Origin of the sequence: Pseudomonas pichavaramensis, assembly GCF_050473265.1 — a bacterium.
GTDB lineage: Bacteria > Pseudomonadota > Gammaproteobacteria > Pseudomonadales > Pseudomonadaceae > Aquipseudomonas.
In genome coordinates this window covers 1-115343 of record NZ_JBJKFJ010000001.1, presented here as the reverse complement: position 1 = coordinate 115343, position 115343 = coordinate 1, and the positions used below count along the sequence as shown (strand labels likewise).

98 protein-coding genes, 1 pseudogene and 1 riboswitch (1 of these 100 running past the window's edge) are annotated in these 115343 nt (G+C 63.2%); of the genes and pseudogenes, 46 read left to right on the top strand and 53 right to left on the bottom strand.

The window, feature by feature from the left end:
- The 3 genes in view from ACJRW5_RS00495 to ACJRW5_RS00485 are tightly spaced (at most 14 nt apart) and all read right to left on the bottom strand, a layout consistent with a single transcriptional unit that may run on beyond the window.
- A protein-coding gene (locus ACJRW5_RS00495) for a YgjP-like metallopeptidase domain-containing protein (RefSeq protein ID WP_484569129.1) crosses the window boundary here: on the bottom strand, positions 1 to 414 show its 5' portion. It extends 117 nt beyond the left edge of the window; only the first 414 of its 531 coding nucleotides appear in the window; its start codon is at positions 412 to 414; its stop codon lies off the left edge, out of view.
- A gap of 6 nt (positions 415 to 420) precedes the next feature.
- Positions 421 to 1521 (bottom strand): PQQ-dependent sugar dehydrogenase, encoded by a 1101-nt coding sequence (locus ACJRW5_RS00490; protein WP_484568582.1) that lies wholly within the window; start codon positions 1519 to 1521, stop codon positions 421 to 423.
- Between the two features lie 14 nt (positions 1522 to 1535).
- Positions 1536 to 2012 (bottom strand): hypothetical protein, encoded by a 477-nt coding sequence (locus tag ACJRW5_RS00485; protein WP_484568581.1) that lies wholly within the window; start codon positions 2010 to 2012, stop codon positions 1536 to 1538.
- A 370-nt stretch (positions 2013 to 2382) separates the two neighbouring features.
- Between ACJRW5_RS00485 and ACJRW5_RS00480 the strand changes: the two genes are divergently transcribed.
- Positions 2383 to 3066 (top strand): polysaccharide lyase family 7 protein, encoded by a 684-nt coding sequence (locus tag ACJRW5_RS00480; protein ID WP_484568580.1) that lies wholly within the window; start codon positions 2383 to 2385, stop codon positions 3064 to 3066.
- A gap of 87 nt (positions 3067 to 3153) precedes the next feature.
- Here the strand turns inward: ACJRW5_RS00480 and fba are convergent, their stop codons facing one another.
- The 7 genes from fba to ACJRW5_RS00445 form a co-directional block, all read right to left on the bottom strand.
- Complete coding sequence (gene fba, locus ACJRW5_RS00475) at positions 3154 to 4218, bottom strand: class II fructose-bisphosphate aldolase (RefSeq protein ID WP_484568579.1); 1065 nt, start codon at positions 4216 to 4218, stop codon at positions 3154 to 3156.
- Positions 4219 to 4339: 121 nt separating this feature from the next.
- On the bottom strand, positions 4340 to 4666 hold the full coding sequence (locus ACJRW5_RS00470) for an MliC family protein (RefSeq protein ID WP_484568578.1): 327 nt from the start codon (positions 4664 to 4666) through the stop codon (positions 4340 to 4342).
- A 12-nt stretch (positions 4667 to 4678) separates the two neighbouring features.
- Complete coding sequence (locus tag ACJRW5_RS00465; protein ID WP_484568577.1) at positions 4679 to 4864, bottom strand: hypothetical protein; 186 nt, start codon at positions 4862 to 4864, stop codon at positions 4679 to 4681.
- A 103-nt stretch (positions 4865 to 4967) separates the two neighbouring features.
- Positions 4968 to 6128, bottom strand: a complete 1161-nt coding sequence (locus tag ACJRW5_RS00460) for a phosphoglycerate kinase (protein ID WP_484568576.1) — start codon at positions 6126 to 6128, stop codon at positions 4968 to 4970.
- An 86-nt stretch (positions 6129 to 6214) separates the two neighbouring features.
- A complete protein-coding gene (gene epd / locus ACJRW5_RS00455) occupies positions 6215 to 7330 on the bottom strand; it encodes an erythrose-4-phosphate dehydrogenase (RefSeq protein ID WP_484568575.1) in 1116 nt (371 codons plus the stop codon).
- Positions 7331 to 7454: 124 nt separating this feature from the next.
- A complete protein-coding gene (gene tkt / locus ACJRW5_RS00450; RefSeq protein WP_484568574.1) occupies positions 7455 to 9455 on the bottom strand; it encodes a transketolase in 2001 nt (666 codons plus the stop codon).
- Positions 9456 to 9553: 98 nt separating this feature from the next.
- Entirely contained in the window at positions 9554 to 10708 is a 1155-nt protein-coding gene (locus ACJRW5_RS00445) for a TDT family transporter (protein WP_484568573.1), read from the bottom strand.
- A gap of 111 nt (positions 10709 to 10819) precedes the next feature.
- Between ACJRW5_RS00445 and ACJRW5_RS00440 the strand changes: the two genes are divergently transcribed.
- From ACJRW5_RS00440 to ACJRW5_RS00420, 5 genes and pseudogenes are all read left to right on the top strand, one after another.
- Complete coding sequence (locus ACJRW5_RS00440; protein WP_484568572.1) at positions 10820 to 11701, top strand: LysR family transcriptional regulator; 882 nt, start codon at positions 10820 to 10822, stop codon at positions 11699 to 11701.
- Positions 11702 to 11772: 71 nt separating this feature from the next.
- Entirely contained in the window at positions 11773 to 12780 is a 1008-nt protein-coding gene (locus ACJRW5_RS00435; protein ID WP_484568571.1) for an ArsR/SmtB family transcription factor, read from the top strand.
- On the top strand, positions 12777 to 13967 hold the full coding sequence (metK, locus tag ACJRW5_RS00430) for a methionine adenosyltransferase (RefSeq protein WP_484568570.1): 1191 nt from the start codon (positions 12777 to 12779) through the stop codon (positions 13965 to 13967). The genes ACJRW5_RS00435 and metK overlap by 4 nt, the downstream gene beginning before the upstream one ends.
- A 125-nt stretch (positions 13968 to 14092) precedes the next feature.
- A pseudogene (gene ligB, locus ACJRW5_RS00425) lies at positions 14093 to 15767 on the top strand (NAD-dependent DNA ligase LigB).
- Positions 15768 to 15841: 74 nt separating this feature from the next.
- Complete coding sequence (locus ACJRW5_RS00420; protein ID WP_484568569.1) at positions 15842 to 16237, top strand: DUF1090 domain-containing protein; 396 nt, start codon at positions 15842 to 15844, stop codon at positions 16235 to 16237.
- On the opposite strand, the gene ACJRW5_RS00415 is transcribed toward ACJRW5_RS00420, so the two are convergent.
- The 3 genes from ACJRW5_RS00415 to ACJRW5_RS00405 form a co-directional block, all read right to left on the bottom strand.
- Positions 16231 to 16680, bottom strand: a complete 450-nt coding sequence (locus ACJRW5_RS00415) for a c-type cytochrome (protein WP_484568568.1) — start codon at positions 16678 to 16680, stop codon at positions 16231 to 16233. The genes ACJRW5_RS00420 and ACJRW5_RS00415 overlap by 7 nt on opposite strands.
- Before the next feature lie 152 nt (positions 16681 to 16832).
- Entirely contained in the window at positions 16833 to 17219 is a 387-nt protein-coding gene (locus ACJRW5_RS00410) for an MAPEG family protein (protein WP_484568567.1), read from the bottom strand.
- 116 nt (positions 17220 to 17335) lie between these two features.
- The gene (locus tag ACJRW5_RS00405; protein WP_484568566.1) at positions 17336 to 17725 is read right to left on the bottom strand and encodes an acyl-CoA thioesterase; all 390 of its coding nucleotides are present in this window, start codon (positions 17723 to 17725) and stop codon (positions 17336 to 17338) included.
- A 183-nt stretch (positions 17726 to 17908) separates the two neighbouring features.
- Positions 17909 to 17993, top strand: a riboswitch (S-adenosyl-L-homocysteine riboswitch).
- Between the two features lie 23 nt (positions 17994 to 18016).
- On the opposite strand from ACJRW5_RS00405, the gene ahcY reads away from it, so the two are divergent.
- The 5 genes from ahcY (at position 18017) to rhlE2 (ending at position 24699) form a co-directional block, all read left to right on the top strand.
- Complete coding sequence (ahcY, locus tag ACJRW5_RS00400; protein ID WP_484568565.1) at positions 18017 to 19405, top strand: adenosylhomocysteinase; 1389 nt, start codon at positions 18017 to 18019, stop codon at positions 19403 to 19405.
- A gap of 98 nt (positions 19406 to 19503) precedes the next feature.
- On the top strand, positions 19504 to 20352 hold the full coding sequence (metF, locus tag ACJRW5_RS00395; protein ID WP_484568564.1) for a methylenetetrahydrofolate reductase [NAD(P)H]: 849 nt from the start codon (positions 19504 to 19506) through the stop codon (positions 20350 to 20352).
- A 77-nt stretch (positions 20353 to 20429) separates the two neighbouring features.
- Positions 20430 to 21803 carry a nucleotide 5'-monophosphate nucleosidase PpnN gene (gene ppnN / locus ACJRW5_RS00390; protein ID WP_484568563.1) on the top strand — a complete coding sequence of 458 codons (1374 nt, stop codon included), beginning with the start codon at positions 20430 to 20432 and terminating at the stop codon, positions 21801 to 21803.
- Between the two features lie 52 nt (positions 21804 to 21855).
- Positions 21856 to 22614 carry a substrate-binding periplasmic protein gene (locus tag ACJRW5_RS00385; protein ID WP_484568562.1) on the top strand — a complete coding sequence of 253 codons (759 nt, stop codon included), beginning with the start codon at positions 21856 to 21858 and terminating at the stop codon, positions 22612 to 22614.
- A gap of 189 nt (positions 22615 to 22803) precedes the next feature.
- Positions 22804 to 24699, top strand: coding sequence for an RNA helicase RhlE2 (gene rhlE2, locus ACJRW5_RS00380; RefSeq protein WP_484568561.1), 1896 nt, complete (start codon positions 22804 to 22806; stop codon positions 24697 to 24699).
- A 171-nt stretch (positions 24700 to 24870) separates the two neighbouring features.
- On the opposite strand, the gene ACJRW5_RS00375 is transcribed toward rhlE2, so the two are convergent.
- Positions 24871 to 25446, bottom strand: coding sequence for a YceI family protein (locus tag ACJRW5_RS00375; protein ID WP_484568560.1), 576 nt, complete (start codon positions 25444 to 25446; stop codon positions 24871 to 24873).
- Positions 25447 to 25506: 60 nt separating this feature from the next.
- On the bottom strand, positions 25507 to 26052 hold the full coding sequence (locus ACJRW5_RS00370; RefSeq protein ID WP_484568559.1) for a cytochrome b: 546 nt from the start codon (positions 26050 to 26052) through the stop codon (positions 25507 to 25509).
- Positions 26053 to 26305: 253 nt separating this feature from the next.
- On the opposite strand from ACJRW5_RS00370, the gene ACJRW5_RS00365 reads away from it, so the two are divergent.
- From ACJRW5_RS00365 to ACJRW5_RS00355, 3 genes are all read left to right on the top strand, one after another.
- Positions 26306 to 27709: an adenosylmethionine--8-amino-7-oxononanoate transaminase gene (locus tag ACJRW5_RS00365; protein ID WP_484568558.1), complete on the top strand. Its 1404-nt coding sequence runs from the start codon at positions 26306 to 26308 to the stop codon at positions 27707 to 27709.
- Between the two features lie 121 nt (positions 27710 to 27830).
- Positions 27831 to 28556 (top strand): 16S rRNA (uracil(1498)-N(3))-methyltransferase, encoded by a 726-nt coding sequence (locus ACJRW5_RS00360; RefSeq protein ID WP_484568557.1) that lies wholly within the window; start codon positions 27831 to 27833, stop codon positions 28554 to 28556.
- Positions 28557 to 28763: 207 nt separating this feature from the next.
- Entirely contained in the window at positions 28764 to 30254 is a 1491-nt protein-coding gene (locus tag ACJRW5_RS00355) for an alanine/glycine:cation symporter family protein (RefSeq protein ID WP_484568556.1), read from the top strand.
- A gap of 83 nt (positions 30255 to 30337) precedes the next feature.
- Here the strand turns inward: ACJRW5_RS00355 and ACJRW5_RS00350 are convergent, their stop codons facing one another.
- The 8 genes from ACJRW5_RS00350 to pilG all read right to left on the bottom strand — a co-directional run bounded on the left by ACJRW5_RS00350 (position 30338) and on the right by pilG (position 43598).
- Entirely contained in the window at positions 30338 to 30808 is a 471-nt protein-coding gene (locus tag ACJRW5_RS00350) for a chemotaxis protein CheW (protein ID WP_484568555.1), read from the bottom strand.
- A gap of 29 nt (positions 30809 to 30837) precedes the next feature.
- Positions 30838 to 31857, bottom strand: a complete 1020-nt coding sequence (locus tag ACJRW5_RS00345) for a chemotaxis protein CheB (RefSeq protein WP_484568554.1) — start codon at positions 31855 to 31857, stop codon at positions 30838 to 30840.
- On the bottom strand, positions 31854 to 39128 hold the full coding sequence (locus ACJRW5_RS00340) for an Hpt domain-containing protein (protein ID WP_484568553.1): 7275 nt from the start codon (positions 39126 to 39128) through the stop codon (positions 31854 to 31856). The genes ACJRW5_RS00345 and ACJRW5_RS00340 overlap by 4 nt, the downstream gene beginning before the upstream one ends.
- Positions 39129 to 39153: 25 nt before the next feature.
- The gene (locus ACJRW5_RS00335) at positions 39154 to 40014 is read right to left on the bottom strand and encodes a protein-glutamate O-methyltransferase (RefSeq protein WP_484569128.1); all 861 of its coding nucleotides are present in this window, start codon (positions 40012 to 40014) and stop codon (positions 39154 to 39156) included.
- A gap of 60 nt (positions 40015 to 40074) precedes the next feature.
- Positions 40075 to 42111, bottom strand: a complete 2037-nt coding sequence (locus tag ACJRW5_RS00330; protein ID WP_484568552.1) for a methyl-accepting chemotaxis protein — start codon at positions 42109 to 42111, stop codon at positions 40075 to 40077.
- A gap of 84 nt (positions 42112 to 42195) precedes the next feature.
- Positions 42196 to 42732, bottom strand: coding sequence for a chemotaxis protein CheW (locus ACJRW5_RS00325; RefSeq protein ID WP_484568551.1), 537 nt, complete (start codon positions 42730 to 42732; stop codon positions 42196 to 42198).
- Between the two features lie 44 nt (positions 42733 to 42776).
- Positions 42777 to 43142, bottom strand: coding sequence for a twitching motility response regulator PilH (pilH, locus tag ACJRW5_RS00320; protein WP_013713612.1), 366 nt, complete (start codon positions 43140 to 43142; stop codon positions 42777 to 42779).
- A gap of 48 nt (positions 43143 to 43190) precedes the next feature.
- The gene (gene pilG / locus ACJRW5_RS00315; protein WP_003458788.1) at positions 43191 to 43598 is read right to left on the bottom strand and encodes a twitching motility response regulator PilG; all 408 of its coding nucleotides are present in this window, start codon (positions 43596 to 43598) and stop codon (positions 43191 to 43193) included.
- A 240-nt stretch (positions 43599 to 43838) separates the two neighbouring features.
- Here pilG and gshB point away from each other — a divergent pair, with 240 nt between their 5' ends.
- The 8 genes from gshB (at position 43839) to ACJRW5_RS00275 (ending at position 51927) form a co-directional block, all read left to right on the top strand.
- Positions 43839 to 44795, top strand: a complete 957-nt coding sequence (gshB, locus tag ACJRW5_RS00310) for a glutathione synthase (protein WP_484568550.1) — start codon at positions 43839 to 43841, stop codon at positions 44793 to 44795.
- Positions 44796 to 44883: 88 nt separating this feature from the next.
- A complete protein-coding gene (locus ACJRW5_RS00305; protein WP_484568549.1) occupies positions 44884 to 45780 on the top strand; it encodes a TonB family protein in 897 nt (298 codons plus the stop codon).
- Between the two features lie 135 nt (positions 45781 to 45915).
- Entirely contained in the window at positions 45916 to 46485 is a 570-nt protein-coding gene (locus ACJRW5_RS00300) for a YqgE/AlgH family protein (protein WP_484568548.1), read from the top strand.
- The gene (gene ruvX / locus ACJRW5_RS00295) at positions 46482 to 46919 is read left to right on the top strand and encodes a Holliday junction resolvase RuvX (protein ID WP_484569127.1); all 438 of its coding nucleotides are present in this window, start codon (positions 46482 to 46484) and stop codon (positions 46917 to 46919) included. Before ACJRW5_RS00300 ends, ruvX begins: the two co-directional genes overlap by 4 nt.
- A 30-nt stretch (positions 46920 to 46949) precedes the next feature.
- Entirely contained in the window at positions 46950 to 47453 is a 504-nt protein-coding gene (gene pyrR, locus ACJRW5_RS00290; RefSeq protein ID WP_484568547.1) for a bifunctional pyr operon transcriptional regulator/uracil phosphoribosyltransferase PyrR, read from the top strand.
- A gap of 10 nt (positions 47454 to 47463) precedes the next feature.
- The gene (locus ACJRW5_RS00285; RefSeq protein WP_484568546.1) at positions 47464 to 48471 is read left to right on the top strand and encodes an aspartate carbamoyltransferase catalytic subunit; all 1008 of its coding nucleotides are present in this window, start codon (positions 47464 to 47466) and stop codon (positions 48469 to 48471) included.
- Positions 48471 to 49742 carry a dihydroorotase gene (locus ACJRW5_RS00280; RefSeq protein WP_484568545.1) on the top strand — a complete coding sequence of 424 codons (1272 nt, stop codon included), beginning with the start codon at positions 48471 to 48473 and terminating at the stop codon, positions 49740 to 49742. Before ACJRW5_RS00285 ends, ACJRW5_RS00280 begins: the two co-directional genes overlap by 1 nt.
- 277 nt (positions 49743 to 50019) lie before the next feature.
- Positions 50020 to 51927, top strand: coding sequence for a beta-ketoacyl synthase (locus ACJRW5_RS00275; protein ID WP_484568544.1), 1908 nt, complete (start codon positions 50020 to 50022; stop codon positions 51925 to 51927).
- A 60-nt stretch (positions 51928 to 51987) separates the two neighbouring features.
- On the opposite strand, the gene cysQ is transcribed toward ACJRW5_RS00275, so the two are convergent.
- Both cysQ and nudE read right to left on the bottom strand, forming a co-directional pair.
- Positions 51988 to 52806, bottom strand: coding sequence for a 3'(2'),5'-bisphosphate nucleotidase CysQ (gene cysQ, locus ACJRW5_RS00270; protein ID WP_484568543.1), 819 nt, complete (start codon positions 52804 to 52806; stop codon positions 51988 to 51990).
- A complete protein-coding gene (gene nudE / locus ACJRW5_RS00265; protein WP_484568542.1) occupies positions 52803 to 53369 on the bottom strand; it encodes an ADP compounds hydrolase NudE in 567 nt (188 codons plus the stop codon). Before nudE ends, cysQ begins: the two co-directional genes overlap by 4 nt.
- A 124-nt stretch (positions 53370 to 53493) precedes the next feature.
- On the opposite strand from nudE, the gene yrfG reads away from it, so the two are divergent.
- On the top strand, positions 53494 to 54156 hold the full coding sequence (yrfG, locus tag ACJRW5_RS00260) for a GMP/IMP nucleotidase (RefSeq protein WP_484568541.1): 663 nt from the start codon (positions 53494 to 53496) through the stop codon (positions 54154 to 54156).
- A gap of 51 nt (positions 54157 to 54207) precedes the next feature.
- On the opposite strand, the gene lysM is transcribed toward yrfG, so the two are convergent.
- Entirely contained in the window at positions 54208 to 54645 is a 438-nt protein-coding gene (gene lysM, locus ACJRW5_RS00255; RefSeq protein WP_484568540.1) for a peptidoglycan-binding protein LysM, read from the bottom strand.
- Positions 54646 to 54763: 118 nt separating this feature from the next.
- On the opposite strand from lysM, the gene ACJRW5_RS00250 reads away from it, so the two are divergent.
- The 4 genes from ACJRW5_RS00250 (at position 54764) to ACJRW5_RS00235 (ending at position 59428) form a co-directional block, all read left to right on the top strand.
- Positions 54764 to 55654 carry a LysR family transcriptional regulator gene (locus tag ACJRW5_RS00250; RefSeq protein ID WP_484568539.1) on the top strand — a complete coding sequence of 297 codons (891 nt, stop codon included), beginning with the start codon at positions 54764 to 54766 and terminating at the stop codon, positions 55652 to 55654.
- Between the two features lie 95 nt (positions 55655 to 55749).
- Positions 55750 to 56565: a formate dehydrogenase accessory sulfurtransferase FdhD gene (fdhD, locus tag ACJRW5_RS00245; protein WP_484568538.1), complete on the top strand. Its 816-nt coding sequence runs from the start codon at positions 55750 to 55752 to the stop codon at positions 56563 to 56565.
- Positions 56562 to 58901, top strand: a complete 2340-nt coding sequence (locus ACJRW5_RS00240) for an FdhF/YdeP family oxidoreductase (protein ID WP_484568537.1) — start codon at positions 56562 to 56564, stop codon at positions 58899 to 58901. Before fdhD ends, ACJRW5_RS00240 begins: the two co-directional genes overlap by 4 nt.
- 83 nt (positions 58902 to 58984) lie before the next feature.
- Positions 58985 to 59428, top strand: coding sequence for a YMGG-like glycine zipper-containing protein (locus ACJRW5_RS00235; protein WP_484568536.1), 444 nt, complete (start codon positions 58985 to 58987; stop codon positions 59426 to 59428).
- A 56-nt stretch (positions 59429 to 59484) separates the two neighbouring features.
- Here ACJRW5_RS00235 and ACJRW5_RS00230 read toward each other — a convergent pair whose 3' ends face one another.
- From ACJRW5_RS00230 to ACJRW5_RS00215, 4 genes are all read right to left on the bottom strand, one after another.
- Complete coding sequence (locus ACJRW5_RS00230; RefSeq protein ID WP_484568535.1) at positions 59485 to 59916, bottom strand: acyl-CoA thioesterase; 432 nt, start codon at positions 59914 to 59916, stop codon at positions 59485 to 59487.
- 85 nt (positions 59917 to 60001) lie between these two features.
- Positions 60002 to 61165: an iron-containing alcohol dehydrogenase gene (locus ACJRW5_RS00225; protein WP_484568534.1), complete on the bottom strand. Its 1164-nt coding sequence runs from the start codon at positions 61163 to 61165 to the stop codon at positions 60002 to 60004.
- 127 nt (positions 61166 to 61292) lie between these two features.
- Complete coding sequence (locus ACJRW5_RS00220) at positions 61293 to 63083, bottom strand: acyl-CoA dehydrogenase C-terminal domain-containing protein (RefSeq protein ID WP_484568533.1); 1791 nt, start codon at positions 63081 to 63083, stop codon at positions 61293 to 61295.
- Positions 63080 to 64321, bottom strand: coding sequence for a 3-hydroxyacyl-CoA dehydrogenase (locus tag ACJRW5_RS00215; protein ID WP_484568532.1), 1242 nt, complete (start codon positions 64319 to 64321; stop codon positions 63080 to 63082). Before ACJRW5_RS00215 ends, ACJRW5_RS00220 begins: the two co-directional genes overlap by 4 nt.
- 97 nt (positions 64322 to 64418) lie before the next feature.
- Between ACJRW5_RS00215 and ACJRW5_RS00210 the strand changes: the two genes are divergently transcribed.
- On the top strand, positions 64419 to 65315 hold the full coding sequence (locus ACJRW5_RS00210) for a LysR family transcriptional regulator (protein ID WP_484568531.1): 897 nt from the start codon (positions 64419 to 64421) through the stop codon (positions 65313 to 65315).
- Between the two features lie 18 nt (positions 65316 to 65333).
- On the opposite strand, the gene ACJRW5_RS00205 is transcribed toward ACJRW5_RS00210, so the two are convergent.
- The 4 genes from ACJRW5_RS00205 to ACJRW5_RS00190 all read right to left on the bottom strand — a co-directional run bounded on the left by ACJRW5_RS00205 (position 65334) and on the right by ACJRW5_RS00190 (position 69572).
- Complete coding sequence (locus tag ACJRW5_RS00205) at positions 65334 to 66617, bottom strand: NTP/NDP exchange transporter (RefSeq protein WP_484568530.1); 1284 nt, start codon at positions 66615 to 66617, stop codon at positions 65334 to 65336.
- A gap of 1 nt (position 66618) precedes the next feature.
- Positions 66619 to 67539 carry an aldo/keto reductase gene (locus ACJRW5_RS00200; RefSeq protein WP_484568529.1) on the bottom strand — a complete coding sequence of 307 codons (921 nt, stop codon included), beginning with the start codon at positions 67537 to 67539 and terminating at the stop codon, positions 66619 to 66621.
- A 237-nt stretch (positions 67540 to 67776) separates the two neighbouring features.
- Entirely contained in the window at positions 67777 to 67944 is a 168-nt protein-coding gene (locus tag ACJRW5_RS00195; RefSeq protein WP_484568528.1) for a hypothetical protein, read from the bottom strand.
- A gap of 143 nt (positions 67945 to 68087) precedes the next feature.
- On the bottom strand, positions 68088 to 69572 hold the full coding sequence (locus tag ACJRW5_RS00190) for a flavin-containing monooxygenase (RefSeq protein WP_484568527.1): 1485 nt from the start codon (positions 69570 to 69572) through the stop codon (positions 68088 to 68090).
- 129 nt (positions 69573 to 69701) lie between these two features.
- Between ACJRW5_RS00190 and ACJRW5_RS00185 the strand changes: the two genes are divergently transcribed.
- Genes ACJRW5_RS00185 through ACJRW5_RS00170 form a run of 4 tightly spaced genes read left to right on the top strand, consistent with a single transcriptional unit; the run spans position 69702 to position 73134 of the window.
- On the top strand, positions 69702 to 70841 hold the full coding sequence (locus ACJRW5_RS00185; protein WP_484568526.1) for an MlaE family ABC transporter permease: 1140 nt from the start codon (positions 69702 to 69704) through the stop codon (positions 70839 to 70841).
- A complete protein-coding gene (locus tag ACJRW5_RS00180; RefSeq protein WP_484568525.1) occupies positions 70838 to 71623 on the top strand; it encodes an ABC transporter ATP-binding protein in 786 nt (261 codons plus the stop codon). Before ACJRW5_RS00185 ends, ACJRW5_RS00180 begins: the two co-directional genes overlap by 4 nt.
- Positions 71624 to 72541 carry an MlaD family protein gene (locus ACJRW5_RS00175; protein WP_484568524.1) on the top strand — a complete coding sequence of 306 codons (918 nt, stop codon included), beginning with the start codon at positions 71624 to 71626 and terminating at the stop codon, positions 72539 to 72541.
- Complete coding sequence (locus ACJRW5_RS00170) at positions 72538 to 73134, top strand: ABC-type transport auxiliary lipoprotein family protein (RefSeq protein WP_484568523.1); 597 nt, start codon at positions 72538 to 72540, stop codon at positions 73132 to 73134. The genes ACJRW5_RS00175 and ACJRW5_RS00170 overlap by 4 nt, the downstream gene beginning before the upstream one ends.
- A 133-nt stretch (positions 73135 to 73267) precedes the next feature.
- Here ACJRW5_RS00170 and ACJRW5_RS00165 read toward each other — a convergent pair whose 3' ends face one another.
- From ACJRW5_RS00165 to hslO, 3 genes are all read right to left on the bottom strand, one after another.
- Positions 73268 to 75187, bottom strand: coding sequence for a RecQ family ATP-dependent DNA helicase (locus tag ACJRW5_RS00165; RefSeq protein WP_484568522.1), 1920 nt, complete (start codon positions 75185 to 75187; stop codon positions 73268 to 73270).
- 185 nt (positions 75188 to 75372) lie between these two features.
- Positions 75373 to 76914, bottom strand: a complete 1542-nt coding sequence (locus tag ACJRW5_RS00160) for a phosphoenolpyruvate carboxykinase (RefSeq protein ID WP_484568521.1) — start codon at positions 76912 to 76914, stop codon at positions 75373 to 75375.
- 158 nt (positions 76915 to 77072) lie between these two features.
- The gene (gene hslO / locus ACJRW5_RS00155; protein ID WP_484568520.1) at positions 77073 to 77960 is read right to left on the bottom strand and encodes an Hsp33 family molecular chaperone HslO; all 888 of its coding nucleotides are present in this window, start codon (positions 77958 to 77960) and stop codon (positions 77073 to 77075) included.
- A gap of 215 nt (positions 77961 to 78175) precedes the next feature.
- Between hslO and ACJRW5_RS00150 the strand changes: the two genes are divergently transcribed.
- Positions 78176 to 78970, top strand: a complete 795-nt coding sequence (locus ACJRW5_RS00150) for a phosphatase PAP2 family protein (protein ID WP_484568519.1) — start codon at positions 78176 to 78178, stop codon at positions 78968 to 78970.
- Between the two features lie 40 nt (positions 78971 to 79010).
- On the opposite strand, the gene ACJRW5_RS00145 is transcribed toward ACJRW5_RS00150, so the two are convergent.
- Positions 79011 to 79439, bottom strand: coding sequence for an RNA-binding S4 domain-containing protein (locus tag ACJRW5_RS00145; protein WP_484568518.1), 429 nt, complete (start codon positions 79437 to 79439; stop codon positions 79011 to 79013).
- 115 nt (positions 79440 to 79554) lie between these two features.
- Here ACJRW5_RS00145 and rimB point away from each other — a divergent pair, with 115 nt between their 5' ends.
- From rimB to ACJRW5_RS00130, 3 genes are read left to right on the top strand one after another with little or no spacing between them, the layout of a single operon-like run.
- Positions 79555 to 80025: a retropepsin-like aspartic endopeptidase RimB gene (gene rimB / locus ACJRW5_RS00140; protein ID WP_484568517.1), complete on the top strand. Its 471-nt coding sequence runs from the start codon at positions 79555 to 79557 to the stop codon at positions 80023 to 80025.
- A complete protein-coding gene (rimK, locus tag ACJRW5_RS00135; RefSeq protein WP_484568516.1) occupies positions 80022 to 80927 on the top strand; it encodes a 30S ribosomal protein S6--L-glutamate ligase in 906 nt (301 codons plus the stop codon). Before rimB ends, rimK begins: the two co-directional genes overlap by 4 nt.
- Positions 80924 to 81820, top strand: a complete 897-nt coding sequence (locus tag ACJRW5_RS00130; RefSeq protein WP_484568515.1) for a S66 peptidase family protein — start codon at positions 80924 to 80926, stop codon at positions 81818 to 81820. The genes rimK and ACJRW5_RS00130 overlap by 4 nt, the downstream gene beginning before the upstream one ends.
- Here the strand turns inward: ACJRW5_RS00130 and ACJRW5_RS00125 are convergent.
- The 3 genes from ACJRW5_RS00125 to ompR form a co-directional block, all read right to left on the bottom strand.
- On the bottom strand, positions 81810 to 85577 hold the full coding sequence (locus ACJRW5_RS00125) for a bifunctional diguanylate cyclase/phosphodiesterase (RefSeq protein WP_484568514.1): 3768 nt from the start codon (positions 85575 to 85577) through the stop codon (positions 81810 to 81812). The two genes, ACJRW5_RS00130 and ACJRW5_RS00125, sit on opposite strands and share 11 nt — an antisense overlap.
- A gap of 96 nt (positions 85578 to 85673) precedes the next feature.
- Positions 85674 to 86990 (bottom strand): ATP-binding protein, encoded by a 1317-nt coding sequence (locus ACJRW5_RS00120; RefSeq protein ID WP_484568513.1) that lies wholly within the window; start codon positions 86988 to 86990, stop codon positions 85674 to 85676.
- A 222-nt stretch (positions 86991 to 87212) separates the two neighbouring features.
- Positions 87213 to 87947 carry an osmolarity response regulator transcription factor OmpR gene (gene ompR, locus ACJRW5_RS00115; protein ID WP_484568512.1) on the bottom strand — a complete coding sequence of 245 codons (735 nt, stop codon included), beginning with the start codon at positions 87945 to 87947 and terminating at the stop codon, positions 87213 to 87215.
- Between the two features lie 202 nt (positions 87948 to 88149).
- Between ompR and ACJRW5_RS00110 the strand changes: the two genes are divergently transcribed.
- From ACJRW5_RS00110 to rmf, 4 genes are all read left to right on the top strand, one after another.
- Positions 88150 to 90477: a Tex family protein gene (locus ACJRW5_RS00110; protein ID WP_484568511.1), complete on the top strand. Its 2328-nt coding sequence runs from the start codon at positions 88150 to 88152 to the stop codon at positions 90475 to 90477.
- Positions 90474 to 90860 (top strand): PaaI family thioesterase, encoded by a 387-nt coding sequence (locus ACJRW5_RS00105; protein WP_484568510.1) that lies wholly within the window; start codon positions 90474 to 90476, stop codon positions 90858 to 90860. Before ACJRW5_RS00110 ends, ACJRW5_RS00105 begins: the two co-directional genes overlap by 4 nt.
- A 102-nt stretch (positions 90861 to 90962) precedes the next feature.
- Positions 90963 to 92543 (top strand): glutamate--cysteine ligase, encoded by a 1581-nt coding sequence (gene gshA / locus ACJRW5_RS00100; RefSeq protein WP_484568509.1) that lies wholly within the window; start codon positions 90963 to 90965, stop codon positions 92541 to 92543.
- A gap of 243 nt (positions 92544 to 92786) precedes the next feature.
- A complete protein-coding gene (rmf, locus tag ACJRW5_RS00095) occupies positions 92787 to 92978 on the top strand; it encodes a ribosome modulation factor (RefSeq protein WP_484568508.1) in 192 nt (63 codons plus the stop codon).
- Between the two features lie 100 nt (positions 92979 to 93078).
- On the opposite strand, the gene argA is transcribed toward rmf, so the two are convergent.
- The 4 genes from argA to ACJRW5_RS00075 form a co-directional block, all read right to left on the bottom strand.
- On the bottom strand, positions 93079 to 94377 hold the full coding sequence (argA, locus tag ACJRW5_RS00090; protein ID WP_484568507.1) for an amino-acid N-acetyltransferase: 1299 nt from the start codon (positions 94375 to 94377) through the stop codon (positions 93079 to 93081).
- 66 nt (positions 94378 to 94443) lie between these two features.
- Positions 94444 to 95610, bottom strand: a complete 1167-nt coding sequence (gene argE / locus ACJRW5_RS00085; protein WP_484568506.1) for an acetylornithine deacetylase — start codon at positions 95608 to 95610, stop codon at positions 94444 to 94446.
- 69 nt (positions 95611 to 95679) lie between these two features.
- Positions 95680 to 96948: an inorganic phosphate transporter gene (locus tag ACJRW5_RS00080; protein ID WP_484568505.1), complete on the bottom strand. Its 1269-nt coding sequence runs from the start codon at positions 96946 to 96948 to the stop codon at positions 95680 to 95682.
- Between the two features lie 38 nt (positions 96949 to 96986).
- Complete coding sequence (locus ACJRW5_RS00075) at positions 96987 to 97664, bottom strand: TIGR00153 family protein (protein ID WP_484568504.1); 678 nt, start codon at positions 97662 to 97664, stop codon at positions 96987 to 96989.
- 112 nt (positions 97665 to 97776) lie between these two features.
- On the opposite strand from ACJRW5_RS00075, the gene ACJRW5_RS00070 reads away from it, so the two are divergent.
- Positions 97777 to 99141, top strand: a complete 1365-nt coding sequence (locus ACJRW5_RS00070) for a CYTH domain-containing protein (RefSeq protein ID WP_484568503.1) — start codon at positions 97777 to 97779, stop codon at positions 99139 to 99141.
- Positions 99142 to 99259: 118 nt separating this feature from the next.
- On the opposite strand, the gene ACJRW5_RS00065 is transcribed toward ACJRW5_RS00070, so the two are convergent.
- The 8 genes from ACJRW5_RS00065 to ACJRW5_RS00030 all read right to left on the bottom strand — a co-directional run bounded on the left by ACJRW5_RS00065 (position 99260) and on the right by ACJRW5_RS00030 (position 108811).
- Entirely contained in the window at positions 99260 to 100129 is an 870-nt protein-coding gene (locus ACJRW5_RS00065; protein ID WP_484568502.1) for an ABC transporter permease subunit, read from the bottom strand.
- 168 nt (positions 100130 to 100297) lie between these two features.
- A complete protein-coding gene (locus ACJRW5_RS00060; protein ID WP_484569126.1) occupies positions 100298 to 101179 on the bottom strand; it encodes an ABC transporter permease subunit in 882 nt (293 codons plus the stop codon).
- Between the two features lie 23 nt (positions 101180 to 101202).
- Positions 101203 to 102357, bottom strand: coding sequence for a polyamine ABC transporter ATP-binding protein (gene potA / locus ACJRW5_RS00055; protein ID WP_484568501.1), 1155 nt, complete (start codon positions 102355 to 102357; stop codon positions 101203 to 101205).
- A gap of 55 nt (positions 102358 to 102412) precedes the next feature.
- On the bottom strand, positions 102413 to 103504 hold the full coding sequence (locus ACJRW5_RS00050; RefSeq protein WP_484568500.1) for a polyamine ABC transporter substrate-binding protein: 1092 nt from the start codon (positions 103502 to 103504) through the stop codon (positions 102413 to 102415).
- A gap of 68 nt (positions 103505 to 103572) precedes the next feature.
- Positions 103573 to 104667, bottom strand: coding sequence for a polyamine ABC transporter substrate-binding protein (locus ACJRW5_RS00045; protein WP_484568499.1), 1095 nt, complete (start codon positions 104665 to 104667; stop codon positions 103573 to 103575).
- A 67-nt stretch (positions 104668 to 104734) separates the two neighbouring features.
- Positions 104735 to 105832 carry an extracellular solute-binding protein gene (locus tag ACJRW5_RS00040; protein ID WP_484568498.1) on the bottom strand — a complete coding sequence of 366 codons (1098 nt, stop codon included), beginning with the start codon at positions 105830 to 105832 and terminating at the stop codon, positions 104735 to 104737.
- A gap of 132 nt (positions 105833 to 105964) precedes the next feature.
- Positions 105965 to 107338 carry an aspartate aminotransferase family protein gene (locus ACJRW5_RS00035; protein WP_484568497.1) on the bottom strand — a complete coding sequence of 458 codons (1374 nt, stop codon included), beginning with the start codon at positions 107336 to 107338 and terminating at the stop codon, positions 105965 to 105967.
- 114 nt (positions 107339 to 107452) lie between these two features.
- Positions 107453 to 108811: a glutamine synthetase family protein gene (locus tag ACJRW5_RS00030; RefSeq protein ID WP_484568496.1), complete on the bottom strand. Its 1359-nt coding sequence runs from the start codon at positions 108809 to 108811 to the stop codon at positions 107453 to 107455.
- Between the two features lie 779 nt (positions 108812 to 109590).
- Between ACJRW5_RS00030 and ACJRW5_RS00025 the strand changes: the two genes are divergently transcribed.
- The 5 genes from ACJRW5_RS00025 (at position 109591) to aguA (ending at position 115182) form a co-directional block, all read left to right on the top strand.
- The gene (locus tag ACJRW5_RS00025; protein ID WP_484568495.1) at positions 109591 to 110970 is read left to right on the top strand and encodes a glutamine synthetase family protein; all 1380 of its coding nucleotides are present in this window, start codon (positions 109591 to 109593) and stop codon (positions 110968 to 110970) included.
- Between the two features lie 171 nt (positions 110971 to 111141).
- A complete protein-coding gene (locus tag ACJRW5_RS00020) occupies positions 111142 to 112200 on the top strand; it encodes a polyamine ABC transporter substrate-binding protein (protein ID WP_484568494.1) in 1059 nt (352 codons plus the stop codon).
- A 65-nt stretch (positions 112201 to 112265) separates the two neighbouring features.
- Positions 112266 to 112907 (top strand): TetR/AcrR family transcriptional regulator, encoded by a 642-nt coding sequence (locus ACJRW5_RS00015; protein WP_484568493.1) that lies wholly within the window; start codon positions 112266 to 112268, stop codon positions 112905 to 112907.
- A 222-nt stretch (positions 112908 to 113129) separates the two neighbouring features.
- Positions 113130 to 114014, top strand: a complete 885-nt coding sequence (gene aguB / locus ACJRW5_RS00010; RefSeq protein ID WP_484568492.1) for an N-carbamoylputrescine amidase — start codon at positions 113130 to 113132, stop codon at positions 114012 to 114014.
- Positions 114015 to 114084: 70 nt separating this feature from the next.
- Entirely contained in the window at positions 114085 to 115182 is a 1098-nt protein-coding gene (gene aguA, locus ACJRW5_RS00005) for an agmatine deiminase (RefSeq protein WP_484568491.1), read from the top strand.
- Positions 115183 to 115343 lie beyond the last annotated feature (161 nt).

Here is a 115343-nt window from a genome sequence, read left to right as displayed (position 1 = left end):
CTTCAGATGCGCCAGTTCGTGCACCACGATCATCTGCAGGAAGGCTGGCGCTGCGTCTCTGAACAACAAGGCCACCCGGATTTCCTTCTTCGCCTTGAGCTTGCCGCCCTGCACGCGTGAAATGGCCGTATGCAGCCCCAGAGCGCGATGGGTGAGATCGAGCCGGTTGTCGTAGAGCACCTTGTCGATGGCCGGGGCATTTCGCAGATGCTCCTGCTTGAGCGCCACGACGTAGGCGTACAGCGCCTTGTCACTCTGCACCTCATGCCGACCGGGATAACGCTGCGCCAGGTACCCGGCCAGGCGGTCATCGGCGATCAGTTGGCGGACCTGCTGCTGCAACGCAACCGGATAACCCTGTAGATACTTCAACGATACGGCCCTGCTTGCATTCGGACCGCCAGTGTAGCGGATAACACATCAGTCGCTCGGCAGCACACGCAGCACACGCCCCTGAGGGTTATCGGTCAGCAGGTAGAGTGCGCCATCAGGTCCGCTGCGTACATCACGGATACGCTCGCCGAGCTCCTCGAACAGAACCTCCTCGCCAGCCAGCATGCCGTCACGCAGACGAATGCGCCGCACACTGCGTTCGGCCAGGGTGGAGGCGAACAGGTCACCCTGCCAGTCGGGGAACAACTCGCCGCGATAGCGCGTCAGGCTCGAAGGTGCCACCGAAGGCGTCCACTGCAGCAAGGGCGCAGCCAGCCCCGGCAGTTCGGTGTAGGGGCTGACGCGGGCGCCGGTGTAGTCGACTCCAAAGGTCGCCAAGGGCCAGCCATAATTGGCGCCGGGTTCGATCAGGTTCAGCTCATCGCCGCCGCGCGGACCATGCTCATGGCTGTACAGGCGATCATGCTCGGCGTCAAAGAAAATGCCCTGCACGTTGCGGTGGCCCAGGCTGTAAATCTCCTCTGCCGCGCCCTCTTGCCCATACAGCGGATTGTTCCGCGGCACGCTGCCGTCGCGATTCAGGCGCACGATCTTGCCCAGGTGGTTAGCCGGGTTCTGCGCCTGCTCGCGCCAGTCGAAACCATCACCCAGAGTCAGCACCAGGGTCTTGTCCGCCAGAAAGGCGATACGTCCACCATAGTGCGCCGCACCGGCCTTCAGTGGCTGCGCGGTGAACAGCACCTCCAGGTCCTGCAGCTCGCCATCCACCAGTCGAGCACGCGCCAGGCGGGTGTTGTTGGCCTCTTGCGATCCGTAGGCGTAACTCAGGTAGAGCCAGCGGTTCTGCCGATAGTCGGGGTCCAGCGCGACCTCCATCAGCCCCGCCTGAGCGGCGATGAAGGCTTCGGGCAAGCCGGCCACCGGTTCGGGATCAACACTGCCGTCAGCCTCGACGATACGCAGGCGACCGACACGCTCGGTGACCAGCATGCGCCCGTCCGGCAGAAAGGCCATCGACCAGGGATTCTCCAGCCCTTCGCTGAAGGTCTCGATCCGGTAACCCAGAGCCGATAGCGGCGTGATCACGAGCAATGCGCCAAGCCAGAACGCAGGGAGTTTGGTCAACATGGGGCAATGCCTTGTCACGGAGTTTCGGAAGAGTCTGGGCGCGTCCGATAGCGCACACGCCGCCCAAGCAGGCCGAACAGCAGCGCCCCGACGCTACCGCACGCCATCAGGCCAAGCGTGCCGAATAGGCTGCGATCCGCGGCGATCAACGTGGGCATCGGTGCCACCGTATTGGCCAGCGCTAGCGTCAGCCAGATCGCCGCAGCGCCCGCGAGCACGAATACCAGCCAGCGCAGATTCGGCAGGCGCCGGGCACACCAGACGGCGGCGGGCAAGGCGAATAGGAAGCCCAGGGCGCTCAGCAGGGCGAAGGTCGGCGCAAAGCCGAGCAGATCGAGGCAGGTTGTACCCAGGCGTACATCCACGGGTACGGGCGCACCGAGCGCCTGCAAGGCGGCGAGGTTGGTCTGGGTCTGGAAGATCGAGCCGAGCAGTGCTGCCAGCAGTACGGCAAGAACGAAAGCGAGCAACAGGCGTGGCTTGCTGGGCATGGGCGGCAGTATTCCGGAACGACAGTGCCCGAATTATGGCGCACCCCGCCCACGACTTTGCTCCGGGAGTTTTACAGGGTTTTACCTGCACAGCGAAGCGCCCAGGCAATCGCCAATGCGCGCCCAAAGCGTGCGAGATCATCTGCAGGAAGAAGAGTTCATTTATTGACGCCAATAAAGCGACGAACGGTGCTCAGGCATTGTCGCGTCATGCCGCTATAGAGCGCGCCATGAGCTGCACCCGCACTCATGGCAGGCAGCCCTGCCATCTTCTAGCTCGCGTCACCCGCTGGAACGCCAAGTAAGCCGTTACTGACTCCTGGACGAGATGTGCACCGACTGAAGTTTCCGTCTTTCAGGAACTTTGAACATGATCGAACTCGCTATGTGGAACCTCAGCATTCCAGTCGGCGTCCCCGCTGCCACAATCGAAACGCCCGTGCTGGCCGGCGGTTATCAGGATCACTATTTCCAATCCAGAGATGGCGCCATTTTCTTCTGGTCGCCGGTCAACGGTACGACCACCGAAAGCGCCAAATATCCTCGCAGCGAGCTGCGCGAGACCTATGCCGACGGCAGCCTGCGCAACTGGACCTACCCTGAGGCAGACCATTTCCTGCACGCAGGGCTACAGGTCAGCCAGGTTCCCTCCACCGGCAAGATCGTCATCGGCCAGATCCACGCCTACAAGAGCTCGATGCCATTGCTCAAATTGGAGTATCAGTACAAGGCCTATGCGCAAAGCGGCAATATCGTCGCCAAGGTACGCCTGAGCCCCGAGGCCGAGATTCAGACCGTTACCCTGGCTACTGGCATTGCCCTGAACCAGCGCTTCACCTATGTGGTTCACCTGACACCCAAAGGCACGCTGGTGATCAATCTCAATGCCAGCAAATGGAGCACTCGACTTGACTCGAGCTGGGCGCCGAAGCCGCTGTACTTCAAGGCAGGTGTTTACACACAGGACAACACTGGTTACGAGACCGAGGCGGGCGCAGCCCGCTTCGACAAGCTGCTTATCGAGCACCGCGCCCTGCTCAGCGCGGCCCCCTGAACCCCGAACGCCAGACATGAAAAAGCCGCGATGCTTACGCAGTCGCGGCTTTCTGTCTGAACCAAACGGGCCTTAGCCCGCAGCGGATCAGTTGATCTTGGCGTTCAGCTCGCCGCTGGCGTAGCGCTGGAACATGCCTTCCAGGGAGACCGGTTTGATCTTCGAGGCATTGCCGGCAGTGCCGAAGGCTTCGTAACGGGCGATACAGATGTCACGCATGGCAACGATGGTCTTGGCGAAGAACTTGCGCGGGTCGAACTCGCTCGGATGCTCGGCCATCATGCGGCGAATGGCGCCGGTGGAGGCCAGACGCAGGTCGGTGTCGATGTTGACCTTGCGCACGCCGTGCTTGATACCTTCGACGATTTCCTCGACCGGCACGCCATAGGTTTCCTTGATGTCGCCGCCGAACTCGTTGATCACCTTCAGCCACTCCTGTGGAACGGACGAAGAACCGTGCATCACCAGGTGGGTGTTGGGGATGCGCTTGTGAATTTCCTTGATGCGCTCGATGGAGAGCACGTCACCGGTTGGCGGCTTGGTGAACTTGTAGGCGCCATGGCTGGTGCCGATGGCGATGGCCAGGGCGTCGACCTGAGTCTTCTTGACGAAGTCGGCGGCTTCTTCCGGGTCGGTCAGCAGTTGGCTGTGATCCAGCACCCCTTCGGCGCCAACGCCGTCTTCTTCACCGGCCATGCCGGTTTCCAGGCTACCCAGGCAACCCAGCTCACCTTCCACGGACACACCGCAGGCGTGGGCGAAGGCCACGGTCTGCTGGGTCACACGCACGTTGTAGTCATAGTCGGCCGGGGTCTTGCCGTCTTCTTTCAGCGAGCCGTCCATCATTACCGAGGAAAAGCCCAGCTGGATCGAGCGCTGGCAGACGTCCGGGCTGGTGCCGTGATCCTGGTGCATGCACACCGGGATATGCGGGAATTCTTCGATGGCAGCCAGGATCAGGTGGCGCAGGAACGGCGCACCGGCGTATTTGCGGGCACCAGCGGAAGCCTGGACGATGACCGGCGAATCGGTCTTGTCGGCGGCTTCCATGATGGCGCGCATCTGCTCGAGGTTGTTGACGTTGAAGGCCGGCACGCCGTAGCCGAATTCGGCGGCGTGGTCGAGCATCTGGCGCATGCTGATAAGTGCCATGGTGTTACTGTCTCCCGGTTTGGAGGTCGTTGATCGTGCAAGCCTGCCGCAGGGGCCGGCGTTGTTCAAGTTTCGTCGAGTCTGGGCTAGCCCAACTCTCGTCTCGGCAAAGCCGAGGGTATTACGGAGCCTTGCAGCCGCGGCCGATCAGGTCATCGGTCGCGGTCCAGTAGACCAGGCCTTCCTCGCCCTTGGTGTGGAAGGACAAGCGGCCATCGCTGTACAGCGCGCCGGAAGCTGCCGGCTCCTGAGTCAGGCGATGGACGATATCGTCACCACCCAGGCGTACATCCACCTGATCGAACTTGCCGTTGGCGAAGCGCCACAGCACTTCGGCCTGGCTGTCGCACACCCAGCGATTCCACTGGTCCGGTGCCGTCGGCTGGCTATTGCATGCCGCAAGCAGCAGGCTGACGGCGGCAAGCCACAGCAGTCTGATTCCAATCATCGCCTTCCCTCGTCAGCAACGCTGCTCCACTGCCGGACCAGTTGGCCGGCCACTGTTTTCTTCGATTTGCTGGTCATTCTGAGTGGTCGGTGTCTCGATCTGTGCGGGGCTGAACACCTCGCACGCACTTTCCCGACCACCGCCGGCACAACCAGCGAGCAAAATACCGATGACGCCCAGAGCGGCTAACTTGTCCATGGCATGACTCCTTGTTCGAGGGTACTGCCTTTACAGACCACCCGATCACGCCAGGGTTTTATCCGCCGGGGCAAAGAGTGATTCCCTTCACCCCAGCTCGGACTTACTTGGCGCGCTGCTCCAGGACCTCGACGGCCGGCAGCACCTTGCCCTCGACGAACTCGAGGAAGGCGCCACCACCTGTGGAAATGTAGGAGATTTTCTCAGCCACGCCGTACTTGTCGATGGCCGCCAGGGTATCGCCACCGCCGGCAATGGAGAATGCGGCACTGTCGGCGATGGCCAGGGCCAGGGCCTTGGTGCCGTTGCCGAACTGGTCGAATTCGAACACGCCGACCGGGCCGTTCCACAGGATGGTCTGCGAGGCCTTGAGCATCTCGGCGAACTGCTTGGCCGTCTGCGGGCCGATGTCGAGGATCATGTCGTCTTCGGCCACGTCGGCCACGGCCTTGACGGTGGCTTCGGCGTCTTCGGCGAAGGCCTTGGCCACCACCACATCAACCGGCAGCGGCACGCTGACCTTAGCGGCGATGGCCTTGGCGGTATCGACCAGATCGGCCTCGTACAGTGACTTGCCGACCGGCAGGCCGGCCGCGGCGAGGAAGGTGTTGGCGATGCCGCCACCGACGATCAGCGAGTCGCAGATATCGGCCAGAGAATTGAGCACGTCGAGCTTGGTCGACACCTTGGAGCCGGCGACGATAGCCAGCATCGGGCGAGCAGGCTTGTCCAGGGCCTTGCCCAGCGCGTCCAGCTCCGCAGCCAGCAGCGGGCCAGCGCAGGCAACCTTGGCGAACTTGGCCACACCATGGGTCGAACCCTGAGCGCGGTGAGCGGTGCCGAAGGCGTCCATGACGAACACGTCGCACAGGCCGGCGTACTGCTGCGCCAGCTCGTCGGTGTTCTTCTTCTCGCCCTTGTTGAAGCGCACGTTCTCCAGCAGCACCAGTTCACCGGCGGCGACTTCGACGCCACCCAGGTAATCCTTGACCAGCGGTACGCTGCGGCCCAGCGCCTTGCTCAGGTAGGCCGCCACCGGCTGCAGGCTGTCGGCTTCGCTGTACACGCCCTCTTCCGGGCGACCCAGGTGCGAGCAAACCAGCACCGCCGCGCCTTTTTCCAGCGCCAGCTTGATGGTCGGCAGCGCAGCGAGGATGCGCGCATCGCTCTTGACCACCCCATCCTTTACCGGAACGTTGAGGTCTTCGCGGATCAGCACACGCTTACCGGCGAGGTCGAGGTCGGTCATCTTCAGAACGGTCATAGATCAGTCCTTCACGGGGGCTGGTTACGCCAAACCACAAGCGGCTGCGCGTCGGCGATACTGCGTTAAAAACTGGCTCAGAATGCTCATTTACACCTCGTAAACTGCGCTTCTTCGCCTGTTTTTGCCTTGTCTCGCTCTAGCTCGCTCACTTGTGGATTGGCTTGATTGGCTTGTAGGAGGAAATGTTCGGCGACATCGAGCATGCGGTTGGCAAAGCCCCACTCGTTGTCGAACCAGGCCAGCAGGTTGACCAGACGCGGGCCAGACACACGGGTCTGGCTGCCGTCGACGATGGCCGAATGCGGGTCGTGGTTGAAGTCGCAGCTGGCATGCGGCAGCTCGGTATACGCCAGCAGCCCCTTGAGCGGGCCGCTTTCCGCCGCCTGGCGCAGCACGCGGTTGATTTCCTCGGCGGAGGTGTCGCGCGCGGTCTGCAGGGTGATGTCGAGACAGGACACGTTGACCGTCGGCACGCGAATCGCCTTGGCCTGGATGCGCCCGGACAGCTCCGGCAGCAGACGCTCGATGCCGCGCGCCAGGCCGGTGGACACCGGAATCACCGACTGGAAGGCCGAGCGCGTACGGCGCAGGTCTTCGTGGTGATAGGCATCGATAACGGGCTGGTCGTTCATCGCCGAGTGAATGGTGGTAATGGAGACGTACTCCAGACCCACCACCTCGTTGAGAAGTTTCAACAGCGGCACACCGCAGTTGGTGGTGCAGGACGCATTGGACACCAGGCGCTCACTGCCATCGAGGCAGTCCTGGTTGACCCCGTAGACGATGGTGGCGTCGATATCCGCCTCACCGGTCATCGGTTGCGACAACAGCACACGCGGCGCACCGGCATCGATAAAACGCTGCGCCTCGTTGCGGGTGACGTACTGCCCGGAGCACTCCAGCAGCAAGTCGATATCCAGCGCCGCCCAGTCGATTGCCTCGGGCTCGCTCTGGCGTAACACCTTCACGCAGTCACCGTTGATGTGCAGGCAATCGCCATCAACCTTCACCTCACCGGGAAAACGCCCATGGGTGGAGTCGAAACGCGTCAGGTACTCGATGCTGGCCTGATCCGCCAGATCGTTGAGGGCGACGATTTCCAGGCTCGCCCCGTCCCCACGCTCATGCAGCGCGCGCAGCACGCAGCGGCCGATGCGGCCGTAGCCGTTGAGGGCAACACGATAGGGACGATTGGACATGGAGGGTCTCGATAACGTGGCGACTCCCTCTCCTGTTCATGGGAGAGGGCCGTGGAGAGGGCGGCAGGCAACGCAGCCCTCTCCCCCAGCCCCTCTCCCCCAACGGGAGAGGAGAGTCAGTGGCTCAGGCGTCGAGCAGTTCTTCGGCGGTGCCGACGACGTTGTCGACGGTGAAACCGAACTCTTCGAACAGCGCAGCAGCCGGCGCCGACTCACCGAAGGTGGTCATGCCGATGATGCGACCTTCCAGACCCACGTACTTGTACCAGTAGTCGGCATGCGAGGCTTCGATGGCGATGCGCGCACCAACCTCTACCGGCAGCACGGACTGCTTGTAGGCGGCGTCCTGCTGGTCGAATACGCTGGTCGACGGCATCGACACCACGCGCACCTTGCGACCGTTGCCTTCAAGCTTGGCGGCGGCCTGCATGGCCAGACCGACTTCCGAACCGGTGGCGATGAGGATCAGCTCCGGCTCGCCGACGCTGTCTTTCAGTACGTAGCCACCACGGGCAACGTCAGCCAGCTGCTGGGCATCGCGCGCCTGGTGCGGCAGGTTCTGGCGGCTGAATACCAGGGCGCTGGGGCCGTCAGCGCGCTCGATGGCATGTTTCCAGGCCACCGCGGATTCCACCGCATCGGCTGGGCGCCAGGTGTCGAGGTTCGGCGTGCCACGCAGGCTGGCCAGTTGCTCGATTGGCTGGTGAGTCGGGCCGTCTTCACCGAGGCCGATGGAATCGTGGGTGAACACGTAGAGCACGCGTTTTTTCATCAGCGCGGACATGCGCACGGCGTTGCGCGCATATTCCATGAAGATCAGGAAGGTCGCGCCATAAGGTACGAAGCCGCCGTGCAGGGCAATGCCGTTCATGATCGCGCTCATGCCGAACTCGCGCACACCGTAGAACATGTAGTTGCCGGAAGCGTCTTCGGCCGACACGCCCTTGCAGCCTTTCCACAGAGTCAGGTTGGAGCCGGCCAGGTCGGCGGAACCGCCAAGGAATTCCGGCAGCAGCGGGCCGAAGGCGTTCAGCGTGTTCTGGCTGGCCTTGCGACTGGCAATGGTTTCGCCCTTCTCGGCGACTTCACGCACGTAGGCGGCGGCTTTTTCGGCGAAGTCGGCCGGCAGCTCACCGGCGATGCGGCGCTTGAACTCGGCAGCCAGTTCGGGGAAGGCAGCGGCGTAGGCGGCGAACTTGTCGTTCCAAGCGGCTTCGGCGGCAGCACCGGCGGCCTTGGCGTCCCACTCGGCGTAGATGTCGGCCGGCACTTCGAACGGACCATGGTTCCAGCCAAGCGCAGCGCGGGTCAGGGCGATCTCGTCATTGCCCAGCGGCGCGCCGTGGCACTCTTCCTTGCCCTGCTTGTTCGGCGAACCGAAACCGATGGTGGTCTTGCAGCAGATCAGGGTCGGCTGGTCCGTGCTCTTGCGCGCGGTCTCGATGGCCATCTTGATCTCTTCGGCATCGTGACCGTCGACGTTGCGGATCACCTGCCAGCCGTAGGCCTCGAAGCGCTTCGGCGTGTCATCGGTGAACCAACCTTCGACTTCACCGTCGATGGAGATGCCGTTGTCGTCGTAGAAGGCAACCAGTTTGCCCAGGCCGAGGGTGCCGGCCAGCGAGCAGACTTCGTGGGAAATGCCTTCCATCATGCAGCCGTCGCCGAGGAACACATAGGTGTTGTGATCGACGATGTTGTGGCCGTCACGGTTGAACTGCGCGCCCAGCACCTTCTCGGCGATGGCGAAACCGACGGCGTTGGCAATGCCCTGGCCGAGCGGGCCAGTGGTGGTCTCCACGCCCGGGGTGTAACCGTATTCCGGGTGGCCCGGGGTGCGGCTGTGCAACTGACGGAAGTTCTGCAGATCTTCGATCGACAGGTCGTAGCCGGTCAGGTGCAGCAGCGAGTAGATCAGCATCGAACCATGGCCGTTGGACAGCACGAAGCGGTCACGATCGGCGAAGTTCGGGTTCTGCGGGTTGTGCTTCAGAAAGTCGCGCCACAGCACTTCGGCGATATCCGCCATGCCCATTGGGGCACCGGGGTGGCCGCTGTTGGCTTTCTGCACGGCATCCATGCTGAGGGCACGAATGGCATTGGCTCGCTCACGACGGCTGGGCATCGCTGAATCTCCTGCGGGGGCTGATCACGGAAAAAGGCGGCTATTTTCGCCCAGCCGCACCCCGCGGGGCAATGACAGATGGTCGTAGATCCCGCGACTCAACCAACGCGTTCACTCAGAACCCCTACGGCAGGGCTGCCCGGCCCACCCAGGCAGGGGGCCTGAAACAGCTCGCCACGCCAGACGCCAGCCAGGGTTCGACTCAACACCAGGCTCCAGACAGCAGCCAACTGCAGGGCCAGCAACGCGCCGGCGAAGCTGAAAAAAGACAGCCCTGTCAGCGCCTGCAGCTCAAATGTTGCGAGGGCGAACACGCCCAGCGGGAAGGTGAACCCCCACCAACCGAGATTGAATGGCATGTTGTCGCGCATGTAGTGACGGGTGAACAGCGTGGCGATCACCAGCCACCAGAGCCCGGCACCCCACAGTGCCAGGCCGCCGATCAGGCCCAGATCACGCGCCAGCTCGGCGGCGCTGGCCAGCGGCGTGCCGGCAAACGCCAGCGGCGCCGCCTGGCCCATGCTGAGCAGGCCCAGACAACCGGTGGCCAACGGCCCCAGTGGCAACCAGCTGGTGGCCGCAAAATCGGTGTCCGGCAACTTGTGCAGCGCCAGGCGCAGCAGCACCAGGGTAATCAGCGAGAAGGCCAGCGACAGCGACATGCCCCACAGCACGAACCCGGCCACCAATAGCTGCTGTGCGGAGGCGACCGATAGATGGGGAGCCAGGGCACCGGCCGCACTGGCGGCCACCTCGGGTGCGACGATAGGTAGCAGCCAAACCGCCGTGAGTTTCTCCAGCGCATGATGCTGACGGGTGAACATCAGATAGGGCACCAACAGAGCACCAAGCAACGCCAACGCCGCATCCAGCCACCACAGCATATGAGCAATGGCATAGATGCCCTCACCCCAACGCGGCACACCGAATAACAGCAAACCCTTGATCAGCACCGCCAAACCCATAGGGATGGCGCCGAGAAACATCGACTGCACCGGATGCATAAGCATCGGCCAGAGGGTGTCGCGAAACAGCGCCAGACGCAGTATGAACAACAGACAGAAGAGTACGAACAAGCCTACCGCGAAGAACCACAACCCCTCTGCCAGCATGACCAACCCCGGCATACGCCAGGGCAGATGAGCAATGACCAACGCCAGCACACCAGTGCCCATGGTCATGGCGAACCAGTTGGGCGTGAAGTGACGAATGAAAGCGAGCGGCTCGGGTAAACGGCTGAAAGGGCGTGGCATGAATCGGGCGGTCCCGTGGCATGAATGACGGGAGCAAGGTTAAGAATTGACTTGCCATATTAAAAATACATATTCAGCATCCTTTGCATGCTTTCAATGCATGGATAAGCAATGAACCTCCATCATCTCAAGGTCTTTCTCGCTGTAGCCGAGGCCGGCAGCATCAGTGCTGGTGCCGAACGCCTGCATATCAGCCAGCCGGCTGTTACCCGCGAAATACGCGACCTCGAAGCCAGCCTCGACCTGCGCCTGTTCGACCGCCAGCCGAGGGGCGTACAACTGACCGAGGGCGGCGTGCGACTGCTCGACTACGCTCGCCGTATTTTCACCCTGGAACACGCGGCCGAACGTGATCTGCGCGACTTCGCCCAGCTCGGCCAGGGCGAGTTGAATCTGGGCGCCAGCGCCACGCTGGGCTCCTATCTGCTACCACCGCTGATCAGTCGCTTTCGCGCTCTGCATCCACAGATATTCGTCAGCCTCGAGGTGAGCAACACCGATGTGGTGACCCGCCAACTGGACGAGGGGCGCATCAGCCTGGGTTTCGTCGAAGGCCCGTTCGCCCGTGGCGACTACGCCCATCGCCTGCTGGCGCGCGATGCTCTGCTACCAGTAGTCGCGCCCCATCACCCACTGGCCAGTAGCGGTCCACTGACCGCCAGAACACTGCAGAATTTCCCGCTGTACATGCGCGAGCCCGGCTCCGGCGCCCGCGTCAGCATCGAACAGGCCTATCGCGCGCACGACCTGGAACCCGAAGCCAGCATGGCCATCGGCAGCACCGAAGCCCTGAAACGCCTGCTCGCCGATGGCCAGGGCATCGCCTGGTTGTCGCAACGCATCGTCGAACGCGAGCTGGCCAGCGGCGAATTGCGCCACCTGCAGGTGCAGGACCTGCAGATCGAGCGCGAGCTGCATGTGCTATGGCGCCTGGGCGCCAGCCTGAGCCCGGCACCGGCGGCTTTCCTGACCCTGAGCGAGACGATCAACTAGCACAACAGCAATATCAAAATATTTTGATATTGCTGTTGCTGTATGAAAATTGACCGCTTAGACTGCGCCGCATGACTTTGCGCGCACCCGAGCTGCACTTCGACCCCTGTGACGAACTCGCCGCCCTGTGCAAGGCCGGCGGTGATTCGCTGCGCCTGAACGTGCTGCGCGCCCTGAGCAACGACTCGTTTGGCGTACTGGAACTGGCGCAGATCTTCGCCATCGGCCAATCAGGCATGAGCCACCACCTCAAGGTGCTGGCCCAGGCCGGCCTGGTGGCCACGCGCCGCGAAGGCAATGCGATCTTCTATCGCCGCGCACTGCCCACGGGCCGCCTGCATGCCGCCCTGCTGGACGACATCGACGAGCTGCCGGTAGCGGCTGACATGCAGGCACGCATCGCTGCCGTGCATCAGCAACGCGCCACTGTCAGCCGCGAGTTCTTCGCGCGCATGGCGAGCAACTTCCAGGCTCAGCAGGACCTGATCGCCGGCCTGCCGCAGTATCGCGACAGCCTGCTCACCCTGCTCGACAGCCTGGGTTTCGCCACCACTGCCACAGCCATGGAAATCGGCCCCGGTGATGGCGCGTTCCTGCCCGAGCTGGCCAAGCGTTTCGCCCAGGTCACCGCGCTGGATAACAGCGAGGCGATGCTCGAGCTGGCACATCAGCGCTGCACTGCCGAAGGCCTTGGCAATGTCGAGCTGCGCCTGGCCGACGCCCTCGACGTCAGCGAGCCCAGCCGCGCCGACTGCGTGGTGCTGAACATGGTGCTACACCACTTCGCCACCCCGGCCGAGGCCTTCCGCCAGCTGGCACGGCAGGTAAAACCCGGCGGCAGCTTGCTGATCAGCGAGCTGTGCAGCCACGACCAGAGTTGGGCCCGCGAGGCCTGCGGCGATCTTTGGCTAGGCTTCGAGCAGGACGACCTGTCGCGCTGGGCCAGTGCCGCCGGCCTGATTCCCAGCGAAAGTCTCTACATCGGTCTGAAGAACGGCTTTCAGATCCAGTTACGCCACTTCGCCCAACCACTTGAGCGAACGGCCTTCAGTTACGGCACACAAGGAACCCACCCATGAGCGAATATTCCCTGTTCACCTCCGAATCCGTGTCCGAAGGGCATCCGGACAAGATCGCCGACCAGATTTCCGATGCCGTGCTCGACGCCATCATCACCCAGGACAAACATGCCCGCGTGGCCGTGGAAACCCTGGTCAAGACCGGTGTGGCCATCGTCGCCGGTGAAGTCACCACCAGCGCCTGGGTCGACCTGGAGCAGATCGTCCGCGACGTCATCTGCGATATCGGCTACACCAGCAGCGACGTCGGCTTCGACGGTGCCACCTGCGGCGTGATGAACATCATCGGCAAGCAGTCCCCCGACATCAACCAGGGCGTCGACCGCGCCAAGCCGGAAGATCAGGGCGCTGGCGACCAGGGCCTGATGTTCGGTTACGCCAGCAACGAGACCGACGTGCTGATGCCGGCACCGATCTGCTTCTCCCACCGCCTGGTCGAGCGTCAGGCCGAAGCGCGCAAGTCCGGCCTGCTGCCGTGGCTGCGTCCGGATGCCAAGTCGCAGGTCACCTGCCAGTACGAGAACGGCAAGGTAGTCGGTATCGACGCCGTGGTGCTGTCCACCCAGCACAACCCGGACATCTCCCTGAGCGACCTGCGCGAAGCGGTGATGGAGCTGATCATCAAGCACACCCTGCCGGCCGAACTGCTGCACGCCGGTACCCAGTTCCACATCAACCCGACCGGCAACTTCGTCATCGGCGGCCCGGTGGGTGACTGCGGCCTGACCGGTCGCAAGATCATCGTCGACAGCTACGGCGGCATGGCCCGTCACGGCGGCGGCGCCTTCTCCGGCAAGGACCCGTCCAAGGTCGACCGTTCGGCGGCCTACGCCGGTCGCTACGTGGCCAAGAACATCGTTGCCGCTGGCCTCGCCGACCGCTGCGAGATCCAGGTGTCCTACGCCATCGGCGTGGCCCAGCCGACCTCCATCTCGATCAACACCTTCGGCACCCACAAGATCGCCGAAGACAAGATCATCCAGCTGGTGCGCGAAGTGTTCGACCTGCGTCCGTACGCCATCACCAAGATGCTCGACCTGCTCCACCCGATGTATCGCGACACCGCGGCCTATGGCCACTTCGGCCGCACCCCGGAGCAGAAGACCGTCGGCGACGACAGCTTCACCACCTTCACCTGGGAGCGCACCGACAAGGTCGACGCCCTGCGCGCGGCTGCCGGCCTATAATCGCTACCCGCGCTACAACGAAGGCCCCGCGTCATGCGGGGCCTTCGTGTTTTTGCGCAATGACTCGCACGAACCTCCGTCAGCGACTAGCCTGAAACCCAGCCCACCAAGCAAGGATGCTGGTCATGAAGCGCTGGATCGCCCTTCTCCTTCCCCTGGCCGCCCAGGCCGAACCCTGCCCCGACTGGCCCGCTACACGGGCGAGCAGTGAAATCGACGCGCTGTCCCGGCAAGTTGCCGCCTGGGACGATGCCTATCACAACCACGGCCACAGCCCGGTGGCAGATGAGCTCTACGATCAGGCGCGCGCTCGCCTGGAGAATTGGCACGACTGCTTCGCCAGCGCCGAAAGGGTCTTGCCCTCGCCACTGCAAGGGAGCGCAGGCAAAGTCCCTCATCCCGTAGCGCAGACCGGCCTGCGCAAGCTGCCTGACAGCCAGGCAGTTGCACAATGGATGCAGGCGCGAGACGACCTGTGGATTCAGCCCAAGGTCGACGGAGTAGCGGTCACCCTGGTCTATCGCCAGGGCCACCTGACTCAGGCCATCAGCCGCGGCGATGGTCTGCACGGCCAGGACTGGACGCACAGGGCGCGGCAACTGCCGGCTATCGCGCAAAAACTGCCCGAGCCGCTCGATGCGATACTGCAGGGCGAGCTGTACTGGCGCCTGCCAGACCACGTGCAAGCGAGTAGCGGCGGCCTGGGAGCACGCGGCAAGGTCGCCGGACTGATGGCCAGACAACACGTGCTGGACAACGAGGCCCAGGCGGTTGGACTGGCCGGATGGACCGAGCGACATGCGCGAGCGGCTGACCAGGTTGAGCGAGCTGGGTTTCGCTGATACCGAACAGTACAGCCAACCACTGGCCAACCTGGAACAGGCGCAACACTGGCGTCAGCACTGGTATCGAAACGCCCTGCCCTTCGCCAGCGATGGCGTGGTTCTGCGACAGGGCACGCGCCCCGAAGGCGCGCGTTGGCGGGCCGACGCGCCACATTGGGCAGCGGCCTGGAAGTACCCGCCCGAACAGGCACTGGTGGTCGTGCAAGGGATCGAATTCAGCATAGGTCGCACCGGGCGAATAACCCCGATACTCAACCTGCAGCCAATCGAGATGGACAATCGCCGCATCAGTCGCGTCGCACTGGGCTCGCTGCAGCACTGGCACAAGCTGGATATACGCCCCGGCGACCAGGTTGCCATCCGCCTGGCGGGGCTGACCATCCCCCGCCTCGAGCAAGTGATCTGGCGCAGCCCGCAGCGGGCGGCCGTCGAGGCCCCCAGCAGCGAGCATTAACATGCGCTGAGCTGCTGGCGCAGCAGCCCTTCATGCCAGCAACAGTTTCAAGCCCGCCTGGCCTGGCTAAGCGGCAAACAGGGGCTGGCGATGGCCGGCGTTGGCCCCGGCACCTGGAGCAACCTGCAGCTGCAGGGGCTGCTCGACTGGCTGGAGCTCGACACGAGTCAACTGCAAGCGCTGCCAGGCATCGGCTCAAGGCGTGCGACGCAGTTGCAGCAGACGTTTGCGCGCACCCGGCACAAACCACTGCGGCAATGGTTGCGCGCACTTGGCGCCCCACCCGGTTTCGACGCCGGCGAACCCGCCGACTGGCAAGAGCTGATCGCCCGGGAGCGCAGCGAATGGCTGAGGCTGCCGGGCATCGGCGAAAAGAGCGCGGACCGCTTGCTGGCGTTCTTCGCCCATCCCGAGGTCCGGCGCCTGGGAGCACAGCTGCAACAGGCCGGCGTCGCCAGCTTCCAGAACCAGGCAGTGACGGCTCGCGACGAAGATCGCTGACCAGATCGCTCACACCGGGCGAACCTCGCGCGCCGACCAGGGTCACTTCAACATAGCCCTCATAAGGAGAGACCATGATGCGTCAAATCACCTTGCTCGGCCTGCTGCTGGCCGCCGGGCTCAGCGCGACCCCAGTCCTGGCTGCCGAGCCCGACAGTGGCTGTGCGACCAAGCGCCAGGTTCTGCAGGAAAAGATCGACACCGCCGAACAAAGCGGCAATGAGCGCGAGTTGCAAGGGCTGCGCAAGGCTTTGGGCAACATCGACGCCCATTGCGATGATGCCTCGCTGCAAGAGGATCGCTTGGCCAGCATCGAGGAAGCACGCCAGGAGGTAGAGGAGCGCGAAATGGATCTGCGCGAAGCCATGGGCAAGGGCGATCAGGAAAAGATCGCCAAGCGTCGAGCCAAACTGGCCGAAGCCCGCGCAGATCTGGAGCAGGCCGAAGCCGAGGCGCGAGCGGATCAGTAAGCGCGAAAGGCCTTGTGGCAGGCTTCGCAGCTGTCTTCGATCTGCTTGACCGCCGGCTCCAGCCGCGCGCGGCTCAGCGGTGGCGAGGTGGTGTTCTGCACCAGCTCGGCCGTCGCCTGCTCAAGGTCCCGAGCCATTTTCTGGAACTGCTCCTGACGCTCCCAGACTTCAGGATTGGCCTTGCTCCGCTCATCGTCACGGACCTGCGGAAAGTGCTGCCAGGGCTCCCGTGACAGACGGTCCAGCTCGGCCGCTCCATTGATGAAGGCGGTTTCTTCGTAGGGGATACGCCCGCGCAGCATGCCGCCGAGATCCTCGCTGACCTTGAGCATCTCCTTGAACAGTGCCTGGCGCTTACCCAACGGCGAATCGGGATCGACGCCACCACAGGCGCTCAGGGTCAGGCCGATGCAGGCGAGCAGCAGGAGTTTGTTCAGGTTCATCGGCACGACTTCCGGGCGACAAGGGGGCGCTAAGTATCGCGGCTTGGCCTGCCCCGGCCAAGCGACCTCTTGTCACAACTGCCGTCCTTCGCGCAACGGTCAGCCGAGGTTCAGCAACGCAAGCATGCAGCCGAACGCCCGCCCCCTGCCACTCAGGCAGCCACGACGAACAGCGCAACGATCAGCGCCATACCCGCAAACCAGACAAGCGAACGCAGCGCCCCCCAGTCCGCCAGATAGCATACGAAATACAGCACGCGACTGGCGACGAATCCCATCGCCAAGTGATCCAGCGACGACTGTTCTGCGCCGCCGGCCTGATGCGCGATGATCACTGCCGCCGCGAATGCCGGTGTGACCTCGAAGCCATTGAGCTGGGCGTTGTGGGCCCGCTTGCGCCAGCCCTCCAGCGTACCCAGGAACGCACGCGGGTCCTGATTGGCCCGCGGGCCATAGCCGGGGCCGAGGAATTTGGCGGTAGCGGTACCTAAGTAGGGCAGCACGATGGCGACGAGGACGCACCAGTAGGCGAGGGTCATGACATGGTTTCACTGCTGAGAATGGAGCGCCAAGCCTGAACCAGCACCTGCTCCGCGTCCATGACCGCTCACGCCCATGATGCTGGCGCTTCGGCCAAGTCAGACGCCAGCGTGGCTCAGCCCGGGAAGCGATCCCTGGCGTAGGTGATTTCGGTCTTGCCATGGGGCGCCGGCAGGCCATCCTCGCCAAGATTGACGAATACCAGCTTGTCGATGGTCAGAATGCTCTTGCGCGTGACCTTGTTGCGCACCTCACAACGCAGTGTGATGGAGGTGCGGCCGAACTCGGTGGCCGTGATACCCAACTCGATGATGTCGCTCTGCCGCGCCGAACTGACGAAGTTGATCTCGGAGATGAATTTGGTGACCACACGCTGATTGTCGAGCTGGACGATGGCGTAGATCGCCGCCTCCTCATCGATCCACTTCAACAGGCTGCCGCCGAACAAGGTGCCGTTGGGGTTGAGATCTTCAGGCTTGATCCACTTGCGGGTGTGGAAGTTCATACACTGTCCTCCTTGTCATGTTGGGCCGTCATGATGCGCCTGCGCCGCCGGGCTTGTCGCCACAGCTGCGCCTATGACAGCGATAGCCAGGCAATTGCGACAGAAAGCCTTGGGCTGTAACGCACGGGCGGCTATAATTTGCCGGTTTAACGCGACCGGCACCGCTCCGGTCGCTCCCGCCACCCGGCCGAGGGGCGCTGCAGCAGGGTTGCCCCCTGTCAGGCTCGTCCGGGGCGTTAACCAAACGCATCAACGGCGCCCATTCGCAGACAACGAATGGAGTGCTATTGCATGGCTTTCAACGATTTCAAAGTCGCTGACATTTCCCTGGCCGAGTGGGGCCGCAAAGAGCTGATCATCGCCGAATCCGAAATGCCGGCACTGATGGGCCTGCGTCGCAAGTACGCCGCCAGCCAACCGCTGAAAGGCGCGAAGATTCTCGGCTGTATCCACATGACCATCCAGACCGGTGTGCTGATCGAGACGCTCACAGCGCTGGGCGCCGAAGTGCGCTGGTCTTCGTGCAACATCTTCTCCACTCAGGATCAGGCCGCTGCCGCCATCGCCGCCGCCGGCATCCCGGTGTTCGCCTGGAAGGGCGAGACCGAAGAAGAGTACGAGTGGTGCATCGAGCAGACCATCCTCAAAGATGGCCAGCCATGGGACGCCAACATGGTGCTGGACGACGGCGGTGACCTGACCGAAATCCTGCACAAGAAATACCCGCAGATGCTCGAGCGCATCCACGGCGTCACCGAAGAGACCACCACCGGTGTGCACCGCCTGCTCGACATGCTCAAGGCCGGCACCCTGAAAGTCCCGGCGATCAACGTCAACGACGCGGTCACCAAGAGCAAGAACGACAACAAGTACGGCTGCCGTCACAGCCTCAACGACGCCATCAAGCGCGGCACCGACCACCTGCTGTCGGGCAAGCAGGCGCTGGTCATCGGCTACGGTGACGTGGGCAAGGGCTCGGCCCAGTCGCTGCGTCAGGAAGGCATGATCGTCAAGGTTTCCGAGGTCGATCCGATCTGCGCCATGCAGGCCTGCATGGACGGTTTCGAGCTGGTCTCGCCGTACAAGAACGGCATCAACGACGGCACCGAAGCCAGCGTCGACGCTGCGCTGCTGGGCAAGATCGACCTGATCGTCACCACCACCGGCAACGTCAACGTGTGTGACGCCGGCATGCTCAAGGCGCTGAAGAAGCGCGCCGTGGTGTGCAACATCGGCCACTTCGACAACGAGATCGACACCGCTTTCATGCGCAAGAACTGGGCGTGGGAAGAGGTCAAGCCGCAGGTGCACAAGATTCACCGCACCGGCGCTGGCAAATTCGACGCGGCCAACGATGACTACCTGATCCTGCTGGCCGAAGGCCGCCTGGTGAACCTGGGCAACGCCACCGGCCACCCGAGCCGCATCATGGACGGTTCCTTCGCCAACCAGGTGCTGGCGCAGATCTTCCTGTTCGAGCAAAAGTTCGCCGACATGCTGCCTGCGCACAAGGCCGAGCGCCTGACCGTGGAAGTGCTGCCGAAGAAACTCGACGAAGAAGTGGCCCTGGAAATGGTCAAGGGCTTCGGCGGCGTGGTCACTCAGCTGACCCAGCAGCAGGCCGACTACATCGGCGTCACCGTAGAAGGTCCGTTCAAGCCGGACGCCTACCGCTACTAACCCGCAGCTGTAAGCACAAGCCTCAAGCGGCATGAGATGGATGACATCTACTTGCTGCTTGAGGCTTGCGGTTTGCAGCTGAGAAGAGAACCTTCACCATGACCCAGAAAAAAATCCCTGTCAGCTTCGAGTTCTTCCCGACCAAGACCGAAGCCGGCCAGGAAAAACTGCTGACCGTGGCCCGCGAACTGGCCGCTCACAGCCCCGACTTCTTCTCCTGCACCTACGGCGCTGGCGGCTCCACCCGTGACCGCACCCTGAGCACCGTGCTGCAACTCGACGGTGAAGTACAGGTACCCACTGCGCCGCACCTGTCCTGCGTTGGCGACACCAAGGCCGAGCTGGTCGAACTGCTCAAGCTTTACCAGAGCAAAGGCATCAAGCGCATCGTCGCCCTGCGTGGCGACCTGCCCTCGGGCATGGGCCTGGCCAGCGGCGAGCTGCGTTATGCCAATGACCTGGTCGAACTGATCCGCAGCGAAACCGGCGATCACTTCCATATCGAAGTGGCTGCCTACCCGGAGATGCATCCGCAGGCGCGCAACTTCGAAGATGACATCGCCAACTTCGTGCGCAAGGCCAAAGCCGGCGCCGACAGTGCCATCACCCAGTACTTCTTCAACGCCGACAGTTATTTCTACTTCGTCGAGCGCGTGCGCAAGCAAGGTGTCGAGATCCCGATCCTGCCTGGCATCATGCCGGTGACCAACTACAGCAAGTTGGCCCGCTTCTCCGACGCCTGCGGCGCAGAAATGCCACGCTGGATGCGCAAACAGCTGGAGGCCTACAGCGACGACAGCGCCAGCATCCAGGCCTTTGGTGAAGAAGTGATCACCCGTCTGTGCGAACGCCTGCTGCAGGGTGGCGCCCCAGGCCTGCACTTCTATACCCTGAACCAGTCCGCGCCGAGCCTGGCCATCTGGAACAACCTCCAGCTGCCTCGCTAAGGCCGCCCACCCGCAGGCTGCCCGCCGGGTAGCCTGCTCGCGTCACCCCCCGCTTTGCCGCCGAAGGATCGCCTGCCATGCTCAAACGCTCCACGATCAACGCCTCCGTCAGCCCCAAGGGCAGCCTGGAAACGCTCTCGCAGCGTGAAGTCCAGCAACTGCGCGAAACCGGTTCGGGCAGCGTCTACCGCCTGTTCCGGCAGTGTGCGCTGGCGATCCTCAACACCGGCTCGCACAGCGACAACGCCAAGACCATTCTCGAGGCCTACCCGGATTTCGAGGTAAAGATTCATCAGCAGGATCGCGGCATCCGCCTGGAGCTGCTCAACGCCCCCGCCGACGCTTTCGTCGACGGCGAGATGATCGCCAGTACCCGTGAAATGCTGTTCAGCGCCTTGCGCGACATCGTCTACACGCAGAGCGAACTGGAAAACAAGCGCATCGATCTGGACAGCTCCGAGGGCATCACCGACTACGTTTTCCACTTGCTGCGCAACGCTCACACCCTGCGCAGCGGCGTCGAGCCGAAGATGGTGGTGTGCTGGGGCGGCCATTCGATCAGCACCGAGGAATACAAGTACACCAAGAAGGTCGGCCACGAGCTGGGCCTGCGCGGCCTGGACATCTGCACCGGCTGTGGCCCGGGCGTGATGAAGGGGCCGATGAAGGGCGCCACCATCAGCCACGCCAAGCAGCGCAATCTGACCGGTCGCTACCTGGGTCTGACAGAACCGGGCATCATCGCCGCCGAAGCGCCGAACCCGATCGTCAACGAGCTGGTCATCCTGCCGGATATCGAGAAGCGCCTGGAAGCATTCGTGCGTGTCGGCCACGGCATCATCATCTTCCCCGGTGGCGCCGGCACGGCCGAAGAGTTTCTCTACCTGCTGGGCATCCTCACCCACCCGGACAATCAGGATCTGCCCTTCCCGGTCATCCTCACCGGGCCGAAGAGCGCCAGCACCTACTTGCAGCAGTTGCATGACTTCATCGGTGCGACCCTGGGTGAGGCGGCGCAACAGCGCTATCGCATGATCGTCAACGATCCGGCCGAAGTCGCCCGCGAGATGGCCGTCGGCATCAAGGCCGTGCGCCAGTTCCGCCGCGAGCGCAATGACGCCTTCCATTTCAACTGGCTGCTGAAGATCGACGAAAGCTTCCAGCACCCGTTCGAGCCGACCCACGAAGCCATGGCCAGCCTCAACCTCACGCGCGAGCAACCCTTGCACCATCTGGCCGCCAATCTACGCCGCGCCTTCTCCGGCATCGTCGCCGGCAACGTCAAGGAGAATGGCATCCGCCTGATCGAGGAGAACGGTCCTTACGAGATTCGCGGCGAGAAAAGCATCATGCGCCCACTGGACCGTCTGCTGCAGTCCTTCGTCGAGCAACATCGCATGAAATTGCCAGGCGGCAGCGCCTATGAACCCTGCTATCGCGTGACCGACTGAAGGCATGCCGGTCACACTTTCACGGCACAGGTAAAATCGCTAATCTGGCGCAATGCCATTATTCAAGCGCCAGATTATTGCCACGATACTGCTCTGCTGCCTCGCATCTGCGGCGCGAGGCGAAACGCTGCGCCTGGTCACGGATGCGTGGGCACCCTACGTCTATCAGGAAAACGGCCAACCGGCCGGCTTCGATTACGAGGTCAGTCGCGAAGTATTGCGCCGCCTGGGCATCGAACTGGAGCTGCAGTTCATGCCCTGGAAGCGCTGCCTGCTGGCGCTGGACCAGGGGCACGCCGACGGCATTCTCGATATCTTTTATCGGCAAGAGCGCGAGACGCACATGGTCTTCGTCGAAGAGCCGCTCAGCGATGTCGAGTTGGTGCTGTTCTTCGATCGCAGTCGCCCCTATCCCTATCGAGCACTGGAAGATCTTCGTGATCTGACGATAGGTATTTCCCCCGGCTATTGGTACAGCGATGAAAGCTTCCGCACCTCACAACTGTTCAATCGCGAGGAGGCGCCAACACACGAGGCCAATCTGGGCAAGCTGGTACGCCAGCGTGTCGACCTGGTGGTCAACGACCGGCGCGCCGGCCTCTATCTGAGCGAACAGATGGGCCTGCGACAGCGAGTCGGTTACAACCGCAAAGCGGTTGGCCACGATCGTTTGTTTCTGGCACTGCAGCGTACGCCGGCGATGCAGCGCCTGGCGGATGAATTCGCGCGCGAGCTGCGTCGTTTCAAACGCGAGCCTGCCTACACCCTGCTGCTCGAGCACTACGCCAGCGCCGAAAAAACCAGTCCGTGAACCAACCGACAGGCTGATAGCTGCGCAAGGCTCCAGCTCTGTTATACTCGGGACTTCCCGCCAGGCTTGCGCCCGGATGCTGGTTCTCGGAAGCCAGCAGTACCGGACGGGATCATGCGCCCCACGCGTGATTCAAGCCAGGCAATATCACCCCATAGGGCCACGCCCTCACTACGTACAGGATTGCCCATGTCCTTTGCTTCCCTCGGTCTCTCCGAGGCTCTAGTCCGTGCGATCGAATCCGCCGGCTATACCCAGCCCACTCCGGTGCAACAGCGGGCGATTCCCGCCGTGTTGCAAGGTCGCGATCTGATGGTGGCGGCCCAGACGGGCACGGGCAAAACCGCAGGCTTCGCCCTGCCGATTCTCGAGCGCCTGTTCCCCGCCGGCCATCCGGACCGCGAACAGCGCCATGGCCCGAAACAACCGCGCGTACTGGTGCTGACCCCCACCCGCGAGCTGGCCGCCCAGGTGCACGACAGCTTCAAGATCTATGCCCGTGACCTGAAATTCGTCAGCGCCTGCATCTTCGGTGGTGTCGGCATGAATCCGCAGGTGCAGGCTCTGGCCAAGGGCGTGGACGTACTCGTCGCCTGCCCCGGCCGCCTGCTCGACCTCGCCGGTCAGGGCAGCGTGGATCTCTCCCACGTGGAAATCCTGGTGCTGGACGAAGCCGACCGCATGCTCGACATGGGTTTCATCCATGACGTGAAGAAGGTACTCGCGCGGCTGCCCGCTCAACGTCAGAATCTGCTGTTCTCGGCGACCTTCTCCAAGGACATCACCGACCTGGCCGGCAAGCTGCTGCAAGACCCGGAGCGCATCGAAGTCACCCCGCCGAACACCACCGTCGAGCGTATCGAACAGCGCGTGTTCCGCCTGGCTGCCAGCCACAAGCGCGCCTTGCTGGCGCACCTGATCACTCAGGGTGCCTGGGAACAGGTGCTGGTGTTCACCCGCACCAAACACGGCGCCAACCGCCTCGCCGAATACCTCGACAAGCACGGCCTGCCGGCTGCCGCGATTCACGGCAACAAGAGCCAGAACGCGCGCACCAAGGCCCTGGCCGACTTCAAGGCAAACAAGGTACGCATCCTCGTCGCCACCGATATCGCCGCCCGCGGCCTGGACATCGACCAGCTGCCGCATGTGGTCAACTTCGAGTTGCCCAACGTCGAGGAAGACTACGTGCACCGCATCGGCCGTACCGGCCGCGCCGGGCGTAGCGGCGAGGCCATCTCGCTGGTTGCCCCGGACGAGGAGAAGCTGCTCAAGAGCATCGAGCGCATGACCAAGCAGAAGATCCCGGACGGCGATCTGATGGGCTTCGACGCCAATGCAGTGGAAGCCGAGCGCCCGGAAGTGCGCGAGCCGCGCCAGCCGCGTAACGCCGGTCAGAAGAAGCAGAAAGCCGAAGGTGGCGACAAGCCCAAGGGCGAGCACCAGAACGGTGGCCGTAAGGATAAGGGCAAGGACGGCGGCAAGGACCAGAAAGCCAAGCCTCAGGGCCAGAAACGCCGTCGCGGACAACGTAACAGCAACGGCCAGAATCAGCCGGCAGCGGCGGCTCCCGCCCTGCCGCCAGATCGTGATCCGGAAGAGTTCCTAGACGACGATATCGACAACTTCGGCAACCGCGTCGACTACGTCAGCCCTACCCAGAACAAGCAGCAGGGGCGTGGCCGTCGCTCGAGCGGCAACCCCAGCAACGGTACCCAGCAGGGTCAAGGCCAGCGCCAAAGCAACAAGGGCCCGCGCAACAACAATGGCGGTGGCGCTGGCAATGGCGCCAACAAGAACCGCCGCCAGGGCAACGGCCAGGGTGGCCAGGGTCAGGGGCGCAACGGCGGTAACCGTGGCCGCGGGCGCGCTGCCCATGACGGTCGCGTGACGTCGCTCGACCGCGACGAGCTGCCGCGCGCAGAGGCCGCTGTGCGCAGTCCACGCGACAAGCAGCCGATCATCATGCACAAAAGTTCGCGCCTGGATCGTTTCCCCACGGCCGAGCAACTTGATGAGCTGAGCAGCAACAATCGCCCGCGCGGCGAGAAACCAGCCCTACTCACGCGCAATCGCGACGAGTAAGAGGCAAAACCAACAAAAACGCCGCCCATCGGGCGGCGTTTTTGTTGGTGCCAGGGTTTAACTGCGCGTAAATCGTTGAAACCGGTGCGCGCGGCGCACCCTAGGGTGAAGCCTGCGCTCAGCACGTAGTGTGTGCACCATGCGCACCGATGGCCCTAGCGGCCGCTTTCTTTACTGACGAATGCCTTCGACCGAAATGATCAGCTCGACGGTTTCCGACGCCGGGCCGAGATCCATGGCGATATCGAAGTCTTTCAGCTTCAGCGTGGTAGTACCTTCGAAACCGGCGCGGTAGCCGCCCCACGGGTCCTTGCCTTCACCGATGAATTTGGCCGCGATGACGACCGGCTTGGTCACGCCATTGAGGGTCAGGTTACCGGTTACGTCGGCAGTGCCTTCGCCAGTGGACTTGACCGAAGTGGACTCGAAGGTCGCGGTATCGTGTTTGCTGGCGTTGAGGAAATCAGCGCTGCGGATGTGCTTGTCACGCTCGGCGTGGTTGGTGTCGACGCTGGCGGTCTTCAGCGTCACGCTGACCTTGCTGGCTTCAGGGCTGGCAGCATCGAAGCTGAACTTGCCGTCGAAGTCCTTGAAGGTGCCGTACAGCCAGCTGTAACCCAGGTGGCTGATCTTGAAATTGACGAAGGCGTGCTGGCCTTGCTTGTCGATGACGTAGTCAGCCGCCATGGCCTGACCACCAATCAGAGCAGAACCCAGAACCAGTGCAGCGAGGGCATTCTTCAACATGGGGTGTTCTCCTTGCTAGGTTGTCGATCTAGATGGGCCTAGGCCCGATTGTTAAATGCTTCAGCGCCCGAACATCCGCAGCAGGGTGCTGTCGCGGTCGATGAAATGGTGCTTGAGTGCTGCCAGGCCGTGTACCACGGCGAAAATAACCAGGCCCCAAGCCAGGTACTCGTGAATGTCACCGGCGATGTCTTCCTGATGTTCGATGCCGGTCAGGGTCGCGGGCACGCTGAACAGGCCGAAAACCTCGATACCGCGACCGTCGGCGGTGGAAATCAGGTAACCGGAAATCATCACGCCGAACAGCCCCAGATAGAGCACACCGTGGCCCAGCTTGGAAGCCAGGCGGGTGAACGCACCATGGCTATCCAGAGCGGCCGGCGCCGGGTTGAACGAACGCCACAGCACGCGCAGCAGCATCACCGCGAACAGCACGATGCCGATGCTCTTGTGCACATCCGGTGCGGTCTGCCGCCAGGGGTCGTAGTAGCTAAGCCCCACCATCCAGAAGCCGAGGGCAAAGAGGCTGAATACGGCCAGTGCCACCAGCCAGTGCAGCAGCACACTGACCAGACCGTAACGAGCAGAGGTATTGCGCCATTGCATGGGGGCTTCCTAATTCAATTTCCGAGCAAGACTAACGGCAAATATATCGACTTAAAGCGGAAAATTTCGCTATGAAACATCGGGAAATGCGATATTTCCTTTTAATCATCTCAAGCCAGTTGGTTTGGTGCGCTGCCGCCAGAACAAAGTTCTCAGCCATGACCTGAACGTACGAATACGCCGGACCAGCGGCATGCCCATACCCGCCGGCAGCTTCTGGTAGGCTGTGCCGCCGAACAGCGGGAGATTTCTCATGAGCCAGAACGACCTTTGGATACAGCGCGACCTCGACGTGTTGTGGCACCCCTGCACACAGATGAAGGATCACCAGCGCCTGCCGCTGATCCCCATTCGCCGCGGTGACGGCGTGTGGCTGGAAGACTTCGACGGCAAGCGCTATCTCGACGCGGTCAGTTCCTGGTGGGTCAACGTCTTCGGCCACGGCAACCCGCGCATCAACACGCGCATCCGCGAGCAGCTCGACAGCCTCGAACACGTGATGCTTGCCGGCTTCACCCACGCCCCGGTGGTGGAACTCTCCGAGCGTCTGGTGCAGATCACCCCGGCCGGCCTGAACAAGGTCTTCTACGCCGATAATGGTTCGTCCGGCATCGAAGTCGCGCTGAAAATGAGCTTCCACTACTGGCTCAACAGCGGCTCTCCTAACAAGAAGCGCTTCATCACCCTGAGCAACAGCTACCACGGCGAAACCGTGGCGGCGATGTCGGTGGGCGATGTCTCGCTGTTCACCGACACCTATAAGGCGCTGCTGCTCGACACCCTCAAGGTGCCCAGCCCGGACTGCTACCTGCGCCCTGAAGGCGTGAGTTGGGAAGCGCACTCACGCGCAATGTTCGCGCACATGGAACAAACCCTCGCCGAACATCACCACGAAGTTGCCGCAGTGATCGTCGAGCCGCTGATCCAGGGCGCCGGCGGCATGCGCATGTACCACCCGGTGTACCTCCAGCTGCTGCGCGAGGCCTGCGACCGCTACGGCGTGCACCTGATCCACGACGAGATCGCCGTCGGCTTCGGCCGCACCGGGACGATGTTCGCCTGCGAACAGGCCGGCATCACCCCGGACTTCCTGGTGCTGTCCAAGGCGCTCACCGGCGGCTACCTACCGATGGCCGCGGTGCTGACCACCGATGACGTGTACGCGGCGTTCTACGACGACTATGCCACCCTGCGCGCCTTCCTCCATTCGCACACCTACACCGGCAACCCGCTGGCCTGTGCCGCCGCGCTGGCGACCCTGGACATCTTCGAACAGGACAACGTCATCGAAGCCAACAAGGCCCTGGCTGCGCGCATGGCCAGCGCAACGGCGCACCTGGCCGACCACCCGCATGTCGCCGAAGTGCGCCAGACCGGCATGGCCCTGGCCACCGAAATGGTCGCCGACAAGCCCAGCAAGACCGCCTACCCCTGGCAGGAACGTCGCGGCCTGCGCGTCTATCAGCACGCGCTGCAACGTGGCGCCCTGCTACGCCCGCTGGGCAGCGTGGTGTATTTCCTGCCGCCTTACGTGATCAGCCCTGAGCAGATCGACTTCCTCGCCGAAGTGGCCAGCGAAGGGATCGATATCGCCACGCGTGAGTCGGTGAGCGTCGCGGTGGACAATCGCTTCCCCGATCATCGCGATCCGGGCTGAGTAGGCACAAGCGAAACCCGCTGCGCACCCTACGGAAAAGCAGCGTACTTGCCGTAGGGTGCGCAGCGCTCAGCAGCGCTTTAAACTGGCCGCTTCGAACTTGCCGCCTGCAGCTGCCCACATGCGCCTATCCCGTTTCTTCATCGATGCCCCGCTCTCCCTCGGCCAGCACGAGCTGCCCGAAGCTCAGGCCCACTACATCGGCCGCGTACTGCGTCATGCCGCGGGCGATGCCGTACAACTGTTCGACGGCAGCGGCCGCGAGTACCTGGGCGAGCTGATCGAGGTGGGCAAGAAAAGCGTGCGCGTAGAGCTGCGCGAGGCCCTCGATGGCCTGGCCGAGTCCGCGCTGCGCATTCACCTGGGGCAAGGCCTGTCGCGCGGCGAACGCATGGACTGGGCGATCCAGAAAGCCACCGAGATGGGCGCGACGGAAATCACGCCAATCGTCTCGACGCGCTGCGAAGTGCGCCTGAAGGACGAGCGGGCCGACAAGCGCATGGCTCACTGGCGCCAGGTGGCGATCAGCGCCTGCGAGCAGTGCGGCCGCTCGGTGTTGCCCGTGATCCACCCGCCACTGGAGCTCGGCGCCTGGCTGCAGCAGACCGATGCCGACCTGAAGCTGGTGCTGCACCCGGTTGCCGCCCCCCTGCAAAGCCATGACCGGCCTCAAAGTCTGGCCTTCCTGATCGGACCGGAAGGCGGTTTGAGCGATGCAGAAGTGGAGCAAGCGAAGCAATCCGGTTTTCATGCAGCCCGTCTAGGACCACGCGTTCTGCGCACAGAAACGGCTCCGGTGGTGGCGCTGAGCATCGCCCAGCAGCTGTGGGGCGACCTCCAGGCGTAAAATGTCGCCTTGGCGTAACAAAATGTGACCTCAAGAGATTGCAAGACGGGCAGTCTTTGTCATGCTCTGCGCGCCGCATGCGCGACCCGCTCACCAGCAACCCGCGCCCGGCGGAGGCCGGCGCCTTGCAGCGTTGTACCTCTTCCAATAACAAATCAACGGGTTTCGGCCCTGCCCAAAAGGCGGCCGCATGCCCAGGAGCATTGCATGAACGAACTGGTCTCGACCCTCAACGGTCTGGTCTGGAGCCCGGCGCTGATCTATCTATGTCTCGGCGTTGGTCTCTACTTCTCCCTGCGCGGCCGCTTCCTCCAGGTCCGCCACTTCAAAGAAATGATTCGCCTGATGTTCACCGGCAAGACCGATGAACACGGCATTTCCTCCTTCCAAGCTCTGACCATGACCCTCGCTGGTCGCGTCGGTACCGGCAACATCGCGGGTGTGGCCACCGCCATCACCTTCGGCGGCCCGGGCGCGATTTTCTGGATGTGGATGGTGGCCTTCCTCGGCGCCAGCTCGGCTTTCGTCGAGTCCACCCTCGGCCAGGTGTACAAGGAAAAGCTCAACGGTGAATACCGTGGTGGCCCGGCCTTCTACATCGAGAAAGGCCTGGGTCTGAAGTGGTACGCCTGGCTGTTCGCCGTGGTTACCGTGTTCGCCTGCGGCCTGCTGCTGCCGGGCGTACAGGCCAACTCGATCGCCTCCAGTGCGCAAACCGCATTCGGCATCGAGCCGACCGTCACCGCCGCGCTGCTGGCCATTCTGATCGGCCTGATCATCTTCGGCGGCGTGAAGCGTATCGCTCACTTCACCCAGGTAGTGGTGCCGTTCATGGCGCTGGGCTACATCCTGGTCGCCCTGGTGATCATCCTGCTGAACATCGAAAAGCTGCCGGAAGTGATCGCACTGATCTTCCGTAGCGCCTTCGGCCTCGAGGCCGGTTTCGGTGCCATCATCGGCATGGCCATCCAGTGGGGCGTGAAGCGTGGCGTCTACTCCAACGAAGCAGGCCAGGGCACCGGCCCGCACGCCTCCTCCGCGGCAGCCGTCAGCCACCCGGCCAAGCAGGGCCTGGTACAGGGCTTCTCGGTCTACATCGACACCCTGTTCGTCTGCTCGGCGACTGCCTTCATGCTGCTGATCACCGGTCAGTACAACGTGCAGGCTCCCGATGGCAGCGCGCTGTTCACCGGTATCGCTGGCGTCGCCGCCGGCCCGGGTTACGTGCAGACCGCGATGGAGAACATGATGCCCGGCTTCGGTAACGCCTTCGTTGCCATCGCCCTGTTCTTCTTCGCCTTCACCACCATCCTGGCCTACTACTACATCGCTGAAACCAACATCGCCTACATCAACCGCAAGGTGAAGCGTCCTATCCTCACCCTGCTGCTGAAGTTCGGCATCATCGCCGCGACCGTTTACGGCACCGTGCGTAGCGCCACCGTAGCCTGGGATCTGGGTGACCTCGGTGTAGGCCTGATGGCCTGGCTGAACATCATCGCCATCCTGCTCATGCACAAAATCGCCTACAAGTGCCTGAAGGACTACGAGCAGCAGCAGGACGAAGGCAAGGACCCGGTATTCCATCCAGAGAAGCTCGGCATCAAGAACGCCGACTACTGGGGTAGCCATACCTCGGAAGACAATCTGGTAGAAGAAAAGAAAAACGAAGCTGCAGAGCCTGATGCGCAACGCTAACTGCGTTCGCTAGCGGCATAAAGAAAAGCCCCGGCCATGTGCCGGGGCTTTTCATTGGAGCGTTGTGCGCCGGGCGGTGCGACTCAGATCAGGCCGGCATCGGCGAGCATCTGCTCCAGGGCCATCAGGTCAGGGATACGCACCACATCCTCAGCGACGCGCGCCGCGCCCAACTCCAGCGCAGCCAACTCGACATCAGCCGCCGCCAGATCGCTACCCACCTTCAATGAGCGCGGAATCCCCTGCACCAGCAAGGCGATGAACTTGACCTTGGGTCGGCCACCCAGTGCGTTGATCACAGCAACCCGCGCGCCGTTGGCAATCTGCGCCTGACCACCACTGGCAGCCTCGAACGATAGCAGCGGCAAACGCAGGTCACGCCAGGCGATCTGGCCCAGGAACCAGGCCGGCGCCCCCTCGATGACTTGCGGAGCGCGATAGGGAATCAGCTCAGCCACTGCCACGTTGGGCAGCAGCAGGGTGCGGTCGGCCAGCGGCACGAGCAGCCCCGTCAGGTTAGCTGCAGTGTTCTGGGTGGCGACGGCTTGACTCATGAATACGTCCTATACGGGGACAACCCCGATCAACTGCAATGTTCAGCAAGGTGATTGACCAGCGCCACGGCCAACTCACGCGGATCGGCACTGAAGCTGCTGTAGCCGCCCTCGCGCAGGCTGTCGGGCATGCTCGGGCAGGCGCAACTGTCGCCTCGCTGGGTCCAGATAACCCCGCCCTGGCGTTTGACGTACGCGGCGGCAGCACTGCCGTCACTGCCCATACCACTGAAGGCGATGACGCCACACTGGGCACCGAACTGTTGCGCCAGATTGAGCATCATCTGATCGATGGACGGACTGTACGGCTCGGGCCAACCTCGCTCGGCGATCTGCATCGCTCCGTCTTCGGCGAAGCCCAATTCATGGGCGATAGGCACCACAACGACCTCGCCGCAACGTACCGAGTCGCCCTGGCGCGCCGAATTCACATGCCACTGGCTGTGACGACCTACGGCCTGTGGCAAGGCAGCCTCGAAGCTGGCATCGATATGCTGGGCATAGATGAACCCGATGGGCAGCCCGCCGGGCAGTGCATCGAGGAACGCCTTGACCGCAGCCGGCCCCCCCAGAGAGGCTGCCAGCAGCCAGACCTGGCGCGCCGGTTCACCGGCTTTCAGTGGCGTATCGGCCAAGGCCTGCGGCAACTCCAGACGACTGGGTCGCTGCGCTTCATCCAAAAGGGCCTGCAGACTGGGCCCAACTGCCTGTGCGGGATCGCCGACCAGACGCTTGAGCTTGCCGAACAGGCTGCGCTCCCAACGCGGATAATTCTCCGAGTGTCGCTCCGGTGCATGCCCCTCACCGAACAGCACTGGTGCACTGGCGCGCTCCAGCAGGCTGTCGACCAGAGGCGAATCTTCCGACTGAGCCAGGTCGACCAACCACAGGTCGGTCTCACAGGCGGCCAACGCCTCCTCGTCGAGGCGCGCCGGGTCGCTGTTGAGCACGACCTGATAACCGCCACCAGCCAACGCCTGCTGCAGCACATGGCGCTGCAGCGAAGTGTCGGCGATTACTGCGATGCGCGCTGCGGATTTGTCTGTCATGTCCGTTTGACCCGATGGCTGTCCACCAACTGAGCGATGGTCTCAAGCAGCAAGGACTCCTGATAGGGCTTGCCGAGGTACTCATTGACGCCGATGGACATGGCCCGCTCGCGGTGCTTCTCACCGGTACGCGAGGTGATCATGATGATCGGCAGATCCTTGAGACGCTCGTCATGGCGCACCAGGGTGGCGACCTCGAAACCGTCCATGCGCGGCATCTCGATATCCAGCAGCATGATGTCCGGCTTGTGCTCCTGCAGCTGGGCGATGGCATCCACCCCGTCCTTGGCGGTGACCACATTCATGCCGTTACGCTCGAGCAGACGGCTGGTGACCTTGCGCACGGTGACCGAGTCGTCCACCACCATGACCTGGGTCGGACGATCGACTTCGGTCTCTTCGCTGGCCGCCACCTGACGCGTGGCCAGTCGTGGAGTCAACTGAGTCAGCAAGTGCGCATGCAGCACACGGATGGTCGCCAGCAGATCGAGAATGACCACGACACGACCGTCACCAAGGATGGTCGCACCGGAGATACCGTGCACCCCGGCAAATTGCGGGCCGAGGCTCTTCACCACGATCTCGCGCGAGCCGGCCAGGCTGTCCACCTGTACCGCCACCGCGTGCTCGCTGGAACGCACCAGAATCACCGGTAGCGGCAGGCTCTGCCCCACCAGCTTGGGATGCTGACCATTGTTCAGCAGGTCGCCCAGGTACTTCAGTTCGTAGGCCTGACCGGCGTACTCGAAGCGCGGCGCGTCCGGCGCGTAGTAGGCCTCCAGCTCGTAGGGCGACACACGCACGATGCCTTCAATGGTGTTCAGCGGAATCGCATACAGGTCTTCGCCGGAGTAGACCATCAGCGCGCGGTTGACCGACACGGTGAACGGCAGACGGATGGTGAAGCGCGTGCCCAGCCCCAGAGTCGAGTCGATGCTCATCGAGCCACCGAGCTGCTTGACCTCGGAGTGCACCACATCCATACCGACGCCACGCCCGGAAATCTGCGTGACCTTCTCGGCGGTGGAGAAACCGGCCTCGAGAATGAACTGAAGAATCTCGTGGTCGCTCAGGTCGCTGTTGGCATTCATCAGGCCACGTTCGATGGCCTTGCGCCGCACGGCTTCCAGACGGATACCACCGCCGTCGTCATCCAGCGTGAGGACGATATCGCCGCCCTCGCGACCGAGATTGAGGCGAATGGTACCGGTATCGGATTTGCCGGCAGCGCGACGCACATCGGCCATTTCGATACCGTGGTCGACGGCGTTGCGCAGCATGTGCTCCAGCGGCGCGACGATGCGCTCGAGCACGGTACGGTCCATTTCCCCTTCGGCGTTACCGACGACGAACTCGACCTGCTTGCCCAGCTCCCCCGCCACCTGCCGCACGATACGACGCAAACGCGGCACCAGGCGGTCGAACGGCACCATGCGCGTGCGCATCAGCCCTTCCTGCAGCTCGGTGTTGACCCGTGCCTGCTGCAGCAAAAGCGTCTCGGCGTCGCGGTTCTTCGCCGCCAGGGTTTCCTTCAGATCCAGCAAGTCGGACGCGGACTCGAACAGCGCCCGCGAGAGCTGCTGCAGTTGCGAGTGACGGTCCATTTCCAGTGGGTCGAAGTCTTCGTAACCGGCACGCTCGGCCTCGGCCTGATAGCGGCTGAGAATCTGCGCCTGGGTCTCGGTGTCGAGACGACGCAACTGATCACGTACGCGGTCGATGGTCGCTTCCATCTCGCTGAGGGTGAAGCTGACGTCACTCACCTGCTGCTCGACGCGACCACGGAAGATCGAGGTCTCACCCGCCAGGTTGACCAGGCCTTCAAGCAGCTCGGCCGGTACCTTCACCAGTTCCTGCGGCGCACGGCGTGAGGCTGCTTCGGCAGCGGCCTCTTCGGCACGGCGCACGAACGGCAGCACTTTGGGCGCCTGCAGTTGCGTCGGGGCGTCGCTGGCCGCGACTATCGATGCGTCTGTCAGCACCGGCAGCTTGCTGACCTCAGGCGGGTCAGATTGCTCGGTAGCTTGTGCAGCCGGCTCATCGGCCAGACTGGCACTGAGGCGCTGACGCAGTAGATCGAGTTCCTGCTGCAGACCTTCGAAACCGGACTGTACGTCGAGGAACAGACTTTCCGGCCAAGGCGCGCCCTGCTGCAACGCCTCGCCCAGATGCTGTTCGAGGTCGTGACTCATATCGCCCAGGCGCTTCTGCCCGGCCAGGCGTGCACCGCCCTTGAGGGTGTGCAGGATGCGCAGCATTTCGTCGATCGAGGCACTGTCGTCGCGTTGCTCTTCCCAACGCCCGATAGCCGCTTCCATCGTCTCGAGCAGGTCATCGGCCTCTTCGAGGAAAATATCGAGGATGTCGCTATCAGCCTCATCCGCCGCATCGCTCTCGACCACCGCCTTGAGCTGAACGGCCGATGGCATGCTCAACTGTTCATCGGGGTTGGCGCGGAAACGCTTGATCGTCTCGATCAGGTCCTCACCCGAAGGCACTGCACGCTGGCCCCGCACCGCTTCGAGCATTTCTGCCAGGCGGTCATGACAGCTTTGCAGCAGGGTGAACAGCTCGGGACTGGCGCGCAGGCGACCGCCGCCAAGCCCCTCGTAGAGGAACTCCAGCTCATGAGCCAGGTCGCCGATCTCGCGAATCTCGGCCATGCGCGCGCCACCCTTGAGGGTGTGCAGATCACGCTGCAGGGCCTCCAGCTCCAGGCTGTTGTCGACGTCGCCCATCCAGCGCTGCAGAGCAGCACCGGCGCTTTCGATGATGTCGAAACCTTCCTCAAGGAAGATTTCCACCAGCTCGGGATCACGTTCTTCATGCCAGTTGGACAAGGCCTGCGGCTCGGGCTCGGGCTCGGGCTCGGGCTCGGGCTCGGGCTCGGGCTCGGGCTCGGCAACAGTCTCGACCAGCGGCGGCAATTGCTCTACTGGCAGCTCCGGCTCCACTTCATCGACGACAGGCAGGCGCTCTTCGAGCGGTACCTCCATGACATCGTCGAGAACGACTTCGTCCTCGACCAGGGCCAGAGGCGGAATGTCATCGTTATCGAAGTCGAGTTCGGCCGTTTCGTCAGCTGCGTTGAACGGCTGCTCGTCGGGCATCGGCGCCTCGACCTGGGTTACCGCTGCCGACAGGCTCTGTGCCGGACCGCCCTGGCGGAACTGGCGGATTGCCTGAATCAGGTCGTCCCCCGAAACCAGCGGCTGACGCGCCTGCAACTGGTCGAGCATCTGCGCCAGTCGGTCATGGCTCTGTTGCAGCAGGCTGCCGAGCGCCGGTGAGTAGTTGTAACGGCGGTCGACCAGACCTTCATACAGGGATTCGAGCTCATGCCCCAGATCGCCAATCGGGCGAATCGAGGCCATGCGCGCACCACCCTTGAGGGTGTGTAGATCGCGCTGCAGCGATGACAGCGGCATGGTGTTGTCCGGCTCGCTCAGCCAGCGTTCCAGCGCCTGTCCTGCGCTTTCCAGAATATCGACGGCCTCTTCGAGGAAGATTTCGACCATTTCCTCGTCGAGGTCGGCCTCGACCGGGCTGAAACTCGGCTCGGTTTCGAACACGGGCTCGGGCTCGAACACTTCCTCCGCCAACTCCGGCTCGCTGGGCGTATCGCTCGCAGCTGGCTGCTCATTCTGTTCGGCCTGCTCAAGTTCGGCAGTGGCCTGATCTAGCTCGACAACTTCCAGACCTTGGGCATCGGGCGACAGCAAAGCCAGGGTATTCGGGTCGATGGCCTCGGCCAGCAGCTGACGCAGCGCCTCTACGCGTTCAGGCTGAGCGCTGACCTGCAGCGCCGCGGCCACCTGATCCATCATGCCGATCAGTGCTTCGTGGGCTTTCTCCGCCTCATCGAAGAACCGCTCGCTGACCGCCAGGCTGCCTTCCTCGACGGCGCCATAGATGTCCAGCAGGGCTTCGCACAGCTCGTCGATTTGCGGCAGTTCGGCCATTTCCGCGCCACGGCCAAGCGTCGTCAGCTCTTCCAGCAGCTCTGACAGCTCTTGTCGCTCGGACGGATGCTCACGCCACTTGCGCAGCAGATCCTCGGCATCCAGCAGGATGTCCATGCCTTCGGCCAGGAAGATGCTGATCAGTTGCGGATCACGGCTCTCGCCACTTTCCCCACTGCGCTCCTCCTCGGCGCTGGCAAGGCGCTCCTGGTGCAGCGCCTGAACACGGGCGAGGAAGGCTTCGGCACCAGGAATCGCCGCCAGCGGTTGGCTTTCCAGATTGTCCAAACCGATACGGAACAGGCCTTCAGCACTGCTCAGCAACTCGGCGGCGGCAAGATCGACCTGAATCAGGTTGGTCTTGAACTCTTTGACCAGCTTTTCCAGCGGTGCGGCGATTTCCGCTACCGGCAGGATGCCTGCCATGTATGCGCTGCCCTTGAGCGTGTGCAGGGCCCGTTGCAGGTCGTCGGTCACTGGTTGCGGCAGTTCCTGCGCGCAATCGGCAAGGAAGCCGACCAGGGTGTCCAGATGCGTCTCGGCCTCGTTGCGGAAGATCTCCAGCAACTGCGGGTCAAGGGGCTCGCCATCGAGATCGTGCTCATCGATGGGGGCGGTAGCTTCGATTACGCCCTCGGGCTCGGCTACCTGCGGGGCGGCCGGGGCGTCAGATTTTGGGGGCGTCTGCCCCTTGGCCAGCGCATGCGCCGTGGCCGCCAGCAGATCGACATCGTCACGCTGACGCTGGGCCTTGGCGGCGAACTCGTCGACCAGCGCCGGCATCAGGGCGACGACGTCGAGCACAACCTGCTGCACCGGCGCATTCGGTTCGATGCTGCGATCCAGCACACGGTTGAGCAGGTTCTCGATGGACCAGGCCAGCTCACCGATGACCAGCGCACGCACCATGCGCCCACTGCCCTTGAGGGTATGGAAGGCACGTCGCACTTCAACCAGCGCATCCTTGTTGTCGGTATCGGCCTGCCACTGCGGCAGGTACTCGGCGATGGTTTCCAGTACCTCACCGGCTTCTTCGATGAAGACTTCCAGCAGCTCCTCATCCACCGGCTCTTCGTCGGCAGGTGGCGGCAGCAGGCTGGGCGGAACGTCGGCGGCTGGCGGGTTGATCGCCTGTACCGGTGCCGCCATGACGTCGGCCATGGACAGCGGCTTGTCTGCATCCGCTTCAACGGCTTGTGGCGGAACCTCAGGGGCACTGGGTAGCTCGACTTCCGGCAGTTCCAGCTCGGCCAGTTCCAGCTCATCCCACTGCGGCACCTCGGCCAGCTGCTCGAGACTCAGCTCTTCGGGCTCAGGTTCGAGTTCGACCAGGGCGGCGGGGGCAAGCTCGTCATCCTGCAGCGATGGCAGCTCATCGAGCTCTGCCAGTTCGAAGGTAAAACCGTCGCCAGAGTCGCTGACGGCCGGCAGCTCCGCCTCGCTATCCGGCAATTCCAGAGCGGCAGGCTGAACGTCGAGATCATCGACCTGGGGCGCGATCTCGGCCAGTGGCTCTTCCAGCAGTTCATCTTCGGCGCCCAGCAGCTCGATTTCCTGCAACGGATCGGCCAACGGCGCCAGCGTTTCTTCCTCCGGCTCGACGCGGTCAAGAATCGAAGGCTTTTCCTTGAGGGGATAACCCAGGGTTTCCAGACTTTCTTCGGCAACGTCGAGAATCAGATCGCCCTGGGTGCCATGGTCTTCGGCCAGACGCTCGAGGTAGTACTCGACGCTGGTGATGGCATCGGCCAGGGTGTCCAGGCTCTGCCAGTTGGGCACTGCCTTGCGCGCCAGCAGCTGCTCCTGGATATAGCGGTTGCAGGCGTTGAGCAGATCGGCAGCGCGTTGCAGCGGAATCATCGCCAGGCCACCACGGACCTGGGTCAGCAGCTCAGGCACACGGGCCAGATGCTCGTGGTTCCACTGCGAGGCGATGAATTCGATGATCGCGTCCTTGGCCTGCTCGAGACCATTGCGCGCTTCCTTGATGACCAACTGATGGATCTGCGCCACGTCGGTGGTCGGCAGGTGGCTCTGCTCGTTCTGGCCGTCATCGCTTGGGCCGACCATACCGGCCAGCGTCGCCTCGACGTAAAGCAATGCACCGGCCACATCCATCAGCACCGCATCATTCGGTTCACGCTGACCGAGGGACAGACCATGGATCACGTCGATCTGATCGAGAATCACCTTGCGCGGCTGACCAAAGCCAAGCACCGCCAGGGTGTCGGCGATCTGCTTGAGCGGCGCCAGCAGGGCATCCAGGTCACCTGGGTGGCTGCGATCGCTGCGTACGAACAGATCGAGGCTGTCCTTGACCCGCACCAGCTCCTCGCACAGGGCGGCCACCACCGAGCGCATGGCATCTCGATCAGGGCCGGCCAGGCGGGCACGTTCCTCGTCCACCACTTCGGTGTCGGGCAGGGCCTCGTCGAGTCGGTATTGTTCTTTCAGGGTGCGGATACGCGGCGACTGCGCCGGCGCCTTGGCCACATAGAACAGCAGGTTCTTGGTCAGCTCATCGGGAGCGGACTGATTGATTCCGTCGGCGCCCTGCTCGACCAGGCGCTTGAGCTCCTTGTCGACCTGACGCAGCAATGTACGCACCGAGGTGCCATTGACCACACTGCCATTGGCCAGGCCTTCGATCAGGCCGGAAGCGATCTGCCACAGGCCACCCAGCGGAGCGTCCTTGCACAGGTTTTCCAGGCGGGCGAATACCCGCGCCATGTAACCCAGATTGGTGGCCAAATCCTGGTTACGGATTACGCCGACCAGGGCCATCTGCAACATTTGCCGCAGCTTGCGCAGCAGTACCGGCAACTCGGCGGTGCGCAGACGGGCCAGGCCGCCTTCTGGCAGTGCCGGCAGGCGCACGGACATGTCCGGGGAGAACAGGCTGGTTTCCGACAGCAGTTTCTCGCCACGGGCGGCACGCAGGTCATTGAGCAGTGGCAACACGACCATCGGCAGATCGCGGCGTGCGGTCTGGATGCGGTCGAGGTATACCGGCAGTTGCAGAATGGCCTGCATCAGCACTTCCAGGGCCTCGCCCTGGTTAGCGACGCGACCTTCCATCAGCGCCTTGGCCAACTGCTCCATCTCTTCGGCGAGCAGCGCAGCGCCGTAGAACTCGACCATCTGCAAGGTGCCGTGAACCTGGTGCACGTAGGTCAGGCAGAAGCGCATGCGCGTGGGGTCCTGCGGGTTCTCGACGAACGCCTCCAGGGCCTGCCGCGCCTGCTTCAGGGTTTCCCCGATCTCGCCTTTTACCCACTCCAGGGCGACATAATCATGCCGATCACCCATAGCCACTCCACTCATAAACTTGGCCTTATCCCTTGCGGGTAAACGCCAGAACTCGCTCGTCGGCCACCGGCACCAATTGCGGGTGCTGCCAACCGGCTACCTCGCCTACGCCTACGACCAGCAGGCCACCCGGCACCAGGCTCTCGGCCAGGCGGTTGAGGATGTCGCGGCGACGCCAGCGGCGGAAATAGATCAGCAAGTTCTGACAAAAAATCACATCCATGCCGGACATTGGCGCCTTGGCCAGTTCCAGCACATTGAGCTTGGCGCAACAAACACGAGCGGCCAGGCTCGGTACCACCTTGAAACGTCCGTCTGCCTGCGCAAGAAAATAGCGCTCGCACAGCTCATCACTCACCTGCTCCAGGCGCCGCGCCGAATAACAGGCCTCACGCGCCCGGCTCAACGCCCCCTGGCTGATATCGGTGCCGGTGACCGCGAAATGCTCGGGCAACTCACTGCCCTGCAGTGTCTCGGCAGCCTGAATCGCCAACGAGTAGGGTTCCTCACCACTGGAGCAACCCACACTCCATAACTCCCAGGGTTTGCTCAGCCCCGCAGCCAAACGCTCCTGCAGGTACTGTGACAGCACTTCGAACGATGGCTGATGGCGGAAGAAGCGGGTTTCCTGCACGGTCAGACGATCCAGCAGGGTCGACCACTCCACCGCGCCACGCGGGCCATCAGTAACCTGTTGGTAGTAGCTGGCGTAGTCCGTGACGCCCAGTTCACGCATCCGCGAGCTCAGATTGGTCTGCAGAAAGGCACGTCTCTGCTCGCTGATCACCACACCGGTGCGCGCCTCGAGCAGCGCCTGCCAGTCATGGAAATCGGCTTGCGACATATCGGTCACTGGGCGCAATGCCCATACGCCCGCTGACTGCATACCTTCGCCCTGAGTCATGGCCATGTCGCGGAAGCTGACGCCAGCCTCCGCACTCCTTTATCAGGCGTCCGGGAGGGTGAAGCCGGACACCGACTTGCGCATCTCACTGGCCATCTTGGCCAGGTTACCAATGCTCTTCGCGGTAGCGGTGGTACCCGAGGACGTCTGCGAGGTGATTTCCTGAATCACGTTCATGGTGTTGGAAATGTGGCCGGCCGAAGAGGCCTGCTGACGTGCAGCGTTGGAGATGTTCTGGATGAGGGCCGCGAGGGTCTTCGATACCTTCTCGATCTCTTCCAGTGCCACACCGGCGTCCTGCGCCAGGCGGGCCCCGCGCACCACTTCGGAGGTCGTCTGCTCCATGGAGATAACGGCTTCGTTGGTGTCGGTCTGAATGGTTTTTACCAGCGCCTCGATCTGCTTGGTCGCTGCCGAGGAACGTTCTGCGAGGCGTTGTACCTCGTCCGCTACCACGGCGAAGCCGCGGCCCGCATCACCGGCCATGGAGGCCTGGATCGCGGCGTTCAGTGCGAGGATGTTGGTCTGGTCAGCAATGTCGTTAATCAGGCTAACGATGTCACCGATCTCCTGGGACGATTCACCGAGGCGTTTGATCCGCTTCGAGGTGTCCTGGATCTGTTCACGGATGTTATCCATGCCGGTGATGGTGTTGTGCACCACCTCGTTACCCTTGTTGGCGATCGCTACCGAACGTTCCGCTACCGCGGACGATTCGCTGGCGTTCGCCGATACCTGGTCAATCGACACGGCCATTTCGTTGATCGCCGCGGAAGCGCCGGCAATTTCCTGCGCCTGGTGCTCGGAAGCCTCGGCCAGGTGCATCGCCGTGGCCTGGGTTTCCTGGGCAGCACCGGCTACCTGAACGGCGGTCAGGTTGATGGTCGCTACCAGGTCACGCAGCTGGTCGATGGAGTAGTTGATGGAGTCGGCGATGGCACCGGTGAAGTCCTCGGTTACCGTCGCAGCCACGGTCAGGTCACCGTCGGCGAGGTCGGCGATTTCATCGAGCAGACGCAGAATCGCCGCCTGGTTACGCTCGTTCTTCTCGGCGGTTTCGGCCAGACGACGGTTGGTTGCACGCACCATCACCAGACCGATGAGAATGATCGAGCCCAGCGCCAGGGCGCCCAGCACATAACCAAACAGGGTATTGATGGCACGACCGTCGGCCAGATCTTCGAAACCGCCAGCCAGCTCGGACGCCTTGTCCAGCAGGGTCTGCGACACGGTGAAGATGGAGTTCGCCGACTCACGCACCTGGAACAGTTCCGGCGAGGTTTCAAGGATCTCATCCACCGAACCGGATACGAATTCGAACAGCTCGGAAATCTCGGCCAGACGTTCGAGCGCTTCCTCGTCGGTCACCTGAGTGATTTCCATCGCCGCGTTGCCTTCGAGCATCGCAGCCAGTACACGACCGAACAGACTGGCGTCGCGGCCGAACATGTCGGCGGCCTGTACCGAATCCTCGTCACCGGCCAGCACCTTGTTCACCGAACCCAGGATACGTTCCGCCAGCAGCGACTGACGCTGGGCCACGGAAACCTGAGCCGCCGGCGCACCACTTTCCAGCAGGATGTCGACCACTTCCTCGTACTCGACCTGCAGCTGCGGAATGGTCTCCGCCAGGGTTGCCGCTACCTGGTGCAGCGACAATACGGTCTGCTCGCTGGCCAGAATGGCGTCGGTGTTCTGTCGCAGGCTATCCCAGTCCTGCTGCACTGCGGTCATCTGCGCCTGCACGGACTCCGGCGCTGGGGGCAGGCCGCTGCTCGCATCACCGTCGGTCAGGTAACCCCAGCGTTGCTGGAAGTCGTTACGCGCGTCACGCAGCAGCCCGAATGCTTCAGCAGTACCTGCCGCGGCCTCGGTGGCGTTCTTGGCGATACGCTGGGAGAGTACGCGCAGCTCACTGGAGTGGCCAATGTACTCGGTATCGTAGTTGGATTGCGTGTTGATGTAGGCGAAGTTCGCGAACAACAGCACGATGGATACGATGAGCACGACGAACAGCGCCGCAATTAGCGTGCTACTACGTGCCCCGGCCAACAAATTGCCTGCATTGAGTTTCTTCATTATCTGGCCCCCGCCTGGACCGACCGCACTACGGTTCCCATGTAACGCCAAAGAGCCGGAAGAACCGGCCCAACCGAAAATCTTTTAAAAGGCAACATCGAGAAACCCCGGGTCAGCCGCCAACGCATGAGGGCTGAATACCAACCAGGGTTGTTCTCGCTGGAAAACACCGTGGATAAACGGCGCAATGCTCGCCTCGAGAGGCGGCAACTGTTCTGAAAATGCATCCACGGGGAAATGTTGCATACCGAAAACCTCGTCGACCGTCAGGCCAGCGAAGATCTCCTGGTGGTCGACCACCAGCACCCGCCGCAGCTTGCGCAGCGGCGAAAGTTCATTGCCGAAGAAACCGCACAGGTCCATCACCGGCAACAGGCGGCCACGCACGTTGGCCACCCCTTTGACCCAGCCTTTCACACCCGGCAGCAGGGTGTGGCGTGGCTCGTGCAATACCTCGCCTACCTCCCCCATCGGCGCAACGAAAAACCGCTCGCCCATGCGAAAGCCGATACCGCTCCAGGTTTGCACTGCGGCCTGCTGCGACGGCAGACCGGCCGCCAGGGCCCGGCAACGCTGGTCGATTTCGAGGAGAATCTGGAAAGGTGTCTGCACGTGCGCCATGCCGGCCTTGGCCTTTTTTTATCTGCTTCGCGAACTGCCCGGCCTCAGCCGGCCAGCACCGCATTGAGGGTTTTCAGCAAGGTATCCTCGTCAACCGGCTTGGTCAGGTAGTCCTTGGCGCCTTGGCGCTTACCCCAGACCTTGTCGGTTTCCTGATCCTTGGTGGTAACGATGATCACCGGAATGTGGCTGGTCTCGGCATCCTTGGTCAGCTGGCGAGTAGCCTGAAAACCATTGAGACCGGGCATGACGATGTCCATCAGCACCGCATCCGGCTTTTCCTGGCGCGCCAGGGCAACGCCATCGGCGCCGTTCTCCGCCTTCAACACCTGATGGCCATGCTTTTCCAGCATAGCCGTCAGCTTGTACATCTCGGTCGGGGAGTCATCAACAATCAGAATTCGAGCCATGGTGTTTCCCAATACAGAAGAGGCATACAGGCCCTGCAGGCCGGTACGTCAGGAGGCTTGTTCCACCGGGGTGAAGTCCGGCACGTGGGCTTTGATCGCTCCGAGCAGCTCTTCCTTGCTGAAAGGCTTGGTCAGATATTGATCGGAACCAACGATCCGCCCCTTGGCCTTGTCGAACAGACCGTCCTTGGAGGACAGCATGATCACCGGAGTGGACTTGAAAGCACTGTTGTTCTTGATCAGGGCACAGGTCTGATACCCATCGAGACGCGGCATCATGATGTCGACAAAGATGATGCTCGGGTGAGTGTCGGCAATCTTGGCCAGGGCATCGAAGCCATCGACCGCAGTGATGACATCACAACCCACTTTTTTCAGCAGAGTTTCCGCGGTGCGACGAATCGTTTTCGAATCGTCGATCACCATCACTTTCAAACCCTCGGAATGCTGTTCCATGTTCGCCCTACCATCGCCTCGGTGAGTCGTTATATTCGCTTAATCAGTATGCCTGAGGCCCAGTCGCCGATTGGCCTTGAGCCAATCGTCGGGCCTTTTTAGCACACTCTCCAGATGCAATCTATAAGCCCGCCAGGGCAGTACCAACCCTTGACCAAGCCCCCGGCCAACGCCACCCTGACAGCCATTGTTCGGTAGGCCAACCCGGCCCTCACTCTTTATCTCGCGGAGATTTCCCCCATGAGCCTTCGTCTCGGAATCGTCATGGATCCGATTGCCAGCATCTCCTTCAAGAAGGACAGTTCGCTGGCCATGCTACTGGCCGCTCAAGCACGCGGCTGGTCGCTGTTCTACATGGAACAGCAGGATCTCTACCAGGCTCAAGGCCAGGCCAGAGCCCGCCTGCGACCGCTGAACGTGTTCAACGATCCGCAAAAATGGTTCAGTCTCGATACAGAGCAGGACATGCCGCTCGCAGAACTGGACGTGATCCTGATGCGCAAGGACCCGCCCTTCGATAATGAGTTCGTCTACTCCACCTACTTGCTCGAGCAGGCCGAACGCGACGGCGTGCTGGTGGTTAACCGTCCTCAGAGCCTGCGCGACTGCAACGAAAAATTCTTCGCCACTCTGTTTCCCCAATACACGCCGCCGACTCTCGTAAGTCGACGCCCCGATATTCTGCGCGAGTTTGCAATACAGCACCGTGACATCATTCTCAAACCCCTGGATGGCATGGGCGGATCACAGATCTTTCGCCATCGCGAGGGCGACCCCAACCTCTCGGTGATTCTGGAAACTCTGACTCAGCATGGCCAACAGCAGATCATGGCGCAAGGCTACCTGCCAGCAATCAAGGACGGCGACAAGCGCATCCTGATGATCGACGGCGAGCCGGTACCGTACTGCCTGGCGCGCATCCCTGCGGCCGGCGAAACCCGTGGTAACCTCGCTGCCGGCGGCCGTGGCGAGGCCCGCCCGCTGACCGAGCGCGACCGCGAGATCGCTGCAGCCGTCGGCCCGACCCTGCGCGAGAAGGGGCTGATTTTCGTCGGCCTCGATGTGATCGGCGAGCATCTGACGGAAATCAACGTGACCAGCCCGACCTGCATTCGCGAAATCGACGCGGCCTTCGACACCCGCATCGGCGAGCGACTGATGGACTGCATTGCGAGCAAACGCAGCTTAAAAGGTTGACGCAGGTGGCAGCCTGGCGCCTGCAGCTTGCAGGCGCACACCCCGACCCGGCAGACTGCGCGACATTCGAAAACAGACCCGATACGCGATGAACGCAGCAGCCACCCCACCCGCCACTTCCTCCGCCACCGTTCGCCCGGTGGACCGCCTGGGGTTCACCCTGTTTCTCGCCGCTGCGCTGCACGTGGCCGTGATTCTCGGCGTTGGTTTCAGCCTGGAGTCGCCGCCGGACATCAGCAAGACGCTGGAAATCACCCTGTCCACCTTCAAGAGCGAAGAAGCGCCCAAAGAGGCCGACTTCCTCGCCCAGGACAACCAGCAGGGCAGCGGCACGCTGGAGCATGCCGCCGCCCCCAAGACCACGGAGCAAGCGCCGTTCCAGGACAGCGAAGTGCGCAAGGTCACGCCACCGGCGACACCACAGCAACCCACCACTCGCCAGGAAGCACCCAAGGCAGCAGTGGCGACGCGCGCACCGCAGCAGCAGAAGACCCCGGTCAAGCGCGAAGAAGCCAAGCCTGTGCCGGAAACACGCCCCGCGCCGGTCTTCGACTCTGCCCAACTGTCGGCGGAGATCGCCAGTCTCGAGGCCGAACTGGCCCAGGAAGTCCAGCAGTACGCGAAACGACCGAAGATCCACCGCCTCAACGCCGCCTCGACCATGCGTGACAAGGGCGCCTGGTACAAGGACGAATGGCGCAAGAAGGTCGAGCGTATCGGCAACCTCAACTACCCCGACGAGGCACGCCGCAAGCGTATCTACGGCAGCCTGCGCCTGCTGGTGTCGATCAACCGCGACGGCAGCCTCTACGAGGTGCAGATTCTGGAGTCTTCGGGCCACGCGGAGCTCGACCAGGCCGCACAACGCATCGTACGCCTGGCCGCGCCATACGCGCCGTTCACCGGTGACCTGGCCGACATCGACCGCCTGGAGATCATCCGCACCTGGCGCTTCGAGCGTGGCGATCGCTTGTCGAGCAACTAGCTGCACGGCGCACCCTACGTCGCTGTTTTATGCGTTGCCCGGATGAAATCCGGGCATTTCACCACCGCCCCGCCGAATTTCACCCGAGCCACTTGCTGCTTGTCGCTTGCCGCCGGCCGTTCCAAACTAGGCGCCATGAACAAATCAGCCCCGACCTCGCTCAAGCACCATTTCCTGATCGCCATGCCGCACATGGCCGATCCGAATTTCGCGCAGACCGTGACCTACCTGGTCGAACACAACGACCAGGGCGCGATGGGCCTGGTGATCAACAAGCCCAATGGCCTGAATCTCGCCGACGTACTGGAGCAATTGCGCCCGGACGAAGAGCCTGCTGCGCTGTGCCATAGCCTGCCGATCTTCGCCGGCGGCCCGGTGCAGACCGATCGCGGCTTCGTCCTCCACCCCGCTGGGCCACTGTTCCAGGCAACCCTGGAACTGGGCGAGCTGGGCCTCTCTACCTCGCAGGACGTGCTGTTCGCCATCGCCGACGGCAGCGGCCCGGACAAGTACCTGATCACCCTCGGCTATGCCGGCTGGGACGCAGGACAGCTGGAGGCCGAACTGGCCGACAACGCCTGGCTGACCTGTCCGGCCGACAGCAGCATTCTCTTCGACCTGCCCTACGACCAGCGCCTGAATGCCGCGGCCGCACGCCTGGGCGTCAATCTCAGCCTGCTCACCTCGCAGGCAGGACACGCCTGATGAGCGAAAAACCACTGCGCCTGCTACTGGGCTTCGACTATGGCAGCAAGCAGATCGGTGTCGCCGTCGGCCAGGTGATCACCGGCCAGGCGCGCGAGCTGTGCGTACTCAAGGCACAGAACGGCGTCCCCGACTGGAGCCGTGTCGAAGCGCTGATCAAGGAATGGCAACCGGATGCCGTGGTCGTTGGCCTGCCGCTGAACATGGATGGCACACCCAGCGAAATGAGCGCACGTGCGGAGAAGTTCGCCCGCCGCCTCAACGGCCGCTTCAACCTGCCCGCCTACACCCACGACGAGCGCCTGACCACCTTCGAGGCCAAGGGCCAGCGCCTGCGCGAAGGCCAGAGCGGTGGTTACCGCGAACGTCCCGTCGACGCCATTGCTGCCGCCCTGTTATTGCAGGGCTGGCTAGAGGAAAACTGCACGGGCTGATCGAGTCGGCTCGCATCAAGGAGTTTCGCCATGCTACCCAACCCCAATGAACTGCTGCCGGCAATGGCCAGCGCTCTGACCCAGCACCTGAACCAGCGACAGATCAGCGAGCCGCGCTTCATCGGCATTCGTACTGGCGGTGTCTGGGTCGCCCAGGCACTGCTGCAGGCGCTGGGTCGCGAGGACGCACTGGGCATTCTCGATGTCTCCTTCTACCGCGATGACTTCACCCAGAACGGCCTGCACCCGCAGGTGCAACCCTCGGAGTTGCCGTTCGAGATCGAAGGCCAGCACCTGGTGCTGATCGACGACGTACTGATGAGCGGCCGCACCATCCGCGCCGCCCTCAACGAACTGTTCGACTACGGCCGCCCGGCCAGCGTGACCCTGGTCAGCCTGCTCGACCTCAATGCCCGCGAGTTGCCGATTCGCCCCGATGTGGTCGGTGCCACCCTGTCACTGGCAGCCAACGAGCGGGTAAAATTGTCCGGCCCCACGCCCCTGACCCTCGAACTCCAGACGCTCGCCAACTGAGACCCCCGCGATGACGCCACTCGCCGCCAAGCGCCCGCTGCAGCTCAATGACCAAGGCCAGCTGTGCCATTTTCTCTCGCTCGACGGCTTACCCCGTGAGCTGCTGACCGAAATCCTCGACACCGCCGACTCCTTCCTCGAAGTTGGCGCCCGCGCGGTGAAGAAGGTACCGCTGCTGCGCGGCAAGACCGTGTGCAATGTGTTCTTCGAAAACTCCACACGCACCCGTACCACCTTCGAGCTGGCCGCCCAGCGCCTGTCGGCTGACGTCATCAGCCTCAACGTGTCGACCAGCTCCACCAGCAAGGGCGAGACCCTGTTCGACACCCTGCGCAACCTCGAAGCCATGGCCGCCGACATCTTCGTCGTGCGCCACAGCGACTCTGGCGCCGCGCACTTCATCGCCGAGCACGTGTGCCCGAACCTGGCCATCATCAACGGCGGTGACGGCCGCCACGCGCACCCGACTCAGGGCATGCTCGACATGCTCACCATCCGCCGCCACAAGGGCAGCTTCGAGAACCTCTCGGTGGCGATCGTCGGCGACATCCTGCACTCGCGTGTGGCCCGCTCCAACATGCTCGCGCTGAAGACCCTCGGCTGCCCGGACATTCGCGTGATCGCACCGAAGACCTTGCTGCCAATCGGCCTGGAACAGGCTTACGGCGTGCGCGTGTTCAGCGATGCCGACGAAGGTCTGAAGGATGTTGACGTAGTGATCATGCTGCGCCTGCAACGTGAGCGCATGCAGGGCGGCCTGCTGCCCAGCGAAGGCGAGTTCTACCGCCTGTTCGGCCTGACCGAGCAGCGCCTGGCCAAGGCCAAGCCGGACGCCCTGGTGATGCACCCGGGGCCAATCAACCGCGGCGTGGAGATCGAATCGGCAGTGGCCGACGGCCCGCAGTCGGTGATTCTCAACCAGGTCACCTACGGCATCGCCATCCGCATGGCCGTACTGTCGATGGCCATGAGCGGGCAGAACGCCCAACGTCAACTCAACGCCGAGGAGGCCAACTGATGCGTACCGCAATCCTCGGCGCCCGTGTAATCGACCCGGACAGCGGCCTGGACCAGATCACCGACCTGTATATCGACAGCGGCAAGCTGGCCGCCATCGGCCAGGCGCCCGCCGGTTTCGACGCGGATCAAACTATCGACGCCCAGGGCTTGATCGCTGCCCCCGGTCTGGTCGATCTCTCGGTGGCACTGCGCGAACCGGGCTACAGCCGCAAGGGCAGCATCGCCACGGAAACCTTGGCCGCTGCAGCAGGCGGCGTCACCAGCCTGTGCTGCCCACCGATCACCAAGCCAGTACTGGACACGCCGGCCGTGGCCGAGCTGATCCTCGACCGCGCCCGCGAGGCCGGGCATACCAAGGTGTTCCCCATCGGCGCGCTGAGCAAGAACCTCGCCGGCGAACAGCTGGCAGAACTGGTCGCCCTACGCGACACCGGCTGTGTGGCCTTCGGCAACGGCCTGGACAACTTCCGCAACAGCCGCACCCTGCGTCGCGCACTGGAGTACGCCGCCACCTTCGACCTGCAGGTGATCTTCCACTCGCAGGACGCCGACCTGGCCGAAGGCGGTCTGGCTCACGAAGGGCCGACCGCCAGCTTCCTGGGTCTGGCCGGCATTCCGGAAACCGCCGAGACCGTGGCCCTGGCCCGCGACCTGCTGCTGGTGGAACAGAGCGGTGTACGCGCGCACTTCAGCCAGATAACCAGCGCCCGTGGCGCCGAGCTGATCGCCAATGCCCAGGCGCGCGGCCTGCCGGTTACCGCCGATGTCGCGCTGTACCAGCTGATCCTCACCGACGAAGCGCTGATCGACTTTTCCAGCCTCTACCACGTGCAACCGCCGCTACGCTCGCAGGCTGATCGCGACGGCCTGCGCGCGGCAGTCAAGGCCGGCGTGATCGGCGCCATCGCCAGCCACCACCAGCCGCACGAGCGCGATGCCAAGCTGGCGCCGTTCGCTGCCACCGAGCCGGGCATCAGCAGCGTGCAACTGCAACTGCCGCTGGCCATGACCCTGGTGCAGGACGGCCTGCTCGACCTGCCGACTCTGCTCGCGCGCCTGTCCAGCGGGCCTGCCAAAGCGCTGCGCCTGCCTGCCGGGCAACTGGCCGTGGGTGCAGCGGCGGATATCGTGCTGTTCGATCCACAAGCCTCGACACTGGCCGGTGAGCGCTGGTACTCCAAGGGCCGCAACTGCCCCTTTATCGACCACTGCCTGCCAGGTGCGGTGCGCTACACACTGGTCGACGGTCATATCAGCTACCAGGGCTGATAGCTTCCAGCCCGCCTTCTGGCGGGCCCGCCAGCAAGGTGCACCGGACTATTAAGGTGCACCTTGCAGCATCGCCATACGCCTCTCCCGATCACCTGTTCCGTACGCGGCACGCATTTCGCTCGTCACGACATTGGACGAATGAGTGACTTGATGGTCATGATCCACGTCAGGTTAGGCAGCCGAAATTTTCCAAACGCCACCGCCCTATGACCCCTGCCCGCGCCCAAGGCGCCGGCCTGGCGTCGCGCTGGCCTTGTTCAGGAGCTTTTGAGTTATGTCGCGCTTACCTGTGATCGTGGGTTTTGGGGGTTACAACGCAGCCGGGCGCAGCTCCTTCCACCATGGTTTCCGTCGCACCGTACAGGAGTCACTGCAGCCCGAAGCACGCCAGGAGACGCTGGCCGGTCTGGCGCAGATGATGAAGCTGGTGCGCGCAGTCGATGGCCAGTACCTGGATCAGGACGGCCAGCCGCTGAGCCTGGCAGACATCGAAAGCCGCTACGCCGAGCAGATCCTCGCCGGCACTCTGGTGCGCCGCATCGAGAAACAGCACCTCGACCCGGATGCTGCCCACTGGCACAAGAACATCGGCGTTGCCCCCGACAACGGCGCAAAGCTCAGCTTCGTGACCCTGCGCAAACAGCTACCCGAGCCATTGCCAGCCAATTGGTCGGTCGATGAGCTCGACGGTAACGAAGTACGCGTGACCCTGCACGACAGCTGCGAATTCAAGGTCGACAGCTACCGCCCGCTGGCAGTGAAATCCGCCGGGCAACTGCCTAGCGGCTTCGAGCCGAGTGAGCTGTACAACTCACGCTTCCATCCGCGCGGCCTGGCCATGACCGTGGTCGGTGTCACCGATGCCCTGCGTTCGGTAGGCATCGACTGGCAGCGCATCGTCCAGCACGTCGCACCGGACGAAATCGCCGTGTTCGCCAGTTGCATCATGAGCCAGCTCGATGAAAACGGCTTCGGCGGCATGATGCAGTCGCGCCTGAAAGGCGGGCGCGTCACCGCCAAGCAGCTGGCCCTGGGCCTGAACACCATGCCGGCCGACTTCATCAATGCCTACGTGCTCGGCAGCGTCGGCACCACCGGCAGCATCACCGGCGCCTGCGCCACCTTCCTCTACAACCTGCAGAAAGGCATCGAACAGATCGCCAGCGGCAGGGCTCGCGTGGTGATCGTCGGCAGCAGCGAGGCACCGATCAATCAGGAGTGCATCGAAGGCTACGGCGCCATGGGCGCACTGGCCACCGAGGATGGCCTGCGCCAGCTCGAGGGCCAGGACAACGTCGACTTCCGCCGCGCCAGCCGCCCGTTCGGCGCCAACTGCGGCTTCACCCTGGCCGAAGCCTGCCAGTTCGTGGTGCTGATGGACGACGAGCTGGCCCTGGAGCTGGGTGCCGAGATTCACGGTGCGGTGCCGGACGTGTTCATCAATGCCGATGGTTTCAAGAAGTCGATTTCCGCCCCGGGCCCGGGCAACTACCTGACCGTCGCCAAGGCCGTAGCCAGCGCCGTGCAACTGCTTGGCCTGGATGCCGTGCGCAGCCGCAGTTTCGTCCACGCCCATGGTTCCAGCACGCCGGCCAATCGCGTGACCGAGTCGGAGATCCTTGACCGTGTCGCCGAGGCCTTCGGCATCGAGCAATGGCCGATCACGGCCGTGAAAGCCTTCGTCGGCCACTCCCTGGCCACGGCCAGCGGCGACCAGGTGATCGCCGCGCTCGGCGCCTTCAAGTACGGCATCGTGCCCGGCATCAAGACCATCGACGCGGTGGCCGGTGACGTGCACCAGCAACGCCTGAGCCTGTCCACCGCAGACCGCAGGGTCGGCGAGCAGGCGCTGGACGTGGCCTTCATCAACTCCAAAGGCTTCGGCGGCAACAACGCCAGCGCCCTGGTACTGGCCCCGCACGTGACCGAGCGCATGCTGCGCAAGCGCCACGGCCAAGCCGCCTTCGATGCCTATCTGGCCCGTCGCGAGGGCACGCGCACAGCCGCCGCTGCTTATGACCAGCAGGCACTGCAGGGCAAACTGGACATCATCTACAACTTCGGCAACGACATGATCGACGACCAGGCGATCTCGATCACCCGCGACGAAGTGAAGGTGCCCGGTTTCGACCAGCCGCTGGTGTTCAAGAAGGACGAGCGCTACAGCGACATGCTCGATTGAGGTCTAGGCAAAACCCGTAGGTGCGCTGTGCCGGGTGGCTCTCGGTGCGCACAGCGCACCCTACAGGCCGCTGGCCAACTCGATCAGCTCGCCACGCCATTCGGCCGCAGCCGGCAAGGCCAGGAACGAGGGGTTGAGGAAGGTCTCGCGCGCTTCATAGGTCAGCGGCGCACCGTCCAGATTCAGCACCTCACCGCCCGCCCCTTCCAGCACGCCCTGCGCTGCGGCGGTGTCCCACTGCGAGGTGGGCGCCAGACGCGGGTAGCAATCGGCGTTGCCCTCGGCCAGCAGGCAGAACTTCAGCGAGCTGCCGATGTTGGCCAGCGCCGGCTCACCGAAACGGGCAGACAAATCCGCAAGCAGGGTTTCCTGCGCCGGGCTTGAATGACGCTTGCTGGCCACCAGGGTAAAGCCCCGTGCCGGCGCCAGGCGCACGCTGATGGCCTGCTCGTCACCTGCCACCTCGCTGCACCAGGCTCCGAGGCCAGCGCCGCCGTAATAGCAGCGTCCCGTGGCGGGAATGCCGACCACACCGAACAGCACGCGCCCCTGCTCGATCAACGCTACGTTGACGGTGAATTCCTCAGACCCGGCGATGAACTCCTTGGTGCCATCCAGCGGGTCGACCAACCACCAGCGCGTCCAGGCCAAGCGCTCGCTCTGGGGAATGTCCGCCGCCTCTTCCGATAGCACCGGAATCTCCGGCGCCAAGGCCTGCAAGCCATCGAGCAGAATATGGTGCGCGGCCAGGTCGGCGGCGGTTACCGGCGAAGCATCGGCCTTCTCGATCACCGCGACGTCGCTGCGCCAGTAAGGCAGGATCGCCGCGCCAGCGGCGCGCACCAGCTCGATCACGCGTGGAATATGCGGATGACTCACTGGCTGTACTCCCCACGCGCAGTCAGCAGGTCGCGCACCAGGTACAACGCGGCCAGTGCCCGCCCTTCACTGAATTGCTCATGCTGGGCCAGGCTCGACAGCTCACGCAGGCTGATGCGATCGACGCGCATCGGCTCCGGCTCGTCGCCAGGCAGGCGCTCCTCATAGAGGTTGCGCGCCAGTACCACCTGGATCTTCTGACTCATGTAGCCGGGGGAAAGACTCAGCTCGGTGATGTATTCCAGATCGTGCGCACCAAAGCCCGCTTCCTCCTTGAGCTCGCGATTGGCCGCCACCAGCACATCCTCACCCGGCTCGATCAACCCCTTGGGCAGCGACAACTGATAGTCGTCGGTGCCGCCACAATATTCCTCGACCAGCACCGCGTGCTCGGCATCGAGCATCGCCACCACCATCACCGCACCGTAGCCCGAACCCTTGCCGACCAGACGCTCGTAGGTACGCTCCGTGCCGTTGGAGAAGCGCAACTGCACCTCCTCGACACGAAACAGACGACTGCTGGCGACTATTTCACGGGCGAGCACCGTGGGCTTCTGACGCATGGGGCAACTCCTTGGCGTGACCTGGCGGGGTATCATACCCCGGCTTTTACGATTATCTCCGGCGCAGATTGCATGATCGCGACGTGCGACCGGTAGATTCACGACCTCTTCATTAGGCATGCCAATGGCTCCACTACCCTGGCACCAGATCGATACCGTCCTGCTGGATATGGACGGCACCCTGCTCGATCTGCATTTCGACAATCACTTCTGGCTCACTCACCTGCCGCAGCGTTACGCCGAACATCATGGCATCAGCCTGGCCCTGGCGCAGGCGGAGCTACTGCCGCTGTTTCGCCAGCATGCCGGCACGCTGAACTGGTACTGCACCGATTTCTGGAGCCGCGAGCTGAGGCTTTCGATCCGCGAGCTCAAGCGCGAAGTCGCCCACCTGATCGCCTTGCGTCCGGATGCCGAACTGTTCCTGCGCGCCCTGCGCGACGCCGGCAAGCGCGTGGTACTGATCACCAACGCACACCGCGATTCGCTGTCGCTGAAGATGGAGCGCGTCGAGCTGGCGCCCTGGTTCGAACGCCTGATCAGCTCCCATGACTACGGCTTTCCCAAGGAAGACCAGCAGTTCTGGTTCGCCCTGCACCAGGATGTCGACTTCGATCCGGCGCGCAGCCTGTTCATCGACGACAGCCTGCCCATCCTGCGCAGCGCCGGGCGCTTCGGTATCGCCCAACTCCTCGCCGTACGCCAACCGGACAGCCAGGCAGGCCCCAAGGAAACCGAGGAGTTCGCAGCAGTGGAGGATTACCGGGAGCTGTTGCACAACCTTTAGCCCGGCTGCATTGCGGGACGCACGCCCCCCGCATTGCAACCGGGCCAAGGCCTATTCAGGGATACGCAGCACCTGGCCCGGATAGATCTTGTCCGGGTGACTGAGCATCGGCTTGTTGGCTTCGAAGATCTTCATGTAAGCGTTGCCGTTGCCATATTCACTCTTAGCGATGGCACTCAGCGTGTCGCCTTTCTTCACGGTGACGAAACGTGCCGCAGGCGCAGGCGTGGTGACGCTGATCCGGTCCTCGACCTCACCGACACCGGCGACATTGCCCAGGGCGAGCAGGATCTTTTCCTTCTCTTCCTGGCTGGTCACCTCGCCGCTGGCGATGACCTTTTCGCCCTCCACGCTGACGTCGATGTTCGGGCTACCGAGACCGATCTTGGCGACATGCTCCTTGAGCGATTCGGCGGCCTGCGCCTCTTGGCCCACCAGCGATTCCCAGAGCTTGACCCCGGCATCTTTGACAAAGGCAAACAGACTCATGGTGATTCCTCTCGTTCCTTGTGCAGACCGGACCATCCGTCCGGCGACCAAAGTCTAGTTCACGAAGCGCCCCGGATCGCCGTTCGCGCATTAGAATCCGGCCAGACCAGGAGCTCCCATGGATATCAAGCAACTGAAATTTCTCGTCGCCCTCGACGAAACCCGCCACTTCGGCCAGGCGGCTGCGCGCTGCCACGTGACCCAGCCGACGCTGTCCATGCGCCTGCGCCAACTGGAAGAGGAACTGGGCCTGGAACTGGTGCGCCGTGGCCAGCGCTTCGAAGGTTTCAGCGCCGAGGGCGAGCGCATCCTGGCCTGGGCGCGTAGCCTGCTGGCCGCCCAGGATGGCCTGCTGGCCGAGGCCGCAGCCTGTCGCGGACATCTGGTAGGCACCCTGCGTCTGGGCGTGGTGCCGCTGGCCAGCTTCGATCCGACACGCCTGATCAGCCTGTTCGCCGCCCGCCATCCGGGGCTGCGTTTCCAGCTGCAGGCACTGAGCAGCGAACAGATTCTCGAGCAACTGGCACGCAACCAGCTCGATCTCGGCCTTTCCTACCTGGACCGCCTGGATCGCGAACACTTCGCCAGCCTGGAACTGGCCGAGGCCTGCATGGGCCTGCTCTACGACCAACGTCATTTCCATTTCGCCAGCAGCAGCCTGCGCTGGGAGCAACTAGCCGGCCTGCCGCTGGGTCTGCTGTCGACTGGCATGCACTTCCGCCAATCCATCGACCACAGCTTCCGCGCCCGCGGCCTAAGCCCCCAGGTGCGCGTGGAGGCCGACGCCGTGCATCACCTGACCCAGGCGGTCAGTGCCGGACTGTGCTGCTGCATCATGCCGCTGCCGGGAGATGGCGCGCCCGCTGAAGGCCATCTGCGCCTGCTGCCCATCGAGGACGCCCATACCCTGGCGCCACAGGGCCTGATCATGCGCCGCAGCGCCCCCGGCTCACCACTGGCACAAGCCTGCTTCGAAGAAGCCAGAGAGTGGCTGGCAAGCACCCGATAGACAGCATTGATCGTCGTATCAAAGCCAACGATTAGATTGTCAGCGCTCAGAAGCCTAGACTTGCCTGTGTCAATCTGTCACAGAGCACCACCTCGATGGCCAAGCCAGACGCCTCGCCACAGGTTGCCAGTGCCTACTCCTACGCCGAACTGGGTGACGGCCGTGCACAACAGGCTGCCCTAGCTGAAGAATGTGCCCTGGCAATCAGCTACAACGACCTGAACCAAGCAGTGATGATGGTTTCGCCGCATCACCTGGAAGATTTTGCTGTAGGTTTCAGCCTCGGCAACGGTCTGATTTCGTCAATCGACGAAATCTATGACATCCAGCTCCGCGGTCTCGGCGACAGCCGCGAGGCCCGCCTGGAAGTCAGCAGCCGAGCCTTCTGGGCCATCAAGCAGCAGCGCCGGCAAATGGCCGGTAGCAGCGGTTGCGGCCTGTGTGGCGTGGACGCGCTGGAACAAGCCCTGCCTGCCCTGACGGCGCTCCCCGGTGCATCTCTACCGCCGCTGGCACACCTGAGCGGGCTGCGCGAGCGTATTGGCGAACAACAACAACTGGCCCGTCACAGCGGAGCGCTGCACGCCGCCCTGTTCATCGACGCAGCGGGCGATATCCGCCTGTGCCGCGAAGACATCGGCCGCCACAACGCCCTCGACAAACTGATTGGCGCATTGGCTCGCGAGCGTATCGACACGCGCGACGGCTTCGCCCTGGTGACCAGCCGCTGCAGCCTGGAACTGCTGCACAAGGCCGTTCGCGCCGGCATTGGCACCCTGGTAAGCCTCTCCGCCCCCACGGCACTGACCGTGGAATGGGCGCGACGCCATCGCCTCAACCTTATCCACTTGCCTCATCACAGCACGCCGCGTGTCTACAGCCCGGCGCCTGACGAAGAAGACCGACCATGAGCTTGCAAACCGTCAATCCTCGCTACAAACCCTATAAAGGCCCCGCTGCGGGCTGGGGCGCTCTGAACGCCGTCACCCGTTTCTGGCTGGACAGCAAACAGCCGTTCAAGAACCTGCGCGCCCTGCTCAAGACCAATCAGAATGGTGGTTTCGACTGCCCCGGCTGCGCCTGGGGCGACTCGCCCGAAGATGGCCGCATCAAGTTCTGCGAGAACGGCGCCAAGGCCGTCAACTGGGAAGCCACCAAACGCCGCGTGGACCCAGCCTTCTTCGAACGCTACAGCGTTAGCCAGTTGCGCGAGCAGAGTGACTACTGGCTCGAATATCAGGGCCGCCTGACTCACCCGATGCGTTACGACGCCGCTAGCGATCGCTATGTGCAGACCAGCTGGGACGACGCCTTCGCCCTGGTCGCGCAGCACCTCAAGGCGCTGCCGAGCCCGAATCACGCCGAGTTCTATACATCAGGCCGGGCCAGCAACGAAGCCGCGTTCCTTTACCAATTGTTCGTGCGCGCCTATGGCACCAACAACTTCCCCGACTGCTCGAACATGTGCCACGAGGCCAGCGGCGTGGCGCTGATCCAGAGTGTGGGCATCGGCAAAGGCAGCGTGACCTTCGACGATTTCGAGCACGCCGACGCCATCTTCGTCCTCGGTCAGAACCCCGGCACCAACCACCCGCGTATGCTCGAGCCGCTGCGTGAAGCGGTCAAACGTGGCGCTCAGGTGGTCTGCTTCAACCCGCTCAAGGAGCGTGGCCTGGAGCGCTTCCAGCATCCGCAGAATGCCCTGGAGATGCTCACCAACGGCTCCGAGCCGCTGAATACTGCGTTCTTCCGCCCGGCGCTGGGCGGTGACATGGCCGCCATTCGCGGCATCGCCAAGTTCCTCCTGCAGTGGGAGCGCGAGGCGCAGGACAAGGGCGAGCCAGCGCTGTTCGACCATGCCTTCATCGCCGAGCACACCGACGGCGTCGACGCCTACCTGGCGCTGCTCGACGACACCAGCTGGGAGGCCATCGAGAAGCAATCGGGGATGAGCCTGCGCGATATCGAACAGGCCGCACGCATGTACCGTCGCGCCGAGCGGGTAATCATGTGCTGGGCCATGGGCATCACCCAGCACCACCATTCGGTAGCCACCATCCAGGAAATCGTCAACCTGCAACTGCTGCGCGGCAACCTTGGCCGCCCGGGCGCCGGCCTGTGCCCGGTGCGTGGCCACAGCAACGTGCAGGGCGACCGCACCATGGGCATCAACGACCGCCCGCCGGTAGCCTTGCTCGATGCCATCGAAAAGCGCTTCCAGTTCAAGGTGCCGCGTGAAGACGGCCACAACACCGTGGAAGCGATCAACGCCATGATCGACGGCCAGGCCAAGGTCTTCATCGGCCTCGGCGGCAACTTTGCCCAGGCCACACCAGACAGCCCGCGCACCCACCAGGCGCTGCAGAACTGCAACCTGACCGTGCAGATCAGCACCAAGCTCAACCGCAGCCACCTGACTGTCGGCAAGGATGCCCTGATCCTGCCATGCCTCGGCCGTACCGACATCGACCGTCAGGCCGACGGCCCACAGGCGGTCACGGTGGAAGACTCGTTCAGCATGATCCACGCCTCCTACGGGCAGCTGGAACCCCTCTCCCGCAGCGAGATGCGTTCCGAGCCGGCGATCATCGCCGGTATCGCCAAGGCGACGCTGGGCAACCACCCGGTAGACTGGGATGCACTGATCGCCAATTACGACCGCATCCGCGACCTGATCGCCGACACCATTGCCGGCTTCCAGGACTTCAACCAGCGTGTCGCCAACCCTGGCGGCTTCTACCTTGGTAATTCGGCCAGTGAGCGGCAATGGACCACCGCATCGGGCAAGGCCAACTTCAAGGCCAACGCCCTGCTCGACGACCTGCTGCCGCCGCAGGTCCGCGAAAGCGGCGAAACACCGGACCTGATTCTGCAGACCCTGCGTTCGCACGATCAGTACAACACCACGGTCTACGGTCTCGACGATCGCTACCGCGGCGTACGGGGCCAGCGCGACGTACTGTTCGCCAACGAGGCGGATATCTTGCGCATGGGCTTCAAACCCGGGCAAAAAGTGAACATCCGCTCGCTGTGGAACGACGGTGTCGAACGCTGCGTCAGCGGCTTCACTCTGCTGGCCTTCGACATTCCCGCCGGCCAGGCAGCTGCCTACTTCCCTGAAGCCAACCCGCTGGTGCCGCTGGAAAGCGCAGGTGTCGGCAGCAGCACGCCGACCTCCAAGTTCGTCGCCATCTGCCTGCAGGCAGCAGAAAGTAACAATCTGCTGGGTAGCAGCGCAGCGGCCTGACGGGCGGCCAGGAACCTCGTACGGAAATCACCGGTCAATGGCGTATCCCCCGCCATTCGGCGGTTTCCGTACTCGAGGTGTCCATGAAGTCTCTGCAACTCTTCTTCCTCTCCCTTGGCCTGAGCAGCGGCGGCTATGCCTTTGCCGGCAGCACCGAAGCCGGCCTGGGTGGCGCGCTGGGCGGTGCAGTGGGGGCGATGGTGGGCCAGCAGGTCGGTGGCAACACCGGCGCAGCGGTTGGCGCGGGCCTGGGCGGTGCAGCCGGCAGCGCGGTCGGTGCTGATCGGCGCAGCCGTACCGAGGCGGCCATCGGTGGCGCACTTGGCGCAGCAGGCGGCAACGTCGTCGGCCAGCAGGTCGGCGGCAACACCGGTGGCCTGGTCGGCGCTGCCGTGGGAGGCGGCGCAGGTGGTGCGCTGGGCAACTACATGGGTAATGCCAGTTACGACGACGACCGTCGCGGCAAACATCGCCATTACAACGGCAAGAAACACAAGAAACACCACAAACACTGGCGCCGTCGCTAAGCCCAGCTCGGCCCTGCAACTTGTTACAACGGCCAGCGCTCTGACGCTTGGCCGTTCTATGCCAGCAAACGCGCCAGCGCCGAGCGCAGCGGCTCGGCAATGGCCACCGGGCGATTACTCGCACGGTCAACGAAGACATGGACGAAGCGGCCGGCCGCACAGGCCTGCTCCTCCCCCGCCTTGAATATTGCCAGCTCGTATTGCACCGAGCTGTTGCCCAGCTTGCCGACACGTAACCCAACCTCGATAGCATCGGGAAACGCGATGGAGGCGAAGTAGTCGCAACTGGAGCTGACCACAAACCCCACCACCTCGCCGTCGTGAATATCCAGACCGCCCTCGGCAATCAGATAGGTATTCACCGCACTATCGAAGTAGCTGTAGTAGGTCACGTTGTTGACGTGACCGTAGATGTCGTTGTCATGCCAGCGCGTGGTGATCGGCTGAAAATGGCGGTATTCGCCACGCAGGTGTTGGAGTTGGTTCATGATGATCCCTGGGTTGGTATCGCGGCTAAAGCCCCCTCCCACAAAGCTCGCGGATCTGTGGGAGGGGCTTTAGCCGCGACCTGAATCAGTAGGCAGCCTGGTAAATGGCCAGCGCCTGTTGCTCGTTCATCTCGCGCGGATTGTTTACCAGCAGGCGCTGCTGCAGCATGGCGTCCGCCGCCAGCGTGGGCAACATGGCCTCGCTCACTCCGGCATCGCGCAACCGCGTCGGCAGGCCGCTGCGCTGACTGAAGCCGGCCAATGCCTCGATCAGTTGCTCGGTCTGCGTGCTAGCAGTGCCGGCCCGCAACTGCTCGCCCAATACCAGTGGCGCCAGCTCGGCATACAGAGGCGCTGCGACCGGCGCATTGAAGGTCAGCACCTGCGGCAGCACCAGGGCGTTGGACAGCCCGTGAGGAATGTGAAAGTGCCCGCCCAATGGATAGGCCAGCGCATGCACCGCAGCCACAGGAGCATTGGCGAACGCCTGACCGGCCAGGCAGGCGCCGAGCAACATCGCCTGCCGGGCCTGACGATTGCTGCCGTTGCTCACCACCTCGTCAAGATTGCCTGCCAGCAGGCGCAACGCTTCGCGGGCCAGCAGGTCGGAGAGCGGATTCTTCTTCAGCGCGCTGGTGTAGGCCTCGATGGCATGCACCATGGCGTCGATGCCGGTGGCCGCGGTGACCGCCGCAGGCAGGCCGAGGGTCAGGTCGGCATCGAGCAAAGCCAGATCCGGCAGTAGCAGCGGCGAAACCACGCCCATCTTGGTCGTTTCACCCGTGGTGACGATGGCAATGGGAGTGACCTCGGAGCCCGTGCCGGCAGTGGTCGGCACCTGGATCAGCGGTAGACGCCGGCCGCGGGCATTGCCCACACCGTAGATTTCGTCCAGCCTCTGACTGCAATCGGGATGCGCCAGCAAGGCCACCAGCTTGGCCACGTCCATCGAGCTGCCACCGCCGAAGCCAACCACCAGATCCGCCTGGAGTTCGCGCGCCTGAGCCACGGCCGCCAAAACCACGGCCTCGGGCGGGTCGGCCAGCACCTGATCGAATACCTGTACGTCCATCTCCGCCTGCGCAAAACCCGGCAGCAGCGGCTTCAGCAAGCCGAGCCGGGTAATGCCGGTATCGGTGACGATCAACACGCGACGTGCGCCGCGTTCGCGACAAAGCTCGGCCAACCGCAAGCTGGCGCCGGACTCGCAGAGGATCTGCGCAGTGGTGGCGAAGCTGAATGGGTGCATGGAGTTGCTCCTCTTGTTGTAGCGCGGATGAAATCCGCGGCCGGTCATGCAAATTTTCCCGGATTGCATCCGGGCTACGCCCGTAGGAGCCGGCTTGCCGGCAAGCCGGCGCCTACGGACATCTGCGCTAAAAGGCGAAACTGCCCTCGCCCATGACCATCAGGCACTGCGCGCCACCCAAAAGGGCTTCACGGTGAGCGCTGGCGCGCGGCAGCACACGCCGCAGATAGAACTCGGTACTGTGCAGCTTGGCCTGGTAGAACGCCGCCTCGCTGCCGCCCGCCTCCAGCGCATCCTGCGCCCGTGCCGCAGCCAGCAACCAAAGGCCGGCGAGCAGCACGTAGGCCGAGTACTGGAGAAAGTCTACCGAGGTGGCACCGATCTCCTGCGGGTCGCGCTGACAGGCGGCAAGCACCTCCGCGCTCAGCTCGCGCCATTCATCCAGACGCGCCTGCACCACGCCGGCTATCTGTGCCAGCGCCGGACGCGAAATCTGCTCTTCACACAGCGCGCTGAACTCCGCCTGCAGCGCGGTCAATTCGGCGCCGCCATCGCCCAGCAGCTTGCGACGAATGTAGTCCAGTGCCTGGATGCCATTGGTGCCTTCGTAGAGCTGGGTGATGCGGCTATCGCGCATCAGTTGCTCCATGCCCCACTCGCGGATGAAACCGTGACCGCCGTAGACCTGTACGGCATGACTGGCCACCTCCTGCCCCATATCGGTGAAGAACGCCTTGACGATGGGAATCAGCAGGGCCGCGCGCTTGCCAGCCGCCTTGCGGTTTTCCGCTGTGTCGGCGCCATGCTCCAGATCCAACTGACGTGCCGTGTAGGCAGCGAGCATGCGACTGCCTTCGACCAGCGTCTTTTGGGTAAGCAGCATGCGCCGCACATCAGGATGAACGATGATCGGGTCGGCCGCCTTGTCCGGCGCCTGTACGCCAGCCAGGCCACGTGACTGCAAACGCTCACGGGCGTAGCACAGTGCTCCCTGGAAAGCCGACTCGCCGATCCCCAGCCCCTGCAGGCCGACCTGAAAGCGCGCATCGTTCATCATGGTGAACATGCAGGCCAGGCCCTGGTTGGCCTCGCCCACCAGCCAAGCCGTGGCGCCATCGAAATTCATCACGCAGGTGGACGCACCCTTGATCCCCATCTTGTGCTCGATGGCGCCACAACTCAGGGCGTTACGCTCACCCGGCGTGCCGTCTGCCGCAGCGACGAACTTCGGCACCAGCAACAGGCTGATGCCCTTCACTCCGGCAGGCGCATCCGGCAGACGCGCCAGCACCAGGTGGACGATGTTCTCTGACAGATCCTGCTCGCCGCCGCTGATGAAGATCTTGTTGCCGGTCACCCGGTAGCTGCCATCGGCCTGCGGTTCGGCACGCGTGCGCAGCAATGCCAGGTCGGTGCCAGCCTGCGGCTCGGTCAGACACATGGTGCCGGTCCACTGACCGCTGACCAGCTTCTCCAGGTACTGCTGCTTCAGCGCTTCGCTGCCGTGTTTGTACAGTGCCAGTACCGCGCCCTCGGTCAACCCGGAGTAAACGCGGAAGGACAGCGAGGCGCCCATCAGCATCTCGTGGAAGGCGAAGGCCACCAGTTGCGGGAATCCCTGGCCACCATATTCCACCGGCCCGGTCATGCTCGCCCAACCGTTGTCTACATACTGCCGGTATGCCTCGGCGAAGCCCTTGGGCGTAGTGACCTGGCCGTTCTCCAGGTGGCACCCCTCTTCATCGCTGTTGCGATTGAGTGGAGCGATTTCACCCGCTGCGAAAGCAGCGGCTTCTTCCAGCACGCCGTCGATCAGCTCACGATCCAGGGCATTGCCCAGGCGTTCACAGTGAGCGGCGGCATCGAACAGTTCGTGCAGCACGAAGCGCATGTCGCGCAATGGCGCCTGATAGCTCATACCCGGCCCTCCTGTACATCACTGAAACGCTTGTTCTCGGCAAACAGACGCTCGATCAGCGCCGCGGGCTGCCAGTGGGCGCCAAAGCGCTCGGTCAACGCCAGCAGGCGTTGGCGAATGGCCGCGACACCTTCGCCGTCGGCCCAGCTCATCGGGCCCCCACGCTCGGCGGGAAAACCGTAGCCGTTGAGGTACACCAGATCGATATCCCGACTGTTGGCGGCGATGTTCTCCTCGAGAATCTTGGCCCCCTCATTGACCAGAGCCAGCAGGCAGCGCTCGACGATTTCCTCGGCACCGATATCGCGCCGGACGAAACCCAGACGCTCCGACTGCATCTGTACCAGGCCGTCGACCGCTGGGTCGTGCTCGGCCTGACGACTGCCAGGCGCATAGGTGTAATAGCCTTTACCGCTCTTCTGGCCGAAGCGCCCCAGTTCACACAGACGGTTATCCACCTGGACCACCGGGTCGTCCTGCCCTTGTCCGGACAGCTCGCGGGCACGCCACTCCAGGTCGATACCGACCACGTCGTACATGCGAAACGGGCCCATGGCGAAGCCAAAGCCCTGCAACGCGGCGTCTACCTGGTGCGGCCATGCCCCCTCGAGCAGCAGCATGCGCGCCTCGCGCACATAGGTGTGCAGCATGCGATTGCCAATGAAACCGTGGCAGTTACCGGCCACCACCGCCACCTTGCCCATGCGCGCGCCCAGCTCTTGAGCAGCGTCCAGCACGGCTGGCGTGGTCTTGGCGCCCCGCACGATCTCGAGCAGTTTCATGATGTGCGCCGGGCTGAAGAAATGCAGGCCGAGCACCGCCTCTGGCCGTGAGGTGACGTCTGCGATGGCATCGATATCCAGCGCCGAGGTGTTGCTGGCGAGAATGGCGCCGGGCTTCATCACCGCGTCCAACTCACGGAAGATCTGCTGCTTGAGCTCGAGGTTCTCGTACACCGCCTCGATCACCAGATCGGTATCGGCCAGGGCAGCGTAGCTGTCCACCGCCTCGATACGTGCACGCCGCGCCGACGCCTCCGCGGTATCGATACGCCCCTTGGCAACGTTATGTGCCCAGGTTTGCTCGGCCATCTGCAGGCCGGCCTCGACCATCTGCGGATTGTTATCCAGCCACAGCACGCGCAGGCCGGCATTGGCCAGGCTGATGACGATGCCGCGGCCCATGGTGCCGGCACCGATCACGGCAGCACAGCGAAGCGGCGAGACGATGTTGTTCATTGTTAGTCCTCTCGAAAAACGCGCAAAAGCTTGGGTGACGATAAGCAAGCCGCTACTATTTTTGAAATTTAGTCTTGTGATACGACGTATTCAGCAGATGAATTTCATCAACTTCGACCTCAACCTGCTGCGCGTGCTCGACGCCCTGCTGCGCGAGCAGAACGTCTCGCGGGCAGCCGAGCGCCTGGCACTGAGCCAGCCGGCCGTGAGCAATGCTCTTAATCGCCTGCGCGAATTGCTCGACGACCCGTTGCTGGTGCGCGTGGGCCGGCGTATGCAACCCACACCCAGGGCGCTGGCCCTGGAAGCACCGATCCGCAGCGCGCTGCATCAACTGGAGCAGAGCCTGAATGCCGGCGAGGCCTTCGACCCCAGCGAAAGTCGCCAGCGCTTTCGCATCGCCGTCACCGACTATGTCGAACTGGTGTGCATGCCGCGTCTGCTCGACCGCCTCAGCCGCCACGCCCCCGGCATCGGCATCGACATTCGCCACCTCAGCCCCAGCCTGCCGATGGAGGCGCTGGAGAAGGGCGAACTGGATCTGGTACTGGGCCGCTTCGATGAGATTCCCGCACGCTTCGCCCGCCGCCACTGGATGAGCGAAACGCTCAAGCTGGCGGCACGCAGCGATCATCCGCTGCTGCAGGGACAGCCAGACCTGACCACCTTCCTGCGCTTGCGCCATCTGTGGGTACATGGCGGACAGACCCGAGGCATGGTCGACCAGTGGCTGGGGGAGCAGGGCCTGTCGCGGCAGATTCTCTACACCACGCCCAACTACCTGCAGGCAGCGCACATCGTCGCGGGCAGCGAGCTGACAGCGGTGCTGCCCACTGCCCTGGCCCGCCATTTCGCCAGGCTGCTGCCGCTGCAACTGTTCGACCTGCCCTTCACCCTCGGGCCCTTTCATCTGGAAGTGGTGAGCCTGGCGCAACGTCAGCGCGACGCGGCGCTGCAATGGCTGATAGAGGAAATCATCGCGGTAGCGGAATGACCGTGCAGCGACGTCGTACTAGGTGTCGGCCTGCCTGTCGGCGCGACCACCCAGATACCAGCCGAGTGCCCCCCACAGGGCAGCGCAGAACGCACCGACCACAGCCACCAGCCAGGCGCCATGACCGAGCATGTCCAGGCCGGCCTTGGCCCAGCCACTGAGGGCATCACCACCGCGGTAAACCACGGTATCGATGAAGTTCTTCGTCTTGTACTTGCTCTCGGCGTCCAACGGGGCGAAGAGCATCTCGCGCCCCGGTCGGACGAAGGCGTACTCGCCGATACGTCGCACGATCATCAGCCCCGCAAGCATGGCGAAGGTCGGCGCCAGGGCCAGACCGATGAAGCCCAGGCAGACCAGCACCGGCACGGCGGACAGCAGTACCCGTACCCCCAGCTTCTGCGCCACGCGGCCGGTAATGAACAGCTGAGCCGTCAGCGCGCCAGCCTGCACGATGAAATCGATCACCCCGAACACCCTGACCTGCCCGTCGCGATCCGGAAACAGCTCAGCGACCAATCGCGCCTGCTCGAAGTAGAGAAAGGTACTGACCGAGGTCAGCAGCAGAATGAACGCGCCGATACCCAGCAGGTAGCGCGAGCCCAACATGCGCGTCAGGCCACTGAAGGGATTGCCCGGCACCGGCCTGCGCGGGTTCTCGCTCGGTACCGCGCCCGGCCGTCCAGCTCCCTGGCGTTCGCGCCAGCTCATCAGATAGCGCTTGAGCGCCATCGCCGCAGCGAGCAGCACGGCGGCCATCAGCATCAGTCCGGACTCGCCGACCACAGCGATCAGAGCAGCACTCAGCAGCGGCCCGCACAACCCGCCAACACTGGCACCGGCCGCGATGAACGCAAATAGCCGGCGCGCCTGAGCGCCGTCGAAGACATCGGCCATCAGGCTCCAGGCCACCGAAACGACGAACAGGTTGTAGACCGAAATCCACACGTAGAACACCCGCGCCAGCCAGACGCTGTCGTGTTCGACGCGAAATAGCAGAACGAAAACGAGCAGGTTGAGGCAGAAGAAGCCATACACCCAGTCGATGAAATGAATGCGCGGGACTTTCGAGTTGAGCCAGGCGAACAGCGGCACGGCCAGCAACATGACGACGAAGGTGGCGGTGAACAGCCATTGCAGGTTGCTCACTCCGCCGGTGATGCCCATCGCCTCGCGGATCGGCCGCAGCATGAAGTAACCGGCGAACAGGCAGAAGAACAGGGCGAAGCCAGCCAGTACCGCATGCAGCTCCGCGCTTTCGGCATTGATCGCCCGCGCCAGGCGCTGCATGAGCGCCTGCATCTCAGGCGAACAGCTCGATGATGCGTTGACGCTGCGCAGCGTCAGGCAGTTTGCCCTGCCCGGCCATGATGTTGTCGGCCATGTAACGCGGCGTGGAGGTCGCCGGAATCACCGCCGTTACCGCCGGGTTGGCGAGGATAAACTTGAGCATCAGTTGCGCCCAGGAGGTGGCGCCCAGCTCTACCGCCACCCAGTCAGGCAGGCTCTTGCCACGCACCCGGTCGAACAGCGCGGCGCGCTGGAAAGGACGGTTAATCAACACGGCGATGCCCTTGTCGGCACAGAACGGCAACAACTCACGCTCGGCATTGCGCTCGCCGATGGAATAGTTGAACTGGACGAAATCCACCGGCTCCTGGCGCAGCACCTCGAGCAGGCGCTCATGGGCGGAATCCAGATAATGGGTCACACCTATGTAGCGCACCCGGCCCTGCTCCTTCAGTTCACGCAGCAGCGCGAGTTGGGTGCTGGTGTCCTGCAGGTTGTGTACCTGCATCAGATCGATGGTGTCGGTACGCAATGCCGCGAAACTGGCCTCGACCTGGCGCTCACCGGCTGCGCGCCCGGAGGAGGACACCTTGCTAGCCAGGAACAGTTTCTTGCGCATGTCGTCTTCCGCGGCCAAGGCGCCACACACGGCCTCGGCTCGACCGTAACTGGGCGCGGTATCCACCAGACTGGCGCCACCATTGACCAGCGCCTGCAGCACCTCGCGCAGGGGCTGTAGCGCCTCATCGGTCATCGCCACATCGTGTGTACGCGAGGTACCCAGACCGATCACCGGCAGCAGCTCACCCGTACTGGGAATGGCCCGACTCAGCAAAGTGCCGGAGGCAAAGGCGGATGACGGCAACCAGGGCATCAGGGCGGCGAGCGCAGCAAGACTGGCGCTGCCGTGAAGGAATCGACGACGGCTGGGCATGGCGTGGTTCCTCTAACGGTGACCGGTTCGTTATAGGCACTGACCGCGCTCAGACCAAGACGTTACATCGAGACGAAGCCAAGCAGCCGCCGTGACGAGGCGACCGGAGAATGCTCACAGCCCGCACATGACGGGATTCAGGGGCCGTTGAGGAGGCAATTGGCTACGCAATATCCGGTAACCAAAAACGCCGCTGCGCCAAGAAGGGATAGCGGCGCAGCGGTCGGGAAAAAGCGATCAGGCGACGTGCGAAGCAGACTCGCTGATGAGCATGCCGTGGGAAACCAGATAACAACGCCGCCCATTTTGCAGGGTCAAAGGCGTGCGGCTGGCAATGATCCAACCCTTGCTCAGCAATTGCTCGATATGCGCACGCAGTGCGGGCAAATGGCGCTGTTCCTTCATGGCCGACCTCTCATTGAATGGGTGCCTGACACCCTCTGGCTCATCCGTGACACAGATCGCAAAATAGTAGTGGCTCATCGCCAGAATAAGAAGCGGCGCGATTGTGCAACTTTTTGTAGGACATTCGCTATAGACAAATCACATCAAGGCTCTGTGGCAAGGGCTTCCGCTCTTCCCCGCGCACTGGAAAAGATCAGGTAGTCGTCCGCCAGCTTGCCGTAACGCAGTTGCAGCAGATCCAGCAGGTAATTCTGGTGCAGCTTCCATGGCACCCGATCCCCTTGTACCGGCAGCAGGTGCGAAGCACGTTCGATATAACCCGACTGCAAGTCGAGAAACGGCTGTGCACGTACCTTTCCATCGCTGTCGCAGGGCGTCACCTGACGCATGCCAATGGCATCCATATGGCGGATCAGTCGGCAGAAATACTCGCTGGAAAGGTCGGCCTTGAGCGTCCAGCTGGCGTTGGTGTAACCCATCACCACTGCCAGGTTGGGCAGATCGCGCAGCATGATGCCGCGATAGCCCATGCTCTTCGGCGCCTCGAAGGGCACACCTTCGATACTCACGGCTATGCCGCCGAAAATCTGCAACTGCAGGCCGGTCGCACTGACGATCACGTCGGCGTTGAGTTCTTCACCGTTCTTCAGGCGTACGCCCCGTGGGCTGAGACGCTCGATCTCGGCGGTCACCACTTGCGCCTTGCCTTCACGCAACACCCGCAGCAGGTCGCCATCCGGCACTGCGCACACACGCTGATCCCAGGGTTTGTAGGTGGGACTGAAGTGGCGCATATCGACGTTGCCCAGCTGACGTCGCACCTGACTCAGCAGCACACGCCGCACCATGCCGGGAAAGCGCTTGGCCAGCCTGTAGAACAGCAGTTGCAGCGCCACATTGCGTCCGCGCGCCAGGCGGTACACCCAGTTTTCCGGCAGTACCCGGCGCAGGGCATTGGACAACGCATCGCGCGAAGGCAGGTTGATCACGTAACTGGGGGAGCGCTGCAGCATGGTGACCTGCGCCGCACGCTCGGCCAATGCCGGCACCAGGGTCACGGCGGTAGCGCCACTGCCGATCACCAGTACGCGCTTGCCACTGCAGTCGAAGCCCTCCGGCCAGGCCTGCGGATGAATGAATGTGCCCTGATAATCTTCGCGCCCGGCGAAGTCCGGCGTGTACCCGGCCTCGTAGCGGTAGTAACCGGTGCACATCATCAGGAACTGGCAACTCATGCGCAGCGGCTCGCCCTCATCGCCACGCTGTACCAGCAGTTGCCAGGTGGCACTGGCACTGCACCAGTTCGCTTCGAGCACCTTGTGCCGATAACGGATCAGCCCGTCGAGCTGGTGCTCACGGGCGGTCTCTTCGATGTAGCGGCGAATCGACGGGCCGTCGGCAATGGCCTTCGGCTCGCTCCAGGGCTTGAAGTTGTAGCCGAGGGTGTACATGTCCGAGTCGGAGCGAATGCCCGGATAACGAAACAGATCCCAGGTGCCCCCCATGGCTCCGCGCCCTTCGAGAATGGCGAAGCTCTTGTCCGCACAAAGACGCCGGAGGTGACAGGCTGCACCGATACCGGAAAGGCCGGCGCCAATGATCAGAACATCCAGATGCTCCACGGACATGGCCCTCACTTGTGAGCAGACAGGCATCGGTAAGCATTCACCATAGTTCACCGCTGTTTGATTGGTATGTCGCAGCGCAGCATTCGTCAGCACTGGCCTGACGCCCATGAGCGGCGCTAAGCTGTCGCGATGACCACGCCTTACCTGACCCCGCTTAGGACCAGCAGCACGGACGCCGCCACGAACCTGCGGATCGGTGGCGACTGGACGCTGGCCCACTACAGCCAACTGGAACCGCAGGTTCTGACCCTGCGCGAGCAGCTGCAGGGACAGGAGTCGGTCGATCTCGGCGAACTCGCAGCACTGGATACCGCCGGCGCCGCGCTGCTGGTCGACCTGCTCGGCTGCGAGCGCCTGCGCCAACTGACCCAGCAGAGCGCGCTGAGCAATGAGCGCCGTGACCTGCTGCTGGCCGTTGCCAATGCCATGGCGGACAGCAGGCAGGCGCCACCCCACGCCGAACCATCGGTCGTGCGCGAAGTGCTTGGGCACATCGGTGAGGTGGTCGAAGGCATGTGGCACCAGGGCCGGGCTCTGCTCGGTTTCATGGGCCTGGCCCTGAGTGGCATGCTGAGCATCTTCGTACGCCCGCACCGCTGGCGCCTGACCTCCCTGGCCGCCCACCTGGAACAGTGCGGCCTCAACGCCGTCCCCATCGTTGCCCTGCTGACTTTCCTGGTCGGTGCGGTCGTGGCCTTTCTCGGCGCCACGGTACTGGCCGACTTCGGCGCCAGCATCTACACCGTCAACCTGGTCGCCTACTCCTTCCTGCGCGAGTTCGGCGTATTGCTTACCGCGATCCTCATGGCAGGTCGCACGGCCAGCGCCTTCACCGCGCAGATCGGCTCGATGAAGGCCAACGAGGAAATCGACGCCATCCGCACGCTGGGGCTGAACCCCATCGAGCTGCTGGTGCTGCCGCGCCTGTTCGCCATGCTCATCGCCCTGCCGATCCTCACCTTCATCGCCATGCTCAGCGGCCTGCTCGGCGGCGCAGTGGTGTGCGTCCTGGCGCTGGACATCCCCACACCGATGTACCTGTCGATCCTGCAGGACAGCGACCTGATGCGGCACTTCCTGGTCGGCCTGTGCAAGGCCCCCCTATTTGCCTTCCTGATCGCCCTGATCGGCTGCCTGGAAGGCTTCAAGGTCAGCGGCAGCGCGCAATCGGTGGGCGAACACACCACATCGGCAGTGGTGCAGTCGATCTTCGTGGTGATCCTGCTCGATGCGCTGGCTGCCTTGTTTCTGATGGAGATGGGCTGGTGAGCCGCGACAGCGTCATTGAGGTTCGCGACCTGTGCAATCGCTTTGGCAGCCAGGTGGTGCACGAACATCTGGACTTCGATCTGTATCGCGGCGAGATCCTCGGCGTGGTCGGTGGCTCCGGCACCGGCAAGTCGGTGCTGCTGCGCAGCATCGTCGGCCTGCGTCAGCCCAACGCCGGCACCGTACGGGTGTTCGGTGAACAATTGCTGAGTCTGCCAGCGGAAAAGCGCTCGCAGCTGGAGCGACGCTTCGGTGTGCTCTACCAACGTGGCGCGCTGTTCTCCTCGCTGACCGTCAGCGAGAACATTGCCCTGCCGCTGATCGAACACGCCGGCCTGTCGCGTGCCGCCGCCGAACGCCTGGCACGGGTCAAGATCGCGCTGGCCGGCCTGCCGCAGGACGCCGCCGACAAATACCCCAGTTCGCTGTCCGGCGGCATGGTCAAACGTGCAGCCCTGGCCCGCGCGCTGGCGCTTGATCCGGACATCCTGTTCCTCGACGAGCCCACTGCAGGCCTCGATCCGATTGGTGCGGCGGCCTTCGACCAGTTGATCCGCACCCTCAGCGACAGCCTGGGGCTGAGCGTATTTCTGGTGACCCATGACCTCGACACGCTCTACAGCATCTGCGACCGGGTTGCCGTGCTGGCCCAGAAGAAGGTGCTGGTAGCCGACCGCCTGGAGGTGGTGGCTGCCACTGACGACGCCTGGATTCAGGAGTATTTTCACGGCCCGCGCGGACGCGCAGCCGCACAGGCCGCAACGGCGGCAGGGAGTCAATGAATGGAACCCAGAGCCCATCACGTTCTGATCGGCCTGTTCACCGTGATCGCAGTGGGCGCCGCCCTGCTGTTCGGTCTTTGGCTGAACAAGGCCGGGGCTGATCGTGCCTTTACCGACTACGAGGTGATCTTCAATGAGGCGGTCACCGGCCTGTCGCAGGGCAGCGCCGTCCAGTACAGCGGTATCAAGGTGGGCGACGTGATCAGCCTGGGGCTCGACCCGGACGATCCGCGCACCGTACGTGCGCGCATCCGTATCGTCGGCCAGACACCGATCAAACAGGACACCCGCGCGCGTCTGGCGATCACCGGCATCACCGGCCTGGCGGTGATCCAGCTGCACGGCGGCACGCCGGAAAGCCCGGCACTGGAGAGCAAGAGCGACGCCCCCGGCATCATCATCGCCGACCGCTCGCCACTGTCGCGGCTGATGGCTAACAGCGAGGATCTGCTGGTCAACATTACCCGCCTGCTCAACCGTGCCAACCGCATGCTCTCACGGGAGAACGCCGAGCGCGTCTCACGCACCCTGGAGAATATCGAACAGACCACCGCCGGGCTCGCCAGCCAACGCGAAGACCTCACCGCGGCCTTGCAACAGGTGGGCGCCGCCACCCGCGAAGCCACAGCACTGATGCACACCGCCAACCGTCTGCTCGACGGCCAGGGCACACAGGTCATGCAGAACGCCGAACGCCTGATGGCCTCGCTGGAACGCAGCAGCCGCAATATCGAGGAGCTGCTGGCGAACAACCGCGATGCACTGGATAACGGCATGCAGGGCCTCAGCGAACTCGGCCCGGCAATCGGCGAGTTGCACGACACCCTCAGCGCCCTGCGCGGCTTCTCTCGTCGCCTGGAGCAGGACCCGACCGGCTACCTGCTGCGTAACGACAGCATCAAGGAGTTCCAACCATGAAGCGTCTGTTTCCGTTGCTGATCGCCGGCCTGCTCAGCGCCTGCTCGATCCTGCCGCAGAGCGAGCCGCTGGATATCTACCTGCTGCCCGGCGCGACGCTACCGGCACAAGCGCAGCCGGTCGACTGGTCACTGCGGGTCAGCAGCCCGAGCAGCGGCCAGTTACTCGATGGCACACGTATCGTGGTGCTGCCGGAGCCTGGCCGGGTCAATACCTATCAGGGCGCGCGCTGGAGCGAACGCACCCCGCAACTGCTGCGCAACCGCCTGCTCGATGCCTTCCACGAGGACGGCCGGATAAAAGCGCTGAGCAATGAAGAACAACGTTTGCAGGCTGACCTGGAACTGGTCAGCGATCTGCGCAGCTTCCACAGCCAGTACCGTGACGGCCGCCCGGAAGCAATCATTCAGCTCGACGTGCGCCTGGTCAATCCTCGCGACCAACGCATCCTTGCCAGCCGCCGTTTCACTGTCAGCCAGGCGGCCAGCGACACCTCGATCACCGCCGTGGTGGCCGCCTTCGGCCAGGCCGGCGACCGCCTGTCCCGCGAGCTGGTGGACTGGACCCTGGCCGAAGGGCAAAACAGCCGCTGATCCGTGTCGCGGGGTCGTACATGCTGCGCGCATCGGACGGCACACGCATGATCATCGGTGCGCGCGGCGCACCCTACGCGATAGGCGCTACTGCCCGTAGGGTGCGCTGCGCGCACCAATCCTTATCCGCCCCCTACACAGCCAGCCAGTCGCGCACTTCGCCGTAGGGATAATCCTCCAGCGCAGCGAAACCGGCCAGCTGACGCGCCTTGAGCTTGGTGAACAGCGGCGTGGTCACGCCACAGAGAAAACGCGTCAGGCTTTCCACGCTCGGGCGCTGGCCAGTGTGCTGCTGGTGCTTCTCGACGAAAGCCGCGCACAACGCCTGCCCATCACGCCCCGCCAGCGGCGGTAACGCTGGCGGCGCTGGCAGCGTCGCGACACGCCCCTGACACACCGAACAATGGCCACAGCGCTCGGGCGCCTGCTCATCGCCGAAGTACAGCGCCAGGCGCCGGCTCAGGCACTCGCGACTCTCGAACAAGCCCAGCATGGCCTGGATACGGGCGATCTCGCTGGCCTCATGCGCGCGGAAATGCCCGTGCAGGTCCGCCGCCAGTGCCTCGGGATCGAAGGTGCCATCGAGCACGGCGTAGACCTCGGTCATCTGTTTGCTCTCCAGCTCCAGCCAACCCTTCTCCTGGAAATAATCCAGCGCCTTGACCACCCGTGCGCGTTCGGCGCCGTGCTCCTGGTACAGCATGTCGAAATCCAGGGTGTTCCAGGTACGCGCCCGACGTGAGCAGGCGAGAATCGCCTCGACGAACTGCCTCCGCTCGCCCTCGAAACGCGCCAGCAGCGCCTGATCATCGAGGAGCAACTTGAAGCGATATTCGGCGAAATAGGCGTAACGCGGGGCAATGACCCCACGCAGCTCGAGTTGCACCAGCAAGGTCTTGAGCGGCAGCGCGCGGATATTGCTCAGATCCGCCAGCTGCCCGAGCATCAGTTCCCATTGCCCATCCGTGCCCGCTGCGCGCAGATCGTCGAGCACTGCGCGGATGCCGCTGAGTTCCGGTGTATCACCGTAAACGAAGTTCTCCAGCACGCAGAGGCCGTCACGACTGGCCAGCACCAGGCAGTCCGAAGGCTGGCCATCGCGCCCGGCGCGGCCGATTTCCTGGCTGTAGTTTTCCACCGACTTGGGCAGGTCGTAGTGCACCACGTTGCGGATATCACGTTTGTCGATGCCCATGCCGAAGGCGATAGTGGCAACGATGCACTCCAGCTCACCCGCCATGAAGCGGCGCTGAATCGCCTCACGCGCCTCATGGCCCATGCCGGCGTGATAGGCACTGACAGCCAGCCCCTGCCCTTGCAGGCGCTCGGCGACCTGCTCGGCGGTCTTCTGCTGGGTGACGTAGACGATGCTCGCCTGTCCCCGGCGCGGCGCCAGCCATTGCTGCAGGCGCTGCTGCTTGGCCGCAGCGGGCAGCGGCTCGACCAGCAGGTTGAGATTGGAGCGGTAGAAGCCGGTGGTGACCACATCCGCCTCGGCGATGGCGAATTTCTCGCGCATGTCGACGATCACTTTCGGCGTGGCCGTGGCAGTCAGCAGCAGCACCTGGGCAATACCGAACTGGCGCTGATAGTCGGGCAGCTTGAGGTAGTCGGGGCGAAAGTTGTGGCCCCACTCGGAGATGCAGTGCGCCTCGTCGACCACCAGCAGGGAGATCGGTACCTGGGCAATGAAATTGCGAAAGCGTTCGTTCTTCAGGCGCTCCACCGAAATCATCAGGATCTTCAGCTCGCCGCTGCGCGCGCGGTTCATCACCGCCATGGCCTGCTCGCGGCTTTGCGCCGAATCGATGCTGGCGGCGGCGATACCGTGAGCATGCAGGAACGCCAGTTGATCCTGCATCAGCGCCAGCAGCGGCGAAATCACCAGGGTCAGATGCGGCAGGTGCAGTGCGGGCAGCTGGTAGCACAGCGACTTGCCCGAACCGGTGGGAAAGATCGCCGCCGCTGAGCGACCGGCGAGCACGGCGCTGATCACCGTTTCCTGGCCGGGACGCAGCTTATCGAAACCGAAAACGCGTTTGAGGGTGGACATGCGCTGTCACTCCATTGACCGCTGAATGGCCCATGACCATAACGCGGTTGCGTAGGGTGCGTCATGCGCACCGACAGAATCCCGTGGAGAACCTGTGCGCACGGCGCACCCTACCTCGGACACGCCACCACGCCCATAAATGACAAAGCCGCCCGAAGGCGGCCTTGTCTGAAGCGGGCGCGAGCTTACAGCTGCGGGCCCGCTTCCTTGATCGCTTCACTGACATCGAACTTGGTGAAGTTGTCGATGAACAGTTTGGCCAGGCCCTTGGCGGCTTCGTCGTAGGCATTCTTGTCAGCCCAGGTGTTGCGCGGGTTGAGCAGGTTGGTCTCGACGCCCGGAACCGACTTCGGCACATCCAGGTTGATGATCGGCAGGTGCTCGGTCTCGGCACCGATCAGCGCGCCGCTCTGAATCGCCGCGATCACACCACGAGTGGTGGGGATGTTGAAGCGCTTGCCGACGCCGTAGCCGCCGCCAGTCCAGCCGGTGTTGACCAGATAGACCTTGGAGCCGAAGGCGTTGATGCGCTTGATCAGCAGCTCGGCGTAGACGCCGGCCGGACGCGGGAAGAACGGCGCGCCGAAGCAGGTGGAGAAGGTCGACTTGATGCCGCCGCCCGAACCCATTTCGGTGGAACCGACCAGCGCGGTGTAGCCGGACAGGAAGTGGTAGGCCGCCTGCTCGTTGTTGAGGATCGACACCGGCGGCAGTACGCCGGTCAGGTCGCAGGTGAGGAAGATCACCGCATTCGGCTCGCCGCCGAGGTTTTTCTCGCTGCGCTTCTCGACGTACTCCAGCGGGTAGGCGGCGCGGCTGTTCTGGGTCAGGCTGTCGTCGGCGTAGTCCGGGGTGCGCTGCTCGTCGAGGACGACGTTTTCCAGCACGGTGCCGAACTGGATGGCTTTCCAGATCACCGGCTCGTTCTTCTCGGACAGGTCGATGCACTTGGCGTAGCAGCCGCCTTCGACGTTGAACACCACGCCCTCGCCCCAGCCGTGCTCGTCGTCACCGATCAGGTAACGGCTCTCGTCGGCGGACAGGGTGGTCTTGCCGGTACCGGACAAACCGAAGAACAGGGTGACGTCGCCTTCTTCGCCGATGTTCGCGGCGCAGTGCATCGGCAGCACGTCTTTTTCCGGCAGCAGGAAGTTCTGCACGGAGAACATGGCCTTCTTCATTTCACCGGCGTAACGCATGCCAGCGATCAGCACTTTCTTGGCGGCGAAGTTGATGATCACGCAGCCGTCGGAGTTGGTGCCGTCACGCTCAGGTACGCACTCGAAGTTGGCGACGTTGAGGATCTGCCACTCGGCCTTGGCGCCCGGGTTGTAGGTCTCGGGGTTGATGAACAGCTGACGGCCGAACAGGTTCTGCCAGGCGGTCGCGGTGGTCATCTTGACCGGCAGGTAGTGCGCTTCGGCAGAACCTACGTGAACGTAGGAGACGAAATGCTCCTGGGCGTTATTGAAGGCCTCGACGCGATCCCACAGGGCATCGAACTTGTCGGCCGGAAACGGGCGGTTGATGGCACCCCAGGCGATCTGCGCCTCGGTGCTCGGCTCCTGAACGATGAAGCGGTCAGCCGGCGAGCGGCCAGTGCGATGGCCGGTACGTACGACCAGAGCGCCATTGGCGGCCAGTTCCCCTTCACCACGGCGAATGGCTTCTTCGACCAGTTGCGCGGCGCTGATGTCGGTGTAAACGGCGTTGTTGGCTTGCGTCATGTGGGTCCCCGTCGGCCGCTGGGCCGAGTCTTCCGAACGTTGTGTAGTCCATGGGCAACTGAACTACACGGTAAAAAAGTCGCGGGAGTATGCCAGAAAAGCGAACTGCTTGGCAGCTCCCGGTCCGATAGAGAACTTCTATAAGATGGAAAAGTTCATCAATGCCGGGTCTGTGACGGCGCCTCGCTACCGGCACCGGCGAACAGCTGGGCAATATCCGCAGCATCGAACAGATAGCGCTCGTTGCAGAACTGGCAATCGATCTCGATCTGCCCGCCCTGCTCGGCCAGCAGCAGCTCGGCATCGGCCTGCCCGAGGCTGACCAGGGCACTGGCGGAACGCTCGCGCGAGCAGTTGCAGCGGAACTGCAACGGCTGCTCGTCGAACAGGCGCACGTTGTCTTCGTGGTAAAGACGGTGCAGCAGCGTCGGATTGTCCAGGCCCAACAGCTCTTCAGCGGTCAGGGTATCGGCCAGGGTCAGCACATGGTTCCAGCTCTCGGCACGCTCCTCGGGCTCGGTCTGGTGATGCACCGGCAACTGTTGCAGCAGCAGACCGCGAGCGCGCTGGCCATCGGCCTTGAGCCAGAAACGCGTCGGCAGTTGTTCGGAGCTGGCGAAGTAGTTGCTCAGGCACTCGGCCAGGTCGACGCCGTCGAGATCGACGATGCCCTGATAGCGCTGCCCCTTGGTCGGATCGATGGTGATCGCCAGCATACCGTTGGGCATCAGGCTGCGCAGGTCGGCGTCGGCACCGATCTGCTCGGCTTCGTAGCGGGCAATACCGCGCAGATCACGTGCACTGGAGCACTCGACCATAAGCAGCGAAAGAGGGCCTTCCGAGCGTGCCTGCAGCACCAGCAAGCCGTCGAACTTGAGGGTGCCGACCAACAACGCGGCGGCGGCCATCATCTCGCCGAGCAACTGCGCCACCGGCTGCGGATAGGCATGCTTGGCCAGCACATGGGCGTAACTCTCGCGCAGCGCGACCATCTCACCACGCACGTCGGTGTCGTCGAACAGGAAACGTTGGCTGAAGTCGTTCATAGCGGCTGGCTCAGGGTCTGCAAAAAAGGCTGGCGATTTTATGCACAAATGCCAGCACAACCAAGGACAAAGAGCCGAGCGTCACATTTACCAGGCGGCCATTAAGGTCTGAACCCGACCTGAACCGAGCATCGAGTCACATTGCATGTTGCCCATAAGGGTCTACCATGCGCGCGCTCGGGTAGTGCTGTCATATTTCTGCAAAGGGACTTCTCATGTCGACCGTCTTTCTCAATACACAGTGGCGCATCAAGCCTCTGCTGGCCTGCCATGTCGTCAGCCTGGTACTGCTCGCCAGCTGGCTGTGGCTGCCGACACGCCAACTGTGGGATGCGTTCGACCTGTGGCTGTTCCATCTGCTCAACGACCCGGTGCATGCCGGCGGCCTGTGGGCGCACATCTGGGCCATCGGCAGCATGCGCCCGGTCGATGCCGGCGTCGGCGTGGTGATGCTGGCGGTGATGCTCAAGGCCGGGCTGGTATTCGAGGGCCCGCAGGTACGCCGTGCACTCTACGCCTTCCTGGTGATGCTGATCGTGATGCTGCTGATCCGCGTGCTGTTTTCCGACCTCGTCGAGGACATGGGCTGGCAACGCCAGAGCGCCTCGCTGGCCGTCGAAGGCAGTGCCCGCCTGACCGAGATGTTCCCGGCCTGGGAAGAGCGCTGGGACCTGAAGGACAGCGCCAGCCGCAGCTTCCCGGGCGACCACGCCTCGGTGCTGATGATCTGGGCCTTCTTCCTCAGTTTCTTCGCCCGCGGCTGGCGCCTGGCGCTGGTCTGGGCCATCGCCGTGATCGGCATCCTGCCGCGCCTGGTCGCCGGCGCGCACTGGGGCTCGGATGCCTTCGTCGGCGGCGTGCTGCTGAGCCTGACCGGCATGGCCTGGGGCTGCTACACGCCGCTGGGCTATCGCGCCAGCGAGTGGCTGGAGAAAATCACCCTGCCGATCACCTCGCGCCTGGCCAAGCTGCCGTTGCTGGGCCAGCTGAGCATCGTCAGCGGGCGCTGATCGAGGTGGCCTGCATGCAAGATTGCATGCGGGCTGCGCACTAGTCCTCGTCCGCCCAGGGGTGGCGCAAGCCGCCACCCTGCTGCTCGTTGAACTGCTGAATCTGCCGCCTCTGCTTCTTGCTCGGCCGACCATCGGTCTGCACGCCTACGGCGCCGGCCTTGCGCATCGCCGCCGCCTGCTCGCGGCGGGCGATGCTCTCGTCGGTTTCGCGGTAGAGTAACTGCGCCTCGGGCGCGCCACGGCGCACCGTGGAAAGCGCCAGCACCTGCACCGTGCGCTCGTCGAACCCCGTGCGCAGCACAAACTCGTCACCCACCTTGGGTTCCTTGCCCGGTTTGCAGCGCTCGCCGCGGTGATGCACCTTGCCACCTTCTATTGCGGCCTTGGCCAGGGCGCGGGTCTTGTAAAAGCGGGCAGCCCACAGCCATTTGTCCAGGCGGACCTTGTCGTCGTCTTTTTCGCTCATCTCACTCTCTGAAGGGATTTCACATTCGCCAATGCGCGGCAGATGCAGTTGTCACACCACACAACTAGAATGCGCGGAATCATAGGCGCTGTCGCCTCAGGGGAATACCACTGCCTTGAAGACTTTCGACCAGCTAAGCGTGATCGGCCTACGCGAGTGGATCAATCTGCCCGAACTCGGCATCGTCGGTTTGCGCGCCAAGATCGATACCGGCGCCAGCACCTCGAGCCTGCACGCCAGCGATATCCAGCCCTTTCAGCGCGACGGCGAGGACTGGGTGCGCTTCACCGCCTACCTCGGCACCCAGGTACAGCGCCGCCATCGCTGCGAGGCGCAACTGGTCTCGGTCAAACGCATCAAGAGTTCCAACGGTCAGGCACAGAGCCGTTACGTCATTCGTACTCAGCTGGCCCTGGGCGATCTGCTGTGGCCAGTGGAGTTCACCCTGGCCTGCCGCAAGACCATGCGCTATCGCGTACTGCTCGGTTCCAAGGCGCTGATCACCGGCCAACTGGTGGTCAACCCTGCACTCAGCTACGTGCAGGACAAACCCTCACTTTCCTCGTCCCTTCCAGGTGCCCAATGAAGATCGCCGTGCTGTCGCGTAACCCGCGTCTGTATTCCACCCGCCGTCTGGTGGAGGCCGGCCAGCAGCGTGGCCACGAAATGGTGGTGATCGATACCCTGCGCGCCTACATGAACATCGCCAGCCACAAGCCGCAGATTCACTACCGCGGCCAGGCGCTGGAAGGCTTCGATGCGGTGATCCCGCGGATCGGCGCCTCGGTGACCTTCTATGGCTGCGCGGTGCTGCGCCAGTTCGAGATGATGGGCGTCTACCCGCTCAACGAGTCGGTGGCCATCAGCCGCTCTCGGGACAAGCTGCGTGCTCTGCAATTGCTGTCGCGCAAGGGCATCGGCCTGCCGGTGACCGGCTTCGCCCACTCGCCGGACGATATCCCCGACCTGATCCAGATGGTCGGCGGCGCCCCACTGGTGATCAAGGTGCTGGAAGGCACCCAGGGCATGGGCGTGGTCCTGGCCGAGACGCACAAGGCTGCCGAGTCGGTGATCGAGGCCTTCCTCGGCCTCAAGCAGGACATCATGGTGCAGGAATACATCCAGGAGGCGGGCGGTGCCGACATCCGCTGCTTCGTGGTCGGCGACAAGGTGATCGCGGCGATGAAGCGCCAGGCCAAGGCCGGCGAGTTCCGCTCCAACCTGCACCGTGGCGGCAGCGCGAGCCTGATCAAGATCACCCCGGAAGAACGCATGACCGCCGTGCGCGCCGCGCGGGTGATGGGCCTGAACGTCGCCGGGGTGGATATCCTGCGCTCCAACCACGGCCCGCTGGTGATGGAGGTGAACTCCTCGCCAGGCCTGGAAGGCATCGAGACCACCACCAGCAAGGATGTGGCCGGCATGATCATCCAGTACCTGGAAAAGAACGCCGAACCCGGCCAGACCCGCACCAAGGGGCGTGGATGAACCCGGTGTTCGCCGGCCGCCTGGCGCTGATCGCCCCGGCAGCAGCTATTGCCGAAGACGTACTCGAAGCGACCCTGGCGCAGCTCGAGGTGCTTGGCGTGCGTTATCACCTGGGCCGACACGTGCGTGCTCGTCACCGCTATCTGGCCGGCACGCCGGAGCAGCGCCTGGAGGACCTGCACCAGGCCTTCAGCCTGCCCGATATCGATGCCGTCTGGTGCCTGCGTGGCGGCTACGGCTGCGCGCAGCTGGTAACCGATATCGACTGGGCCTTGCTGCAACAGGCCAGCCCGCGCCCGCTGATCGGCTTCTCCGATCTGTCGATCCTGCTCGACGCCTTACGCCAGCACGGCCTGCCAGCGATTCATGGCCCGGTGGCCAGCGCACTCGGACACCAGGTGCTCGCGGCGCCCAACGGCCAGCGCGAGCGCCTGGCGTCGATGCAGGCACTCTGGGATCTGCTCAATGGAAAGATCCGCCAGTTGCCTGTACGCCATATCAGCGGCCCCACGCACCGTATCGAAGGGCAGTTGCAGGGCGGCAATCTCACTGCGCTGGCCAGTGCCTGCGGCACAGCGGCACAGCTGCAACTGGCGGACGACGCGATCCTGATTCTGGAAGATGTCGGCGAACCCTACTACCGCCTGGAGCGCAGTCTCTGGCAATTGCTACAGAGCTTTGCCGGCAAGCGGCCCCGCGCGGTTTGCCTCGGCGGTTTCACCGACTGCCCGAGGCGCGGTGTCCATCACAGCCTGGAGCAGATCTTCAGCGATTACCTGGCACCGCTGGGTATCCCGCTCTATGGCGAGTTGCCCAGTGGCCATGGCGACAGCAACTTTGCCTGGCCCTGCGGACAGCAGGCGCGCCTGAGCGGCACCCACCTCAGTTGGTAAGCCGGCTCTGCATCCACGCCAGGAACTCGGCCTCGGCCATGGGCCGGCCGAACAGATAACCCTGGCCCAGGGTGCACTCTTGCTCACGCAGCAGCGCCAGCTGGCTGTCGCGCTCGATGCCCTCGGCCACGCATTCCAGCCCCAGGTTACGCGCGATCATCAGGATGGTCTGCACCAGCATGCGCCCGCTGGTATCGCTATCGAGGTCGGCGACGAAACTGCGGTCGATCTTCAGACGATCCAGCGGCAGGCGCTTGAGGTAGGTCAGCGACGAGTAGCCAGTGCCGAAATCATCGATGGCGAAGCGCACACCCTGCTGCTTGAGCCGCTGCATGTTGCCGATGCAGCGCTCGACGTCCTCGACCAGCACACCCTCGGTGATTTCCAGCTCCAGCGCCTGCGCCGGCACGCCGTGGCGCCGCAGGCACTCTTCGACACGCTCGACGCATTCAACCTGACGTAGCTCGCGCGGACTGAGATTGACCGCCAGCACCAGCTGCGGCCACTGCGCCTGCCAGCGTGCCAGGGCCGCGCAGGCCTGCTCCAGCACCCACTCGCCGATTTCCTGGATCAGCCCGGTTTCTTCGGCAAGAGGAATGAACTGATCCGGCCCGATCTCGCCCCGCTCGGGGTGCAGCCAGCGCAGCAACACCTCGGCACCGGCGACGGAGTCGTCGGCCAGCAGCAACTGCGGCTGGAATACCAGCTGCAACTGCTGACGAGCGAGCGCCTGCCGCAGCTCGCTCTGCAGCTGCAGGCGTTGGTCGATGGCCGCCTGCATCTCCGGTGCGAAGAAATGCAGGGCATTGCGTCCGGCATGCTTGGCCCGGTACATCGCCGTGTCGGCCTGTTTGAGAATATCCGCAGCATGCTGCAAGCCCATCGGGTGCAGGGCGATACCGATACTGGCGCTGATGGCCAGCTCATGCCCGTCGATCAGACAGCTGCCCTGCAGGCAGCGCAGCAGCTTTTCACCGACCGCCGCGGCATGTTCACCAACTGCCTTGGGCTCCTGGCCCAACGCCTCGAGCAGCACGACGAACTCGTCGCCGCCAAGACGCGCCAGGGTGTCCTCGGTACGCAGCTCGGCCGCCAGACGGGTGGTGACCTCACGCAACAGCGCGTCGCCGACCAGATGACCCAGGCTGTCATTGACGGTCTTGAAATGGTCAAGATCGATGAACAGCAAGGCGCCCATACTGCCCTCGCGATTCTCGCGATCCATGGCGTGCTGCAGCCGGTCGAGCAACAGGCGACGATTGGGCAGGCCGGTCAGCTCGTCGCTGTAGGCCAGACGCTCGATCTCGCGCTGGTAGCGCTGCCGTTCAGAGATATCGGTGACGCTGGCACGGATCAGCAACGCCTCGCCAGGCATGCGCACCAGGCGTACCTCACAGGGCAACTGGCGGCCAGCACTATCACGGTGAGTCCACTCGAATACCGGTGCCTCGCCAGCGATAGCCTGGCGCAGGAATTCCTTGCCGGAGCGCGAAGACAAGCGCCCATCGGCCTGGCGCGCCGGGCTGATGTCCTGAATCGACTTGCCGAGCAGGCCGTCGCGACGATGGCGGAACAAGCGCAGCGCATTCTCGTTGCATTCGACGATGCCGCCCTCCGGGCTGAACAACAGGATGGCCTCGGGCGCATGCTCGACTAAGGTGCGATAACGCGCTTCGGCCTCGCGCCGGGCACTGATGTCCTCGACCAGCAACAGGAACAATGTCTGCCTGACGCCTGCGCCACGAACGGCGCGCAGGCTGACCCGAGTGAATACCTCCTGACCGTCAGCACGTAGGAAGCGCTTGTCCATCTCGAAACCGTCACTCTCGCCCTGCAACACAGGCTCCAGCTTGGCCTGCTCGGTGGCGAGATCCTCGGCATGCGACAACTGCTCCCAGCGACAGGCCAGCAGCTCCTCGCGACTGCGCCCCAGGATGCTGCAGAGCTTCTGATTGACCTCCTCCCAACCGAAGCTCTGTGTCGTCAGGGCCATACCGATCAGCGGCGCCTCGAAGAACAGACGCAGGCGCTCGTCACGTTCACGCAGCTGCGATTCGGTACGCTTACGTTCACTGATGTCCTGCACCACGCCATAGATACGCATCAGGCTGCCATCGCCATCACGCTCGGTCATACCGCGCAAGCGGATCAGGCGCCCGCCCAGATGACTGACCAGACGCACCTCGATATCCAGATCATCCAGACCGTTGAGCGCCGCCTGTAGCGTCTGCATGATCAGCGCCTGGCTGGGCGTGTCGTAATAGGCCAGCGTCTGCTGCAGATCGGGTTGCCCCTGCTGAATATCGCGATTGACGATGCGATAACAGCCATCGCTCCAGAACATGCTGTAATCGCTGACTTCCAGCACCCAGCCACCGAGACTGGCAATGTCTTCGATCTGGCTGAACAGGTGACTCTGGCGCAGCAACTGCGTGCGCTGCTGCTCGACCTTGGCAGCCAGTTCGACACGCTCGGTGACATCGTGCTGCAGGCCGACGAAGTGGCTGATGCCCCGATCGTCGCGCATCGGCGCCAGCACCACTTCGTTCCAGAATGGCCGCCCATCCTTGCGATAGTTGCGTACTACCGCATGGCCACTGCGACCTTCACGCAGGGCACTACGCAGCGGTTGCGCGGCGCTCTGGCCAGGCTCGGTCCCAAGCAGGAAGCGGCAATTTCGGCCCAGTACCTCCTGGGCGCTGTAACCGGTTATCTGACTGAAGGCTTCGTTGCAATAAACCAGTGGCAGATCATCCTGACGCGCATCGGCAATGGTCACGCCCAGAGGGCTGGCATCCATCGCCAGGTTGGCGCGCGCCAGTTGTTGCTGCATCTGCGCGCTGCGGGCCAGTGACTGGCGCAAATCGCCGAGCGCGCGCCCGACCAGCAGCGTTGAGCCCATCAGCAACAGCGCCGTGAACTGCAACTGCAGCCGTTGCAGATCCAGCTCGGTAAAGCTGGAGCTACTGTGTAGCAGCGCAACCGGCAGGGTCGCAGCGAACACCAGCAGCACGCCATACAGGGCTCCGGCAAAGGCATGTCGCAGCGCCAATACCAGCATGCTGAGGCCCAACAGCGGTAAGGCGAGCTGGGCCGGCAGGCTCATACTGAGTGCCAACAGCGCCAGGAAAATCACGATCGCCAATAACCAACCAGGCAGAGAGCGGCTGATGAGCAACGCTGGCGCACTGGTCACGGAGCGCTCTGTCAACCAACCGCGAGCGCGCAGCAGAGGGCTGACAAATGCCAGCAGCGGAGTGGCCAAGGCGATCAGGTTGATGCTGTCGCTCAACCACAGTGCCAGGCTGGCCTGGGCCCAATGCTCACCCAGCTGATAACCGGTCAGCCACAGGTTGGTCTGCAAACCGAGCCCCAGCAGGGTCGCCGGCATCAACACGCCAAAGGCGAGAAACCGCAGCAAGTCGCCCAGGCGCCCCAGGGCTGGATCGAAGGTTCGCCGTTGCAGCAACCACCAGCCCAGGGCAACGGCCGCCGTTTCCGGCAGGGCGTAGAGCGCTGCCCACTGCCATGGCAGCCCCCATAGCGGCACGCTCAAAAAGGCGTTCAGGTAGAGCGCCGGCAAGACTCGCGGCCCCCACCAGAGACACAGCAGCAGACCGAGCACCAGAGGCAGATAGCACAGCGCCACACCGTCACTCAGACGAGTCGACAGGGATATCCAGGTTCCCAGATGGAAAATCGGCAGCGGCAGCCACCAGGTCCATTTGGGCAAGCGGTCAGGGAGGACAGCGGGCATGCAAGCCTCGAATCGATGCGCTGGCACAGCATAGCCAAGGCGCCAGAGCGCTTGGCAGCATATCGCCAGCACCCTAACACCGCACAGATCGCTCGGCTAGACCGCGTCGCGAGGCAGCAACAGACCAAGCGGCAGGCGCACTCGCGCCTCGAGACCACCGCCACTGCGGTTGCGTAGTTCGACACTGCCGCCATGCAGCGCCGCAATGCGCTTGACGATGGCCAGGCCGAGACCGGTTCCACGCCCGCCACGGGCACGGTCACCGCGGATGAAGGGGTTGAAGATGCTGTCCAGTTCGGTCGGGTCGATGCCGTTGCCCCGGTCCAACACGCTGAGCACCACGTAGGGCGCATTGTGGTCACCGGCCAAACTGGCAACCACTTCCACGGCATCGCCGCCGCCATGATTGAGGGCGTTTTCCACCAGGTTGGTGAGCAGCCGCTTGATCGATACCCGGCGCAGCGGGAAGGGCGGGATAGACTCCAGGCACAGGCGCACACGCTCACTGCCCTGGTTGTAGGGAGCCAGGGTTTCGCGCACCAACTCTGGGAAGTTCGCCTCCTCCACCGGCTCGTCGCGGCCGTCGCGGATAAAGGCGAGGAACTGATCGAGAATGGCGTCCATGTCCTCGATATCGCGCACCATGTCCTCGGCCAGTTCGGAATCGTTTTCCATGAATTCCAGTGCCAGGCGCAGGCGCGTCAGCGGGGTGCGCAGGTCATGGGAAACACCTGCCAGCATCAGCTCGCGCTCACGCCCGGCCTGCTCGACATCCTCGGCCATCTGGTTGAACGCGCGATAAACCTCGGTCATCTCGCTCGGCGTGTCACTGATCGGCAAGCGCACGCTACGTCCCTGCCCCAGCTGGCGGGCCGCATAGACCAGACGCTTGAGCGGGGCGCTGAGCTGACGTACGAAGATCCAGGCAGCGGCGGTGGACAGCAGACCGATGCCAAGGAACCAGCCCAGTACGCTCCAGATCCGCTGGCCGCGCAGCGGGTGCGGGTACATGGGAACACGTACCCAACCATCACCCAGACTCGGTGCCCGCACCCACAGCGCCGGTGGCGTGGTGGCGCGCACGCGCGTTTCGGTATCCGGGCCGAGCTCGGTCTGCATCTGCCGCTGGAAGATCTCGCTGTACGGCCAGTGCTGCTCGCTGGCCGGTACCTTGTCGCGCGGAATGCGCTTGAGCCCGGCGGCCTGAGCGATATGGTCGCGGTCGTCCGGATTGGCGGCCCAGTAAGCCCGCAGGGTCAGCGCCGCGCCGTGACTGTACTGGCGATCGACCAGCACATCCTCGTTCATCATCAGGTAAACCAGCGTCAGCGCCTTGGAGAACAGCACGACCACCAGCACCAGCCAGAGGGTGCGAGCGAAGAAGCTTTGCGGGAACCAGAGCGGGGTTTTCATGGGGGAGTTGAAGATCCGTGCAGCCCCGCAAAAAAGGGGATTAATTGTTGTGCAGTACAGTGCTTGATGGTTCCCACACTCTGCGTGGGAACCCAACGGCATGGTGCTCTGCGCCATCGCCCGCCCCCTGGACGCCGAGCGCCCGGGATGGGTATAGCTGCGCTCAGCCCATCCTACGTGGCGGTGCTTTGTGGGAGCGGCTTTAGCCGCGAATGGGCACGCTTACTTGTTGCCGTCCGGCACGAACACGTAACCCACGCCCCAGACGGTCTGGATATAGCGCGGTTTCGATGGGTCCGGCTCGATCAGGCGGCGCAGACGCGAAATCTGCACGTCGATGGAACGCTCCAGCGCATCCCACTCGCGACCACGCGCCAGGTTCATCAGTTTGTCGCGGGTCAGCGGCTCGCGCGCATGCTGTACCAGCGCCTTGAGCACAGCGAACTCACCGGTGGTGAGCATGTGCACTTCCTCACCCTTTCTCAGCTCGCGGGTGGCCAGCGACAACTCATAGTCACCGAAGCTGACGCTCTCATCCTCGGAACCTGGCGCGCCTGGTACCACAGGCGCCTGACGGCGCAACACCGCCTTGATCCGCGCCAACAGTTCGCGCGGGTTGAAGGGCTTGGCCAGATAATCGTCGGCGCCCAGTTCCAGGCCCTGGATACGGCTGGACTCGTCACCCTTGGCGGTGAGCATGATGATCGGAATCTGGTTGTTCGACTCACGCAGGCGGCGGCAGGCGGAAAGCCCGTCCTCGCCCGGCAGCATCAGGTCGAGCACCACCAGGTTGAACAGTTCGCGGGCCAGCAGACGGTCCATCTGCTCGACGTTTTCCACGGCGCGTACCCGGTAGCCCTGCTCATCGAAAAAGCGCTCGAGCAGTCGGCGCAGACGGGCGTCGTCATCGACGATGAGGATCTTCTCGCCTTCAGTGGCGGGGGCGGACTGGGTCATGGCGTCTCCTAGTACAGCCGTACGATGGACGGCGAGTGGCGGCATTATCGCTCAGGCGCCTACGTGGGCGCTCTAGCCATTGTTAGCAGATTTTTCCCCGAACGGTTCTCAGCGACGGTGGATGCGGTGTTTATAATGCGCCGCTTTCGTAGTCGGCCGCTCTAATGCGGCCGCCCTGTCGTACCAGCGTGGGTAGCTTTATATGGACAGCATCAACAAGCGCATCGCCGAAGAACTGGGCGTGCGCCCGCAACAGGTCGAAGCCGCCGTGGGCCTGCTCGATGAAGGCTCTACCGTGCCCTTCATCGCCCGTTACCGCAAGGAAGTCACCGGTAGCCTCGACGACACCCAACTGCGCCATCTTGAAGAGCGCCTGCGCTACCTGCGCGAGCTGGACGAGCGTCGCGGCGCGATCCTCGCCAGCATCGAAGAGCAGGGCAAGCTGACCCCGGAGCTCAAGCGCGAGATCGACCTGGCCGACACCAAGACCCGCCTCGAAGACCTCTACCTGCCATACAAGCAGAAGCGCCGCACCAAGGGCCAGATCGCCCTGGAAGCCGGCCTCGGCGAGCTGGCCGACGCGCTGTTCAACGACCCGAACCTGACGCCCGAGCAGGAAGCCGAGCGCTTTATCGACGCCGAAAAAGGCTTCGCCGATAGCAAGGCCGTGCTCGAAGGCGCCAAGTACATCCTCATGGAGCGCTTCGCCGAAGACGCCAGCCTGCTCGACAAGCTGCGCAGCTTCCTCAAGGACAACGCCACCCTCAGCGCCCGCCTGGTGCCAGGCAAGGAAAGCGAAGGGGCCAAGTTCAGCGACTACTTCGAGCACGATGAAGCGCTCAAGGGCGTGCCGTCGCACCGTGCGCTGGCGATCTTCCGCGGGCGTAACGAAGGCGTGCTCAGCTCCAGCCTGAAAGTCGGCGAAGAGCTGCCGGGCACCCTGCACCCGTGCGAGCTGATGATCGGCGAGCGCTTCGGCCTGGAAAACAAGGGCCGCGCCGCCGACAAGTGGCTGGCCGAGGTGGTGCGCTGGACCTGGAAGGTCAAGCTGTACAACCACCTGGAAACCGACCTGCTCGGCGAACTGCGCGAGAAGGCCGAGGACGAGGCGATCAGCGTGTTCGCCCGTAACCTGCACGACCTGCTGCTGGCCGCCCCGGCCGGCCCGCGCGCCACCCTGGCGCTGGACCCGGGCCTGCGTACCGGCTGCAAGGTGGCGGTGGTCGATGCCACCGGCAAGGTGCTGGAAACCGCCACCGTTTACCCGCACGCGCCGCGCAATGACTGGGACGGCACCCTGGCGATCCTCGCCAAACTGTGCGCCAAGCATGGCGTCGACCTGATCTCCATCGGCAACGGCACCGCCAGCCGCGAGACCGACAAGCTGGCCGCCGAACTGATCAAGAAGGTGCCGGGCCTGAAGCTGACCAAGGTGATGGTCTCCGAGGCCGGCGCCTCGGTGTACTCGGCCTCGGAACTGGCCGCGCGCGAATTCCCCGATCTCGACGTGTCGTTGCGTGGCGCGGTGAGCATCGCCCGCCGCCTGCAGGACCCGCTGGCCGAGCTGGTGAAGATCGACCCGAAATCCATCGGCGTCGGCCAGTACCAGCACGACGTGTCGCAGCTGAAGCTGGCGCGCTCGCTGGATGCGGTGGTCGAGGACTGCGTGAACGCCGTCGGCGTGGATGTGAACACCGCTTCCGCCGCCCTGCTGGCGCGCATCTCCGGGCTCAACGCGACACTGGCGCAGAACATCGTGCAGTACCGCGACGCCAACGGCGCCTTCGCCTCGCGCGCGGCACTGAAGAAGGTGCCGCGCCTCGGCGAGAAGACCTTCGAACAAGCTGCCGGCTTCCTCCGTGTGATGAACGGCGACAACCCGCTGGACGCCTCGGCGGTGCACCCGGAAACCTACCCGCTGGTGCAGCGCATCGCCGCCGATACCTCGCGTGACATCCGCTCGCTGATCGGCGACTCGGGCTTCCTCAAGCGCCTGGATCCGGCCAAGTTCACCGACGAGCGCTTCGGCCTGGTCACCGTCGGCGACATCCTCAAGGAACTGGACAAACCCGGCCGCGACCCGCGCCCGGAGTTCAAGACCGCCGAGTTCCAGGAAGGCGTGGAAACGCTGAACGACCTCAAGCTGGGCATGGTGCTCGAAGGCGTGGTGACCAACGTCACCAACTTCGGTGCTTTCGTCGACATCGGCGTGCACCAGGACGGCCTGGTACACATCAGCGCGCTGTCGGAGAAGTTCATCAAAGACCCGCACGAGGCGGTCAAGGCCGGCGACGTGGTCAAGGTCAAGGTGATGGAAGTGGACATCCCACGTAACCGTATCGCCCTGTCCATGCGCATGGGCGATACCCCCGGCGAGAAGATCGAAGGCAACCGCGGCGGCCAACGTGGCGGTGGCAACCGGGGCGGCAACACCCCGCGCAGCGAACGCTACTCCAGCCAGGACAAGCCGGCGCCGGCCACTGGCGGCATGGCCGCGCTGTTCGCCAACGCCAAGCAGCTGAAGAAATGAGCGGCGCAGAAGAAGTCGGTTCGAGCAGCGCCTTCTCACGCCTGCTCGGCCTGGAGATCCTGCAAGCCGGTGGCGGTGAGGCGCGCGTGCGCCTGACCCTCACCGAGGAGCTGCGTAACCTGCATGGCAAGCTGCATGGCGGCGCGCTGTTCTCGCTGATCGACACCGCCATGGGCCAGGCCAGCCACAGCCTGGGCGATGGCGGGCCGAGCAGCGTGACCCTGGAGTGCAAGATCAACTACATCCGTCCGGTGTCCGAAGGCAGCGTGCTGTGCCATGCCAAGGTGCTGCACGCCGGCCGCCGCACCCAGGTGGTGGAGGCCGAAGTGCTGCAGGGCGACAAGCTGGTCGCCAAGGCACAAGGCACCTTCGCCTGCGTGTAATAGCCCGGGCTCGATCTCGTCTAACGTGAGAGCATCGTCGCCCCTTGCAGAGTGCAGGGGCGATCCCCATATTGTGGCGACTGCCCAGTTAGGAATTGCATCTTGAGCGACCTTCTCTCACGCCGCCTGGCCCAGCTCGGCGAGCCGGCCAACCTGTCCCTGCTGGGTGAATGCCTGCATGGTATCGAGCGCGAATGCCTGCGCGTCGACCGCGATGGCCAACTGGCTCTGACCCCGCACCCGCAAGCGCTGGGTTCAGCGCTGACCCATGCGCAGATCACCACCGACTACTCCGAATCGCTGCTAGAGTTCATCACCGGCACGGCGACCGACCCGGCGCAGACGCTGGGCGAACTGGAGAACATCCACCGCTTCGCCTGTGACAAGCTCGGCGACGAGCTGCTGTGGAGCCCGTCGATGCCCTGCGCCCTGCCGGACGAGGAAACCATTCCCATCGCCCGTTACGGCAGCTCCAACATCGGTCGCCTGAAGTACGTCTATCGCAAAGGCCTGGCCCTGCGTTACGGCAAGACCATGCAGTGCATCGCCGGCATTCACTACAACTTCTCGCTGCCCGAACGTCTGTGGCAGCTGCAACAGCAGAGCGAAGGCGACACGCTGAGCGCACGCGACTACCAGTCGGCGCGCTATATCGCGCTGATCCGCAACTTCCGCCGCTACAGCTGGTTGCTGATGTACCTGTTCGGCGCCTCACCGGCACTGGACAAGGGCTTCATGCGCGGTCGTCCGCACCAGTTGCAGGAGCTGGACACCAGCACCCTGTACCTGCCCTACGCCACCAGCCTGCGCATGAGCGATCTGGGCTACCAGAGCAGCGCGCAGTCGGGCCTGACGCCCTGCTACAACGACCTGGCTAGCTACACCGACAGCCTGCGCCTGGCGGTCGGCACGCCCTATCCGGCCTATGTCGAAGCCGGCACCAAACGTGACGGCGAGTGGCTGCAGCTCAATACCAACATCCTGCAGATCGAGAACGAGTACTACTCGAGCATCCGCCCGAAGCGCGTCACTCACAGCGGCGAGCGGCCGATCCAGGCCCTGACCAGCCGCGGCGTGCAGTACGTCGAAGTGCGCTGCCTGGACATCAACCCCTTCCTGCCGCTGGGTATCGACTTGGCGCAGGCACGCTTCATCGATGCCTTCCTCTTGTTCTGTGCGCTGGAAGACAGCCCACAGCTGGAGAATGGCGAGTGCAGCAACTGCACCAACAACTTCCTCAAGGTGGTCAAGGAAGGGCGTCGTCCCGGCCTGCATCTGCAGAAGGGCAGCCAGCAGGTGGAGCTCAAGGTCTGGGCCAGCGAATTGCTCGAGCGCATCCTGCCACTGAGCGAGCTGCTCGACCGCAGTCAGGGCGGCAAGGCCCACATCGAAGCCCTGGCCCAGCAGCAGGCCAAGGTTGCCGATGTCGAGATGACGCCATCGGCTCAGGTACTGGCCATTCTGAGTCAGGGCAAGAGCTTCACCGAGTTCGCCCTGCAACAGAGCCTGCAGCACGCCGAATACTTCCGCGCCCAGCCTCTCAGCGCCGAGCTGCAAGCAGGCCTCGAGCAGGCAGCGCAGCGCTCCCTGGCCGAACAGGCTGAACTGGAAGCACAACCCGGCGGCGACTTCGACGCCTTCGTCGCGGCCTATCAGGCGAGCATCCTGGCTTTGGCCGTGTAACAGGCCGTTGAAAAACCACCTACGGTTTGCAACGGCCTGGTAGGGTGCGCCGTGCGCACCGCATATATCCCGGGTCGCCTTGGTGCGCGCGGCGCACCCTCCCCCTGCCAATGGCCGAGCCGATATTCGTCGACTGCGTCACAAAGCCAACCAGCGGAGTAAAAGCCGGGATGGGCGGCCACACCCGAGGCCGCCTGGCCAGCTAGCATTGCCGGGTATAAGGACGAAAGACGAGCAGCGCCCATGGCCGACGAAGCCACGCCGCAATGGAGCCTGGAAAGCCTGACCAAGGCCTACCAGCAAGGCTATATGACCGGCCTTACCGGCCAGAGCAGAAGCCGCCAGCCCTACCCTGACGAAATTCCCGCGGCCGCCTGGGAGGCAGGCTGGGATGACGGCCATGAACAGATGCGCCTGCAGCAGCACAGCGCCTGACGTTCGCGACGCCGCACATGCCGTGGGAGGGGCTTTAGCCGCGAAACAGCCCGATCGTCGAGCCAGGTGGCGGCTAAAGCCCCTCCCACAAACCACGCCTCTACAACGCCTTCTCGAATACCTTGGAATTACGCTGGTAGTTATACAGCGATGCCCTGGCGGTCGGCATACGCTCGACGCTGCTCGGCTGAAAACCGCGCTCGCGGAACCAGTGGGCGGTGCGAGTGGTGAGCACGAACAGGGTCTTGATCCCCTGCGCCCGCGCCCTGGCCTCGATACGCTCGAGCAGCTCGTCGCCACGGCCGCCATGGCGATACTCGGGGTTAACCGCCAGGCAGGCCAGCTCGCCACAGTCGGAATCGGCAATCGGGTACAGCGCCGCGCAGGCAATGATCAGCCCTTCGCGCTCGACGATGCTGAATTGCTCGATCTCGCGCTCCAGCACCTCGCGTGAGCGGCGCACCAGAATGCCCTGTTCCTCCAGCGGGCTGATCAGCTCGATCAGGCCACCAACATCCTCGATGCTCGCCTCGCGCAGGGATTCGAACTGCTCCTGGGCCACCAGGGTGCCGTTCCCAGCACGAGTGAACAGCTCACTGAGCAGGGCACCATCGGTGGCATAACTGACGATGTGGCTGCGCTTTACGCCGCCACGGCAGGCCTGGGCAGCGGCATCGAGCAGTTCGCCCTGGTAGTTGCCTCCCAGGCGCGCCAGGTGTGTGGGAACCTGTTGCGGACGCAGTTCGCGCACCAACCTGCCCGACTCGTCGAGCAAGCCGTCCTCGGCGCCGAACAGCAGCAGCTTGTCCGCAGCCAGGTCGATGGCGGCGCGAGTGGCGACATCCTCACAGGCCAGGTTGAAGATTTCCCCGGTAGGCGAATAGCCCAGTGGCGACAGCAGCACGATGCTGCGCTCGTCGAGCTGACGGTTGATGCCCTTGCGATCGATGCGGCGCACTTCGCCGGTGTGGTGATAGTCGATGCCGTCGACCACACCGATTGGCCGCGCCGTAACGAAGTTGCCGCTGGTCAGGCGCAAACGCGCGCCCTGCATCGGTGAGGCGGCCATATCCATCGACAGGCGCGCCTCGATGGCGATGCGCAACTGGCCTACTGCGTCGATCACGCATTCCAGGGTCGGCGAATCGGTAATACGCAGATCGCGGTGATAGTGCGGGGTCAGGCCGCGAGCGGTCAGGCGCGTCTCGATCTGCGGACGCGAGCCGTGCACCAGCACCAGACGCACGCCGAGGCTGTGCAGCAGCACCAAGTCGTGGACGATGTTGGCGAAGTTCGGGTGGGCGACGCCCTCACCCGGCAGCATGACCACGAAGGTGCAGTCACGGTGAGCATTGATATAGGGCGAAGCGTGGCGTAGCCAGTTGACGTAGTCGTGCATGAATAATCCGTTAGCGTCGAGACGTAGGGCGGAAATCGACCGCCATGTTCGGTTCGAGAGGTCCTCTCATCGTCGCTGCACGTCTTCACTCCGGGTCAGGCAGTAATGTTGGATCAGCTGGCGCAGCAGCGTCACGGTAGGTTCGATACGAGAGAGCTCCAGGTGTTCCCCTGGCTGATGCGCGCAGTCGATATCACCAGGGCCGAGCACCAGCGTCTCGCAGCCAAGGCGTTGAAGATAAGACGCCTCGGTGGCAAATGCCACCGCTTGCGCCGTATGCCCGGTCAAACGCTCGGCCACCCGCACCAGCTCGGCATCCGCGCTCTGTTCGAAGGGCGGCACGACAGGGAATAGCGGTGCATAGTCGATCCGCACCTGATGCTTGAGCGCCAGCGGTTGCAGCTTGCCGCGAATCGCTTCGCGCAGCACATCCGGGTCCATCCCCGGCAACGGGCGCAGATCGAACTCCAGCGCACACTGTCCACAGATGCGGTTGGGGTTGTCGCCGCCGTGAATGCAGCCCAGGTTGAGCGTCGGTTGCGGCACGCTGAACTGCGGGTTGTTGAACTCGCGCTGCCACTGCGCGCGCAGGCCACGCAGTTCACCCATCACGTCCTGCATCGCCTCCAGCGCACTGTGGCCAAGCGACGGGTCGGAAGAGTGACCGCTCTGCCCGAGGATGTCGATGCGCTCCATCATTATCCCCTTGTGCAGGCGGATGGGCTTCAAGCCGGTCGGCTCACCGATCACCGCTGCCCGCCCCAACGGACGGCCAGCATCGGCCAGCGCGCGAGCGCCGGCCATGGAGCTTTCTTCGTCACAGGTAGCGAGAATCAGCAGCGGCTGCTGGAAAGTCTGATCGAGCAGCGGACGCAGCGCCTCGATGGCCAGGGCGAAAAAGCCCTTCATGTCGCAACTGCCGAGGCCGACCCAACGGTCGCCGACTTCGGTCAGCTTGAGTGGATCGCTCTGCCACAGCGCAGCATCGAACGGCACGGTGTCGCTGTGCCCGGCCAGCACCAGGCCGCCAGGGCCGCTGCCGTAACTGGCGAGCAGGTTGAATTTGCCGGGGGCGACCTGCTGGGTCTCACAGCTGAAGCCAAGATCGCTCAGCCAGGCGGCGAGCAGGTCGATCACGGGCGCGTTGGTCTGGTCCCAGTTGGGCTGGGTACAGCTCACCGAGGGCGCTGCAATCAACGCGGCGAACTGCTCTTGAAAGGACGGCAAGGGCATCGGCGCTCTCCTGAGGCAATGCCCCCATCATAGGGGCATCGCCTTGTCGGTGGAACCGCCCTTACCGAATCAGACGCCGCCGAACAGCCCGCGCAGGATGAAGAAGAAGAAGATCGACAGCGCAGCGCCGACCGGCAGGGTGATCAGCCAGGACATGAAGATCTTGCCGATCACGCCCAGGTTCAGCGCGCCGATACCGCGGGCGATGCCCACCCCAAGCACGGCACCGACCAAGGTGTGCGTGGTGGAAACCGGCAGGCCGATGGCCGAGGCGCCGACCACGGTGGTCGCGGTCGCCAGTTCGGCAGCAAAGCCGCGGCTGGGAGTCAGCTCGGTGATTTCCTTGCCGATGGTGGCGATCACCTTGTAGCCATAGGTGGCCAGACCGACGACGATGCCGACCGCACCCAGCAGCAGTACCCAGGCCGGCAATGCGGCCTTGGCACCGACCATCTCGCCACCGCTCTGGATCACCCCGACGATGGCCGCCAGCGGGCCGACGGCGTTGGCCACATCGTTGGAACCGTGGGCGAAAGCCATGGAACAGGCGGTGAAGATCATCAGGACAGCGAAGACCTTCTCGACGCTGGCGAAGTGGAAGCTCTTGTCGGCCTCCACGTCCACCTTGATGCGGCTGAGCAGAGCGATGCCGATCAGCATCACCACGACGCCGATGCCCACGGCGAGCATGAAGCCTTCGAAGGCGGAGAGGTGCAGGCCGATATGTTTGAGGCCCTTGGTCAGGGTCATCACCGAAACCATGAAACCGGTCAGGAACATATAGATCGGCACGAAACGCTTGGCGTTGGCGAAGGGACTGTCGGTATCGATGATCAGCTTCTGCACGCTCATGAACACGCCAAAGGCGACCACGCCGGACAGCACCGGCGAGACGACCCAGCTGGCGACGATCGGCCCGACGCCGCCCCAGTGCACGGCATCGACCGAGACACCGACAGCGGCGAAACCGATCACCGCACCGACGATGGAGTGCGTAGTGGAAACCGGCCAGCCCTTGGTCGAGGCGACCAATAGCCAGGTGCCCGCCGCCAGCAGCGCGGACATCATCCCCAGCACCATCAGGTTGGGGCTGATCAGGCTGGCATCGACGATGCCGCTCTTGATCGTCTCGGTCACCTGCCCGCCGGCCAGGTAGGCGCCGGCGAACTCGAAAACCATGGCGATGATGATCGCCTGCTTGATGGTCAGCGCGCGCGAGCCGACCGAAGTACCCATTGCATTGGCGACGTCATTGGCGCCGACGCCCCAGGCCATGAAAAAACCGAAAAGGCAGGCAAGTACGAGCAGAACCAGCCCGTAGTCCGCAATCAGAGACATAATGAATTATCCGTAGATCCCAGAAAGGACACTGGCGCTTAGCGCGCCAGCAGTTGTTCCAGTCGGTTGCCCACTCGTTGGGCACGGTCGGCGACATCGCCGATCCAGTCGATGATCTGATAGAGGAACATCACATCGACCGGGGGAAGGTCCTTCTCCAGCTTGAACAGGCTGCGACGAACCTCGATCTGCAGGCGATCGGTATCGTTTTCGATATTGCCGAGCTCCTCGATCAGGGTTTCCACCAGTTCGGCTTCTCGGCCGGCAAAGCCGGTTTCGAGCAGCTCATCCAGCTCGTTCATCGCCTTCAGCGCCTGGGCGCTGGCATCGACGCTACGCTGCACGTAGGTGCCCATCAGCGGCTGCAGTGCCTGCGGAATGGTCATCTGGCGGCCGAGCATCAGGCCCGCGATGTCCTTGGCACGGTTGGCGACTTTGTCCTGTACACTGAGCAGCTCCAGCAGGTCCGAGCGCGGCACCGGCAGAAACAGACTCTTGGGCAGATGCAGGCGTACGCTTTTCTTCAGCTTGTCCGCCTCGTGCTCCAGCCGGGACATCTCCTGTTGTACCTGCTCAACCCTGGTCCAGTCTTCGGCCATTACGGCCTCGAAAAAGGGCACCAGGTTCGCCGCGCACTCGTGGGCCTTGGCGATATGCTGCTGCATGGGGCCGATGGGTGAACGGCCGAACAGGCTGACAAAGGGATTGATAGGCATAGGGTAAGCCCCCGTTTTGAGAAGGCCGCAAGTATAGGGACCGGTTTCGTCATCCGCCAGCGCGCGTCATCGGTCTGTCACATTTTCATAAAAGGCTATCTAGCTCCCCACCATGGTCAAAGAAACCGAAATCAAACTGCGCGCCAGCCGCACCACCCTGGCCGCGCTACGTGAACACCCGCTGCTGAAGAAACGCAACAAGAGCGGCTGGCAACGCGTCGAACTGTTCAACCAGTACTACGACACACCGGCCCGCGACCTGGCGGGAGCCAAGGTCGCACTGCGCCTGCGCCGCGATGGCGAACAGTTCATTCAGACTTTGAAGTCGCGCGGGCAGAGCGTTGCCGGCCTGTCCGAGCGCAACGAGTGGGACTGGTACCTGAGCAAGGCCAAGCTGGACTTGAAAAAACTCGACGACAGCTGCTGGCCCGCCAGCCTGGCCGAGCTGGACAAGAAAGCCCTGCAGCCGCTGTTCACCACCGATTTCGTGCGCGAGAAGGCCGAAATCGCCTGGGGCCGGGGCAAGGCCAAGGTGGTCATCGAAGCGGCGCTGGACCTGGGCAAGGTGCTGGCCGGCGAAGGCGAAGAGGAAATCTGCGAGCTGGAACTGGAGCTGCGCCAGGGTGAGCCGGCTGCACTGCTGGAGCTGGCCTGCGAGCTGGCCGCCGACCTGCCGCTGATGCCCTGCGATATCAGCAAGGCCGAACGCGGCTACCGCCTGTTCGACTCGGGCAGTTACAGCCTGAGCCTACCTGCACCAGCGCTGAACGCCGAAATGAGCCTTGATGATGCCTTCGCCGCCCTCGCCTGGCATCTGCTCGGCGCCAGCCAGCGTCTGGCCGAGCAGTATCGCTTCAATGGTCACTGGAGCTTGCTGCAGCAGTGGCTGGAGCAACTGGTCGACCTGCGCGCTCTGCTCGCCAGCCTCGGCCAGGCCGCCCCACGCGCCAGCTCACGGGAACTGCGCGAAGCACTCGATGCCCTGCTGAGCGATTGGCGCCCACGCCTGGCAGCAGGACAAAGCGATGACAGCATGCGCCGCAACGCGCCTGCCCTGTTCGCCGCGGAGCTGGATGGCTGCCGCTGGGGCCTGCTGTCACTGAAACTGTCGTACTGGCTGCTGCAACGCAGCTGGACTGAGGCGCGTAACGCGCGTGGCGACCGCCAGGGGCATGCCGCTCTGGGCAACTGGCTGCCGACCCTGCTCGGTGAGGAAGGCACGGCGCTGCAACTGCGCCGCTACCAGCAGCAACCGGAAGACCTGGCCGAGCAGATGCCGCGCCTGGAGCGTCTGCTGGTCTGGCTGCGCCTGGCGCGTGGCGTGCTCGAAGTACCGGAGGTCGACCGCCTCTATGGCGAGCTGAGCAAGCTGCAGACACTGGCCCAACAACCACTGGACGACGAGCAACGCCAGCTGCGCATGACCCAGACGCAGGTTGTGCAGAGCCTCAAGGCCTGGAAGGCGCTGGTCAAATAATCGGTACACAGCCATGGGAGGGGCTTTAGCGGCGAGCGTGGACGTCGCGGCTAAAGCCCCTCCCACACACCCATGAAAAACGGGCCCCGCGGGGCCCGTTTTGGTTTTCAGCCTGCGCTCAGTGGGCGCTGCTTTCTGTCTGCCAGGACGGCTTGGCGGTCTCGTCCATGGCCTGCTGCAGCGCCTTCTTACGCTTTTCCTCGGCGCGCTGGCTGAAGAACCAGGCCAGGAAGGTGGCGAAGGACACCGCCAGCAGGATCAGGCTCGCGACTGCGTTGATCTCGGGTTTTACCCCCAGACGCACGGCGGAGAAGATCTCCATCGGCAGCGTGGTCGAACCAGGGCCGGAAACGAAGCTGGCCAGCACCAGGTCGTCCAGCGACAGGGCGAAGGACATCATCGCCCCCGCCGCCAGCGATGGCGCGATCATCGGCACGGTGATCAGGAAGAACACCTTCCACGGCTTGGCACCGAGGTCCATGGCCGCTTCTTCGATGGACATGTCCAACTCACGCAGACGCGACGACACCACCACCGCTACATAGGCGGAACAGAAGGTGGTGTGGGCGATCCAGATGGTGGTCATACCCCGCTGCATCGGCCAGCCGATCAACTGCGCCATCAGCACGAACAGCAGCAGCAACGACAGACCGGTGATCACCTCGGGCATCACCAGCGGCGCGGTGACCAAACCACCGAACAGGGTACGTCCCTTGAAGTGGGTGATCCGGGTCAGCACGAAGGCCGCCAACGTGCCCAGCGCCACCGCCGCGATGGCGGTGTACAGGGCGATTTCCAGCGAGCGCATCACCGAGTTCATCAACTGGGTGTTGTCGAGCAAGCCGACGTACCACTTCACCGACCAGCCACCCCAAACGGTGACCAGACGCGAGGCGTTGAACGAGTAGATGACCAGGATGACCATCGGCAGGTAGATGAATACCAGCCCCGCCCAGAGCATCAGACTGGAGAAACTGAAACGCTTCATGGGCGGCCCTCCAGTTCTTTGGCCACGCTTCTGATTAAAAAGCCGGTTGAACAGAATGACGGGCTCTTTGCGATTAGCTCAGTCATGGCCGGCCCTCCAGCTCTTTAGCCACGCTTCTGGTTAAAAAGCCGGTTGAACAGAACGACGGGCTCTTTGCGATTAGCTCAGTCATGGCCGGCCCTCCAGCTCTTTAGCCTGGTTACGGTTGAACAGAATGATGGGCACGATCAGGATCGCCAGCATCACCACCGCCAGGGCGGACGCCACCGGCCAGTCGCGGTTGTTGAAGAACTCCTGCCACAGCACCTTGCCGATCATCAGTGTCTCCGGGCCGCCAAGCAGCTCTGGGATGACGAACTCACCGACCACCGGGATGAACACCAGCATGGAGCCGGCGATGATGCCGTTCTTCGACAGCGGCACGGTGATACGCCAGAAGTTGTTGAAGTTGCTCGAACCCAGGTCGGATGCAGCCTCCAGCAGGCTGGAATCATGCTTCACCAAGTTGGCGTAGAGCGGCAGGATCATGAACGGCAAGTACGAATACACCACGCCGATATATACGGCCGTGTTGGTGTTGAGTATCTGCAGCGGCGAGTCGATCAAACCGATGCCCATCAACAGGCTGTTGAGCAGGCCGTTGTTGCCGAGGATGCCCATCCAGGCATAGACGCGGATCAGGATCGCGGTCCAGGTCGGCATCATGATCAGCAGCAGCAACACGGTCTGTTGCGACTTCGGCGCACGGGCGATGGCATAAGCCATCGGGTAGCCGATCAGCAGACACAGCAGGGTGCTGAACAGTGCGACTTTAAGCGAGCCGAGGTATGCCGACAGGTACAGGGCATCCTCGGTGAGGAAGATGTAGTTGCCGAAGTTCAGCAGCAGCGTGAGCTTGCCATCCGCCCACTCGTAGATTTCCGTATAGGGCGGGATCGCCACGTCGGCCTCGGCGAAGCTGATCTTCAGCACGATGACGAACGGCAGCAGGAAGAACAGGAACAGCCACAGGAAGGGTATGCCGATCACGGCATGCCGCCCACTGGGCAGATAGCGCGCCAGTTTGCTCATTTTCATGATTGCAGTACCACGCCGCTGTCGTCTTCCCAGTAGACCACCACCGGGTCGTCCCAGGTCGGACGCTTGCCGCGGCGCTCAGCGTTGGCAATGAAGCACTGCACGACCTGCCCGGAGGTGAGCTTGACGTAGTAGACCGAATGACCGCCGAGGTAGGCGATGTCATGCACGTGACCATGGCTCCAGTTGTAATTGGGATGCTCGTGATCATCCGGCAGAGCGGTGGCCATCAGCAGCTTTTCCGGGCGCAGGGCGTAGCTGACCTTCTTGTCCTCGGCGCGGGTGCTGACGCCGTGACCGATGTAGATCGGCTTGTCCAGTTGCGGGCAGTCGATGATCGCGTGGTCGGCCTCGTCGGTGGTGATCTGACCATCGAACAGGTTGACGTTGCCGATGAACTCGCAAACCAGCCGGCTGGTCGGCGTCTCGTAGATGTCGATCGGGCTGCCGGTCTGGGCGATCCAGCCCAGGTGCATGATGGCGATGCGCTGGGCCATGGTCATGGCCTCTTCCTGGTCATGGGTGACCATCACGCAGGTCACGCCAACGCGCTCGATGATCTCCACCAGTTCCAGCTGCATCTGCGAACGCAGCTTCTTGTCCAGCGCCCCCATGGGCTCATCGAGCAGCAGCAGTTTCGGCCGCTTGGCCAGCGAACGGGCCAGGGCCACACGCTGACGCTGACCGCCGGAGAGCTGGTGCGGCTTGCGCTTGGCGTACTGGGTCATGTGCACCAGTTTGAGCATCTCGGCCACGCGCTCGTCGATCTCGGCCTTGGGCAGCTTGTCCTGCTGCAGACCGAAGGCGATGTTCTGCGCCACGGTCATGTGCGGGAACAGTGCATAGGACTGGAACATCATGTTGATCGGCCGCTGGTACGGCGGCATGTCGGTGATGTCCACACCGTCGAGAATGATGCGCCCCTCGGTGGGCCGTTCGAAGCCCGCAAGCATGCGCAGCAACGTGGACTTGCCCGAACCCGAGCCACCCAGCAGGGCGAAGATCTCTCCCTTGTTGATGGTCAGCGATACATCGTCGACTGCGACTGTCTCGTCGAACTTCTTGGTCACCCGATCGATTTTGACCAGCACCTCTTTCGGTGTCTGATCCCCTTCGAGGGCTTTTTTGTAGGCGCTGGAGGCAACAGCCATTATTGGAAAACTCCCGGAAGATTGTGCCCGGCCCCTGCGGCCGGGCTGGAAACGATTACTGCCCCGACTTGACCTTGGTCCAGGTGCGGGTCATCAGGCGCTGCACCTTCACTGGCAATTCAGCGGAGATGTACAGCTTGTCCAGTACGGCCTGCGGCGGATACACGGACGGGTCGTTGCGAACCTCCTGATCCATGAGCTCGTCCGCCTTGATGTTGGGGTTGGCGTAACCGACGTAATCGCTGACTTCGGCGATCACTTCAGGCTCGAGGAGGAAATTGATGAATGCGTGGGCCTGCTCGACATTCGCGGCGTCGGCCGGAATGGCCATCATGTCGAACCAGAGATTGGCGCCTTCCTTGGGAATGCTGTAGGCGATCTCGATACCCTTGCCGGCTTCCTCGGCACGATCGGCAGCCTGCAGGATGTCACCGGAGAAACCTGCTGCAACGCAGATGTTGCCGTTGGCCAGGTCGCCGATGTACTTGGAGCTGTGGAAGTAGGTGACATAAGGACGCACTTCGAGCAGCTTGGCTTCGGCCTTGGCGTAATCCTCGGCCTTGGTGCTGTTGGGATCGAGGCCCAGGTAGTTGAGCATGGCCGGAATCATTTCATCGCCGGAATCGAGGAAGGCGACGCCGCACTCGCTCAGCTTCTTGATGTTCTCCGGCTCGAACAGCACGGCCCAAGAGTCGATTTCGTCGATGCCCAGCGTGGCCTTGACCTTCTCGACGTTATAGCCGATGCCGTTGGTGCCCCACAGGTAGGGCACGGAATACTGGTTGCCCGGATCGTTGGTTTCGAGCTGCTTGAGCAGCGCCGGATCGAGGTTGTCCCAGTTGCTCAGCTTGCTGCGATCGAGCGGCTGGAAGGCGCCCGCGCGGATCTGCTTGCCGAGGAAGTGATTGGAGGGCACCACCACGTCGTAGCCACTACGGCCGGCCAGCAGTTTGCCTTCGAGGGTTTCATTGGAGTCGAAGACATCGTAGACCGGTTTGATCCCGGTTTTCGCCTCGAACTTGGCCAGGGTCTCTTCGCCGATGTAATCGCTCCAGTTGTAGATGTGCACCGTAGGTTGAGCCAGGGTGGCACCACAGAAGGCGGAAGCCGCAAGGGCGATCAGAGACTTGGGCAGGGTAACTCGCACAGTTTCATCCTCGTTTTTGTGTGCCGCCCGGAAAAGGCGCGGCACTTTATAGGAAAATCTTCCGACGATCAGCGACCGCTCTTGATTCGTGTCCAGTCGCGGGTCAACCAACGCTGTACTTCACGCGAGCGTTCTTCGGCGACATAGAGTTTGGCCATGACTTGCGCGCTGGGATAAACGCCCGGGTTGTTCCGTACGTCCTCGTCGACCAGTTCGGTGGCCTTGCTGTTGGGGTTGGCGTAGGCCACGTAATCACTGATCTTGGCGATCACGTCGGGACGCAGCAGGTAGTTGATGAACGCGTGTGCCTCTTCGACGTTCTTCGAATCCTTCGGGATTGCCAGCAGGTCGGCCCACATGGCGGTGCCTTCCTTGGGAATGATGTAGGCGATCTCGTCGGTGCGACCGGCCTCTTCGGCGCGATCGGCCGCCTGCAGTACATCGCCGGAATAACCGAACGCGGCGCAGATGTTGCCGTTGGCCAGGTCGGAGATGAACTTGGAACTATGGAAATAGGTGATGTAAGGGCGCACCTTCATCATCTGCTCGTAGGCTTTCTCGTAGTCTTCACGCTTCTTGGTATGCGGCGACATGCCCAGGTAGTTGACCATCTGCGGCAGTACCTCATCGCCCGAGTCGAGCAGGGCGATACCACAGGAGGCGAGTTTCTCGGCGTACTTCGGATCGAACAGCAGCTCCCAGGAATCCAGCGGGGCGTCTTCGCCGAGCACGGCACGCGCCTTGGTCACGTTCAGGCCGATGCCATTGGTACCCCAGAGATAGGGCACCGAATATTCGTTGCCGGGATCACCCGCGGCCAGGTTCTTCATGATGGTCGGATCGAGATTGACCAGGTTGGGCAGCTTGGACTTGTCCAGCTTCATGTAGGTGCCGGCACGCACCTGCTTGGCCAGGAAGTGGTTGGTCGGCACCACCACATCGTAGCCACTCTGGCCGGTGGCCAGCTTGCCGTCGAGGGTTTCGTTGGAATCGAAAACGTCATACACCACCTTGATACCGGTTTCCTTCTCGAACTCGGCGATGGTGTCTGGCGCGATGTAGTCAGACCAGTTGTAGACTTTGACCACGCGATCGGCTGCCTGAGCTGCGGACATACCGATGACGGCGGCGATCAGGCCAGCCAGCAGGGTAGAACGACGCATAACGTTTCCTCTTCGTGCTTGTGGAGTGCCTGGCGGACGAACCCGCCAGGCGGCGTTGCTTCGTTGCTTAACGACCGGACTTGATCTTGGTCCAGCTGCGGGTCATGGTGCGCTGCACGGCAGGCGCCAGGTCCGGGAAGGTGTAGATCTTCTTCAGTACCTCAGGGGTCGGATAGACGCCCGGGTCGTTGCGCAGCGCTTCGTCCACCAGCGGCGTGGCAGCGGCGTTGCCATTGGGGAACTGCACGTAGTTGGTGATGTTGGCCATCACCGCCGGCTCCATCAGGTAGTTGAGGAAGGTGTGCGCAGCCTCGACGTTCTTGGCATCAGCCGGCACGGCCAACATGTCGAAGAAGGAACCCGCGCCCTCTTTCGGAATGTTGTAGCCAACCTCAACACCGTTCTTGGCTTCTTCGGCGCGCGCCTTGCTCTGGTAGATATCACCCGAGTAACCGATAGCGACGCAGATGTTGCCGTTGGCCAGGTCGGAGATGTACTTGGAGCTGTGGAAGTACGCCACCGAAGGACGGATGGACATAAACAGGTCTTCAGCCTTCTTCAGCTCGTCCTTGTTGCTGCTGTCCGGGGCATAGCCCAGGTAGTGCAGCGCGGCCGGCAGGATCTCGGTCGGCGAGTCGAGGAAGGAAACGCCGCAGGACTTCAGCTTTTCCATGTTCTCCGGCTTGAACACCAGGTCCCAGGAGTCGACCGGTGCGTCTTCGCCCAGCGCAGCCTTGACCTTCTCGACGTTGTAGCCGATGCCGATGGTGCCCCACATATAAGGGACCGAGTACTGGTTACCCGGATCGCTGGGCTCCAGTGCCTTGAGCAAGTCCTTGTCCAGGTTGGACCAGTTCGGCAGCTTGGACTTGTCCAGCTTCTGGAATACGCCGGCCTTGATCTGCTTGGCCAGGAAGGGGTTCGACGGCACTACGATGTCATAGCCGGAGCTGCCGGCCAGCAACTTGGCTTCCAGCACTTCGTTGCTGTCGAAGACGTCGTAGACGACCTTGATGCCGGTTTCCTTCTCGAAATTGGCCAGGGTGTCTTCGGCGATGTAATCGCTCCAGTTGTAGACATGCAGCACCTTGTCGTCAGCCTGAGCAGCGCCGGCCACGGCCGCGGTCAGGGACAACGCGAGAAGGGTCTTGCCGAATGTTTTCATGCGTACAGCTCCTGTTGTTGTGTCGGTATTCCAGAGGTCGCGCAAGCCGTTCGAATCAGGCTGGCTCACGTACTCTGGCGCAGTCTGGCAAGGTCATGGCACCGCTGACAACTTTCCGTGACTGCGGCTTTTTCAGACCGACAGATCACGCAAAGTCAGATCCAGGCACTTGCGTGCTTTTTCCACCAGTTCGTCCACTTCCACCTGGCTGATCACCAGCGGCGGCGCGATGATCATGGTGTCGCCCACAGCGCGCATGATCAGACCGTTATTAAAGCAGTGGCCGCGGCAGATCATGCCCGCCGCCTTGTCACCCGGGTAACGTTGGCGCGTCGCCTTGTCCTGCACCAATTCGATGGCCCCGAGCATGCCGAGACCGCGCACTTCGCCCACCAGCGGGTGATCCGCCAGCTCACGCAGACGTTTCTGCAAATACGGTGCCGTTTCTGCCTTGACCCGCTCGACGACGCCTTCTTCCTTGAGAATGCGCAGGTTCTCCAGGCCCACCGCCGCCGCCACCGGATGCCCGGAATAGGTGAAGCCGTGGTTGAAGTCGCCATGCGCCTCGATGGCCTCGAGCACCTTGTCGCTGACGATCAGCCCGCCCATCGGCACGTAGCCGCTGGTCAGCCCTTTGGCGATGGTCATCAGATCCGGCTTGAGGCCGTAGTACTGGCTGCCGAACCACTCGCCGGTGCGGCCGAAGCCGCAGATCACTTCGTCAGCAACGAAGAGGATGTCGTACTTGGCGAGGATTTCCTTGATCCGCGGCCAGTAGCTATCCGGCGGAATGATCACACCACCGGCGCCCTGCACCGGCTCGGCAATGAACGCGGCGACCTTGTCTTCACCCAGTTCGAGAATCTTCTTCTCAAGCTGGTCGGCGGCCCAGATACCGAACGCTTCCGGCGACTGCTCGCCACCCTCGCCGAACCAATATGGCTGCGGGATATGGGCAATGCCGGGGATCGGCAGGTCACCCTGCTCGTGCATGAATTTCATGCCGCCGAGGCTGGCGCCGGCCACGGTGGAGCCGTGATAGCCATTCTCGCGGCCGATGATGATCTTCTTCGCAGGCTGTCCCTTGCATGCCCAGTAGTGGCGCACCAGGCGCAGCATGGTGTCGTTGCCCTCGGAACCCGAACCGGTGAAGAACACGTGATTCATGCCGGCCGGCGCCAGCTGGGAAATGGCATGCGCAAGCTCCAGCACCGGCGGGTGGGCGGTCTGGAAGAAAGTGTTGTAGAACGGCAGCTGACGCATCTGCGCAGCGGCAGCTTCGACCAACTCCTCACGGCCATAACCGACCGCCACGCACCACAGCCCGGCCATGCCATCGAGAATCTTGTGTCCCTCACTGTCCCACAGGTGCACACCCTTGCCCTCGGTGATGATGCGCGGGCCATTCTCGGCCAGCTGCTTGTAGTCACTGAACGGCGCCAGATGGTGGGCCTGGCTCAGGGCCTGCCACTGAGCGGTCTTGGGGTTCTTGGCTTGCTGGTTCATCACAACACCTTCTTTGTGCGGGCCGCTCGGGCGGCCTGCGGAAATCCGTTGAATCGTGGCAGGCGCCGTCGCGAACGGGACGCCTGCCACCGAGCCATCAGCGGCTCTGCATCGTCACACCGACAGCAACAGGAACTCGCGCTCCCAGGAACTGATCACACGCTTGAAGTTCTCGTGCTCGGCGCGCTTGACCGCGACGTAGCCGCGGATGAACTTCTCGCCGAGGAATTTCTCGGCGTCCTTGCACGCTTCCATACGCTCCAGCGCACTCTCGATGGTCACCGGCAGACGCAGGTTGCGCCGCTCGTAACCACGACCTTTTACCGGCGCGCCGGGATTCACACCGCCCACCATGCCCATGTAACCGCACAGCAGGGTGGCCGCCAGCACCAGATAGGGGTTGGCGTCGGCGCCAGCCAGACGGTTCTCCACACGGCGATTCTGCGGGCTGGCCTCTGGTACGCGCAGGCCCACGGTACGGTTCTCCTCGCCCCACTCCACGTTCACCGGCGCCGAGGTATCGGGCAGGAAGCGGCGGAACGAGTTGACGTTAGGGGCGAACAGCGGCAGCAGTTCGGGGATGTATTTCTGCAAACCGCCGATGTGGTGCAGGAACAGCTCGCTCATCGTCCCGTCTTCATTGGAGAAGATGTTCTTGCCGGTCTTGATGTCCACCACGCTTTGGTGGATGTGCATGGCGCTGCCCGGCTCGTCGGTGATCGGCTTGGCCATGAAGGTTGCGGCCACATCGTGCTTGAGCGCCGCCTCACGCATGGTGCGTTTGAACACCAGAATCTGGTCGGCCAGGTGCAGGGCATCGCCGTGACGGAAGTTGATTTCCATCTGCGCCGGCCCTTCCTCGTGGATCAGAGTGTCCAGGTCCAGGCCCTGCAGCTCGCACCAGTCGTACATGTCTTCGAACAGCGGATCGAACTCGTTCGCCGCGTCGATAGAGAAGCTCTGACGCCCGGTTTCCGGGCGGCCGGAGCGACCAACCGGCGCCTCCAGCGGGAAGTCCGGGTCGCTGCTGCGCTTGGTCAGGTAGAACTCCATTTCCGGCGCAACGATGGGCTTCCAGCCTTTGCCTTCGTACATCTGCAACACCTTCTTGAGGATGTTGCGCGGCGACAGCTCGATGGGGTTGCCCTGCTTGTCGAAGGTGTCGTGGATCACCATCGCGGTGGGCTCGATGGCCCAGGGCACGACGAAGACCGCATTCGGGTCGGGACGGCAGAACATGTCGATGTCCGCCTCGTCCAGCAGGTCGTAGTAGATATCGTCCTCGACGTAGTCGCCGGTCACGGTCTGCAGCAGCACGCTCTCGGGGAGGCGCATGCCCTTCTCGTCAAGGAACTTGTTGGTCGGCGAGATCTTGCCGCGGGCAATGCCGGTCAGGTCACTGATCAGGCATTCGACTTCGGTGATTTTGCGTTCTTTCAGCCAGCTCGTGAGCTGGTCTAACTTGGTACTCATAGAGACCTCAGGGTTGTAGAACCAACCAGGTTTATAGTCGGTCCAGCGTTGCCCCGCCCTCTCCCTGCAAGCCTCACCAAAGGCCTGAAAGAAGGCGAGATATTCGTGTGGATGCTACTAGGGGTACCGCACCTCCGGCATCTGGCTTTTCGCTTTGGCGCAAGAAAACAATGTGCCCTTATCAAGTGACGCTGATGCGTCTATCTCGCGGCGAATCGCAAGATGACCGGCAGACACGAAGCACTTGAACGCTGCAGAACACGGGCCAAAGAGGACGCGGTGCAGCGATATGCCACATGCTGCGCTATGGTGCCGGGTATGAAGAGTGCGATACGCCTGACGGCGTAGAGCTGCTGACGCTGGAATTGAAGAGAAGGGACGCTGAAGCGTCTCACGGCCAACCCAAACGAAGAGAAGGGTTGCCCCGAACTGAAGGAAAGTGACCGTCGCGTGGACGATGGCTCTGAGAAAAGCGCTGACGCCGATAGCCGGCAGGCGGAACATGGGACACCCGTATTATTGCTGTTATGGGTTTCAACCGAGCTTAGCCTTGTTCATTTTTTTACACAATAGGCCTGTAAAAAATTGAACACACCCCACTGAGCACCCTGAAAGATCGGCGTTCCAGCCACCCATAACGGCCTTGAAATGCCCCAAAAATGGCCATCACGCCCCAGAAGAGAGCATGACTGGGCCAGCTTGACAGTAAAGTGCGTTTCGGATTGACTCACACCCATGCAGTTGCATGATTGATATTTTTAACAAAAAGGTGTTGCATCATGTCGGTACCCCCGCGTGCCGTTCAGCTTAACGAAGCGAACGCGTTCCTTAAGGAACATCCTGAGGTCCAGTTCGTCGACCTTCTTATTGCAGATATGAACGGTGTGGTGCGCGGCAAGCGCATCGACCGTAACGCCCTCCATAAGGTGTACGAGAAAGGCATCAACCTGCCGGCCTCGCTCTTCGCTCTCGACATCAATGGCGCCACCGTCGAAAGCACCGGCCTCGGCCTGGACATCGGCGATGCCGACCGTATCTGCTTCCCCATCCCCAATACCCTGTGCAACGAGCCCTGGCAGAAGCGCCCTACCGCGCAACTGCTGATGACCATGCACGAGCTGGACGGCACGCCTTTCTTCGCCGACCCGCGCGAGGTATTGCGCCAGGTGGTACAGAAGTTCGACGAACTGGGCCTGCGTATCTGCGCAGCCTTCGAACTGGAGTTCTACCTGATCGACCAGGAGAACGTGAACGGTCGCCCGCAGCCGCCGCGCTCACCGATCTCCGGCAAGCGCCCGCATTCCACCCAGGTCTACCTGATCGACGACCTCGACGAATACGTCGACTGCCTGCAGGACATGCTCGAAGCCGCCAAGGAGCAGGACCTGCCCGCTGACGCCATCGTCAAGGAAAGTGCGCCAGCGCAGTTCGAGGTCAACCTGCACCACGTCGAGGACGCCATCAAGGCGTGCGACTACGCATTGCTGCTCAAGCGCCTGATCAAGAACATCGCCTATGACCATGAGATGGACTCCACCTTCATGGCCAAGCCCTATCCGGGCCAGGCGGGCAACGGCCTGCACGTGCACATCTCGCTGCTGGACAAGAAGACCGGGCAAAACATCTTCGCCGCGGACAACCCGCTGGAGAACACCTCGCTGCGCCACGCTGTCGGCGGCATTCTCGACACCATGGCCGCATCGATGGCCTTCCTGTGCCCCAACGTCAACTCCTACCGCCGCTTCGGCGCGCAGTTCTACGTACCCAACGCACCGAGCTGGGCACTGGACAATCGCACCGTGGCCGTGCGCGTACCGACCGGCAGCGCCGATGCGGTACGCATCGAACACCGCGTGGCCGGCGCCGACGCCAACCCCTACCTGATGCTGGCCTCGATTCTCGCCGGTATTCACCACGGCCTGACCAACCAGATCGAGCCGGGCGAGCCGATCGAAGGCAACGCCTACGATCAGCTCGAACCCAGCCTGCCGAACAACCTGCGCGATGCCCTGCGCGAGCTGGACGACAGCGAAGTGTTGAACAAGTACATCGACCCGAAGTACATCGACATCTTCGTCGCCTGCAAGGAAGCCGAGCTGCAGGAGTTCGAGACCACCATTTCCGATCTCGAGTACAACTGGTACCTGCATACCGTGTAACACCCCGGAAAGCCGGCCACAGAGCCGGCTTCTGTTTGCCTGCTGACTGCCTGCTCCGACGCGTCGCGTCGGGGCCAGCGGTTCGCCACTGGGCGACTCCGCTGACATGAATCAACCGCCGCCGGCCATCGCCGCCGGATACTGTTGCCTTCATCCATCAGGGAGCTACTCATGCAACGCGCACTTGCCGCCGTCCTGCTTGGCCTCGTTTCAGGCCTGGCGCAGGCCGCCGACAGCATCCGTGTCTACAACTGGAACGATTACATCGCACCGCAGGTGCTGGAAAACTTCACCCGCGACACCGGCATCGAAGTGGAGTACCACACCTTCGCCAGTGCCGAAGAGCTGAATGCCGCTCTGGATAGCGGCCAGCCCATCGACATTGCGGTTCCCTCGCACAATGAACTGCCTGCGCTGATTGCCAGCGGTCGTATCCAGCCACTGAATTTCAACCTGCTTCCCAACCGCAGCCATCTGGACAAACAACTGCTCAGCAAGCTGGCTGCAGTCGATCCGCAAAACCGGCACGCGGTGCCCTATCTCTGGGGCGCGGTCGGCCTGGCGATCAATACGCCGCAGGCCGAGGCTGCCTATGGCGGGCCATTACCGGATAGCTGGAGCCTGCTGTTCGACACCGAGAAAAGCGCACGCCTGGCCAGTTGCGGCATCAGCGTGCTCGACGCGGCGGATGAGACGCTGTCGCTGCTGCTCAACTACCAGGGACGCAGCCTCGCACGCAGCGCGCCCAGCCGGGTCGAACGCGCCGGCGGCGTGCTCGAAGCCTTGCGCCCGAACTTGCGCTACGTCGACAGCGAGCGCTATATCGACGACCTCAACAGCGGCCAGCTGTGCCTGGCCATGGCCTGGGTCGGCGACGCCCTGGCAGCGGCTCAGGCCGGCCAGCCCGTCCGTTTCGTGGTGCCGGACGAAGGCTCGGTGCTGTTCATCGACAACCTGGTGATCCCCGCCAGCGCCAGTCACCCGGAGCTGGCCCATCGCTTCATCGACTACCTGATGCAACCGCAGGTGATTGCCCAGATCACCGCCGAAACTCTCTACCCCAACGGCAATGAGGATTCGGCGCAGTTCATCGATAACGCCCTGCTCGAGCAACCAGGTCTTTATCCGGACCAGAACACCAAACGTCGCCTGTATCCGCTGGAGGTGCTTTCCGACAAGCATGCGCAGGCTCGCGACCAGGTCTGGCAGCGTTTTCGCACAGGTACCTGAACAGGCGCTTGCCTCATCGGCGCCGGCTGACGTCCAATAGCGCCTCGTCCACCGAGGAGCCCGTCATGTCGCGCCCCGCCAGCACCCGCAAGCCGCGCGCCAGCAGCCAGGCACGCATCGCCGGCATCCTCGCCTCGGCCCGCGAGTTGCTGGCCGAACACGGCATGGCCAATCTGTCGATCTACACGGTGGCCGAGCACGCGGGAATCCCCCCCTCGTCGGTCTACCATTTCTTCGCCAGTGTGCCAGCGCTGCTCGAGGGCCTGACCACCGACGTGCATGCGGCGTTTCGCGCCTGCCTGCTGGAGCCAGTCGAGCATGCTGCGCTCAACGGCTGGCATGACCTGTCGCGCATCGTCGAACAGCGCATGCTGGCCATCTACGCCCGCGACGCGGCGGCACGCCAGTTGATCCTCGCCCAACATGGTCTGGCCGAAGTGACCCAGGCGGATCACCAGCACGACATCGAACTGGGGCGCCTGATGCAGACCCTGTTCGACCGTCACTTCCCCTTGCCCCAATTGCCGACGGATATCGACGTATTCGCCCTGGCTATGGAGCTTGGCGACCGCGTCTATGCCCGCTCGGTGCAGTTGCATGGCGCAATCACACCGCGCCTGGCCGAGGAAGGCATGCGCGTGTTCGATGCCTACCTAGGCCTTTATCTGCCAGCCGCCCTGCCGAAACGAGCGACCCCGCTCGACTGACCCGAATCGCCGCGCGCAGCCGCCTGCCGAAGTGCCGGCCTGAGGCTGGCCGCTCGATATCAATCGATAAAAATCGAAAAATATCCACTCGGATTAACTCCTCGACCTTCTAATATCGATATTTATCGGATATAAATCGATCGTCAGCCTTGGTCGATCTCTCGCCATGGCACTCCGCAGAAGACTGACCGCCCGGCCACGCCGGATCACAAGAGGTGCTTCATGTCCCGTATCGTTACCGTCGCCGCGACCCAGATGGCCTGCTCCTGGGATACCAGCGCGAACATCGCCAACGCCGAAAAGCTGGTACGCCAGGCGGCCGCTCAAGGTGCGCAGATCATCCTGATTCAGGAGCTGTTCGAGACGCCCTACTTCTGCCAGAAGCCCAATGCCGACTACACCCAGCTAGCCACCACAGTGGACGAGAACCCGGCCATCGCGCATTTCAGCAAGGTCGCGGCAGAGCTCAAGGTGGTGCTACCGATCAGCTTCTTCGAGCGCGCCGGGCGAGCGCGTTTCAACAGCATCGCCATCATCGATGCCGACGGCAGCAATCTCGGGATTTATCGGAAAAGCCATATCCCGGATGGCCCCGGCTATCACGAGAAGTACTACTTCAACCCCGGCGACAGCGGTTTCAAGGTCTGGAACACCGCCTACGCCCGTATCGGCGTCGGTATCTGCTGGGATCAGTGGTTTCCCGAATGCGCGCGCAGCATGGCGCTGATGGGCGCCGAGATTCTGTTTTACCCCACGGCCATTGGCAGTGAACCGCATGACCCGAACATCAGCTCGCGCGACCACTGGCAGCGTGTTCAGCAGGGCCATGCCGGTGCCAACCTGATGCCACTGGTGGCCAGCAACCGCATCGGCCGCGAAGAGCAGGACGGCTACGACATCACCTTCTACGGCAGTTCGTTCATCGCCGACCAGCACGGCAAGAAAGTCGAAGAACTGAATCAGAGCGAGGAAGGCATCCTGCTGCACAGCTTCGACCTGGACGAACTGGAGAAAGTGCGCACGGCCTGGGGTGTGTTCCGCGACCGCCGGCCGAACCTATACTGGCCGCTATCCACGCTCGACGGTGAAACACCCTCGATCCCGTAGGGTGCGCTGTGCGCACCTAGCCCTCCAAACACTTTGCCGGTGCGCATGGCGCACCCTACGGAAGCGAAATATGACCACCCTGACCACCACTCCACGCGCCGATGGCTTTCGCATGCCGGCAGAATGGGAAGACCACAGCCAGACCTGGATGGTCTGGCCCGAGCGCCCGGACAACTGGCGTAACGGCGGCAAGCCGGCGCAGGCAGCCTTCACCGCTGTGGCCAAGGCCATTGCCCAATTCGAGCCGGTGACCGTCTGCGTGTCTGCGGCGCAGTATGAGAACGCCCGCGCGCGCCTGGACGACGCCAACATCCGTGTGGTGGAAATCACCACCGACGACGCCTGGGTGCGCGACACCGGTCCGACCTTCGTCACCAGCGCCAGCGGCGAAGTGCGCGGCGTGGACTGGGGCTTCAATGCCTGGGGCGGTTTCGACGGTGGCCTGTACTGGCCGTGGCAGCGTGACGACCAGGTCGCGCGCAAGATTCTCGAGATCGAAGGCTGCAAACGCTACCGCACCGAGGGTTTCGTGCTGGAAGGCGGTTCCATCCACGTCGATGGCGAAGGTACCCTGGTCACCACCGAAGAGTGCCTGCTGAACAGGAATCGCAACCCGCACCTGTCACGCGAAGAGATCGAAAACGTATTGCGCGATCACCTGGCCATCGACAAAGTGATCTGGTTACCGGACGGTCTGTACAACGACGAGACCGACGGCCACGTCGACAATTTCTGCTGCTACGTGCGCCCGGGCGAGGTACTGCTGGCCTGGACCGACGATGAGAACGACCCCAACTACCCGCGCTGCCAGGCCGCCATGCGCGTGCTGGAAGGCGCACGCGATGCCAAGGGCCGTCAGCTGATCGTGCACAAGATGCCGATTCCCGGGCCACTGCACGCCACCGAAGAAGAGTGCGCTGGCGTCGACATGGCCGATGGCAGCCAGGAGCGTGATCCGTCGATCCGCCTGGCCGGCTCCTACGTCAACTTCCTCATCGTCAATGGCGGCATCGTCGCGCCGAGTTTCGACGACGCCAAGGACGAGGAAGCCCGCGCCATCCTGCAACGCATCTTCCCCGAGCACCGGGTGGTGATGGTCCCGGGACGCGAGATTCTCCTGGGCGGCGGCAACATCCACTGCATCACCCAGCAACAGCCGAAAGGCTGAGCAGCGCAAGGCGCACAACGCGAAGCTCGTCCACCAAAGGTGGGTACCTAGCTTCCGGCAATGGCGGATGAAAACAGCGTTATCCACCCCACACACGAAAACGCCCGGCACAGGCCGTAATGCTGTTCACATAAGAAGTGGTCGGACGCGATTAGTCCCCT

Excerpts from the sequence above, each read along its gene's own strand:
- ACJRW5_RS00490 (WP_484568582.1), bottom strand. The coding sequence starts at position 1,521 with ATGTTGACCAAACTCCCTGCGTTCTGGCTTGGCGCATTGCTCGTGATC.
- ACJRW5_RS00485 (WP_484568581.1), bottom strand. The coding sequence starts at position 2,012 with ATGCCCAGCAAGCCACGCCTGTTGCTCGCTTTCGTTCTTGCCGTACTG.
- ACJRW5_RS00480 (WP_484568580.1), top strand. The coding sequence starts at position 2,383 with ATGATCGAACTCGCTATGTGGAACCTCAGCATTCCAGTCGGCGTCCCC.
- fba (WP_484568579.1), bottom strand. The coding sequence starts at position 4,218 with ATGGCACTTATCAGCATGCGCCAGATGCTCGACCACGCCGCCGAATTC.
- ACJRW5_RS00470 (WP_484568578.1), bottom strand. The coding sequence starts at position 4,666 with ATGATTGGAATCAGACTGCTGTGGCTTGCCGCCGTCAGCCTGCTGCTT.
- ACJRW5_RS00465 (WP_484568577.1), bottom strand. The coding sequence starts at position 4,864 with ATGGACAAGTTAGCCGCTCTGGGCGTCATCGGTATTTTGCTCGCTGGT.
- ACJRW5_RS00460 (WP_484568576.1), bottom strand. The coding sequence starts at position 6,128 with ATGACCGTTCTGAAGATGACCGACCTCGACCTCGCCGGTAAGCGTGTG.
- epd (WP_484568575.1), bottom strand. The coding sequence starts at position 7,330 with ATGTCCAATCGTCCCTATCGTGTTGCCCTCAACGGCTACGGCCGCATC.
- tkt (WP_484568574.1), bottom strand. The coding sequence starts at position 9,455 with ATGCCCAGCCGTCGTGAGCGAGCCAATGCCATTCGTGCCCTCAGCATG.
- ACJRW5_RS00445 (WP_484568573.1), bottom strand. The coding sequence starts at position 10,708 with ATGCCACGCCCTTTCAGCCGTTTACCCGAGCCGCTCGCTTTCATTCGT.
- ACJRW5_RS00440 (WP_484568572.1), top strand. The coding sequence starts at position 10,820 with ATGAACCTCCATCATCTCAAGGTCTTTCTCGCTGTAGCCGAGGCCGGC.
- ACJRW5_RS00435 (WP_484568571.1), top strand. The coding sequence starts at position 11,773 with ATGACTTTGCGCGCACCCGAGCTGCACTTCGACCCCTGTGACGAACTC.
- metK (WP_484568570.1), top strand. The coding sequence starts at position 12,777 with ATGAGCGAATATTCCCTGTTCACCTCCGAATCCGTGTCCGAAGGGCAT.
- ACJRW5_RS00420 (WP_484568569.1), top strand. The coding sequence starts at position 15,842 with ATGATGCGTCAAATCACCTTGCTCGGCCTGCTGCTGGCCGCCGGGCTC.
- ACJRW5_RS00415 (WP_484568568.1), bottom strand. The coding sequence starts at position 16,680 with ATGAACCTGAACAAACTCCTGCTGCTCGCCTGCATCGGCCTGACCCTG.
- ACJRW5_RS00410 (WP_484568567.1), bottom strand. The coding sequence starts at position 17,219 with ATGACCCTCGCCTACTGGTGCGTCCTCGTCGCCATCGTGCTGCCCTAC.
- ACJRW5_RS00405 (WP_484568566.1), bottom strand. The coding sequence starts at position 17,725 with ATGAACTTCCACACCCGCAAGTGGATCAAGCCTGAAGATCTCAACCCC.
- ahcY (WP_484568565.1), top strand. The coding sequence starts at position 18,017 with ATGGCTTTCAACGATTTCAAAGTCGCTGACATTTCCCTGGCCGAGTGG.
- metF (WP_484568564.1), top strand. The coding sequence starts at position 19,504 with ATGACCCAGAAAAAAATCCCTGTCAGCTTCGAGTTCTTCCCGACCAAG.
- ppnN (WP_484568563.1), top strand. The coding sequence starts at position 20,430 with ATGCTCAAACGCTCCACGATCAACGCCTCCGTCAGCCCCAAGGGCAGC.
- ACJRW5_RS00385 (WP_484568562.1), top strand. The coding sequence starts at position 21,856 with ATGCCATTATTCAAGCGCCAGATTATTGCCACGATACTGCTCTGCTGC.
- rhlE2 (WP_484568561.1), top strand. The coding sequence starts at position 22,804 with ATGTCCTTTGCTTCCCTCGGTCTCTCCGAGGCTCTAGTCCGTGCGATC.
- ACJRW5_RS00375 (WP_484568560.1), bottom strand. The coding sequence starts at position 25,446 with ATGTTGAAGAATGCCCTCGCTGCACTGGTTCTGGGTTCTGCTCTGATT.
- ACJRW5_RS00370 (WP_484568559.1), bottom strand. The coding sequence starts at position 26,052 with ATGCAATGGCGCAATACCTCTGCTCGTTACGGTCTGGTCAGTGTGCTG.
- ACJRW5_RS00365 (WP_484568558.1), top strand. The coding sequence starts at position 26,306 with ATGAGCCAGAACGACCTTTGGATACAGCGCGACCTCGACGTGTTGTGG.
- ACJRW5_RS00360 (WP_484568557.1), top strand. The coding sequence starts at position 27,831 with ATGCGCCTATCCCGTTTCTTCATCGATGCCCCGCTCTCCCTCGGCCAG.
- ACJRW5_RS00355 (WP_484568556.1), top strand. The coding sequence starts at position 28,764 with ATGAACGAACTGGTCTCGACCCTCAACGGTCTGGTCTGGAGCCCGGCG.
- ACJRW5_RS00350 (WP_484568555.1), bottom strand. The coding sequence starts at position 30,808 with ATGAGTCAAGCCGTCGCCACCCAGAACACTGCAGCTAACCTGACGGGG.
- ACJRW5_RS00345 (WP_484568554.1), bottom strand. The coding sequence starts at position 31,857 with ATGACAGACAAATCCGCAGCGCGCATCGCAGTAATCGCCGACACTTCG.
- ACJRW5_RS00340 (WP_484568553.1), bottom strand. The coding sequence starts at position 39,128 with ATGGGTGATCGGCATGATTATGTCGCCCTGGAGTGGGTAAAAGGCGAG.
- ACJRW5_RS00335 (WP_484569128.1), bottom strand. The coding sequence starts at position 40,014 with ATGCAGTCAGCGGGCGTATGGGCATTGCGCCCAGTGACCGATATGTCG.
- ACJRW5_RS00330 (WP_484568552.1), bottom strand. The coding sequence starts at position 42,111 with ATGAAGAAACTCAATGCAGGCAATTTGTTGGCCGGGGCACGTAGTAGC.
- ACJRW5_RS00325 (WP_484568551.1), bottom strand. The coding sequence starts at position 42,732 with ATGGCGCACGTGCAGACACCTTTCCAGATTCTCCTCGAAATCGACCAG.
- pilH (WP_013713612.1), bottom strand. The coding sequence starts at position 43,142 with ATGGCTCGAATTCTGATTGTTGATGACTCCCCGACCGAGATGTACAAG.
- pilG (WP_003458788.1), bottom strand. The coding sequence starts at position 43,598 with ATGGAACAGCATTCCGAGGGTTTGAAAGTGATGGTGATCGACGATTCG.
- gshB (WP_484568550.1), top strand. The coding sequence starts at position 43,839 with ATGAGCCTTCGTCTCGGAATCGTCATGGATCCGATTGCCAGCATCTCC.
- ACJRW5_RS00305 (WP_484568549.1), top strand. The coding sequence starts at position 44,884 with ATGAACGCAGCAGCCACCCCACCCGCCACTTCCTCCGCCACCGTTCGC.
- ACJRW5_RS00300 (WP_484568548.1), top strand. The coding sequence starts at position 45,916 with ATGAACAAATCAGCCCCGACCTCGCTCAAGCACCATTTCCTGATCGCC.
- pyrR (WP_484568547.1), top strand. The coding sequence starts at position 46,950 with ATGCTACCCAACCCCAATGAACTGCTGCCGGCAATGGCCAGCGCTCTG.
- ACJRW5_RS00285 (WP_484568546.1), top strand. The coding sequence starts at position 47,464 with ATGACGCCACTCGCCGCCAAGCGCCCGCTGCAGCTCAATGACCAAGGC.
- ACJRW5_RS00280 (WP_484568545.1), top strand. The coding sequence starts at position 48,471 with ATGCGTACCGCAATCCTCGGCGCCCGTGTAATCGACCCGGACAGCGGC.
- ACJRW5_RS00275 (WP_484568544.1), top strand. The coding sequence starts at position 50,020 with ATGTCGCGCTTACCTGTGATCGTGGGTTTTGGGGGTTACAACGCAGCC.
- nudE (WP_484568542.1), bottom strand. The coding sequence starts at position 53,369 with ATGCGTCAGAAGCCCACGGTGCTCGCCCGTGAAATAGTCGCCAGCAGT.
- yrfG (WP_484568541.1), top strand. The coding sequence starts at position 53,494 with ATGGCTCCACTACCCTGGCACCAGATCGATACCGTCCTGCTGGATATG.
- lysM (WP_484568540.1), bottom strand. The coding sequence starts at position 54,645 with ATGAGTCTGTTTGCCTTTGTCAAAGATGCCGGGGTCAAGCTCTGGGAA.
- ACJRW5_RS00250 (WP_484568539.1), top strand. The coding sequence starts at position 54,764 with ATGGATATCAAGCAACTGAAATTTCTCGTCGCCCTCGACGAAACCCGC.
- fdhD (WP_484568538.1), top strand. The coding sequence starts at position 55,750 with ATGGCCAAGCCAGACGCCTCGCCACAGGTTGCCAGTGCCTACTCCTAC.
- ACJRW5_RS00240 (WP_484568537.1), top strand. The coding sequence starts at position 56,562 with ATGAGCTTGCAAACCGTCAATCCTCGCTACAAACCCTATAAAGGCCCC.
- ACJRW5_RS00235 (WP_484568536.1), top strand. The coding sequence starts at position 58,985 with ATGAAGTCTCTGCAACTCTTCTTCCTCTCCCTTGGCCTGAGCAGCGGC.
- ACJRW5_RS00230 (WP_484568535.1), bottom strand. The coding sequence starts at position 59,916 with ATGAACCAACTCCAACACCTGCGTGGCGAATACCGCCATTTTCAGCCG.
- ACJRW5_RS00225 (WP_484568534.1), bottom strand. The coding sequence starts at position 61,165 with ATGCACCCATTCAGCTTCGCCACCACTGCGCAGATCCTCTGCGAGTCC.
- ACJRW5_RS00220 (WP_484568533.1), bottom strand. The coding sequence starts at position 63,083 with ATGAGCTATCAGGCGCCATTGCGCGACATGCGCTTCGTGCTGCACGAA.
- ACJRW5_RS00215 (WP_484568532.1), bottom strand. The coding sequence starts at position 64,321 with ATGAACAACATCGTCTCGCCGCTTCGCTGTGCTGCCGTGATCGGTGCC.
- ACJRW5_RS00210 (WP_484568531.1), top strand. The coding sequence starts at position 64,419 with ATGAATTTCATCAACTTCGACCTCAACCTGCTGCGCGTGCTCGACGCC.
- ACJRW5_RS00205 (WP_484568530.1), bottom strand. The coding sequence starts at position 66,617 with ATGCAGGCGCTCATGCAGCGCCTGGCGCGGGCGATCAATGCCGAAAGC.
- ACJRW5_RS00200 (WP_484568529.1), bottom strand. The coding sequence starts at position 67,539 with ATGCCCAGCCGTCGTCGATTCCTTCACGGCAGCGCCAGTCTTGCTGCG.
- ACJRW5_RS00195 (WP_484568528.1), bottom strand. The coding sequence starts at position 67,944 with ATGAAGGAACAGCGCCATTTGCCCGCACTGCGTGCGCATATCGAGCAA.
- ACJRW5_RS00190 (WP_484568527.1), bottom strand. The coding sequence starts at position 69,572 with ATGTCCGTGGAGCATCTGGATGTTCTGATCATTGGCGCCGGCCTTTCC.
- ACJRW5_RS00185 (WP_484568526.1), top strand. The coding sequence starts at position 69,702 with ATGACCACGCCTTACCTGACCCCGCTTAGGACCAGCAGCACGGACGCC.
- ACJRW5_RS00175 (WP_484568524.1), top strand. The coding sequence starts at position 71,624 with ATGGAACCCAGAGCCCATCACGTTCTGATCGGCCTGTTCACCGTGATC.
- ACJRW5_RS00170 (WP_484568523.1), top strand. The coding sequence starts at position 72,538 with ATGAAGCGTCTGTTTCCGTTGCTGATCGCCGGCCTGCTCAGCGCCTGC.
- ACJRW5_RS00165 (WP_484568522.1), bottom strand. The coding sequence starts at position 75,187 with ATGTCCACCCTCAAACGCGTTTTCGGTTTCGATAAGCTGCGTCCCGGC.
- ACJRW5_RS00160 (WP_484568521.1), bottom strand. The coding sequence starts at position 76,914 with ATGACGCAAGCCAACAACGCCGTTTACACCGACATCAGCGCCGCGCAA.
- hslO (WP_484568520.1), bottom strand. The coding sequence starts at position 77,960 with ATGAACGACTTCAGCCAACGTTTCCTGTTCGACGACACCGACGTGCGT.
- ACJRW5_RS00150 (WP_484568519.1), top strand. The coding sequence starts at position 78,176 with ATGTCGACCGTCTTTCTCAATACACAGTGGCGCATCAAGCCTCTGCTG.
- ACJRW5_RS00145 (WP_484568518.1), bottom strand. The coding sequence starts at position 79,439 with ATGAGCGAAAAAGACGACGACAAGGTCCGCCTGGACAAATGGCTGTGG.
- rimK (WP_484568516.1), top strand. The coding sequence starts at position 80,022 with ATGAAGATCGCCGTGCTGTCGCGTAACCCGCGTCTGTATTCCACCCGC.
- ACJRW5_RS00130 (WP_484568515.1), top strand. The coding sequence starts at position 80,924 with ATGAACCCGGTGTTCGCCGGCCGCCTGGCGCTGATCGCCCCGGCAGCA.
- ACJRW5_RS00125 (WP_484568514.1), bottom strand. The coding sequence starts at position 85,577 with ATGCCCGCTGTCCTCCCTGACCGCTTGCCCAAATGGACCTGGTGGCTG.
- ACJRW5_RS00120 (WP_484568513.1), bottom strand. The coding sequence starts at position 86,990 with ATGAAAACCCCGCTCTGGTTCCCGCAAAGCTTCTTCGCTCGCACCCTC.
- ompR (WP_484568512.1), bottom strand. The coding sequence starts at position 87,947 with ATGACCCAGTCCGCCCCCGCCACTGAAGGCGAGAAGATCCTCATCGTC.
- ACJRW5_RS00110 (WP_484568511.1), top strand. The coding sequence starts at position 88,150 with ATGGACAGCATCAACAAGCGCATCGCCGAAGAACTGGGCGTGCGCCCG.
- ACJRW5_RS00105 (WP_484568510.1), top strand. The coding sequence starts at position 90,474 with ATGAGCGGCGCAGAAGAAGTCGGTTCGAGCAGCGCCTTCTCACGCCTG.
- rmf (WP_484568508.1), top strand. The coding sequence starts at position 92,787 with ATGGCCGACGAAGCCACGCCGCAATGGAGCCTGGAAAGCCTGACCAAG.
- argA (WP_484568507.1), bottom strand. The coding sequence starts at position 94,377 with ATGCACGACTACGTCAACTGGCTACGCCACGCTTCGCCCTATATCAAT.
- argE (WP_484568506.1), bottom strand. The coding sequence starts at position 95,610 with ATGCCCTTGCCGTCCTTTCAAGAGCAGTTCGCCGCGTTGATTGCAGCG.
- ACJRW5_RS00080 (WP_484568505.1), bottom strand. The coding sequence starts at position 96,948 with ATGTCTCTGATTGCGGACTACGGGCTGGTTCTGCTCGTACTTGCCTGC.
- ACJRW5_RS00075 (WP_484568504.1), bottom strand. The coding sequence starts at position 97,664 with ATGCCTATCAATCCCTTTGTCAGCCTGTTCGGCCGTTCACCCATCGGC.
- ACJRW5_RS00070 (WP_484568503.1), top strand. The coding sequence starts at position 97,777 with ATGGTCAAAGAAACCGAAATCAAACTGCGCGCCAGCCGCACCACCCTG.
- ACJRW5_RS00065 (WP_484568502.1), bottom strand. The coding sequence starts at position 100,129 with ATGAAGCGTTTCAGTTTCTCCAGTCTGATGCTCTGGGCGGGGCTGGTA.
- potA (WP_484568501.1), bottom strand. The coding sequence starts at position 102,357 with ATGGCTGTTGCCTCCAGCGCCTACAAAAAAGCCCTCGAAGGGGATCAG.
- ACJRW5_RS00045 (WP_484568499.1), bottom strand. The coding sequence starts at position 104,667 with ATGCGTCGTTCTACCCTGCTGGCTGGCCTGATCGCCGCCGTCATCGGT.
- ACJRW5_RS00040 (WP_484568498.1), bottom strand. The coding sequence starts at position 105,832 with ATGAAAACATTCGGCAAGACCCTTCTCGCGTTGTCCCTGACCGCGGCC.
- ACJRW5_RS00035 (WP_484568497.1), bottom strand. The coding sequence starts at position 107,338 with ATGAACCAGCAAGCCAAGAACCCCAAGACCGCTCAGTGGCAGGCCCTG.
- ACJRW5_RS00030 (WP_484568496.1), bottom strand. The coding sequence starts at position 108,811 with ATGAGTACCAAGTTAGACCAGCTCACGAGCTGGCTGAAAGAACGCAAA.
- ACJRW5_RS00025 (WP_484568495.1), top strand. The coding sequence starts at position 109,591 with ATGTCGGTACCCCCGCGTGCCGTTCAGCTTAACGAAGCGAACGCGTTC.
- ACJRW5_RS00020 (WP_484568494.1), top strand. The coding sequence starts at position 111,142 with ATGCAACGCGCACTTGCCGCCGTCCTGCTTGGCCTCGTTTCAGGCCTG.
- ACJRW5_RS00015 (WP_484568493.1), top strand. The coding sequence starts at position 112,266 with ATGTCGCGCCCCGCCAGCACCCGCAAGCCGCGCGCCAGCAGCCAGGCA.
- aguB (WP_484568492.1), top strand. The coding sequence starts at position 113,130 with ATGTCCCGTATCGTTACCGTCGCCGCGACCCAGATGGCCTGCTCCTGG.
- aguA (WP_484568491.1), top strand. The coding sequence starts at position 114,085 with ATGACCACCCTGACCACCACTCCACGCGCCGATGGCTTTCGCATGCCG.